This window comes from Sunxiuqinia sp., from assembly GCF_055140945.1.
In genome coordinates this window covers 57,672-153,557 of record NZ_JBSQYS010000006.1, presented here as the reverse complement: position 1 = coordinate 153,557, position 95,886 = coordinate 57,672, and the positions used below count along the sequence as shown (strand labels likewise).

Sequence of the window (95,886 nt, the reverse complement as noted above, 5' to 3'; positions counted from 1 at the left end):
AATCACTTGGGTTTTATGTCCAAATGGCGAATAGATTTCGGTGTAGACTGGCTGGGTTGGTTGATTCATAACAAGCCAGCTAATTCCGCCGCCTGCAATAACTAAAAGAATTGAAGCCGCAATTCTCAACATAAACTGATTAACCCTAATTCTCTTTCCGCGTACTTCAATTCTTTTCTCAACTTTGGTCCAAGCTTGCTTCTTGTTTGGATTATATTCCTCAGGTAGTTCTCCAAAAACAGAATAAGTTACCTGCAATTCCTCCCACAATTTCCTATTCTCACTATTGTCGCTTAACCATAATTTGAATCCTTCATCAAATGACTCCTCCTTGTTTTGAAGGTAGTATTGTATTTTTTTCCAAGGGACATTTGTCGCCATAATTAGTCGCTTTACTAATAAGTAACGCAGAATAAGGCCAACCCCTAAAAAATAGTTGATAAAAATTACTTTGTGGAAAAAGAAGCTGGAGTACGAGGACTTTAGACAATTGTTTATGAGCGACTTATTCGCGAATCCGGTTTGCAAGAAAAAGTACGAAAAGTTTTTCGCGGTGAGGGTATAAGGTAGATCTGAGTTTTTTTAAGGCAATAGTCATTTGGCTTTCTACCGTTTTAACCGAGATGTTTAACCGACTGGCAATTTCTTTGTTTGAGAGTTCTTCTTTCTTGCTCAAAAGAAATATTGTACGACACTTGTCAGGAAGTTCATGAATGGCTTTATCCAGTAAATTTCTGAAGTCTTCCACATTCGGGAAAGTTTCCAATTCCTGATCCGGAACAATGCTCTTTTCGTGCTTTATGTTTTCTTTGAGTCGCTCAAAACTCTTTTGCTCTCGAAGCATATTTAAGCTTCTGTATTTTGTTGCACTAAAAAGATAGGATCGGACTGAAGAGCTGACCTTTATCTTTGATTTATTCTCCCAAAAGTAAACGAAAATATCCTGAACAACCTCTTCCGAAAGGACAGTGTCTTTCAAATAAATATTGACAAAATTGCAGAGCTCCGCATAATATTTGTCGAAGAAATACCTGAAAGCCTGTTTATCACCATCAATCATTCGTTTGATGATGAATAGCTCATCACTATTCCATTTTTCATTCAGTTCTTTGCCCATACCAACTCACTCAAGCAATTAGTCGCATAGCGCAAATATAGAAAAATCAGGATAATATCTGCCTGCCTCTTATTGCGATGATTACTAATTCGAGAAGGGCGTCAATCCTAATCCGATGCCAGTTCAAATAATTCGTCCAGTGTGTATATTGAATATGAAGGCGTGTCGTGCTTGCGAAAAACGGAGTTGATCATTGCCTTAGCCACATCCTGGGCATGAATTGGCCGATACCTTTTAAACACAAACCTGGTTAGCCAGCGGGTAATTTTTAAGCTAAGTTGCTCGAAGCCTCGTTGTTCGCCTCGCTGCCCGTCGAGTATGGAGGGACGCAAGATAATTGTTTTTTCAAAATCAAGTTTTCTCACGTCGTCATCGAGTTCTCCTTTTATTTTACTGTAGAAAATTTTGGATTTTGCATTGGCTCCAGCAGATGAAATCAGCACATAGTCACTGACTTTCTGCTGTGCGGCAGCTTCGGCAACGGTGTATTGGTAAGTATAGTCGACTAAAAACTGCTTTTTTATGCTGCCGGCTTTCTTGCGGGTTGTTCCTAATGACGAAAACAAAACGTCCCCCTGAAGTTTCTCAGCCCAACTGCTGATCTTATCAAAGTCAACCAAATACTCGTTTAGTTTTTCGTGTTTTATGCCAGTTGTCCGACGTGTAAAAATGTTTACTTCCCCGAAACGATCATCTTCTAATAATAAACGGACTAAATAACTCCCTACAAGTCCGGTTGCTCCTATTACGTTTGCTGTCAAATTTTTCATCTGTTTATAATTGTTTGTTTTTACCCGAGTCAAATGGAACTCGCTCCTATTCGTGCTCCCGTGTGTAAGAACTTTTAGATGCTCATTTCATGATCTTTTATCTGGTATTAGCTTATCTGAAACCAACTGATCAAAATGATCCAGAATCGTTTGTTCAAATGGAATAAATGTCATGTTTAGATCTTGCTTAATATACGAATTGTCGAAGACGATATCATGTCCGACATTTCGTTCAACATATTTCCTAGTAAAACCAAATAAGGGGGCAAGTAGTTTAAATAGCCATTTGGGAACATGCTTTTTAGGGACAGGATAATTGGGATATTTCTCTCCGACAATCTTAGCAATGTCCAGAAAATCTTTTTGGTAGCCAGCCGTAAGGTGTCGACCGGAAGCTGAAGGGGTAAGCCCCGCCAGAATGTGTGCTTTGGCGACATCCCGAACATCAACCATTGCTTGAGCTCCGGCTGGTGCTCCGGCTTTAAACTTCCCTGAATAAAGCTGAATCATGAGATCAATACTGGTAGAATCGGAGCGTTTACTTAATGATGGGCCGAGGATAAACCCGGGATTGATAGCAACCAGATCCCAGCGATTTTGTTTTTCTGCAATTTTCCAGGCTTCTTTCTCAGCCATGGTTTTGGAGTACGGATAAGGTTGATGGTTCACGCTGCTGGTGGTATTCCAGCTTTTTTCAGTCATCAGCCCGTTGTTTAATTCTTTAATGTCTGCAGCATCGCCAATCATGGCCACAATACTGGAGGTGAGCACCACCCGTTTGACTGAAGCTATATCGTTGGCAGAGAATAAAATGTTCCGTGTTCCTTGTAGCGCCGGCTGAACCAACTCTTTATCAGCATTTTTTATTCCAGAGATTTTGAAGGGAGAAGCCGTGTGAATGACCAATTCGCAACCACTCATTGCCTCAGCAAAAGATTGGTTGATCAGCAAATCTGCTTCAAATATTTCAAGTTTACCTTTACTCTTCTCTGCACAATCTAATAAATGCTGAAATTTAGCTTGGTTGGATTTATTCCGGACAGTTGTATGAACAGTATATCCATCGTCCAGTAATCGTTTAACGATCCACGAAGCCAGATATCCTGTGCCTCCTGTAACCAAAATTGGGGTGTTCTTATTAATTGTTTTCATCGTTTGTTCTATCTATTTTGTTTAAGCAATAGACTGATCAGTCTATTGCCAGTTGAATTTTTTTACCCTTTTATGGTGTCCCAGAATAGTTTAAAAGCATCATTCTGATATTTTTCTTCATTCATTTTTTCAGGATTCTCCATTAAGTGTTTGATGATACCGTTTAACAGTCCTTGCATTGCTTCAACCAGCAGATCGATAGGAACCGCCTTTAAAATATCTTCATCCTGTCCCTTTTCAATTAGTTCATAAATAAACTGAAATCGCTGTAGACCAAGCTCTCTTGTTAAATTCGTGATAAATGGGGAATTGCTGTAACTGGTGTAAAACTGTTGATGGTTCGGGTGATCGACTGCCCAAACAATATAGTTGAAAAAGATTTGGCGAAGCTTAGCTTTAAGCGTTTCCTGCACGTTTACGTTCTCTAAAAGAGAATTCGTTAGGTTATCTTTTGTTTCAAGATAAAGGGTATTGATTAACTCTTCCTTGGTTCTAAAATAATGAAAGAGAGTGCCTGTCGCTACGCCAGCGTCCTTCGCTATTCTCGATGTGGGAGTTGCGTGAAAACCATTGGCTACAAACAATTTAAGCGCTGTATCTAGTATTTGTTCTCTTTTTGTATTCATATTAAATCGACTAATCAGTCTACAAATCTATTCATTTAATATTGCTCTTCCAAATCAAGCTACTGCTCTTTGAAGAGTTCCTATCTAAATAGAGTATTCGAACTTACTCTTATTGCCAACTGTTAAGTCTAGCGTAGAGTGAACAAAGCGCGATCTAAATCTTTGAGTGGTGTATTGTGTTGGAAGTAAGTGCTGTGTGAGGCATACTTCTGTCGTTTCAAATCGTTCATCGGTTTGACGGGATAAGTCCCCGCCTTGCATCTTATTTTTATTCAGTTTAAATTAGTATAGTTAAATTAACAGCTGAAAATAACCTATAAAACGAATAAAATGATAAACAAGATTCACAGTCTGGGAGGCTACATTCATGAATATCAGAAAAGTATCGCTAATCCTCGGGCTTTTTGGGGACAGCAAGCCGAATGCTTTTATTGGCGTAAGCGATGGGATAAAGTATTGGATTGGAATTTTGATGAACCCAGTATTCAGTGGTTTGTGAATGGGAAGCTCAATATTACCGAGAATATTTTTGAGCGGAATTTGTATACGCATGGTAATCAACCGGCTATTATTTGGGAACCCAATGATCCCAACGATGAATCACGAACTTTAACTTATCGGGAGTTATTTGAAGAAGTAAATCGATTTGCCAATACCCTGAAACGCCTGGGTGTTGTAAAAGGCGACCGGGTTGCTTTGTATATGCCCATGGTGCCTGAACTGGCAATTGCCGTTTTGGCTTGCGCACGAATCGGTGCAATCCACTCGGTTATTTTTGCCGGATTTTCAGCAAACGCACTTCAGGAGCGTATTAACGATGCATCGGCCAAAGTCCTGTTGACAGCAGATGGCGGTTTTCGGGGATCGAAAATTACCCCCTTAAAAGAAATTGCGGACGAAGCGCTCGAAACATGCCCAACCATTGAAACTGTGGTTGTTTTAAAGCGGACAAAATCAGAAGTGGAGATGGTTGTTGGTCGTGATATTTGGTGGCACAAGGCCGTTGATGGACAATCTACTGAGTGTGTTGCTGAAGAAATGGACTCGGAAGATCCCCTGTTTATTTTATATACTTCAGGATCAACCGGAAAGCCAAAAGGAATAGTTCATTCCACTGCTGGGTACATGGTGTATTCGGCTTATACTTTTAACAATGTTTTTCAGTACAATGCCGGAGATGTATTTTTCTGTACAGCAGACATTGGCTGGATTACAGGTCACAGCTATATTGTTTATGGTCCATTGCTGACGGGAGCACAAACACTCATGTTTGAAGGAGTTCCTACCTGGCCTGACGCCAGCCGTTTTTGGGATATTGTTGCCAAGTACAAGGTCAATCAATTTTACACGGCACCAACAGCTATTCGAGCCCTACTGGCGCAGGGGAACGATTTTTTAGAAGGGAAAAAAGTCGATTCGCTTAAAGTTCTGGGGACAGTTGGAGAACCTATTAATGAGGAGGCCTGGCACTGGTATCACGATCATGTTGGACGCAACCAATGTCCAATTGTTGATACCTGGTGGCAAACCGAAACCGGTGGGATCTTGATTTCTCCTATTGCCGGAATTACCCCGACCAAGCCCTCCTTTGCAACCTTGCCACTCCCTGGTGTTCAACCAATAATTGTTAACAACGAAGGGAAAGAATTAACAGGCAATTCGGTAGCGGGAAATCTCTGTATTAAATACCCCTGGCCGGGAATAGCCCGCACATTATGGGGAGATCACGAGCGATTTAAGCAAACGTATTTCTCAACCTACGATAAGCTGTACTTTACCGGTGATGGCGCCAAACGCGACGAAGACGGTTATTACCGAATTCTCGGGCGAGTAGACGATGTGATAAACGTGTCGGGACATCGTTTAGGAACTGCCGAAATTGAAAATGCCATTAATGAGCATCCTCTGGTAAACGAGTCAGCCGTTGTCGGATATCCTCATGCCATCAAAGGACAGGGAGTTTACGCATTTGTGGTTTGTGGCGAATTATCAACAGGAGGAGTTGACGGGATTCGAAAAAGCATTATGCAAGGAGTTGCAAAAATTATTGGACCTATTGCACGACCGGATTTGGTGCAAATTGTTCCGGGGCTTCCTAAAACCCGAAGTGGTAAAATTATGCGTAGAATATTGCGTAAAGTAGCCGAAGGCGATGTAACCAATCTTGGCGACACCTCAACGTTGTTGGATGAAGATGTGGTTGAAAGTATCATAGAAGGAGCATTGGTCGATGTGAAAAGATAACGTTAAATCTAACTCTTAAAAAGGAGCAACTACGGCTCCTTTTTTTATGATGTAACTTTTGTGTTAAAATTGAATTACGAGTTATCTTTTCCCGAAATAGAAACCATTTTCTGCCTATTTTCGTGGCTAATTAGGGAAATCTGATTTGATTCAATATTACGTTGAACATCTTAGCTGTAAAGAACGTACCTATTTAACAGGAGTAGAATTAATTCATGAGCTGTTGTCCGGTTCGAGAAAATTAAGATTCAGTCAGAATTAGAGATTCGATAAGATCAACAGCGAGCTTAAATTTTGATTATTCAGTTTGGCTGAACAATCAGATACGATTAAAATAATAACCAAATAAATATATATCATGACTGTAAATAGAACCTTTGGGATAGGCATCGATAAGAATGAGCCTGACGTGTCAGACAAAAAAAAGATCCAATATATCAACCTGAAATTGGCCGCTGATGGTTATCCTACGTGCACCAGTGGAGCTAAATCAGATTTTCTTGAAATGGCCATGCCTCTTCTGAATAACTACAATGTTAAGTCGAGGTTACTATCAAAAAATACATCTCCCATGGGAGATCGGATCCGGAATTTTATTTCGGACTATCTTAGTGATGTTCCGGGTGATAATACTATTAATTTCCCAAGTCATCCTTTCATTTTAGATCGTTACGGATTGGCTCGGATGATTTCAATACCACCAACTGCTGATTTGTATGAAACAGATATCGTAAAATCTTATCGGACAGCGCAGGGCGTCCTGAACAACCCCAAAGAAGACAGAAGAACAACAAAAGGGGTTTTTCATGTTAGTGAAGGCGGATTGCCAATTCCTGATGATAAGAAGGCTGTTCCAAAAGCAACATTCTGCAAACTGTTGCAAGCTGCGATGAATCCACCAAAGGAGCTGCTGAAATTGCCTTTCACCGCAAATCAGGAAGACGTGGCTGAGTTATTCGTTACATTGATGTTACGCCCCATTGTTGTTCCTGAGGTTCCGGGAGTAATATCTGAAAAATCGATGGAAGTTTGTTTTCTGGCTCCTGCAAGTTTGGTATCAAACCTTGATTTTGTGGAGTCGATTTTCGGAAACGCCGGCGATCCGTTTCTGCCCGAAAATGATGCTGCATTAGATCCGGAACACTGGACCGGACACACCGGCTGTGTAATTCTTGCGCCGCACTTGACACAACTGACCAAGAAAGAGCTTGGTCTTCCGCATTACGATAACGCGACTGAACGCCAGCGTCGTGATGGTATGTGCTGGAAAAAGGAAGGTGAGAAATACAATGACGGTAGTGCTTTTAAAATTGCTGCTCGTGACGAACGAGGTGTGGCCATCACGTTAATTGCCGATAACTACTACGGATATTGCAAAAAGGAAGTAAAAACCATGATTGGCTACTCAGCCAATTTATTTGGTTTGGCAGAGGAAGAACATGCCGGTGGAGCCATCGCTTTCCCTAGCTATAACCTGGGTGAAAAATGCTATTTAGATGAGCGTTTACCCAATAACGGACTGAATTTCGCTTCCTTCATCTACTTGTTTGCCGATATGCTGGATTTGAAAAAAGAAGGTTATGCGGTTGACAAAAAATACCGGGATATTATTTATATTCCTGAAGATGCCCGATTTAACCTGATGGAGCAAACAATTAAATGGTCAACAAGTGGGGCAGAGCAGGTTATTAAACTTCTTCCGTACAAACACTACATCTATCCGAATGGGTACAAAGTAGAAATGAAAAAGCGTATTGAAGGACCGAAGTGGCACCTGGTAGGTACCATGGCCGAAGGAACACTTTGCCACAAACCTTGTACTGTTTCAGGAGGCGGAAAATCAGAGATCTCTAAATCGATTAAAGATGCCATGATTCAGGGACCAGTTATTGTTACTGACTTAAATAAGGATCTGGACATTGTTGAGGAAATCATGTCGAAAGACTACTCGAAACGGTTCAAAGTTTCTCCTGACTATTCAAAAAATAAACCACGTCATATTTTAAGCCGTCGACGTTCTTTAGGCTCAGTGATAAAGTTGTTGACTCCTGCTGAAGAATATACCGATGAATACAACGAATGGCTGACTTCCTTCCCTCAACGAATTAAAGTGCTGATTTATGTGATTAAAGGAAACTACAGTGCGGACTGGGATAAAGATTGGCGGAAATACTTCTCGGTGGATAAAGTAAATGGTGTGCCCGGAAATGAACTGAAATTTCAGAATGATAAACTGCTATCGAACTTCCTGAGAGTTGGACATGACGAGGATAACTCATGGCGCATTTTCCTATTACGTCAGGATTATAATCCGTCAAGTAAAGTTCAGGCTGAAGATGATATCACTGCATCAGTAACGTTGAAATCAGAAAACCTGAACAACTTAAATACCGAATATAAAAATCAAAGCGTAAAATTGCTTACCAACTGCGAATCACGTTTATTCCAGCGACCTGATGATTGTGTGCATAAAGGGTATGATAAGCAAGGTGAAAAAGATCTTTCAAGTCCGAATACCTTCTTGTCAAACTTTGAACCATTGACACGTGAGCAGGTGCAGGAAATCAAGGACGATGCAATTGGCTTTGAGCTGTACACTCAGCCTGTTAAAGACTTAATTAACGACTTTTTAGAAATCGGAACCACCGATTACCTGGTGGTTCCTTCGGAACCTCGGTTGGTAAATGGTGTGCCTTCTAAAAATCCGAGATACTTACAAACAAGGCCTGATTTGGTAGACTCAACTGATAAATATGTTGCCGAAGTTGGTACACGTATTTTCAGAAAAATTCCGCTGGATCAACCAGTATACTCTCCGGTGAACGCAGTATTGCCAGGTCGCAGAAATAACCCTGCCGAACCTGAAAATAATGTACCACCATTGGCCGTTTATAATCCAATTCACTATCAGGAATTGCCTGAGTTGTTTATCGATTTTATTTGTAGCATAACCGGAAAGTCTCCATCAACCACCGGGTTTGGTTCCGAGGGAGCTTTAACCAAAGGGCCTTTCAACTCCTTGTTACCTGCTTCTGACTTGAATAATGCATTCTTGTCATACATCTTAACAGGTTACGATGGTTTCTCTTCAGCAGCCGGCTATGTTGGACCAAAATATAAAGTTGATCACGATGTTAGTTTACTGGTTCCTGAAATCTGGTGTCGGATGTCAGTTGAGGAGCGCGATCCAAAATTCTTAATAGAAAACGGGTACTTGGAGAAAATTGAAAACTTCAAGCATAAAGGAAAAGAAGTTGATGCCAGCTTGTTGGGATACCGAATTACCCTAAAGTTTGTAACTCACTTCCTGGCTCGTATTTTCAGTAAGCCTGATGCGGTTTTCAGCGACGACATGTTGCGCCCTGAAAAACAAGACATTGACATGTTTGTAGCGTCAGTCGAAAATCTGAGTATTACTCAAAGACGAGTGGCCGAAGGATTGATGCGCGATGGTACAGTTGATATGCTTTGCCCACCACTGAAGGCACTGGTTCACATCATGGTAGATGGTAAATACAAGGGGAAAGATCGCAATGATCCTAAAATTCGCGCCATGTTTACCCGTGAAGCGGTACTGAATAGCGATTGGTATAAAGCACGTTTGGTTGAAAAACAAAAGCGTGATATCGAGCAATGGACTAAGCGTGTAGCTTACATTGAACAAATCATCAACCTGAAGAATTTTGCGGAAACAACCGCCCGTTTGAATTTACAGGAACGCTTAAAAGCAGCGAAAGAAAAGCTAAGTAGGGTTTCTTCATCCGAGTACCTGAATGAACTGGAAGGAACTATTGGTGTGGATACCTTGAAGCCTATTGAAGATTAATTTCTGAAATAAGAATATAAAAAAAGCTCCGATTCATTTAAATGAATCGGAGCTTTTTTATGTTTTTTTAGTCATTCTGAACTCGTTTCTGGAACTGTAAGCAGCGTATTAAGTTGCTAACAATTCCGAAACAGGCTTGAAACAACGTTTACTTTATCGAGTTAAAAAGATATCTCAACTACTCTTTTGACTCTTCCTCGTCATTCTCTTCGTTAACCGCAGCGACTTCATCATCTTCTGTGTTTTCTTCAAAATCGCTTGCAACAGGCGCTTGAGTTACAGCCACTGGCTCTTCTTCCGGCTCAATGCGCTTCAAGTGTGGAGGAAGTGGCTCATTGACATCATCTTTAAAATAAGGATACACGTCAACAATGGTGCTCAGGTTCATGGCTGTAATCTGGATCGGCACCAAAATATAAGAGAGTCCTTCTTCCAACCGCAGCAACGCCTGTTTAAAATCATCGGCAGCCACCAAAAAATAGTTGTTTATTTTCTTCTCTTTCCCGGCTTTTTCATCGATCGTTACAATACCAATCTTAGCCTTGAACCAGTATTCTCCATCATCGTGAGGAAATATTTCTATAATATTTGATTTCTTGATGTTGTCAACCAGAAATTCGCCACCACGCACAACCTGCTGCATCTGCTCAATAATACGCGTTTCAGCATCGGTAAACGACACCGCATCTACCAAATAAGACTCTGTTACTTTCCGTTCGCGACCATCCTGATCAATCTTCACATATTTTACTTTGCATTCAAACCAAGTCTGCATAATCTTTTCTTTTTAAATGAATATGCAAAGATATTTTCTTCAAGCATTTATATCGGCTTTTTCAGAAATAGTTTTTCACAAAATGCAAGCATACAGAGTGCACGAGGCTAAGCTCAACGCGCTCGTTAAAAAGTCGTATCTAATTATATTTCAAAACGATTGAGAAATGATTATATTAGTAGGGAGTCAAAAAAAGAATATCGCAACACGAAATAGAAGAGCTTTTAATTTTGTAACCTAATTTTACTATTTATGCTTATTGGACTCTTTAAAGAGGGGGAATCGGAAAACCGGGTTGCCCTCTTGCCCGAAATTGTTTCAAGTCTTACCAAACGCAAGGTGGAGGTACTTGTTGAAACCGGAGCCGGCGAATCTGCATTTGCTACTGATGCAGCTTACAAAGAAGCCGGAGCTACAGTTTCTACGCGAGAAGAAGTGCTAAAAAAAGCGGATTTTCTGATCGGTATTCAACCTCCCGACAAAAAGTTTGTGGAAGCACTTGACCAGAGCAAAATGTGGCTCAGTCAGTACAATCCGATGTGGAACACTGACCTGGTTAAGCAATTTGTATCGAAAGGAATAACCACGTTTAGTATGGATACCATTCCGCGATCAACACGGGGACAGGCGATGGATGTGTTATCATCGCAGGCAACTGTTGCCGGCTATAAAGCAGTACTCGAAGCAGCTTTCACACTTCCCTCCTTCTTTCCCATGTTTATGACAGCTGCCGGAACCATTCGCCCAGCAACGGTGCTGGTGTTGGGTGCCGGAGTTGCCGGATTACAAGCAATTGCTATTGCCCGAAAACTTGGCGCACAAGTTCAGGCTTTCGATGTTCGGTCGGCAGTAAAAGAAGAAGTGAGGAGCCTTGGAGCCAGGTTTGTAGAAGTTGAAGGTGCCAAAGAAGATGCTGCTGCCGGGGGCTATGCGGTGGAGCAAACCGATGAGTTCAAGCAAAAGCAACAGCAAGCGATCAATGACCATGCAGCAAAAGCTAGCGTGGTGATCTGTACGGCACAAATTCCGGGGCGCAAAGCTCCTTTGCTTCTTCCCAAAGAAGCTGTAGCGGCCATGAAGCCGGGTTCGGTGATTATCGATTTGGCAGCCTCAACCGGTGGAAACTGCGAACTCACGCAAGACAATAAAACCGTGGTAGAACATGGAGTCACCATCATCGGACAATCGAACTATCCGAGCTTAATGCCCGCTGATGCCAGCAAGATGTTTGGAAAGAACATTTTAAACTTCCTCGAACTTCTGTTCAACGAAGAAGGAGAATTCAACCTGAATTTTGATGATGATATTATAAAAGGAACCTGCATAACTCATGGCGGAGAAATTATCAATGAACGTGTAAAATCTGCTGTTCAAAGCTAAAACCCAACTACGATGAATGAAATATTAATCTTTTTCTATACTTACAAGGAAGCGATTTTTATTATCGCTCTTTCCATTTTTTTGGGGATTGAAGTCATCTCCAATGTACCTGCTGTTCTCCATACCCCGCTAATGTCGGGAGCCAACGCCATTAGTGGTGTTATCATTATCGGTGGAATCATTTTGGTTGGGCATGCTGATGCAACAACCATCAACACCGAGTTGATCCTGGGAATATTCGCTATCATTTTTGCCACCCTCAATGTCGTTGGCGGATTTGTGGTTACCGACCGCATGTTGGAAATGTTTAAAAAGAAGAAAAAATAGGAGGTCCCATGGATAAAATACTCGGAACATTAAACGGTGTTGATTATACTGTTGGAGGCACTCTCCTTGAATTGAGCTACTTACTTGCAGCGATCTTGTTTGTTATCGGATTAAAACTGCTAAGTCACCCCGAAACCGCTCGTCGTGGTAATTTTTATGCCGGCGGAGGTATGGTTTTAGCCATGTTCACAACCTTACTTTTACATAAAAATGCCAATGGAGTAGGCATACAACCGGCAAACGTCTGGATTATTCTGGCAGCAATTGGCGTTGGTTCTGCCATTGGTTGGATCATTGCCCGAAAAATAAAAATGACTGCCATGCCCCAGCTTGTTTCATTTTACAATGCAACGGGTGGAGCAGCTTCAGCATTAGTTGCTCTACTGGAATTCCCAAATGCCGACATGAGCAATTGGGGCTCGGTACTCGTAACACTCCTGGGCCTAATTATTGGTAGTATTGCCTTTAGTGGAAGTATGATTGCTTACGGAAAGTTGGATGGAAAGGTAAAAGATATCCGGGCTGGCTACATGAGCTTTGTTAATCTTACATTACTGGTTGGAACGTTCGGATTGGCAATTTTTATTCTGCTGTCGGGGAAAACACCAGCTGAGCTTAATTGGGCTATTTATTTGCTTCTCTTTGTATCGCTTCTTTACGGAGTACTTTTCGTCATGCCGATTGGTGGAGCCGATATGCCGGTTGTTATTTCGTTGCTAAACAGTTTTACCGGAATTGCCGCAGCTATGGCCGGATTTATCTATAACAACCAAGCCATGATTTTAGGTGGTATTCTGGTTGGCGCAGCCGGTAGTATTTTAACGCTACTGATGTGCAAAGCGATGAACCGATCCTTGCTGAATGTGATTATCGGCGCGTTTGGAGGTGGTGGCACTGCAGCTGCCGGAGCTGAAGGAACGATGAAAGAAATGACCATGAGTGACGCTTCTGTTTTATTGGCCTACTCGCAAAATGTAGTCATTATTCCAGGTTACGGATTGGCAGTTGCACAGGCTCAGCACATTTGTCATGAACTCGACCTCTTACTTGCAGACAAGGGAGTGAATGTTCGATATGCTATTCACCCGGTTGCCGGACGAATGCCCGGACACATGAATGTACTACTGGCAGAAGCTGACGTTCCTTACGATAAATTGGTAGAAATGGCCGATATCAACCCGGACATGCCCAATACCGACGTAGCTATTGTAATTGGAGCGAACGACGTTGTTAACCCGGCTGCCATTAATGACCCGGGAAGCCCAATTGCAGGCATGCCAATAATAAAGGCGCACGAAGCCAAAAATATAATTGTCATGAAACGTGGTCGGGGAAAGGGCTATGCTGGCATTGAAAACAGCTTGTTTTTTGATGATAAAACTCGTTTGCTTTTTGGAAATGCAAAAGATACTTTGCAAACGTTGGTTAGCGAAATAAAAGGTTTGTAAGTCAGGTATAGCTATAAAAGTGAATGGCAATCGGATTTTTTCTGATTGCCATCTTCTTTGTTTAGAACTCACTGTATTAAATCAAAATTAATCAATCAGAAATGTTAACAGTTTTTTGCGATCTGATGATTTTTATTTCCCTATATTTATCAAAAATAGACGCCACGACCGACACCTCGTTTTCTTATATAAATACTTAATTTATGGACGATAAGAGAAAGTACGCGGAAGTCAAAATCCGAAAAGAAAATAAGACAATGGAGGTTTTGATCGGTTCGGGATTGAAACCTGAAATAATTGATTTGACTATTAACAAATGGCAATCGCTAATTGACGCTGTTGCCCAGGTTGTTAATGCCCATGTTGGCTCCATTATGAAACTTAACGAAGATTCGCTGGAAGTATTTGTAGTGACCGAACACCAGAATACATCCTTGAAGAAAAACCTCAAAGTTGAATTGAATCAGGGAATTTTCTGCGAAACAGTTATCGGCACACAGAAACAACTCATTGTTACCAATTCAAAAAAAGATGAGGTGTGGAAAAATTATAAAACAGAGTTTACTTCCTATATGGGCTTTCCGGTAAACTGGCCTGATGGTGAGGTTTTTGGTACCGTTTGTCTTTTCGATAATGATGAGAGTAATTATAGCGAAACATACAAAGAACTCTTAAATCAGGTAAAACTACATATTGAAACGGACTTGCAATGGCTCATCACAAATCAAAAGCTGCAAGAAAAAACCAATGAGCTGGAGAAACTCAACAAGGTAAAATCCAGACTACTTTCACTGATATCACACGATGTAAGAGGCTCGGTGAGTACGATGGATTCATTTCTTAAATTAATACTCAACAGCTTTGATCAGTACGATAAAGCTTTTCTGAAAAATGTGCTCAGCTCTTTAAGCCAAAATACCAGTGCGGTGTATCACACGCTCGAAAACCTACTAATCTGGTCAAAAAATGATCTACTGCAACTGAAAGCCAATAAGCAAAATTTTAACCTCATTCCTGTTTTTAACGACATTTTAGCACAGTTTAAACATACGATAGAGCTAAAGAAATTTGAGATTTTTGAAGATTATTATTCCGAGAAAATAATGATTTATGCAGATGAAGAAATGATTCGTACTTCTTTGCGAAACATCTTCTCTAATGCAACTAAATACACGGAAAACAATGGCAAAATATTCATTCGGGTTTTAAGCGAAAACGATAAAACGATTATTGAAATTGAAGATACCGGTATTGGCATGCACAAAAATATCCTTCAGAAACTCTTCACCTATAGTGAAGATCATTCGAAAGAAGGAACAGAAGGAGAATCCAGCTCCGGAGTCGGGTTGTTTTTAACCAAAGACTTTTTGGATAAAAATGGAGCTACTGTTAATGTTACCAGCGAGATTGGAAAAGGGACAAAATTTCGGGTGAAAATCTGATCTTCTTTCAGTGCTATTTTTCATGCTTAACAACAAAAAATCACTACTTCATTTTCTAATTGGCTACAATTTATTAATTTAGTTAAATCCTAATTTCAAACGAGAGTCCGTTGTAAAATGAGATAGAACTAAAAAAAATATTAATAATTAAACTGATCAATTCTCAGAATAAAAGAATGAAATGATTCAGTGACTAGAGGTGGCTTTTTCCAAAGCCACCTTTTTCCTTACACAAAAAAAGGCGGGAAGGCACTCATAAAGCTGACAATCCCGATGGAAGAGCCTTTGAGAAATTCGTTGATTAAAAAAATACGAACAATGTCAGATTGCAGTTGTTTGTTCTGTTGATGGTAAAACAAAAGAAACTATGATCTCTTTAGATATCAGAACAAACTCTCAGATAAAGAACGGAATCTACATATACAGGCAAACTGCACATTCGCTTAGCTTTTTAAAAATAGCGGTCTACCCAGAAATTTAAAATGAAATGAACTTAAAAAACCAAGGATATTTCCAGGGGGAAATACAAAAGCGTTTATCAAAAACCAAGACACATTGTTTTGGAGTAAATCCCTGCGTCACTATTTCACTTAGATAAATAGAAAATTGAATATACAAGGAAGACTAAAAGGCAAAACTAAATTATGGCATTTATCACATTAGACACCAAGAAACTAAAAAAGAACTACGACTATCTTGAAAAATTACTTTCAAAAAATGGCATTACATGGGCTGTTGTTTCAAAGATGTTGTGCGGAAACAAGACCTACCTGGAAGAAGTTATTAAGCTGGGAATAAAGCAAATGTGTGACTCTCGAGTTTCAAACCTGAAGATGATTAAATCAATATCAGAAGAAGTTGAAACGGTTTATATAAAACCACCTCCGAAGCATTCAATTGATGAAATTGTAACGTACGCAGACATTAGTTTCAATACTGAGATTGACACCATTGAGCGACTTTCAAAGGAAGCTAAAAAGCAAGGAAAAATGCACAAGATCATCATTATGATTGAGACGGGTGAGTTGCGGGAAGGCGTATTGCAAGAGGAGTTTCTTGATTTTTATGACGCGGTTTTCAAACTCCCGAACATTAAAGTTGTTGGTATTGGAACCAACCTGACGTGCATGTACGGAATTTTACCCAGTCACGACAAACTGGTTCAGCTTTGTTTATATGAGCAACTTATCGAGGCCAAGTTCAACAAAGAGATTGAGTACGTATCAGGAGGGGCTTCGGTAACTGTTCCTCTCATTTTTCAAGGGCTGCTGCCGAAAGGGATCAATCACTTTCGAATTGGCGAAACATTTTTTCTGGGAACCGATGTTTACAACAACGAAACATTCCCGCAAATGGAAAACAATGTTTTTAAGCTACATGCCGAAATTATCGAGCTCACCGAAAAACGCATGCGCCCGATTGGCGAACTTGGTAAAAATTTACAGGGCGAAACCATCATTTTTGGGGATGATGTCCAAACCGAAAAATCACACCGCGCATTAATCGATTTAGGACTGCTGGATATTGACGAGAAACACATCAAACTAAGAAATAAAGACCTTAAAATTGTAGGGGCTTCTTCCGACATGTTGGTTGTCGATCTGGGTAAAAACAAGGAAAACTATCAGGTTGGGTCTCAACTCGAATTTGAAATGGACTACATGGGAGTGCTTCGTTTGATGAACTCCAAATATATCGAAAAAAGGATCTTAAGCGAATAAAACGATTCTGGTAATATGGAAAGAAAGGGCTAATGATTATGCATATCGTTAGCCCTTTCTTTGTGTCCACTGGGAATCGCGAAGGCGTCACCACGAAACTTAATTTTTAAGACAGGAGGTGAATACATGCTATCGAGCATATATTAAAAGATATAAAAGTCTTTTAATATGTCTTAATTTTATATGGTGCGCAAGTGAATTAAATCCCTTCTTATGAAAAAATTAACTGTTAAGATTACTGTCTCTGCATTAGTATTTATCGTATTAATTGTCGTAGCATTGATATTTTATGTGAAAGTTATGCTCCCCAATGTTGGAGAAGCACCTGATATGAAAGTCGAATTGACTCCAGAACGTATTGAGCGCGGAGAATACCTGGCCAACCATGTGATGTCTTGTATTGATTGTCATTCGAGGCGCGATTTCAGTGTTTTCGCTGCGCCAATGGTTCCGGGAACAAAAGGCCAGGGAGGCGAGGTATTTGATCAGGTCATGGGATTCCCCGGTCGATTTGTATCTCCAAATATTACACCGTCAAAACTCAGTACATGGACCGATGGCGAGATATTCAGGGCAATTACGAGTGGGGTTTCAAAAGATGGCCGGGCGCTGTTTCCATTAATGCCACATCCACACTATGGCGAAGTTGACGTGGAGGATATTAAGTCAGTTATTGCTTACTTGCGTTCATTGGCACCAATAGAAAATACCCCGGAAGCATCATCTCCTGATTTTCCGATGAGTATAATTATTAACACGATTCCTAAAAAAGCAAATCCCTCAAAAAAGCCTGATGAATCAGATCAGATTAATTATGGCAAATATTTGGTAAATGCCGCTGCCTGCGTCGATTGTCACACCCGACAGGAAAAGGGTAAGTTTGTTGGTGATCCGTTTGGTGGAGGAATGGAATTTGGGTTTCCTGACGGTTCTGTTTTACGCTCAGCGAATATTACACCGAGCCAATCAGGAATTGGATATTGGACAGAGAAAGATTTTATTGATCGGTTTCGGACGTTCTCCGATTCAGCATTCGAACAAATTAAAGTTGCACCGGGAGAGTTTCAAACTTTAATGCCCTGGACATTTTATGCCGGCATGAAAACTGAAGATTTAAAAGCCATTTTTGCCTATTTACAAACGTTGGAACCTTCAGAAAATGAGATTGTACTATTTACTCCTGCTGAAAAATAAATGCTTTTAGGATGAAAAAATAGTCTCTCAGAGCGTTTATATCAATGAAAGCCTTAAACAGCCCCCGATTTGATCAAGGACTCATACCTCTCAAGCCCTTATTCATTTCATTAAATCTTCATTCTGAAATGCACTCATTTATTTTAGGAATGACTCTCGTAGCAAACAAGATATTTCCTAGAGGACTATATTGCTTAACGAATAATATTTGTAGTTTAAACATTTTTAGAGCTCTCAGTAAAGCTGTCGTGAAATAAAGATTACTCTACGTTAAAAACACAATATGGAGGATACGGAAAGCATGTCAGAATCAGACTTACAGAAACAAAAAAAGAGAGATCAACAGACCGCTCTTTCTTCACCTCTATAAATATGGTTTAACTAAAATTCAATGTCATATAAATCTGCACCATCTTTTTCAAACTGAGCGATACTAATGTCAGTCATGGGGTGTTTGATTAATTGCATCAATAAATCGGGGCTAATTGTTGCCGAATGAGAACCATTCATACTGACCCGGTAAATCTGGTCAACTGTTTTAAAGCTCGCGGCCAATACTTTTGTATCTAATTTGTATTCGTCCATATTTCTAGCAATGTCACGTACGACTTCAATACCGTGTGACGAAATATTGTCTAGGCGACTAACATACGGAGCAACAAAGTCGGCTCCGGCTTTCGCGGCCACCAAGGCCTGCTGCTGTGTGAAAATTGCTGTTGCTGTTACTTTTATTCCGGCATCTTTCAGAATACGCATAGCTTTGAACCCTTCCGGAAAAACCGGGATTTTGGCATAAAAGTTATCTCCCAAATCGAAATACGTTTTGTACTTTTTCGCTTCTTTAACAATTTCATCAGAAGTAGAGCTCATTACCTGAACGTGCATCATACCATCGCCCACAATTTTCGAAACCTCATCAATAGCAACTGAAAGTTTCATTCCCGACTGTTTTAGTATCGTCGGATTTGTTGTAACTCCTTCAAGAGGGAAAAAATCGTACAGTTCCTTCAAGGCTTTAATATCAGCCGTGTCTGCCATGTAAATCATAACGTTTTACTTTTTTTGCAACAAAAAACGCAAGACTCATTGAGAGCTTTCAACTATCAATATAATCCTGCGTCAGTTCGTTTATTTTAAATTTTCAATTAAATATCTTTCGCGTTTGCCAGAAGATAATCTTCAGCTTCGACGGACCAAAGTTCGTTATTATTCTCACATATTTCGTGCAACTTAGCAAATAAAGGATCAGATTTTCCCTTTTCTTTAAATTCAGAAATGGCTGTTAACGGAATTTCCTTATGAGTATAAATTAATTTCTTTCCTCCCGGAATATTTGGCAAGTCAAGAGTTGTATCAATCACCGCATTCAACCCACCAATATGGGTTACTAATCCGGCAGGATCCAGTCCCTTTCCGAACATCTCGAGCGATTCAACCATGTCGTCATTATTTCCACCTGACGTACCCACAATGTGCGTTGAGCCATAGTGTACGTTATAGAAATTCATTTTAGCGCTAAACTCAGTATTACTCGGACCGGCAAAAAAGTTCAAACATCCATCGTTTGAAAGAATGGCATCGCCTTGCTCGATTACCGGAGGTACAGGAGCAAAAACAAAAACGTCGTTATAGCCCTCATCATCAGTCAGACCACGCAATTTACCAACAGGATCTTCACCACTTGTATTTAGGTAAACCAACTCAATCCCTTTTGATTTTGCCCATTCGGGAGAGTAAATGGTTGCCGCTCTGTCCAAACGTGCCTGATCAATATCGGTTACAACCATTAATGATGGTTTGCGATCTTCACGCATAATCACATAATTGATCGCTGCCAATCCCATGGGGCCAACTCCTGCCAGAATCGCCATTTTTCCACCATCAACAATTTCCATATCGTGCTTGTACGATCCGGGAGTGGTATGATAATTGGCATGCATCGCACCAATCACACAGCTTAATGGCTCAGCTAATGATGCCGGATAATAACCTGGCCCTTCATAAGCCAACAGGCAATCCTGCTCCAACACATCTTTCGGAATGATCACATAAGTAGCATCGCCACCAATAAACTGGTACGAATAACCGGGGGCGCTCAGCACTCCAACGGGGCCGTCTTTGTAATAGATAGCAGGCTGAATCGAGTATTTCTGACCTGCCTTAAATTTATCCTTCCATTTAGCACCCACTTCAACAATTTCGCCGGCAAACTCATGCCCAATTAAAATTGGTTTCTCAGCCACATCATTTGGGATACGCTTGTGATCGGTTCCTTGTGTTGCCGCTTTGTACGACGACATACAAATACTGTCGGAAACTACTTTGGCTAAAATCTCATCATCTTTGATTGCGGGAAGTTCAAATTCCTCCAAACGCAAATCTTTTTTACCGTATAATCGAACTGCTTTTGTTTTCATATTGTCTTATTTTTTCATTTTTCAATAACCCTTTATTCCGAGCTTGTTTCGGAATCTGTCTGCAAAGAGATCCTGAAACAAGTTCAGGATGACTCCTCCAAAAAGGACAAATATCCCCTATTTCAACATATTTTGTCCACCGGTTACAGGTACCGCCTGCCCGGTTTCGTATTCTTGCTCCATCACGTAGAAAATGGCTCTCATTACATCCAGAGGAGTGCAGCCTCTTCCGGCGGGAACCTGTGCTTCATAAAAACGTTTCACATCCTCAATGGTTTTTGCACCAGGCACTTTCCCGGCTCGCAAGTACTGCACAAACAAACCATTTTCCGGATCAGCCCAAAGTGGGCCATCGAAAAAGTTACCCGGACAAATGGAGTTTACCTTGATTCGTGATGGCATTAATTCCAAAGCGAACGACTGAGTTAACCCAATTCCACCAAATTTACCACCGGCATAAGCAAAATTCTTGTTGCTTCCTTTCAATCCCGATTTTGAATTGATTTGAATGATATCAGCAAAATGATCCGGCTTAAACTGATTTTGCAATTTCATTACTGCCGAAGCATATTTTGAACAGATAAAATAAGCTGAGTAATTCACCTTAGTCATCAACTCAAAAGTTTCAGGAGTCATTTCATCCAATCCACCTGCACGCAGAATGCCGGCATTACTGATGAATGCATCCAAGCCTCCAAAATTAATGACCGTTTCAAAAACCAAATTATTTACCGAATCCGCATTCGAAACATCAGCTTTTACAAACAGAGCCTTGTTTTTTCTTTTAACAGTATTCAGTTCAGTGGCAAATTCCTGTCCTTTTTCAGCATTTAAATCAGCAATCACCACATTGGCGCCGTGCTGCATCAACTCTTCCACAATGCCGGCACCAAAGCCTTGCGCACCACCGGTGACGATGATAATCTTGCGATCAACACGTCCGGCAGTTGCTCCCAACGATATTTTAGAACGATACTGCTCCACTTCCCAGCTTTCGATAAATTCGATTTGTGCTTTGCTCATGGGATGCTGTCCACCAAACGAATCAGCGAATTGAGCGATACGACAGTGATCAGTTACTACATCGACCAAAATCCCGGCTCCTTCAGCATGATCGGCCATGACAATAACACCCATTCCGGAAGCAAAAATCACTTTCGGTAATTTTCCTTTTTCTGATTGATAGTTTTCAATTCCGGCTTTTACATCTGTTAAAAATGCCGCTACATCGTCCTTAAAATCAACATACAAATAAGATGAATTGGCATACACAATACCATCAGGAGTAAATGGTAATGAAATAGCTTGTTGATTCTCTTTTTGCAAATATTTATTAAGAATAGTACTGTTCGCGAGCTGAACCGTTTTTAATCCGTCGCCAGAAACCATCATACGGATGGCAGGAATAATTTTGTCGGCACTTGCATGGACGGGTAAAGCGTCATTTAGAGGTTCTTCGCCATAAGCAGCATCCAGTTTTGCATCAATTTCGTTGTAGGCCGCATGAATTTCCTCAATTGAGTTTCCACCAACAAACACCCCGTGGTTTTGCAGGAAAATAACGGCAGGTTCTTTTCCTTTTTCTTTGCGGAACCTGATAATTTCTTTTTCAATCACTTTAAACAGAATATAACCCGGGTCTTCGTAGCCAATATAAAGCACGTCATCACCAAACAGTTCTGCTGTTTTCTCGGCAGCTTGGTTACTGCACATCAAGCCGTTTACTTTGGTTGAATGGGTGTGCACGACCAGCGAATAATCAATCAGGTTATGTAACGAAGTTTCCACCGATGGCCGCTGTCCTTTCTCCGGTTCCACCCGACTTTTCATCAGGTCTTTCACAATTTCGTCCTCCCGTTTCAATACATCGTCAGAGTATTGTTTGGTATGCACTTCAGCCAAAATCGAACGATCTAACTTGGCAAAGCCATTCTCTTCAATCGTTGCCAATGCAAATCCACTGGCTTTAATCCAAATATATTTATCGTTTTTGTATGAAGTATTACCACCTCCGGCCAACACGTAGTCTTTCTGTTTGCCATAAAACTGTGATACTTCAATGAGGTCTTTTATTCCTTGTTCCATAATTGTATTAAATTCCAAAATTCATGTTTCAAATTCCAACTTGCATGTCTTCCGTGAGTTCCCGCACTCCTTCTTCCATCCTTCCCACACAAGATCGCTGTAAACGTTCTCTATTTCACAAAGTGACTGATGACTGCATGCCCCAGGGCTATAAACTCATCACGCTCGCCCAATTTGGCTTTGCCAGTTGCATCCAGAAAACCTTCTTTATCGCTGGCTACCAAATACTGATGTGCTGCGACAACACAAGCGCCTTCGTAACCGATTTTTTTCATGGCAGGGCTGAGCTCTTTCCCATCGCCACCAAAAATAGTTATTGGATCAAGCTTTGGCGTGTTGTGCTCGGTACCAAACGTAATTACAAATCCTTTATCGTTAAAGAAGTTGACAAACTTCTCTAAAATTTCGGGATTATTTCTTCCCGGAATCAACTCCAGTGAATAGACATTTTTAGCAAGTAAGCTCTGGTATAGTTTTTCATAATCACCCTCAAAGTCGGTGAACTCACCTTTCGGGTTATCAAGTAAAACCGGGTAGCAAGGGATGCCCCCAGCGTGAGTAATTAAATCAATCACCTGCTCCAAACTTAAAAAAGCTTTGTCATCTTCCGCAACAAATGCTTTTCCTCCGGACTTTAGTAAGTTCCCACGAATTTCATTTTCCAGTCCGGCAAAATCATCCATCGCAGACTTCGGCTCTTTTCCACTAAATATTTTTTTCCAAACTGCTTTTTGCTGTTCTTCGGAAGTGTATTTGGCAGCGATAGCTTCTCGCAATGCTTTGGCAATATGGCGTTCGCGAAGTAGGTTTTTCGCGTATGTTGCTTTCATCTTATCAAATGAGAAGCTTATATCTTCGCCTAATTCTGTCAACCAGGCATTCAATTTCTCAATCATTTCTGCCGTTTGCCGATTGCTCTCATCCTGAACGGACAACAAACGCTCAAGCATTTTGGCATTCATCTCAACCGGATATTTCAATCCTTTACCACTAAAATAAGTTCGCCCGGGATTGTTGGGGTCATTTACCCGAACTCCCTCAGCCTGCAAATCCTTTTGCAAAGCCATAAATTCAATATTGAATAAAGGGAAGATATTAAACTTTTTGGCTTGTCTGTTAAATTCGACGTAACCATCAGTTGTGTAAAAGTCATTAATTCCCAACACCTTCACTCCTTCTTCTTCAGCCATTTCAAAAACCTGAATAATTTCGGAAAATGCACTAAACGAATAGGGTGTATGGAAGTGTCCATTCACCGGAAGTATATTTTCATTCACCTCCAACACTTCGGATAAAAGCTTGCGTTCTTCTGGATATTGTTTAAAAATTGACTCACTCATAAGGTTTTCATCTATAGTTTATTGATTGCACTACAAATGAAGAAAAACAGCAAGTAAAAGGCATCCTTTAGTATCCTGCATGCCGGACAGAAAGCTTGTCGTATAATTAATAAGGGCACGAAATTTCGCACCCTGACAAAGTTGTCAATCGCCCTTATCGGGTAAAGTAAATTACATACTTTTCGTCCGACTCTTTCTTCAATCAATGCCGGTAGTTCATGCTCAGCGATTTGTCCAGCAATGGAGCCGGGATAAACGGAGCGATAACTTCCAACAACTCATCATCGCCCGGCTTTTTGTTGACATGCTTTCAGGTATTTTCGCGGCAATACTGCTCTATAGCATGAAAATGCCGTTCCTTTTCCTGTTCTGAAAGAAGACTGGCCACCACCGAATTGCGCGCCAGCTGGCACAAATCGCCCTTACTCAGCTTCAGCGCCCGGGCCGAAGCTTCAAAATTTTCATTCATGTAGCCGCCGAAATACGCGGGGTCATCGGAGTTGATGGTAACCAATACGCCATGATCCATCAATTTCTTCAGGGGATGATTCTTTAAATCGTCAACAGCTTTCAACTCAAGATTTGAAAGTGGACAAACAGTCAGCGGAATTTGTTTTTGTGCCAGCTCGGCAATTAAAAGATCGTCATAAATTGATGTAATGCCGTGATCAATGCGGAAGACCTTCAGTAAATCGATCGAATCTTTTACATTGGCAGCCGGGCCTTCTTCTCCCGCATGAGCAACCGTTAAAAAACCTTCTTCGCGTGCTTTGGCAAACACCCGCTCGAACTTCGAAGGCGGATTTCCCTTCTCCGAAGAATCCAGTCCAACGCCTACAATCAGATCTTTATAGTCAAGTGCTTCTTCCAACGTTTCAAAAGCCGATGTTTCGTCTAAGTGGCGCAGAAAGCATAGAATCAGCTTACTGCTAACTTCCAACTTTTCGCGACCATCTTGCACGGCCCGGTTGATCCCATTGATGACTGTTGCAAACAAAATCCCCCGATCGGTGTGCGTTTGTGGATCGAAAAAAATCTCGGTATGCACCACATTTTGCACTTTGCACTTTTCGAGGTAAGCCCAGGTGAGGTCGTAAAAATCCTGCTCGTGGAGCAACACCTTGGCACCATCGTAGTACAAGTCCAGGAACTCTTGCAAATTTGAGAACTTGTAAGCCTGTTTCAAGGCTTCCACCGAATCGTATTTCAGCGTAACGCCGTTTCGTTCGGCTAACTTAAAAAGCAACTCCGGTTCCAGGGTACCTTCGATGTGTAGGTGAAGTTCAACCTTCGGCAGTCCTTGTATAAAATCTGCGAGTGTAGTCATAACTTGATTTGTTTATCGTTGTAAAGTTGCAGTTTTTAGGTGAAAATTTGCAAGAGTAAGAAAAGGTTTTTTCTAACTCGACAGAAACCAGAAGCTAAAAAAGAAAGCCCTGTCAGGTTTTCGTGGCCTCTATAGCTGAATTTAATTTGAAGAATACAAAATATATCGTGCAGAATATCAAATCATAATGAAGAACTATTCTGCAATAACATTTTACTGTTCTGCAGGCTCTTTTTTATTATTTCGGGATTGTTTTTGAGCCCTACCTTTCCGATGCATGTACTGACTCCGATAACCGGCACGCTTGTTCTCATCATTACGAAAGACGTATTTGCCACAGGTGCTCAGGTCATCCACCACCTGCTTCAGGTAGGCATAAGCCCGGTCACGCAAGTCTTTTATTTCGCTTTGAGATTGATGAGCAGCAGCATCCAATCCTGGAAGTTCGTCGCTCAATCGCCGCGCCTGATCCAGCGCTGACAGGTCAAAACCGATGGATTGAAGTAAGTCCTGATGAACCTTGCCAAGCACAGCCAAATCATTCAACGATTGGTACAGTGCCGCATGCGGGCTTTTCCGGGCAATTTGCCGGAGCTTTTTCCGCAACTCCGGATGTTGCCGAAAAGCAAACCGAAAGCTTTGCGTAACCATACTGTACAAGTGCTTGCCTTCCTTCAGCTTATTCTGGAATACATCCATCGCTATGGGAGACTGGCGTTTTTCACTGTTCCATCTCCCCTGGAAATAAGTCAACAGCTCGAAACGCAGGATAAAAGTATCGAGCAATTCGGCAGACAAGCCGGTATCCAACAATTCGGGCCAGTCGTTTTTGCTCCACACATACAAGTTGTTGGCTTCCTGCAAGTAGACGGCAATCGGCATGGAAGGACGCTTGAGCTGACTGGAAGGAATGGCTTTTAAAAGCTGGATTTGTTTTTCAGTGGGTTTGAATTGGCTCATGATTTTTTAATTCAGATGAATGACCCTTCAATTTACCAAAAATTGATCATCTGACGATGCTAGCAGCATCATAAAAATACCAACCCATTTCTTTTCTGCTAAGAAACGAAACCAACCTTCCCTGTTCAAACACCAAAGCCGCTTGTGCTAAATATCAGGAATGCATCAGCAGATTTCAATGTCAAGAAAACACGATCAATGAACTACTTTCCTTGCCCTTTAAAGTAATCATTTTTATCGGCAAACAACACGTTGAATGTCGTTAAACTTCCATACGCCCGGGTAATGTACTGTTGCAAATGCACCTTATCTTCATCATCCAACTTCGAATGGCTGTTGATATTTTGTTCCAACACCCGAAGCCGGTCGCGCAGCATCACGATTTTGTGAAAGAAGCCGTCAATCGGTATTTCTTTTGACTGTAAATCCGGATTGCCGGGTTTCATTTCCAGGGTGCCATCTTTCCATTTCTCGGCCATCTTTACCGTATGCGTAATTCCCTGGTATTTGTCCATCACAAAGGTGATCACTTCTTCAATTTCTTCTAATGAAAGTCCGGTTCGTGGCTCGGAATCGGCTGGTACCTCAACTACATCCAAGTCGGGATTATACTTACTCATTTCAGATTTCCCGCCCCGTTCAAAAAAGATTTCGTAAATCGTCAAATGCGATCGGGCGATTATTCCTTCGCCATATACCGGGTGCGAAACTCGTGTGCCAACTGCTAATTCATTCATGATTGTCGGTTTTATTTCGGAAGATGAAAATAGCAAAATCGGCGAAAATATCTTCAGAAAGGGGTTAAAAAGTGAATATCAACCAAACCAAGTGCAATCCAAGAAAGATTCGCGCTGAAGCGGGGGCGAAAAAACAGTTTGTCAGGAATAAATTGAACAAAGTTTCACTTCTTCTTGATTTTATTTTACTAAACTTGTATTATTCAAAAGGTAAACAGTATAAAATAACTGTCATGAAACGCCTATTACTTATATCTTATCTATGCTGTATTTATGGAAATATGAACATTATAGCCAGCGATAATAGGGTTGATACGTCTCTTCCTAAGCAGATGTACAAATTTTTCACTGAAACATTACATACCAACTACAAAATTGAAGATGAAGCCAAGTTGTACGAAACATTTTTGAATGACTATTTTGAATATTATCAGCATATAACCATCAATAAGAAAATAGGCTTTTTAGACTCTATCGATGTTAAAAAACTACGTGAAATTAATCAATTGCTTTTCATTCGCGACAGGCAGCATTATTACCGTTTTTATAGTGAAGTAATTGAAAGAAAAGGTAAAAAATTAGATTTCAAACCGAGTGATAGTCCAACCGTAGGGGTTGATACTGCTATTATGTTCGGACCTACCATAACAAAACAAGATATGGTTTTTGACAGTTTTTTTGAATCGCACAATGTCGTCATGAGTCAGGCTTTTGCAGACTCTTTAGATTCCCGAGATAGTAAAACGGCTTCTTACTTAAAAAAACGGCTCAACCACGACTTATACTTCTCTTTTATCAATTTTGCGCAGTTTTTTGTTGTGTCCGATGCCAAATCTGAATTAAACGAAAAGCAAGTTCGGTTACTCGTTGCAATAATCTTTTGGAAACTCCTTTGCTTACAGGCAGGGCAGGATTTTCACCAGAAAGTTTCCTTATAAAAGCCGTATATGAAACCAAGCTCATGTACTGTCAAAGGATACTGACCCTATTTCTTGATCTACTTTGTCTCATCTTGGGTGAAACTATAATTTAAAATGAACATGAAATTAGCGATTGTTGTCATGATGTGCATTTTGGGATTAGCAGGATGTACAAGCAAAAATCACACTAGTGTAATTTTAAAATACGACTCAAAAAACAATAAACTTAAAGTTTCTCGAACTGAATCAGCTCGAAATTTATCGAAGCTGAAAACAAAGGCACATAGAGACACCTTGGAATTGTTCGTATATGATAAACCTTTTTTTCTAACATTTTCGAAAGAAAAAAAGAAATTGTTTGAATTTGAGCTTATCATCCCCGATTCAATTAGAGTTATTAAATATGGCATAAATGCATTCAGTCTAGAGGAGCTTCAATCGCTACATGGTGAATATGTATACCCAAAGAAAACGCCCTAATATTGGGCTTGTCCTATACACTAATATTTTTACCGGGAGTGTTTTTACCGGGAGTGTATTTCTCACTTCCGGTAAATTTGTCGACTCAATGAATAGCCCGAAGTCCTATTTTGTGTTGCTGGCTATATCATGCTTGCTTCTGTTATTTTCAGTTTATGGGAAGATATTCAACCCGCATAGTTTAAACAATAGACAAGCGAAATGGACTATTTACCTGGCTTGTTTCGTACAAGCGATTTACGGACTATTTCAATTTGCTGGCTGGCTACCGTCGAACCACCCGCTACTTCACCATAACCGGTAGCTTCGATAATCCCGCAGGCTTTGCTACCATACTTGCGACAGGTTTCCCACTGGGTTTGTACCTATTGAGCAAACTACAAAGATGGAAACGCTACGCCCTTATTGCAAGCCAGTTGGTTATTTGGGTCGCATTGGTGCTTTCCGGTTCAAGGGCAGGAACACTGGCTATTGTTTTTTCCACCATCGTTTTTGCGTTGGCAATAGACCGTAAACGCTTGCTCAAGCTTATCTTCAGGCGTAGGTGGATTTTGCTTCCTGTAGCCACCGCCCTGCTTGGAGGGGCTTTCCTGCTTTATCAACAAAAAAAAGATTCGACCAACGGACGTTTACTAATTTGGCAGGTTTCGTGGCAAATGATCAAAGACAAATCACTGCCAGGACATGGTTATGGCGCATTTCAGTCCAAATACATGGACTATCAAGCTGCTTATTTCAAAGAACACCCGGACTCGAAACTGGCTTTGCTGGCCGACAATGTAAAACATCCGTTTAACGAGTTTCTGAAAGTAGCAGTCGAATTTGGGCTGGCAGGCTTGCTATTAGTCCTTACTCTCTTCGTTTGGGTAATCTACATAAGCATTCGAAAAGTGGGAACACATACCCCTCTGGTACTTAGCGCGCTTACAGCGCTATTTGTACTGGCCTGTTTTTCGTACCCGTTTTATTATACCGCAAGCTGGCTTTTACTTGCCTTTTACCTCTCGTTTATGTTGCCCGCCAAAGAATTCAAGCTCACTTACACCAAAGCAGCCATTAGCTTACGCCTGTTAATAGCAGGCATTTGCTTCGTCGGTATCGTTTACCTGCTTCGGCAAATACAGGCCGAAATGAACTGGAAAGAAATAGCCATAAAATCGTTACGTGGCCAAACCGAAGAAATGCTCCCCGAATACGAAAAACTATATCTTGACTCGCCACTAAAAAATCACCCCCTATTTCTATATAACTATGGAGCAGAACTGAACCATGTTGGCCACTATATCCAGAGCAATGCTATATTGACTGAATGTCGGAAAAAATTCAATGACTATGATCTTCAAATGCTATTGGCCTACAATTATGAACAAACGGGTAAAATAGGATTGGCACTACAGCGATATCAGCATGCTGTAGAAATGATTCCCTGTCGTTTCATTCCTTTGTATCGTCTTTTTAAACATTACAAGGAAAATGGCAATATTGAGAGAGCCAGGGAGTATGCTGAACAAATAGCTTGTAAGCAAATAAAAATTCCATCTCCTACAGTGCGCGCAATTACCCTGGAAGCAAAGAATTTTTTAATAAGCGATCAACAGAGCCCAGACAAACGTCACAAAAAAAACACACTCCCAAAGTATTAATCGATAATCAACAGAGTTCATATTAATACTTCCCTCCGCTGCCGTACGATTGTACCTCAAATCCGCAAGCGATTGTTGTTAAAAGCAAAAAAAGTCCCATGCTGTCAGGTGCATGAGACTTTTTAGATTATGAGGAAAAAAATTAAATACCGAGTTTATTCCGACGAATTGCTTCCGGCTCAGTAAAATTAGCTTTTACTACGTGCCCTTTTAGTGGAACAATTTTCTCATGAATCGCATCAATGATCCAGTCTGGCTGCGGGAAGAAAGCATCTTCCAACTCGTAAGCAGGCGTAATCCAGTTACGTGAACCAACCACCACAGGTGGAGCATCCAGCTCATCAAATGCCAGCTCGGTAATTGTAGAAGCCATTTCCTTCATGAAAGAACCCCGGGCAGTAGCATCGCCTGTAATGACGATCCGCCCTGTCTTCTTCAAGGATTCAATTACGGGTTCGTAGTTGAATGGCACCAGGGAGCGGGCATCAATTACTTCAGCGCTCATACCATATTTTTCCTGCAACTGATCAGCAGCTTCCAACACGCGGTATAGTGTGGCTCCGATACTCAAGATGGTTACATCCTTTCCTTCACGTTTCACATCCGGTTCTCCAAAAGGAATTTCGTAATAACCTTCGGGCACGCCACCTTCGTGGAACTGCTCGCCAATGTCGTAAATGCGTTGACTTTCGAAGAAAATCACGGGATCAGTTCCCTGAAGTGCTGAGTTCATTAGCCCTTTCGCATCGTACGGAGTAGCAGGGAAAACAACTTTTAATCCGGGAATGTGCGCTGGTAAAGCCGTCCAGTCCTGCGAGTGCTGTGCACCGTATTTCGAACCAACGGATACGCGGATCACCACCGGCATTTTAATCACGTTCCCACTCATCGCCTGCCACTTCGGCAACTGGTTAAACACCTCGTCGCCTGCACGACCAAGAAAATCGCAGTACATGATTTCGGGAATTACCCGGCCGCCGCACATGGCGTAACCAATGGCTGTTCCCACGATTGAGGCTTCGGAAATGGGCGAGTTAAACAAACGGTGATATGGCAAAGCCTCCGTCAGTCCGCGGTATACGGCAAAAGCACCACCCCAGTCGCGATTTTCCTCACCATAAGCAATCAAGGTCGGATCTTTATAGAAACGATCAGCAATGGCTTCGAACAGGCCATCGCGCAAACCGTATTGCTTAATTTTTGAGAATGGTTTGCCATCTTTATCAAAGGCAAAACGCTCCTTTTTTTCCAACTGTTTCACGCGTGGGTTTTCCTCCAACGGATGGTTTACCTCTGCCTCACGGCCTTCTTCCATGCTATCTGTCGGAGAATCGGAGAACATCATCTCACCAATCAATTCAGGATTTTTCTCCATATCCATCAGCGGCGAAACCTTGTCGTCGATCGCTAATTTCAATCCCCAGGTCATCAGGTCAGTATTTGCTGTATTGATGTTGCTTAATTCATCGTTGGTGGCAATTCCGGCATCAACCAGCTCTTTACCAAACCAAATAATAGAGTCAACCGCTTGCCAGGCTTCAATTTCCTCTTTTGAACGATACGAAGAGGCATCGGATGGCGAGTGTCCGCTGAAACGGTACGTCAGGATATCCAGCAATACCGGTCCGCGTTTTTCTTTTAATATTTCACGCTTGCGCGTGTACGCGTCAATCACAGCCAGCGGATTGTATCCATCTACACGCTCTGCATGCATCTGATCTCTGTTCACGCCAGCACCAATACGAGCAGCAATGTCGTAACCCATGGTTTCTCCACAGGTTTGTCCGCCCATACCGTATTGGTTGTTCATCACATTGACGATCAAAGGCAGGCCACCTTTCATATCGCCTTCCCACAATTGGGTAAACTGGTCCATCGAAGCGAAGGTCAACCCTTCCCAAACCGGTCCACAAGCCATGGAGGCGTCACCAATGTTAGCAACCACAATACCCTCTTTGCGGTTTACTTTCTTGTAAAGTGCCGCTCCAACAGCAATATCACCCGAACCACCTACAATGGCGTTGTTTGGGTACACACCAAACGGCGTAAAGAAGGCGTGCATGGATCCACCCAGTCCGCGGTTAAAACCCGTTTCGCGGGCAAAGATTTCCGCCAGCGTTCCGTAAATCAGGAAGCGAATGGCCAGTTCCTTGGTGGTTCCGTTAAAATTGGCTTTCACCGGAGCAAATGTTTTCCCGTCGAAGTGATTTTCCATCACCTCAGTCAGCTGTTCGTCACTCAGTTTGTGGATGGCGGACAACCCTTTAGCCAGGATTTCGCCATGCGAGCGGTGCGAACCAAAAATAAAGTCCTCAACACCCAAGGTGTAAGCCATACCTACAGCAGCCGCTTCCTGTCCGATAGACAAGTGAGCTGGCCCCGGGTGGTTGTAAGGAACTCCATTGTATTCACTTTTGATTTTGATTTCATTCAACATGGTTTCAAACTCACGAATGACAGCCATGTCGTGATAAATACGAAGGAAATCTTCTTTCGAGAAATTGGCTTTCTCTTCTTCAATACTTTTGTTGTATTGGTTGACAGGAATTGGGTTGAAGGTCACTTCACCAGCTTTCCTGACATCTTTCGGATCAATAAATTGTACTTTAGGCATTTTAAATCAGTTTGAAGTTATCAGTTGTCAGTTGTCAGAATCCGACCAACTTACAGACCGAAAACTATTTATACTTTTTTCCTTTTATTTCAGATTGTTTTAGATATTCAATGAATCCAAATATCATTTTTGCGATTTCATCTGCACGACTATAACAGTTCTCAAACTCAGTCTCCGTTATGTATTTCGAGTCCAATGCCCTATAAAGTTGTGATTTAACTTCAGTTGAAGATGATTTTGCAATAAACAGAAACTGGATGAACTCCTTATTTCCTCCTCTGTCAAATCCTTCAGCAATATTATCCATTACAGAACCAGAACTATTTCGAATCTGATTCACCAAGCCAAAATCACGACAAAAGGGATCTCTGGTTACCAGTGAAAATATTTCATGACAAAGTTCCCTGGACTTTTGCCACACCTTCAAATCTTCAAAACGCTCAACTGTTGCCATAACTCAAAACTTTAAACTGTTAACAGAAAACTGTCAACTGTTAGAACTGGAATATCGTTTCTTTGATGATTTCGCTTACCGTTGGGTGTGGGAAAACGATTTCCTCTACATCCTGCACGCGAAGCTGAGCTTCAATCAGAGCACAGGCACCCCAGATCATTTCGGAACAAGCCCCGCCGACCATGTGAATTCCAAGGATCTCTTTATATTTTTTTCCGACAATCACTTTACAGAATCCATCTTTGCCTTCATTTTCAGCAATAAAACGCCCTGCATAAGCCATCGGCAGCTGACGGGTTTCCACGTCAATGCCTTTCGCTTTGGCTGCAGATTCGGTCAAGCCAACGCCTGCAATTTCGGGATGGGTATAAACGACTCCCGGAATAGCATTATAACGCATCACATCTTTACGACCAATCATGTGGTTAATAGCTACTTCGCCTTCGCGACTAGCCGTATGTGCCAACAACGAAAAACCGGTTACATCGCCTGCAGCATAAACATTGGGTACATTCGTCCGACAATATTGGTCAATTTTCACACCGACCCGAGCCAGCTCCACGCCAATATTTTCCAAGCCAATCCCAGCAACATTCGCTTTTCGTCCGACAGAAAGCAGCACTTCTTCACCCGTAATTGAAAATGCCTCACCAGCTTTTTCAAAAATAACTTCTTTACCTCTCAGCTCTGTTACTTTTGCATTCAGATGATAGTTAATTCCTCGTTTGGTGAAATCTTTGCGCACAAAAGCTGCAATGTCTTCATCCACTCCGGTCAGGATCTCGGGCAACATTTCAATCACGGTTACCTTTGTTCCCATGGCGTTGAAGAAATCGGCAAACTCAGTTCCGATAACACCGCCTCCAATAATCACCAAACTTTTGGGTAATTTCTTTAGCTGAAGAATTTCACGATTAGTCGTAACTACATTTTGATCTAACCCGGGGATTGGCGGCACTGCTGCTTCTGAACCGGTGCAGATCAGCAAACGACTGGCTTGGTAATCCTTACCATCAGCAGTTAGTGTAATCACATCAGCCCGCTTTTCTTTAATAACGGCCTCAGCCATCACCACTTCGGCTTTGACGTGCTTCATTTTCGCGCCAACACCGGAAACCAGTTTGCGGACCACCTTATCTTTGCGCTTCATGATTTTTCCGAAGTCGATGGAAATATCGGAGCCTACATTGATCCCGTACTTGCCGGCATCGTGGGCATTCTCCAACACTTTGGCAGAGTTCAAGAGCGTTTTGGTAGGAATGCAGCCTTCATTCAGGCACACTCCTCCCAACGCTCTTTTGTCAAAAATTACTACGCGCATTCCTTTTGCTCCGGCGCGCTCGGCTGCAACATATCCGGCAGGACCACCGCCTAAGATTGCTATATCGAACTTGTTACTCATTTTTTAGATTTTAGATTCAAGACTCAAGATACCAGACAAACAAAATCCCGACTTCGAGATGAAGCGTCTTGACTCTCGGTTCTTAGATCTTGATTCTTTATTAGATTGTCAGGTTTTCTATTTGAGTTTTGATCTCTCTTAAGAACAGCGTCGCTTCACCACCATCCAATGCCTGGTGATCATAGGTTAGAGAAAGTCCCATCATTGGAACAAAACCATACACGCCATCACCCAAATCTTTCGGACGAGGAACAATGGTACAAACACCCAAAATAGCAGTTTGCGGCAAATTAATGACAGGCGTAAACATCTCCACGCCGTAGTTTCCCAAGTTGGAAACCGTGAAACTAGCGGCTTCAGGCTTCAACAATTCGGGATCAATATTCCCTTTCCGACAATTGCCAGCCACCGTGCTTAGCTGAGATGAAAGCCCTTCGATCGATAAATCGTCCGCATTTTTAACAGCCGGAACCATCAACCCGCGCTCGGTATCAACAGCCAAACCTAAATGTACTTTTTTGAACCAGCGCATGCTGTCACCAATAAAATGCGTATTCGCTTGCGGATACTTTTTTAATGCCCTGATAACCGCCAGACAAACCAAGTCGTTGATGGTAATATTCTGAGACACCTCACCGGCTTCCAGTTTTTTCTTAAAGCTTTTACGCAAAGCCATAATTTGGCGGGCATCAGCACTCATATGGTGTGTTAACTGAGCTGAATTTTGCAGCGACTGGTGCATTGATTTAGCAATTAACTTACGGATATTCGTCAATTTCTTCACTTCAAAGTCATCGCCATAAACCGGATTGTATGAAATAAGGTCAGCTGCGCTCGCACGCCCACCTAAGCCGGTTGTTTCTTTAGCAGGCTCCAGGCTCTCAGCTTGTGCCTTTTCCTGAGCCAGCGGAGTTAATTTAGGAATGGATTGTGACGCAGCTTCAACATCCTGAGCAATAATTCGTCCATGGGGGCCTGAACCTTTTACTTTCTCGTATGGCACACCCATTTTCTCAGCCATCACTTTGGCACGAGGCGAAATGCGTATTTTGCCTTCAGGTTTCTCATCCAGCACAACTGCTTTTTCTTCTTTTGCTGGTGTGGCATCTGATGCAGCAGGAGCCTCCTTCGGTTCTACTGAAGATCCTTCAGCTGAATCACCATCTGGACGAAATTCTTCAACACTTTCGCCACTCTTTCCTAAAACAGCAACATTAATTAGTACAGGAACTTCATCTCCTTCCTCATAAAAAATAGCCAACAATTCGCCATCTTCTTTGGCTTCTTCTTCAAACGAAGCCTTGTCGGTTTCATACGAAAACAAAATATCGCCTGTCTTCACCTGATCACCAACTTGCTTATACCATTCTCCAATGATACAAGTCTCAACAGATTGCCCCTGACGAGGCATAATTACCGGAATAGCCATAGTATATTAGTTTCACTTGTTAATACATTACCTATAATCAAAACTTCATGAAAGAACTCGTAGAGCTACACTTCACGCCACTTTTACGAAACTTGGTTGTAAACTTACATTTTATAACTTGTATTTACAAGTTGACAATTGAAAATTAATATTTTTTCTTACTTTTGATCATCATTACGCAACATATGACTGAAGAAAACAAAATACCGCAATACAAAAAGCTATACGAAACCCTGCGTCGACACATCGTATCAGGAGTTTACGAGGAAGGAAGTTTACTCCCATCAGAGAATGAGCTTTGTGCCGTCCACAGTATGACTCGTCCCACGGTTCGACATGCACTGGAAGCCTTAGTTCAGGATGGATTTATTCAGAAAAAACAAGGCAAGGGTAGCATTGTACAAAAACCACCGCAGGATATTGGAATCCTATCGATCTCAGGAACTTCTTCGGCCATTGGGAAACAATACCTACAAACACAAATAATACAGAAGCCTCAAATAAAAGCGTGGCCAATGCCTTTCAATTTTGATCTCACCGAAGCTGAAAAAGATGTTGGCTGCATCTACATGGAACGCTTACGCTTTGTGAATGAGCAACCGGTTTTTTACGACATCAACCACATTCCAAACATCAACTTACCGCGCTTTACCAGCCGAACCTTCGAAAACAAATCACTTTTCGACACCTTAAGAACAGGCTATCAAATTGAAGTAAAAGGAGGGACACAGAAATTAAAAGCAATAAAGGCAACAGGAACAGTAAGCCAGCTTTTAAAAATAAAAACAGGCGATCCGGTACTCTATATGGAACGGAAACTATTAACTAACCGCGAAGGCTTTCACATTTACTCTACGATTTATTTCAATTCGGAGAAGCATGCTATTTTTGGAAATTTCTAGAACGGAATACTTATCAAAGAAGACAAAAAAAAGTGGATGTCCGTGCATCCACCCCTAGCTGCACATAAATCTCTTGAGAAGAGACTTGGACATCCACAAAATATTTTCACCTCAAATTTAACGAGTATTTTACAAATAATTAAGATATTCTACAACACCTCGAAAGACAGTGAAATCTAAAATAGAATATTAGGGATTAAACGATTGACCTCACGCATCTCAAATCCTTCGAAACCCAATTCAACCAGCCATTGATTAATATTAATTCAAAAATAATGAATAAATATTCACTACGCTTGGCGCAACGCTTTATAAATTAGCAAAAATTTTTAATCTTTGTGCCTCGAAAAAATACGTTAAAAGATTAAAGCTCAAAAGATGAAAGTTTTAAAATTCGGTGGTACTTCAGTTGGGAATGTTGAAAATATGAACGCAGTAATGAAACTGATTACTGATGGAGAGAAAAAGCTGATTGTGCTTTCTGCCATGTCAGGAACAACCAATGCTTTGGTTGAAATTTCTGATTATCTGTACAAAAAAAACAAAGATGTTGCCCGTTCGCAAATCGGCAAACTTGAAAGCAAATACAAAAAGGTAGTTGACAAGCTTTTTGAAGCTGACACCCGAAAACAGGAAGGCCTAAAAATCGTTAAAAAGAGTTTTGATACGATACGCAAGCAAGCCAACGGAGTATTTGGCCCAATAAAAGAGCAAACAATTCTCGCTCAGGGAGAGTTAATTTCAACCGCTTTCTTCACCCAACTAATGCTTGAAAATGGCCATAAAACGAAATTACTTCCTGCACTTGATTTCATGCGGATTGACGAGGAAAAAGCAGCAGATTTACAAGCGATAAAAACCAACATCGCAAAAGTACTGGAAGAGGTTGGCGAAGCTGATTACTACATCACCCAAGGCTTTATTTGCCGTAACGAAAAAGAGGAGATCGACAACCTTCAACGTGGAGGATCAGACTACACAGCCTCGTTGATTGGCGCTGCAATTGAAGCTGACGAAATACAAATATGGACTGACATTGACGGGTTTCACAACAACGACCCCCGCTATGTTACCAACACCAAAAAGATCGAGCAGCTTTCGTTTGACGAAACCGCTGAGCTGGCCTATTTTGGAGCAAAAATCTTACACCCCCAAACGGTACTTCCGGCTAAATTACACAACATCCCGGTTCGCCTGAAAAATACGATGAACCCCACAGACAGTGGAACTTTAATCACATCAGAAACCAGCGGCAGCGGGATTAAAGCTGTTGCTGCAAAAGATGGCATCACTGCCATCAAAATCAAGTCCGACCGAATGTTGATGGCCTATGGTTTCCTGAAAAGTGTTTTTGAAATTTTTGAATTTTTCAAAACACCGATTGACATGATTTCTACTTCGGAGGTTGCCGTTTCACTGACCATTGACAACACCCGGAAATTGAAAGACATTATTAAGGAATTGAAAGAATATGGTGAAGTTCAAATTGATGAAAACCAAACCATCATTTGCATTGTTGGTGATATCATTGCCGAAGAGCGTGGTTTTGCTGCCAAAGTATTTGACGCACTGGAAGGTATCCCCATTCGTATGATTTCATATGGTGGAAGCCGTCACAATATTTCTTTACTGGTTTCAACAAATCACAAGCAAGAAACGCTTCAGGCTATTAGTGATAACCTGTTGGAAAATTAAAATGATCGATCCTAAAACAATCAGCCAGTTTCAAAAGCTGGAGACTCCGTTTTACTATTACGACCTGGATTTGTTGCACAAAACATTGTCGAAAATTAAAAGCGAAAGCGAAAAGTATGGCTATCATGTTCACTATGCGGTAAAGGCCAATGCAAATGACAAGGTACTGGAGACAATATTTTCGCAGAATTTAGGAGCTGATTGTGTTAGTGGAAACGAAATTATAAAAGCCAGGGCTCATGGAGTTCCTGGCTCTAAAATAGCGTTTGCCGGTGTTGGAAAAACAGACAAGGAAATAACAACAGCTCTGCAAAACGATATTTTCAGCTTTAATTGCGAATCGATTCCCGAAATTGAAGTTATCAACGAACTGGCGGGAAAAATGGGCAAACTTGCCCCAATAGCCATTCGCATCAATCCCAACGTCGATCCAAAAACACACAAATATATTACCACCGGATTAAACGAAAACAAGTTCGGAGTTAACCATTGGGATTTTGAAAAACTCAGCAAGTTGATCCCATCGTTTAATCACATCAAATTCACCGGACTACATTTTCATATTGGCTCACAAATCACCGACATCTGCGTATTCAAAGAGCTGAGTCAGAAAATCAATACCATTTCGAAATGGTTCGAAGATCAAGGATTCAACCTGCAGCATATTAATGTTGGCGGAGGCCTGGGTATTGACTACGAAAATCCAACATCCAATCCATTCTCTGATTTTAAAGCCTACTTTAAAGCTTTTAACGATCACCTTAAATTGAAGCCAAATCAGGAATTGCATGTCGAACTAGGCCGATCAGTTGTGGGACAGTGCGGACATTTAATTACCAAAGTCCTCTATGTCAAAAAAGGGCTAAACATCAAATTCCTGATTACAGATGCTGGAATGACTGAACTCATTCGTCCGATGCTTTATCAGGCAAAACACCAAATTAGCAACCTTACGTCGAAGCTGCCACATCAAACTTATGATGTTGTAGGTCCGATTTGTGAAAGCACTGATGTTTTTGCAAAAGGAATTGACTTGCCGGGATCAAAACGCGGCGATCTACTTGCCATCCATTCAGCGGGCGCGTACGGTGAGGTTATGGCATCGAGTTACAACCTTCGCGACATCGTAAAATCATATACTGACATTGAGCTAACACAGTCATAGCCTTGTCTTTTTAATTGATTTTCAACGCAAAGAAAAAGGATAGATAATTCGTTTATTTTGCTCAATTAATTTTTTTAGTCGTAAAATATAGTATACATTTGTCGCTCACATATTTTATTTTTTTATTATGAACATTTTTGTAGGAAACCTCAATTACGCAATTACTGAAGATGATATGCGTGAGATTTTTGAGGAGTATGGTGAATTAAGCTCAGTAAAATTGATCACTGATAAATTCACTGGTAGAAGTAAAGGTTTCGGATTCGTTGAAATGCCTGACGCAGAAGAAGCTAAAAAAGCCATTGAAGAATTGAATGGCGCAGAAGTCGAAGGACGTTCTATGGTTGTTAATGAGTCTATCGAGAAAAAGAGAGACAACAATCGTGGTGGCGGTGGCTTCCGTGGCGGCAACAGCCGTGGCGGTGGTAACGGCGGTTACGGCGGCGGTGGTGGCCGTAGAGACAACAATTTCAGATCAAACTACTAATTCAGGAGGTTGATTATGAAAGGTACTGTAAAATGGTATGACGCAACCAAAGGTTTTGGATTTATCCTAACCGAGGATAACAAAGATATCTTTGTTCACCGTTCTGGTTTAGTCGATGCCTACGCTGGTCTGGAAACAGACGAGACTGTAGAATTTGAAGTTGGACAAGGAAACAAAGGTCCAATTGCAACGAACGTTACTAAAGTAGACTAATTCTGAGATTGGAGCGGGTACTTTAAAAGTCAGCTCCTTCAATTAACGATATTTTCACTACTTGTATTATTAAAAGCCTGGCTTCGGTCAGGCTTTTTTTTTCTAGCCCTATGGGCTACAACTATAATTTTGACTCATTTCAATATCGGGATGAATAACAAAGTAATTATATTTTTTATTTAGAATAATTATAAATACCCCCCATAAAACATAAAGAAAATATTTTCTTTTCTTTTTATTTTGCTTAATTTTGATTTAAATAAAAAGCCCTTCGTTAATCTCGAAGGGCCAAATTATTCAATTATCAATATCTGGAAGGTGCAACTTCCAAACACAAAATTTAAAGAAATGAAAAATTTATTTACGATCCTATTTTTATTCGGATTTATTGTTTTAATGGACTCATGTAATAATGACATGATAGAGAGTCCATCAACATCAGAGATTCTTAACGAATCACAGTTAAAAAGCAAAGAACTTGAAAAAACAAAAAGCGAGTACGACAAGTACATTCATAAATTTTCAAAAGCGGTAGCGAAATCGTTAAAAAACAAAAAATTCAGACATCTAATAAAAAAAGAGGCAGAAAGGAAAATTGATGGGGATTATGATATCCCTTGGAATTTATTCAATTCGAAAAAAATACAAACAGAAAACAACGATGATCTAACTTGTGAAGATTTTCTGATAGACAATATTGATGGGAATGATAAAGAAAAAAAATCGTATGATCTAAAGAGTTTTAGTAAAAAATTCAAGAAGCTACAAATTTCAGTACCTGTCAATTGTTCAAATTGGGATTCTGAAAGCTTTATTCCCGTTGTAGCTTTTCAAACTTCTGATTATTCAGAAGATGATGAATCAATCAAAGCTTATAACGCTGATGGCGAAATTGTCTTGTTAAATAATAAACAAAAACCCGATTTCCCTGTAGTTGTTGTGAATTTGAATGAAAGGAGTGATGAAGAAGGCAATATTTTGGGCTCATACAAAAGAGCAGTAAATTTAAAATATATCTCACTTCCTAGACCAAAAGCTCCTTCAAGTTTCCAATCGGAATTCACAATGAGTGGTGTATATTTAACCTGGAACTATAATGTCACTCCTTATGATGATTTTTTTGAATTACAAAAACTACAACCCGGTGGAGGATATGTCACAGTTGGCCAATTCCCTGCTGGTACAACTTCTTTCCTTGATGTAGATGCAACTAATCCCGGAAGTGAATACTATTATCGAATAAGAACAGGCCGATTCGCAGCCCCCAAGCAATACTCCTTTTATGTGACAACTCACATACAAGGCTCAAATTTAGAGCCCAATAGGCCTGGAGAGTTGTACATCGCTCATCTAGCGCCAGACAATATTGAGCTCAGATGGGGGCAACCCTCCAGCTCGTCGTATTCTGGATTCCATCTATACAGAAGACGCCCTGGCTATACTGATTATACTTTAATCGCAACCCTAAATAGCAGTACTTATTATTATATAGATAAAAGCCTAGAAGGGAAGGGTCAAAAATATCACTACTACGTAGTAGCTTTTAATGATGCCGGCGAATCAGAACCAGTATGGGAAGTGACCTACAATCCCTATCGAAATGAAAATCAGAAGCTTGTAATAACAAAATTTACAATCACCAATTACAGCAACTACGAATCATGGTCAAATGGAGGACCTGAAGTACGTTTTTCTCTCGCTGCTGCTGACTCCCCCACAGCAACAGAAACGTCCTTACTTGTAAGTAAAGAAACTATCCCTGTAATTGAAGATGGACAAGCTCCTGACCCAGATGTAAGTCAAACACGGCATTGGAAGGTAAACAACGCTGAGGGCTATTATGAAGCCTTAAGAAATTGGGATAGCAACTTTTTTGCTTCTGTCCTGACAATAAATTGTTATGAGAATGATGGTTCTTGGCTAGGCAAAGTCAACTTCAGCTTTGAAACAAAAATTCCAATAAAAATTGATTCGACAGCAGCGATTGAAACAACCCTTGGTGGGACGATTAATCTATTCGAAAGAGAATCAAAGGAAAAACAATTTGGAACTGATTGGTTGTATTTCTGGGATCCTGAAATAATAGACTTAACGATCGGAGGAGACCTCACATTGCATTTTGAAACAAGATAATTAAACCACAGGGCAAGATTGTAATTCTTGCCCTGTAATAAATTAACATTTATGAAAATTTATTTTATCTCCCTTTTGTTCGCAATCTTAACAACATCACTATCAGCACAAAAGAGTACATTTGGATTTAAATTAGGCCCAAACTATTTCTACTCTTCTGAAATAGATGACCCGATCGGGAAGTACCAGTTCGGAGCAGCTTCGAATTTTAAAGTATATAAATTTATATCCATCCAGACTGAATTCCTCTTTGTAAAGAAAGCCTTTGAAGAGCCTTATCGAGATTCCTGGGAAGTGAAAGCCAAAGGCAGTTATTTGGATATCCCCGTTTTCATCCAGTTCCAACCAATCAAACAAATAGCCATTTATTCCGGGGGACAAATCGGTTTTAGGCTTAACCATGAGCTGAAATATAACCACACAAATAAATTATATACAGCACAGGAAAGAAGTTTAGAAAAAGTGCCACTTGGTCTTTTAGCCGGTGTTTCGATTCACCCCATTGAACATTGGAGCCTGGAAGGACGATATTCCGTAGAGATTGCGAGAAGCAGCAGTTCATTAGACTTCAGAGGATGGCAATTCTTTTTGAATTATACATTCTGAAAAAAAGCAAATTTATACTGAGCGGATCTCTGTTGCCCGATGCCGCGATGTCAGCTCAATCAGGTACTGCTCCTTTAATGGCTCAAATACACTATAAGCTTTTTCAGGAGTATTATTTTCTCCTGAAATATGGCTTAAAAGAATGGTGTGCAGTTCATTACCGGCAAACTCCCTCAAAAGCACAAAAGCCTGATCATTTGACAAATGCCCAATTGACGAAGCAACACGCTGCTTGAGATGATAGGGATATCGACCATTCTTTAGCATCTCTTCATCGTAGTTGCTTTCCAGAAAAACAGCGTGACATTTGGCAAACTCACTTTTCACTTTTTCGCAAGCTTCCCCAATATCTGTCATTACGCCAACATGCTTGCCTGCATACGAAATTCGGAATGAACAGGCATCAGCAGCATCGTGTTGTTTGGCAAATGGGAAAACGGAGAATTCGCCCAATTGAAATTCAAAATTTGGTTCGAACCATCTTGGGGTATCTGGCCGAACTGCTTTGCGCATCGCCAAAAAAGTTTTTTTAGTGAGGTAAACCGGAAGGTGAAGTCGTTTACTCAAGACCCTTGCTCCACGACAATGATCGCTATGCTCGTGTGTAATTAATACGGCTTTAATTTTTGCTTGGTCAATCTGCTTTTCGGCTAAACGCAATTGCAGCTGTCTGGCTGATAAACCTGCATCAATCAACAAAGCTTCCGTCTCATTCCCCACATAGTAACAATTTCCATTACTTCCGGAGGCCAATGCACAAATCTCCAACTTATTCACTTTTCTCCTTCCATTTCAGCAATGACATCTTCAGCCTGAATATCTTTTCCTTTGAGTATACACTTGGCTTTTTGGTAAAACGGACGCCGTTTAGCCATCATGCTTTCAATAAAATCAACCAATTCATCCGGTGACTTTCCTTTGATCAACGGACGTTCTGTTTTAGATTGCATCAACCGACTGGCCAATTCTTCAGCATCAACATCTAAAAAGACACAAAGCCCGGATTGATTCATCACATCCATATTGTCAAAAAAGCAGGGAGCACCACCCCCCGTTGCAATTACTGCATTTTCAAATTCGGCAACTTCTTTTAAAGATGTCTGCTCCTTTTTACGGAAAGCATCTTCTCCTTCCTGCTCAAAAATCTGAGGAATGGCTTTAAAGTACTTTTCCTCAATGTATTTATCCAAATCGATAAAAGGTACACCTAACTCTTGCGACAACTTGCGGCCTATGGTGGATTTTCCACAAGCCATGTATCCAATCAAAAATATTTTCATGTGTTTATCGTTGTTTACTTTTTAAGGCAACACATAGAACTCGCCTCTAGTAACTATGCTCCTAATTAATAAATTTACACGCTCGTTTCATCAAAACAACGACATTTGGTTTTTATCATCTTCATCCTCATCCTTCTTTGGTCGATTGACCTCAAAAGGCACGTCTTCATCCGACTGTTCCTGCTCTTCTTGAGTCTTGTCATCCTCATCCTTGATAACAGGTTCAATCTCTTTTATGTTTTCAACCTCGTAGTTTGTCAGTCGCTTACCTCTTGCCTTATACGACTTTATGCCAATAAACTCGCAAACTTCGATGATTTCATTCTCGCGTGAGGCATTTCTCCCTCCAAATTCAATTTCCAGCCGCGGATAGTGCACCCAGGTGATGCTCACCAAACGACTATCGGGATTATCGCCAATAAAACTAATGCGACGTCCTATTATCTCATCAATCTCAAATCGCTTCACGTAATAGAATTCCTGATCGGCATCATAGTACACAACCGATAAAACTTTTTGACTGTCAAACTTCTCAATTTGAAGGATGTCCGGATCGAAATGGTTAGACAAGTCGAAATTATACAGTTGATATTCTCCATTTTTATAGAGAACCAAGATCTTATCCTCTCCCTGAAACTCTCCAAGAAATTTCCCCCGCGAATCTGAATTAAGTCGCAATACATCCGTATCGAACCAGATTTTTCGTCCACCAAGCGTTGAAACGCCTTTTTCTTTCAGGCTAATCTTGTGAACGTCATTTTTGGTAAGGATGTTCCCCATTGCCCCCCGGCCTTTAATCGCCAAGTCTCCAAAATCAACTTCAAAGTTCAGCTTTTTAAGTCGAGCCTTTTGCTTGAGGGTCACTTTCAACACTTCGGCCTCGCCGTTGGGGTTAGCGCTAAAATACCAGATCCGCGATCCTTTTGTTCCCCGGGTCAGATCGTATTCTTTATCCCGGGTCATTCCGGTAACCGCAAAGCGTTTCAGATAGAAAGTCCCCTGCCGTCCATCTCGATAAACCACATTGTAAATGGTTCGCTTGTCGTTCTTTTTAAATACAGCAATGTGTTGGATGTTCTTCCCAACAAACGCTTTTTCTGAAACCTTAGTAATAAGATAAGTGCCATCACGCCGAAACACGATAATATCATCAATATCCGAGCAATCACAGACATATTCCGCTTTCCGCAAACTAGTTCCAATAAACCCCTCTTCTCTGTCGAAATAAAGCTTCTCGTTCGCCACGACCACTTTGCTTGCTACAATATTCTCGAAGCTACGAATCTCCGTTTTTCGATCTTTGTCCTTTCCGAATTTTTCTTTAATGTGCTTAAAATATTCGATGGTGAAAGAAACGATATTCTTTATCTTCTTATTAATCTCTTCAATCTCCTCTTCAATCGATTGAAGATGATCATTCGCCTTATCCGTGTTAAATTTCAGAATACGCGCCATCCGAATTTCCATCAACTTAAGGATATCTTCGCGGGTAACTTCGCGCATTAATTTAGGCTTCCATGGCTCTAAACGTTTATCGATATGCGCTATCGCTTCATCCATATTCTCGGACTGTTCAAATTCTTTGTCCTTATAGATTCGCTCTTCGATAAAGATTTTCTCCAAAGAGGCGAAATGCCATGCCTGCTCCAGCTCCCCTTTTCGAATTTCAAGTTCTAACTTTAATAAAAGTAAAGTCTGGTCTGTATTTCTTTTTAGTATTTCGCTGACCCCAATAAAAATTGGCTTGTCATTCTCAATCGTGCATGCATTGGGAGACACCGATACTTCGCAGTCCGTGAAAGCATATAATGCGTCGATGGTTCTGTCGGACGAAATTCCAGGTCCCAGATGTACCAGTATTTCTACCCGATCCGACGTATTATCATCAATTCGTTTAACCTTAATTTTATTTTTATCGTTGGCTTTGATGATTGAATCGATCAAAGTGGTGGTTGTTTTTCCAAAAGGGAGCTCTGTAATTGCCAAGGTTCTATTATCAATCTTTTCAATTTTGGCACGTACCTTAACAGCTCCACCACGCAAGCCATCGTTGTATCTCGAAAAATCAGCAGATCCTCCTGTCGGAAAATCGGGGTACAACTCAAATTCTTCTTTTCTTAAATAAGCAATTGAGGCATCAATTAATTCGTTGAAATTATGCGGAAGGATTTTCGAAGCCAGGCCAACAGCAATACCTTCAACCCCCTGAGCCAACAGCAGCGGGAATTTTACGGGCAGTGTAATTGGCTCTTTATTACGTCCATCGTAGGACAATTTCCAATTGGTTGTTTTTGGATTAAACGCCACCTCCAAAGCGAATTTCGACAGACGAGCTTCAATATACCGTGGAGCTGCGGAACCATCGCCGGTAAGGATATTTCCCCAGTTTCCCTGGGCGTCAATCAGTAAATCTTTTTGTCCCAATTGCACCAGTGCGTCACCAATAGAGGCATCGCCATGCGGATGATACTGCATGGTTTGTCCAATAATATTGGCTACTTTGTTGTATCGCCCATCATCCATTTCGCGCATGGCATGCAAAATCCTGCGCTGAACCGGTTTTAACCCGTCATTCACATAAGGGACAGCTCGTTCCAGAATCACATAAGAGGCATAATCAAGAAACCAATCCTGATACATACCCGACAAATAGGTAATGCCATCACCCTGTTCACCCTGTTGATTTTCTTTATCTTTTTCTTCTTCTGCCACAACAATTTTATTATAAGTAAAACTTCTGCTACTTCGAATTCATTATCGGACTATCCCAGCTCATCTTTCTCAACGTAAAGATTCTCAATAATAAACTCTTGCCGATCCGGTGTATTCTTGCCCATATAAAAATCAAGCATTTGCGAAACTGATTCATGCTTTTTCATTTGAACCGGCTCCAGTCGAATATCCGGGCCAATAAAATTTTTAAATTCGTCCGGAGAAATTTCGCCAAGTCCCTTAAACCTGGTGATTTCAGGCTTTGCCCCCACTTCTTTAATGGCTTTTAGTCGTTCTTCCTCGGTATAGCAGTAAAATGTCTTTTTCTTATTTCGAACGCGAAACAACGGAGTTTGTAAAATAAATAAATGCCCTTTTTTCACCAGCTCAGGAAAAAACTGCAAAAAGAAGGTAATTAATAGTAAACGTATATGCATTCCATCTACGTCGGCATCGGTTGCAATAATCACCTGATTATATCGCAAGTCTTCCATGCTTTCCTCAATATTTAAGGCAGCCTGAAGTAAATTGAACTCTTCGTTTTCATACACCACTTTTTTGGTCAAACCATAGGTGTTCAATGGCTTTCCCTTCAAGCTAAAAACAGCCTGTGTATTTACATTGCGTGATTTTGTGATCGATCCACTTGCTGAATCACCTTCCGTGATAAAAATAGAAGAGTCTTCCTTTTTATCACTTGTAGTATTGTAATGAATGCGGCAATCGCGTAATTTTTTATTGTGCAGGCTAGCCTTCTTCGCCCTTTGTTTGGCTAACTTTTTTACTCCTGAAATAGCTTTTCGCTCCCGCTCCGACTCTTGAATACGTCTTAATAGAACCTCGGCAACCTCTTGATTTTTGTGCAAATAATTATCCAGTTCTTTCTGAATAAAAGTAACCACATGATGCCGAACTGAAGGACCTTCGGGACCAATATCTTTCGATCCGAGTTTTGTTTTAGTTTGCGATTCAAAGACTGGCTCCTCAACCTTAATACTGATTGCAGCAATTATTGATGCCCTGATATCCGATGGATCAAAATCCTTTCTATAAAAATCGCGAACAGTTTTGACAATAGATTCGCGAAAAGCCAGCAAATGCGTTCCTCCTTGTGAAGTGTGCTGCCCATTTACAAACGAATAATAATCCTCTCCATATTGGTTTCCGTGCGTAATGGCAGCCTCAATATCTTCTCCTTTTAGGTGAATAACCGGATAGAGTGAACCCGAATCAAGGTTTTCTTCCAGCAGGTCTTTCAACCCATTTCTTGACTGAAAGCGTTCACCATTATAATAGATCGATAAACCCGCATTCAGGAAAGAATAGTTCTTCATCATGTTTACCACATAGTCTTTATGGTAACGGTATGACTTAAAAATGTCGATATCGGGTACAAATTCAACTTGTGTTCCGTTAGGCTCATCGGTGCTCCCCAAATCCTTTTCCTCAACAACTTTCCCTTGCGAAAAGATAATTTCTTTCAATTGCCCTTCGCGAAAGGCTCTAATTGTAAACTCGGATGACAACGCATTAACAGCCTTAATACCAACGCCGTTCAGCCCGACTGATTTTTTGAATACTTTAGAATCATACTTTGCACCGGTATTCATCTTTGAAGCAACATCCAAAAGCTTACCAAGAGGAATTCCCCTTCCGAAATCACGAACACTCACGAGCTCATTTGAAACTCGAACTTCAATTTTTTTCCCATAGCCCATCATGAACTCATCAATTGAATTATCCATGACCTCTTTTAGAAGCACATAAATTCCATCATCAGAGGCAGTTCCATCTCCGAGTTTCCCGATATACATTCCGGGACGCTTCCGGATGTGTTCCTGCCAATCAAGTGTTCTTATCGAACCTTCATCGTAATTAGGAGTCATACTTATAGCAATTTGTCACAAATATAAAGAAAACAAAACACCCTCAGATTCCCACCATTTTGTCAATAATTAATGGCAAACGGTTGAAAACTTCCTTGAAATATGAAGTAAGACAAAAATAGCTTTTAAAGTGATTGTTTGAAAAAAAAGCACTGAGTGAAGTGCAAATTATAATCGCTCCAAATTACCAATTGGCGTAAAAAAAACCGTTGGTAAAATCAACGGCTTAGCATACTTTATAATTTATTATTTTTCATCACGCCACGACGTAAACATCCAGTAGTACTTTTCGGTCTGTTTTACCATCGAGTTGACCAAGTCGATTGTTGAAACGTCACCAATATCGTTGGCTGTTTCCAAGACATTGATCATTTGCGAAAGCAAAATTTCAAAATCGGATAAAAGATGATCAACCATCTCATCGGGACTCTGCACTCTTTCTGGTTCTTTTATTTTTGAACTATCCAGATACTCCTGAAGTGTAGCAGTTGGGAAAGCACCAAATACGCGTACCCGCTCTGCCAAATCGTCGATATTAACTTTTGAAAAGTTATAGAGCTCCTCAAATTTATCGTGCAGATCAAAAAAATCTTTACCGGTAACATTCCAGTGAAAGTTCCTTAATTTCTGATAGTGTACGTGATAACTTGATATTAATGTATTTATTTGATCAATTAATTCGGAGGTATCTTTTTTGTTAAACCCTAATCTTACAAATGTTTTTTCTTTAGTTTCCATGGTAATATATATTGTTTTTAATTTTGAATAAATAATTATTTAAAGTTGGACTCGTGATAAACCAATACAGGCTTATTGAAATGAGTAACAACGTAATGGGTTTCTGAAGAAGAGAATAGATCTTCAAAAAAGCCTTTCTCCTCCTTCATAATCACCAAAACATCCGGCTCATTCTCTTCCAGGTATTTTTGTAAGCCTTTGCTCACATCTTTCTCGTGCGAATGAACGAAACTCGGACTAAAGTTTTTAATACTGTCTTTTACCATATCCTTAAATCCTTTCCATTTAAGAATAGAATCAAAATCAGTCGTTTCCATATTGTGGAAAATGGTGAGATGTTTATTCTCGGTTCCGTCAACAATATCAGATAAATGACGCATTGCTTTCAGGTCTTCGGCATGCAGTGCCGTTGCATATAGAAAGTTACTCATGCTGAAAATCGATTTATCATCCGGCACAATAATGACCGGACAGGCAACTTTTTCGATGATGTTTGGATAACTGATTGCTCCCGTTACAAAGCCCGAATAACTATTGTAGTTACTCATAAGCAGAATAACATCTTTCTCTTTCTCAATGGTGTCATTAACCACCATCAACCGACTTACTTCTGCGACTTCTATTTCATACGGAACACTTTGGGGTATCTTTTTCAACAAGTCTGCCACCGTCTTTTTCATTTCTGCTTCAGCCGCTTCATAATCTGCACGAAACTGAGCCTCCGAGATCGCCACGTTCGGTTGGTAGTTTGGGGTGGCTACGCCAACAAACTCTCCACTTCTCATCCAGCCGAAATCTAAAACATAAACGATTTTCAGTTTTCGTTTTAATTGGTTACTCAATGCAAACCCTGACGTTATAAGGGTTTCCATATTTTTCAGCGTGTCTAATAGTAATAAATTTGTTTTCATGGCTTTTCTATCTTTACACCCAAAACCAGCATATGCCTTTTTAATGGGCTTTGTTAATTTTTTCAAGAAGAATCTAATGCTTGTTCCTTCTCTTTTTGTTTTCTGTTTTTCCTTTTCTGCAGAAACAAACCAAGAACGATTTTCATACCTGTTTCAAACGCCATATTTCGCACGTACTTTTTAAAGGCATGAACCGTTAAGGTCGATTGATCTTTCAATTCGTCTTCCAAGTAGCGAATCTTGTATTTTACTTTTTGGCGTTCTAACCGCAACTCTCCCATGTTTCTTATCTCTCTCATAATTTGACCTCCTCCTCTTCATCGTCATCTTCTTCAAACAACATGGATGAGTACTTCCGCAATACAATAGTTGTAAGCAGCTTGTTTTTTAGCAATGCAAATAAAACAGTAAGAACAACCAATACTCCGATAGCAAGCAATAAACCCGTCAGATAATCCTGGTAGGTTTGTCCATACCATACGACAAGCGCAGCGAGTCCGAAAAACAAGATCAATGCACCGCCCAGCGAAAGAATAAAATTACCGATTAAGTAAGTTGTTATTCCGGTTGCTCTATTTAGAACTGTTAGCTTAACTAAATCGATTCTAGCTTGCACATATCTCTTTGATACGTCACTCAGTTCATTAAAATTATCTGATAGGTTTTTACTCATAAATTAAGAGGTTTCGAACGTTCGGTTACTTCCCGGTTGTCGGGGTTTTGGCTTCTTTTTTAATCTTCTCTTCGACATCGTTTGTCCGCTCTTTTACCTGATCAATCATTTCACCGACCTGATCCTTCAAACTATCAACTTTTTCTCCGATCGTGTCTGTGACATCTTCCGAAACTCTTTTTACACTTTTCTGAATCTTTTTTCTTGTTTTATCACCTCTCTCAGGTGCAAATAAAACTCCAACTAAGGCGCCTGTCGCTGCACCTGCTACAAACCCTAAAAGGGCGCTTGTTCCTTTACTCATGACATTTGATTTTTATGATTAATACCTTAACTATAAATGTATATTAAATGGACGTTTTGATCTTATCAGACGTCCTCGTACTTTTTGTATTGTCAAGCGTTGTTGTCATCCTTTCGGATGTCAATGGCCGATCAGCACTTCGAATTGTTTTTAATACTCTCGCTTTATACTCGTCAGAATTTTGATATAGCTCTATATTATCGATTCTCTTTTTTAAACTTTTCATGCTTTCAATTATTTAACGTTTATTTCTACTACTGAAAAAAGCATTCCAAAAAAGAACGCCCAAAAAAAACTTCCATAATCAACTCCTTTTCAGGACAATACAAAAAGACGAACATATTGCCGAAAAAACTTGCAGTGGAGCTTGTTCTACAAATTGTAGAGATTACTTAACAGACTTTAAACACTGGGCTTTCAGAGGAAAATGACATTCAAATCCGACGATAGGGAACCGCACAAAAAAAAGTCAAGTTAACGAAAGGGTGAATTGAACGAACCGATATACCTTGTAATTCAAATCGGAAAATGAAAAACAGATAAAAAAGTCAAAGGGGAGATTCGAAAGGATGAAACTGACAGATCAGGAAATAGAGTCAACGAATTCGCAACCCCTCGCCAATCGACTAGTCAACAACACATCACCCTCATTGTTTGAACAATTCACTTAACTGCAATAAAACTTCTCTGTAGCGCAGAGAATAAGCCTCCTCAAAAAAAAAACGTTTTAAACACGAAAAAATGTATTCTCTTAGTTGAACTATTTGAAACTGGGAAAGTGTGCAACAAAGTCTACATTTCAATGAGGGGAATTGTCCACATCATTGCCGGCAATCAGCAACTCCAACAAATCAACAGGAACCGGTTTTTCCAAGTAGGCACTAACAAATGGGTATTGCATAGCCAAATCTCGTTTTTTCTTACTTGCAGAACTGGATAGAATAAACACTTCCGGGGCTTCCATTTTACCCAAGATCTGTTCTATACGATCCAGAAAACTGGCTGCGTTCATATCCTTGAATTGGATATCAACCAAAATATAATCAGGAAATTGATCGGTTAATCGATCTTGCTTAAGCCCCTGCAGATAATTAAGTAAACCGGCAGCTTTTTTAAAGTACTGTACTTGATTCTTTAAAGTCTCCTTCCTCAATCGTCCTTCTTCAACGCGAAATAAATCGGACGATCCGTCTACTATTGCAATTTTCTTTAGTTCATTTGATTTTCGTATCATACTAGTCCCCCCCTCACTGGTTACAAGCCCTGTAATTCAAATGCTCCAATATTCGTTCCATTAATCAAACGAACAAATCAGATCTCAATTCCGTATTGTTTGATTTTGTTATAAAGTGTTTTGCGGTCAATTTTTAAAAGGCGAGCAGCTTTCGACTTATTAAAGCCTGCTTCTTCAATAGTTCGGATAATTAATTGCTTTTCAAATTCTGATGATGCATCTTTTAATTTAGACTCACCAATCTCCACATCACCATTGTTCCCTGGTTGATGAGAAGGATAAACAAGTTCCTGTGGCAAGCAATCTTTTGTGATCTGGTTTTCGGAAGCCATCAGTGTTGCGCGCTTAACCACATTTTTCAACTCCCGCAAATTGCCATGCCAGGCGTATTGTTGCAAAATCGCTTCAACATCTGGGCTAAATCCCTCAATCGTTAATCCAAGCTCATCATTTGATGATTTAAGGAAGCTGTTCGCAAAAAACAGAATGTCATCAGTACGCTCACGCATTGAAGGTAGACTGATTTTAAATTCATTTACCCGATGGTATAAATCCTCGCGAAACGTATTCTGATTTACTTCATCCAGCAAATCATCATTTGTTGCAGTAATAATACGAACATCAACTCTTGTCGTTTTATTTTCACCAACCCGGGACACCGTACGTTCCTGTAAAACACGCAAGAGCCGCACCTGAATATCATAGCTAAGATTCCCAATTTCATCCAGAAACAAGGTCCCTCCATTGGCTTGTTGAAAAACACCTTCTTTGTCACGAACAGCGCCGGTAAACGATCCTTTTATATGACCAAAAAGCTCACTATTTGCTAAGTCTTTGGGAATAGCACCACAGTCGAGAGCAACAAACGGTTTGTCTCCCCGCTTACTGTGCTGATGAATAAAACGAGCGACATATTCCTTTCCTGTCCCTGTTTCGCCCTGAATCAGCACAGACATATTCGTTGGAGCAACACGCCGAGAAAGATTTATCACGGATCGCATTTTTTCACTCTTTCCCATTAGGAAGTCGCCGTCTGTATAAATATGACTTTGTACTTTTCTCTTTTTCGGCGAATTCCCTTTTAATTTCTTTTCAATTAGTGATCGAATTTCTTCCTGCTGAAGAGGTTTTGTAATGTAATCTTCGGCTCCCATCTTCATCAATTTCACCGCTTGCCGTACGTCAGCATAAGCAGTAATAATAATAACAATAGTTGAAGGTGACACTGCTTTTATTTTTTGCAACAACTCCATGCCGTCAGTATCCGGCAAGCGGAAATCACAAAGTACCAGGTCAAACTTTGTACTCTTAATAATCTCCATACCGCTTTGCCCCGAGAAAGCTGTTTCAATATCATATCCATCACTGGTCAGTTGCTTTTTTAGTATTTCGCAAATAAAAGTATCATCGTCGATGATCAATATTTTATTTCCCATATCTTTTTGGTAATTCTTATTTTTAATTTCATTCGATTGATATCGGACTACAATTTAGCATTTTCTGCTCGCTTTATCACTTCATTGACCAAAAGTACAACATCTTTAGTTATTGTTGGTATGTCGTCGAATTCTTCTGATCGCAGTGCCATATCTTCTAATTGCGTCAGTTTTTGAACAACCTGATCCAGTGAAAAATATGTAAATGAAGGAATTCCTTTATGTGCAATTTCCCCCACTCTTTTCCAATCTTCCTTGCTGAGTGCGGATTCGAAATTTTCAAGCATAATTGTTGTATTTTTCAAAAACGTGTCAATCATTTTATTGAAAAACACTTTGTCGCCATTTGCAGTAACCCATAAATTGTGTGTATCAAAATCCAGTTGATCCTCGTTTACTGTCTTTTCTTTAGCGACCATTTCCTCCCGCTCTTCTCCGGTCGATGATCCTAATTCCAACACATTGCAAATTTTGTTGTACAAATCATGCTCTTTAAATGGCTTTAAAACATAGCCATCAAACCCTTCATCCATGTATCTTTTTACATCGCTCTTAACAACATTTGCCGTAACAGCCAAGGCCTTGGTTTTATAATTTGGGTTCGACCTATTTTTTTTAACTTCCTGGATCACCTCAACACCAGTCAATTTTGGCATATGAATATCTAACAAAATAATATCATAGCCAGATGCCAATAATTCACCCAATGCTTCTTCTCCGTTTCTCGCCAGTTTAAAATCGGCTTCCCAATTAGTCAAAACCGTTTCAGCAAGCAAAAGATTATACTCGTCATCGTCTGCAAATAATATTTTCTTTCCTTTCAACAGATTTTCTTTTAAAAAGAAATGTGTTTCATTGTCCAATGCTTCTTTTCCGGTAGCTTTCTTAAAAGGAATGGTCAAATGAAATAAACTTCCTTTCCCTTCTTCACTATCCACTCGAATATTGCCATCCATCAGTTCGACCATCTTCTTACAGATGGTAAGTCCCAAGCCAACCCCTTTTCTTTTTTTATCGGGCTGAGAGGAAGACTGCGTAAACTCATCAAATATATTGGGTAACAGATCGGCAGCAATTCCAACTCCGGTGTCTTCCACTTCAAAACGAACACAAACCTCTTCGGGATCGCCTTTCTGAAGCAAACAACGCAAGTCAACACGACCTTCGTCGGTATACTTCAATGCATTAGATACCAAATTGATAATCACTTGTCGAATTCGAAATGGGTCACCAACGATCGTTTCCGGAATTTCAGGATCAACATAAATGAAAAATTGCAGCCTTTTTTCATTAGCCCGAATGATAAATGAATTGTATATCACATTCAATATTCGCGTCAAACTGAAGGGAATCTCGTCAATAAACACCTTCCCCATTCCTAACTTAAACAAAATTAGAATTTCATTGACCAGCGAAAGCAAATGCTCTGAAGAATCATTGATCAAGCGAACAAACTTTTCTTGTTTGTTATTAAGCTGGGTATTATTTAACTGTTCTGAAAAACCGACAATGGCGTTCAGTGGAGTACGAATTTCATGACTCATACTAGCCAAAAAAGTCGACTTCGCTTTTTCGGCTTCCTGAGCATCATTTTTAGCTTTTTTAAGCCTTAGTTCAATCTCTTTATCTTTCGTAACATTCTGAACAATCGCTGTTCCGCCCACTACTTCATCATAAACATTGCCAACCGGAGTCGCCCAAATGTAGTAAACCTGATCTTCAATGCGTATTTCGCCGTCAGCCATCTCCCCATTTAACGCTTTATGGTAAAAAGGGAATAGTCGTTTACTCACTTTTTCGTCAAAAGCCTCGAAAAGCGTTTTTCCGGCAAAATAGCTATTTGTTAATCCGAAACGTTCTTTCTCTCGTCCTCCGGCAAGCACATAACGATACTCCTTATCAAACAAATAAACATCTATGCCGGGCAAATTTTCGATCACAATCTGCTGATAGTCTTTGATGTCAGACAATGTGGTGTTCGCAAAATTAACCCCTGCTAAGATCAGCTCCTCTCCCGCTTTTTCAGAGAGAAGCTCCAAGCATATTGTTGCAGCCAGAGGAATTTCCTGTGCCGAATGAATGATCGTCTCAAATTCTTGATTTGTTCTGGTTTCAATCAGTCGTTTAACCTGTTCCGAAAGCAATTCAGGATCCTCAATTTTCAGCAAGTCGGTTACTTCGAGTTTTTCATTTTCTTCAGGATAAAAAAGGTGATCAAAAATCCCCGTGTACTTGTAAACTTTAAAAGAAGAGTCAAAAATAAAAATGGCCTCATGTCTTTCAGCTTCATGGCGTTTTGCATCACCATACAAGGGGTGCCCCAACTTTGTAGATTTTATCTTGCTACTTAACAAGTCGAGCAATTCATCCATTCCCATTAACGAATCTATATCAATATCACCATCTTCAATATGGTTTATAATTTGAGCAATTTCCTGTATTTGATTTTCCAGTCTTTTTTTCATTAAATGATCTATTTGGATCGCTAGTTTTCCATAAAAATATGCTTCACTCCAAGTCCTTAATTATGAAAGAACAACTTAACAACTTGCAAAGTTCTTTTTTCAATGCAACAATATAAATTTATATTGCAAAAAAGCAATATGCAGAATACTTTAGATGATTAATCAGATACCATTTATTGAAATTTCGCGTTACTCAGCAACAGTTTAGATGAAACGAGCATGTAAAAATATTCACACGCAGGAGCATGATTATTTAAAGCGAGTTCCATGTGTTGCAAGAAATAAACAATTATAAACACATGAAAAACGACGATAATGTCTTGTGACGTCACAAAAATGTACCTTTTTAACAATTAAAATTCAATCGGACTTTGACTTTTAACTATATTTGCCGCGGTATGTTTCAAAAAATACAGTTAACCATATTGATTGTCCTCGGAGGATTTACGCTGCTTTTTGCCCAGGGTAACCTGAATAATTTTGGAGGGTTTAATGCAGAGAGTACTCTCCCTGACGACGGAAGAAATGACAGCATTCAATCTGATCCGCATGACAAGAATAAACCGATCGTTTCGCACATACACAGCTGGAAACTAAAAAATAACGGGGCCTCAACCGAAGCAGTGGAGGTTGATACAACCCTTAATTTTTTCCATAACTATAATCCAATATTTCAGAAAAGTATAAGCAATACCTTTACCGGAAATTTTGGAGGAGCCTATCAATCCAACAACTTTTTCAAACGTGAAGGGGAGTCGGATTTTTATTTTTACCGGGCATTTGATTTATATACTAAGCTACCAGCCGACATCAGGTATTTCAATACCACAACCCCGTATACGATTTTGGATTATAGCCAAAGTGAAAATCAAAACACGCAGAACGAAACGCGCTTCAACGCTTTTCATTCTCAAAACATCAATAGGGATTTTAACGCCACTTTTTTTTACGATCAATCAAAGGCTACCGGGCAGTATGAATACCAGGAAAATAAACATCATTCCATTGCTCTTTACTCCAGTTACGAATCAGACAAATTTAATTCTCATTTTAACCTGATATTTAATCGGCTAAAAAATGAAGAAAACGGTGGTTTAGAGGATGGCAGTATTGACTTAAACAAGTATGATGAGACCGATAACTATATCGTCAATCTGGATCAAGCCAACTACACGCTCAGAAATAACACGCTCTTTTGGAACAGTGAATACCGATTAGGAAAGTACAAGGAAGTTGAAGATACACTTGGTTTTATTACCGACGAATTTATTCCCCGCACCGGATTCTTTTATCAGGTTGAATACTCAGGGAATCAAAAAACATATACAGACGATGAAGCCAACCTGGATTTTTATCGAAACACTTATATTGACTCAACAGCGACGAATGACACAATCGGTTATAATCGGTTAACCAATTTATTTCAACTTAAATTCTACGAAGCACCAGATCGAAAATACACGTTTAGTAAGCGGGCTTTTATTGGTCACGACCTGATCAGAATAAAAATGCCTTTGGATACAACACTGCAAAAATACAAGCACAGCAACACGTTTGTTGGCGGTGGAATATCCAGAGAAGAAGGTATATTTTGGAAATGGGGAGCACAAGGGAAATTTTACCTGACAGGTTATCGCTCAGGACAAACCGAGCTCAGCGCATATATTTATAAACCAATTAACATCGGCAATGACACAACCAGCTTGAAAGTATCAGGAGAACTAAATACAATTGCTCCTGACTATTTCGAGCAACGCTTTAACTCGAACCACTACCAATGGAGTAATCGTTTCAAAAATATCAACGAAATGATTCTAAAAGGTGAGATTCATTCACAAAAACGCAAGTTGACTCTGGGTGCAAACTACGCATTAATTGGGAATTATATCTACAACGACTCGGTTGCCACTCCACAGCAAGGTGGCCGGGAAATGCTGATATTATCTGCGTATCTGAACAAAACGATTGAATCTGACCACTGGCTTCTGAGAGGACAAATCTTATGGCAGAACGCGAATCAGGAAGAATATCTGCATCTACCAGATCTTTGCGGATATTTAAGCATCAGCTACAAAACAATCATATCGAAAGTGTTATACACCCAAATTGGAGCTGACGTTCGCTACAACACCGAATTTTATGCTGATGCGTACGACGCCCCTACGGGAAGATTCTATTGGCAGGATCAAGAAAAAATTGGTAACTTCCCGTTTGTAGATGTACATGTAAACCTCAAACTGAAACGCACCCGGCTGTTTTTTCAATGGTTAAACGCAGCTTCGGATATGCTTGACAGTGGATTCTGGACCGCGCCGGACTATCCATATTATCGCAGAACGTTCAGGCTTGGAGTCTCATGGACTTTCTACGATTAGTTTAGTTAGCCAACTTTTATTTATTGCATGAGAAATAAAAAGATCTACATCCAAATTTTATCATTCATCGCAATCCTTATTTTCTTTTCATGTGGTTCCGGCTCTGGAAAGAAAAAAGAAAAAGCAAATCGCAAAAACAGCGAGCTTTCCCGTATCATGAATTCAGGCCGCCTGAAAGCGGTTGTCGATTATAATTCAACCAATTACTTCGTATACCGGGGAAAGCCAATGGGGTTCAAATATGAGCTACTACAGCACCTTGCTGACGATATGGGACTGGAGCTGGAAATATCGGTAAGCAATAACCTTAAGGAAACTTTTGATGGGCTGAACAAGAAAAAATACGACTTGGTAGCTAAAAACCTGACAGTAACAAAAAGAAGGAATGAAACCATTCAATTTACAGAGCCTCTGGAACAAACCCGCCAAGTACTTGTACAGCGAAAGCCGGAGAACTGGCAGCGAATGACCAGAGAAGTAATTGAAGATTCGCTCATCAGAAACCAGCTTGATTTAGCAAAAAAGGAAATACATGTTCAAAAAAACACAGCATACTATCGACGACTGGTCAACCTTTCAGACGAAATTGGGGAAGAAATTACAATTGTTGAAGATTCGATTTATGGTGTTGAGCAGTTGATTGCCATGGTCGCCAAAGGAGATATTGACTTTACCGTAAGCGATGAAAATGTAGCAAAAGTGAATCAAACATACTACCCAAACCTCGACATTAAAACACCAATTAGCTTTCCGCAAAATATAGCCTGGGCAGTACGAAACGACGCAGGCGAATGGCTAAAATACCTGAATACCTGGATCCGAAATTTTAAAGAGACGGTTACCTACGCCATTCTTTACGACAAGTATTTTGAAAATATTCGCTCACGAACAATGGTAAATAGCACATACCACTCGATTGGTGGTGGCCAAATTTCACCATTTGATGACCTGATTAAGGAAGCTGCCGACAAAGCAAATTTAGACTGGCGATTGTTGGCGGCTATTATTTATCGGGAATCCAGATTTGACCCATATGCGGAATCATGGGCAGGAGCCTATGGGCTGATGCAAATTATGCCTGAATCTGCTGACCTGTTTCGAATAAATGAATATGAAGAACCGATTCAAAATATAAAAGTTGGAGTACGACTATTGAAATGGCTTGACAAGAATCTAAAACCAGACGTTCCAGACTCTGTGCAACGGGTTAAATTTGTATTGGCCTCATATAATGTAGGACTTGGACATATTAAAGATGCCCAACGACTAGCAGAGAAATATGACAAAAATCCGGCGATTTGGGATGACAATGTCGATTTTTTCCTGCTCAATAAATCAGCCTCAAAATATTACAAAGATCCGGTTGTTCGATGGGGGTATTGTCGCGGCGAAGAACCGTACAATTACGTGAATCGGGTACTGACGACTTATCGAGACTACAAGAACATTATTGAAAAGTAAAACGTCCTTTTTTCGCGAGCTCCAAGAATTCGGACAAGATCATGGCCGTTGCTCCCCAAACCTCGTATCCTTCAAATGGGTAAAAAGGCACGGTTAATCTTCCGCGAATGGTATCCATCTCTGTGAAGCTGATTTTTTCATTCTGAACAAAATCTTGCAGTGGAAACAGAATCAACTTTTCCGCTTCATCTTTATTAAGTACAAAGTCAGGTTTATAATCCATCCACCCAACATATGGGAAAATGGAATACCCGCTTACCGGAATGTGTAACTCCGACAACATCCCCAATAAACGAACATCTGCCGGAGATATTCCCACCTCTTCCTGAGCCTCCCGAACAGCCGTCAATTCAGGACTTTCGCCTACTTCAATCTTTCCTCCCGGAAAACTAATCTGTCCCGGATGGTGCTTCATATTCGGATTGCGTTGAGTTAAACAGGTATAAATTTTCTCTTTATACGGAAACAACAACAACAGCACGCTGCTATACTTAATCTCACCAGATTCTTCAAAACTCATTTTCAGATGTCGTCCCGGAGGCAACATCTTTTCGTGTGCCTTTTCTCCTGGCAGCTCAGTCTGAAGCAATTGCTTAATATGTTGTATGAAATTGGTGTACATGTAAATTTATAATAATCATTTACGACTGGAGAAAGTTTTAACGATCTCCAACTTATTTATTAATTCATAGCCCGGTGACGATAGATTCAAAAAGTGTAAATCAACTCAACTATTCAAACCGAACGGTCTTTTCAGGAGAAATCCGGCTTACAAAATAAGACGGCCCAATCAGCATGAAAAGGGTAATCACCAGCGCTCCAACATTCAATAGCACAATGTGCAAAACCGAAATATTTACAGGAACGGTATCGACGTAATAAGAGGTTGGATCAAGATGAATTATTTTAAAGTAATGCTGAAGCAAGCCCAAAACAATACCCAGAATATTCCCCCAAAGTAAACCTTCCCCAATCAAAAAAGCTGAAAAATACAGGAAAACTTTCCGTACATTCACATTGGCTGCCCCAAGCGATTTGAGCACGCCAATCATCTGAGTCCGCTCTAAAATAATGACCAACAAACCAGACACCATATTAAACCCGGCAACCAATACCATCAACACCAAAATAATCCAAACATTCATGTCCAACAGGTTGAGCCAATCAAAAATATAGGGGAATTTACGTTTGACATTAACAACCCGCAACAACGAATCATCATCATTCATATTAGCTAAGACCAAGTTTCGAACAGCATACTCCGCCTGGTCAACTTCATCCATATTTCTGATATAAATCTCATATCCGCTAATCTGATCTTCCTCCCACGAATTTAGCCGCTGAATATGCCGAATATCAATCAGCACAAACATGCGGTCAAACTCTTCCAGGCCGGTTCGATAAACTCCGCCAACGTCGAACTGACGAATACGGGGAACTTTTTCATTTTGATTCAAAAAATACATTCTGAATGAGTCACCTAACTTCAACTTGAGTAAATTGGAAAGCTGCTCCGAAATCCAAACCTGGTTTGTTCTCAACGAATCCAATTCAATTCGCTGTCCGGCAACTTTATTACTCTCAAAAAAACGCCAGTCAAAATCAGCAGCAACGCCTTTCAACACTACGCCCTGAATATCTTCCTCTGTTTTAATCATGCCGGGTTTTGTGGCATACTGCTGCACATGATCCACAAAAGGCATTGCCTTCAGCTCGTCTAAAAAAGGCTGTTGTTTTTTAATTGATTCAGTTTGATACGACATATTGCTGTCGTAATTTACCAACTGCAAATGTGCTGCAAATCCGTTGACTTTACTTTCAACCTCTCGTTGAAACCCAGTTACAATAGCCACGGATAAAATCATAACCACCATGCCCAGACTAATGCCTGCCACTGCCAGGCGAACAATACGCCGGGAAAGTTTTTGGTCGCTATCTTTTGAGGAAAATAATCTGCGTGCTATAAATAATTCAGTATTCATCTAAAACTAAAAGCTAGTCAATATTTACAAATCAATCGATTAAAAACAGGTGAATCGCCACAACACATGTCAAAATTAACAATTTGCCGCGGCTGTCAACGACTTAACGAAAGATTATTTGAAACCGTATCCTGAAAAACACGTCAAGCTCGATGTATATTGAAAGCGCAGCTATTTTATTCCTTTGTCCGATTGATGAATGGCAAAACAAGCAGAGAAATCAGCCCTAAAATAATCATCATCGCTGTCATAGAAGTGTGTGCCAATAAGGCAAAGACCATCCCATCAGCTTTGTCGATTCCATAAACCATCAGCGCTTGAACGACCATAAAATGCCAGGCTCCAATTCCGCCTTGCACGGGAGCAACCATACCGTAACTTCCCAAAACAAAGGTTGTTAATCCGGCTATCATTGATAGGTGCGAAGTGAAGTCGAAAGAAAAGAAGACCACATAAAGCATCAGGTAGTACATTCCCCAAATGAAGATAGAATGTGCAATAAAAGCCCACTTATTTTTCATTGCTTTGATCGACTTTACGCCTTCTGAAAATTTAATAAGAATGCCACGCACCTTCTCAAACAGAGAGGATCTTAATAATTTATTACGCATTAAATAAAGTACAATAATTACGGATACAACCGACAAAACAGCCCAGGGCGACAAGGCAACACTATTCAGCTTCTCTTTGACATCCGGGTTGTTCTCCAAAAATTGGATAACCTGACCAAACTGACCCACAATCACGATAACTGTTAGTATCAACAGCATAATTACGTCAATAATGCGCTCGACAACCACCGTGCCGATCAACTGGGTGAACGACATTTTCTCGTATCGAGCCAAAACACCACAACGCGAAATTTCGCCCATCCGCGGGAAAACCAAGTTCATCAAGTAACCAACCATTACAGCTAAAAAGGTATTCAGCAGGCGAGGTTTTTTACCGAGAGGTTCAATCATCAGATTCCAGCGCATCGTGCGACTGATGTGACTAAGCAAGCCAAAAAATAAAGATAGCCAGACCCACCAATAGTTGACATCATTTTTTAAAACGGACTTCAAGCGGTCAACATCCTGATCTTTGTACACCAGCCAAAATAAAAGAATACCCAAGGCTAAAAAGGCAAGAAACTTAAGGGTCTTAACTATTTTCTGTTTCAAATCAAACTTGTTAATTATTGAAATAACGCTATTTTTAAAATCGTTTTCGCGTCACTTCTTCTTTTTATTAAGTACTTTACTAAATTTGCACGCCTCGTGAAAAGGCAAGTTTCGCAGACAAAAATATATATTTGTTTTAAATCACCTCGATTTTTAACAACATATCTAATATCATATCATATATAACAGCAATAATAATGGGTAATGTCAGAGCAAAAAAGAATTTAGGTCAGCATTTTTTGAAAGACAAAAATATTGCCCAAAACATAGTTGAAAGCCTTCAGGCAGAAGATATCAAGCAGGTTTTAGAAATCGGTCCGGGCATGGGCGTGCTCACCCGGTTTCTGCTTCAGAAAAAAACTTATCAAACAACAGTTGTCGAAATTGATCGTGAGTCAGTTGATTACCTGAAAGTACATTTCCCGGAATTGAAAGACCGGATTATTTCAAGGGATTTTTTAAAACTGAATCTAACGGAATATTATCAGGAACCTTTTGCCATCATTGGAAATTTCCCCTACAACATTTCATCGCAAATCTTTTTTAAAGTTTTGGAGTACCGGGATCTGATACCGGAGGTAGTTGGCATGCTTCAGAAAGAAGTAGCCGAGCGAATTGCCAGAGGTCCGGGTAGTAAAGTCTATGGCATTCTGAGTGTTTTTTTACAGGCTTTTTATGATATCGAATACCTGTTCACGGTAGACGAAAATGTATTTACCCCTCCGCCCAAAGTAAAATCGGCTGTTATCCGGTTAAAAAGAAACGACAGGCAGCAACTGGATTGTGATGAAAAACTTTTCTTCCAATTGGTCAAAGCCGGATTTAACCAACGTCGAAAAACGCTTCGCAACTCCGTAAAATCATTTCTCCGCGACGAAGAACTAAAGCACGATCCAATTTTTTCTAAACGTCCCGAACAGTTAAGTGTTAATGATTTTGAACGTTTAACCAGGCTGATCCAAGATCAGTCTTAAAAAAGCAGCCATGCAATTTGAACTGAATCGAGAATTTATCGACGAGCTGAAGGACCTTATTGAACACGAAGCCTCCGAAGCTATTCTGTCCAAGCTTGAAGGTCTTCACCCAACCGAGATTGCTGAGGTTATGGATGAGCTGAACATGGACGAAGCCAAATACCTCTACTTACAATTGGATGGAGAAAAGGCCTCTGATGTGCTGGTTGAAATTCCCGAAAACGAACGAAGGCGATTCCTGAAAGTTTTACCCCCCGAATTGATTGCCCGGCAATTTATCGAATACATGGACTCGGATGATGCTGCCGATGTTGTGGGTGATTTGGAAGACGATATGAAGGAGGCCGTTCTTCAGGAAATTGAGGACAAGGAACAAGCCGGAGACATTGCCGACCTGCTCGAATACGATGACGAATCGGCCGGAGGATTGATGGCTAAAGAGCTGATTAAAGTAAACGAAAACTGGACGGTTCAAACTTCATTAAAAGAAATATCGAAGCAAGCTGAAGACATTGACGAAATATACTATGTATATGTTGTTGACGATGGAGAGTTTTTGAAAGGCATTCTTTCGTTGAAAAAATTGATTTTAAATTCAACCCAATCAAAAATTAAAAATCTGGTTGAAGATGAAATACATTCTGTGAAAACTGATGCTTCGCAGGAAGAAGTTGCGCAAATGATGGAACGTTTTGACTTGGTGGCCGTGCCGGTTGTTGACCATATTGGCCGACTAAAAGGACGAATCACCATTGACGATGTGGTTGACGTTATTCGCGAAGAAGCTGAACGCGACTACCAAATGGTTTCGGGTATCACCGGCGATGTCGAATCGGGTGACCGTGTCTGGAATTTAACAAAAGCCCGGCTGCCATGGCTGCTTATTGGATTGATTGGTGGAATATTAGGAGCGCGTGTTTTAGGAGCAAACGAAACAGCCTTGTCTGAAATTAAAGGCATCGCCTTTTTCATTCCACTTATTGCTGCCATGGCCGGAAATGTGGGGGTACAATCATCTTCTATTGTTGTGCAGACTATCGCCAGCGGGGCACGCGACTTCGACACTTTTGGAAAAAAACTCCTGAAAGAACTGGCAGTCGGGCTAATCACAGCTTTTGTATTTTCAAGCCTTATTTTTAGTTATAATTTTTTCTTCGGCGATAGCATGAACCTAACCTGGGCAGTCAGTATTTCTTTATTCATCGTTATTGTGTTCGCCTCCCTGTTTGGAACAACGATTCCACTTGTTTTAAACAAGCTAAAAATAGACCCGGCTCTTGCCACCGGACCTTTTATTACGACCATGAACGACATCCTGGGACTGATTATGTACATGATGATCGCTAAACTATTTTTCAATATCATTTAAAATGACAAAATCCAAAATCGTCATCGGGCGGGAGGACATTGCCAGCTTTCCTCTTTTAAATCTTGAGGGGATTGAAGTGAAGACCGATTCGGGTGCTTACACATCTAGTTTTCATTGCCATAATATTGAATTGATCAAAGTTGACGGAGTTGAAAAACTGAAGTGTTATTTTTTAGATCCGGAACATGACAAATACCACGACAAAGAATTTATCTTTGAAACGTTCGTTTTAAAAAAGGTGAAAAGCTCAAACGGGCATATGGAAGAACGCTATTCGATTTCAACAGAAATAAGGCTCTTTGAAAAAACATTTCCGATTGACCTGACTTTAACGGAGCGTGGAACCATGAAATTCCCTGTTTTGTTGGGACGAAAATTTTTATCAAAGCGATTTGTTGTTGACAGTTCATTAACGAACCTCTCACAAAAAGGAAAAATAAAAATTGTAACTTACTGAGAGAAAAACAGACAACAAGCCGATTTGTAAATTCAAACACCAGAAAATTACATGAAGAGAAATCCTCGTGCCAACACTTAAATTAAAAATCAAACACAATGAAATTAGTTGTATTATCAAGAAATCCTCAATTATATTCTACAAAACGATTGGTTGAAGCAGGAGAGCAAAGAGGCCACGAGGTTCTTGTTGTTGACCACTCCAAGTGCGACCTGTTTATTGAAAAGAAAAAGCCTTCAGTTTATTACAAAGGCAGCAAGCTGGAAAACGTTGATGCAGTTATTCCCCGAATTGGTGCCTCGGTTACCTTTTATGGAACCGCTGTCGTTCGTCAGTTTGAAATGATGAAAGTTTTTACCGCGATTGAAAGTCAGGCCTTGGTACGTTCGCGCGACAAACTGCGTAGCCTCCAAATATTAAGTCGTGCTGGCTTAGGACTTCCTAAAACGGTTTTTACGAACTATTCTCGCAATGTAAAAGACATCATTCAAAGCGTGGGAGGAACGCCTGTTGTTATTAAAGTGCTGGAAGGAACCCAGGGACTGGGAGTTGTACTTGCCGAAACCGACAATGCTGCGGAATCAGTCATTGAAGCTTTCAATGGACTAAAAGCCCGTGTTATTGTCCAGGAGTACATCAAAGAGTCAAAAGGAGCCGACATTCGTGCATTTGTTGTTGATGGAGTCGTTGTTGGCGCCATGAAACGTCAGGGCAAAAAAGGAGAATTCCGATCGAACCTGCACCGTGGTGGATCGGCTGAAATAATTGAGCTTAGCGAAGATGAAGAAAATGCAGCACTGAAAGCCGCCCGGGTGATGGGATTGGGTGTTGCCGGAGTTGACATGCTGCAATCAAACCACGGACCTTTAATCCTGGAAGTTAACTCATCGCCGGGACTTGAAGGAATTGAAGCTGCCACCGAAAAGGATATTGCCAGAAACATCATCCGATATGTTGAGCGCAATATTTAAGGGTATTTAAGTATGAGACAAAACAAACCGATGAAAATCCTGGGAACAGAAATTATACCGGGAAAACAAACCATCCTCAATTTGGATATTGCCCGTCTGCACACCCGAACAAAAGTTGAAGTTCCGGTGATTGTTGAACGCGCCAGAGAAGACGGGCCTGTACTTTTATTAAATGCAGGCATCCATGGAAACGAAGTAAATGGTATTGAGATTATTCGAGAAATAATTTCAAAAAAGATCAATAAACCCAAACGAGGTACTGTTATTTGCATTCCCGTGTTAAATGTGTTTGGATTCCTGAGCCAAACCCGGGAATTCCCCGATGGGAAAGACCTCAACAGGGTTTTCCCGGGATCTAAAACCGGTTCGCTGGCAAGTATTTTTGCATACCACCTAATGAACAACATCTTACCACACATTGATTACTGCATTGATTTTCATACAGGAGGCGCCAACCGATTCAACAGCTCACAAATTCGAATTAACAGAGGAGATCAGGAGCTCCTTGAGCTAGCGAAGATTTTCAATCCCCGCTTTATTGTTTATGCCCCCAATCGCGAAAAGTCGTTCAGACAGGCTGCTTCCAAAGCCGGAAAAAAAGTCCTGCTTTTTGAAGGCGGAAAATCGCTCGATTTCCACAAACGAATTACCCTGCGTGGCGTTCGTGGAGTGATGAAAACCATGACCCACCTGGGCATGCGAGACTTTACTGAAGAGATTAAAGCTTTGCCCATGAGCGAATCTGTTATTATAGAAAGCTCAAGCTGGGTTCGAGCTCGCCACGGAGGCTTGTTCCGCTTCGACATAAAAGATGGGGCTGACGTTGAAAAAGGAGAAATCATTGGTAGCATTTCTGATCCCTATGGAAAGTTCATCCATAAAGTAAAGATGCCGGAAAGTGGCCATATACTCGGATTAAACCACACCCCAATTGTATATCAGGGAGATGCACTGCTTCACTTAGGAACCACTAAAACGACCTAAGCCCAGGGGCGAGACCCGATCCCCAAGGTACATATTGTTTTCCCCAAGGGGCACGACATGATCCCCAAGGTACTTGGAGCAATCCCCTTGGGGCGCAAGCTTATCCCCTAAGGACGTACGATAAGTCACAAGGAAATGGAAACCGTAGACTGCTCCACAATGCCCGTGGACAAGTCCATGATATTAATGGACTGCTCCACGCGTATTGTGGACAAGGAAATCAGGCCTGTGGACAAGCCCATCATTCCTGTAGACAAGCCCATGGTTTGCGTGGACACAGCGCGAGCATTATTCTTCCAGTCCCAGAATAGCTGAGGTTTCGTAGCTTGCTCCAGGTGCCAACTGAATGGTGTAATCAAACGCATTGGTGGCTTCCACGCAAACAAAAGCTTCATAACCATCATCAGGAATATCGGTAATGCCAGCTGTGGTTTCTTTGCCCGGATTCCAAACTGTAGTGACTTTACTCCCTGATTTTTCAACAAAAATACGGCGACGAAAAGCCGGATCATTAATTACAACCGGTGTTTCTGTATTGAGATAATGACGGGTAAGCGGCTCATTGAAAGTTAACAGCTTTTCGTTTTGCTGACCATCCTCCCCGGTCAGTTGGTTGTAGTAGCTTAATCCTTCCAACCCTTCAATCTGGATGTTTTCAATAGCCGATATCGTATAATACGTATGCAGCGCACACCCATATTCAAATGACGCTGTTGAGGTATTGGTCACTTTGAGTGTCGCTGTCAGTTTTTTCCCAATCGTAAAAATCATTTCAGCTAAAAAATCATGAGGCCAGTAAGTTTTGGTGGTATCTGATGATTGAAGTTGCATCCGAATAAGGGTTTCTCCATTCGGCAACGCCTGAGTTTCCGCAACATCCCATAACATGAGCCGCCCAAAACCATGCTGAGGTTGCTGCGGATCTGACTGATGAGGGCCGAACCAGGGAAAGCAAACCGGAATTCCTCCACGGATGGCCTTTCCTTCCTGCATGAAACTGTCGGGGCTCATCCAAAGAAAATCCATATTATTGTGAGGAATGAAGCTCATCGCATGGGCGCCATACAGGCAAATGTCTGCCTGAGCATATTTATTTGAGATACTAATAAACGGTAGCTCGCCTTCAATTTCCATGAAACCGACCTCTCCTTCAATGCCAAACTTTTCGTCTAATTCTTCAATTGGTTGCATATTTTATTTTTAGGAGTGTAATAACTTAATTTTTTTTGACTTAATAAACTCTAACATTGCAAAACGATTGTCTTTAAAAACCCGCTGAATAAAGATCAAACCACATTCCAACATCAAACCGCTCCCATTGCTTTAACCGGATCGAGCCGGGAAGCTATCAGTGCCGGGAAAAAGCCGGATAAAATCCCGATGACCGCAGAAATCATAAAACCGGTGATAACATTACCTGCATTCATCGCAATCGTCATATCCGACACGTAGCTAAAAATACTTGTTCCTATAAAAATCAAGAACAACCCAACAGCTCCGCCCATGAGTGACAGGAAAACCGCCTCAAAGATAAACTGCAACAGAATGAAATATTTCTTTGCCCCCAAGGCTTTCTGAATACCAATAAGCCGCGTACGCTCTTTTACCGACACAAACATGATATTGGCAATTCCAAAGCCGCCTACAACAATGCTAAATCCACCGATGATCCAGCCGGCAACATTAATCACGTTAAAAACAGGCTCGAAACGGTCACTAATAGTATGCATCTCGTTAATAGCAAAGTCATTTTCCTCCATTGGTTTCAAACGATGCAGCGATCGCATAATACCTTCCAATTCGGCTGTAAACTCTCCCCTTTTCGCACTAGGTTTCGCCTTTACATTAATCGTCTGCCCTCGTTCCCGGGTTTTAAAATCAACCAAATTACTCGCATACATTACCGGAATATGAACCCGCTTGTCCATGCTTGTGCCAACCATACTAGACCCTTGCTTTTTGTAAGTACCAATCACTAACATTCGGTGCCCATTAACTTTGATTTCTTTTCCAATCGGGTTGTCTTCCTTAAACAGTCGGTTAACGATTTCACTACCTACAACCGCCATCGGTGCTCCCGAACGCATCTCCGAATCAGTAAAATATCTCCCCCGATCAATATCCAGACTCCAGGTATCTATTAAATCAGATGTTGTTGCCAACACCTCCGTACGTTCAGCACTACTATTTCCAAATTCAACAGTCGAGCTAAATCCAAAGAGAAAAACAGCATATTCACTATACTGCGAATTTCTGACGATTGTCTCTGCTTCCTCAAGTTTCGGAAATGGCCGATTCTGATATTTCCACCAAGGATATTCGTTCTCTCCTTCGGGAGGCGTCCATGGCCATTTCTGAATATAGACCATATTACTACCCAAGGCATTGAGGTTACTGCGGATATAGTTTTCGAGAGAATCGATTATTGTAAAAACCGAAATGATGGCAAAAATGCCAATGGTAATTCCTAAAAGCGACAAAAAAGTACGCAATTTATTGGCACGCATGGAATCACCGGCAAACGAAAAGCTCTCAAAGATCAATCGTAATAAAAGCATCATTTTAGTTTAGATCAATAAAGATAGAAATATTCCTTCCGAATGAAATATGAACCATAGCAAATTATAAATTCCACGATCTGAAAAAGTTTTAAGAAACAGCAATCCGATACTGAAAACTTGTTTGTATCTTTTGACAATAAAATACTGAATTCACCTACTTTTCAGAAAGGAAAATCATTCGATTTTATTATCTTTGTGCATCAATTTCAAAAGACTATAAATGAAGGATTTAAAAAAGATTAAATCGGCACTGATCTCCGTTTACCATAAAGATAAACTAGATTCTATTGTAAAGAAACTGGATAAGCTTGGTGTGAATATTTATTCGACAGGAGGAACCCAATCGTTTATTGAAAGTTTAGGAACTGACGTTATTCCGGTAGAAGATTTAACCAGCTATCCATCCATCTTAGGTGGTCGTGTAAAAACGCTTCATCCCAAAGTGTTTGGTGGCATTTTAAACCGACGCGATAACGAAGGTGATCAGCAACAAATCACCGATTATGAAATTCCGGAAATCGATTTAGTTGTTGTTGATTTATACCCTTTTGAAGAAACTGTTGCCTCGGGAGCTTCAGAACAAGACATTATTGAAAAAATAGATATTGGCGGCATTGCATTGATTCGTGCGGCAGCTAAAAACTTTAAAGATGTAATCATTGTTTCATCGCGCGACCAATACGATGATCTCAACCTCCTGCTGGATGAGAAAAATGGTGAAAGCTCAATTGATGACCGCAGAGCATTTGCGCGTAAAGCTTTTGCCACTTCGTCGCACTACGATTCGGCTATTTTTAATTATTTCAACGAAGGAATTACCGAAACAAACCGGGTGAGCCTGAACAATGGACAGGTACTTCGTTATGGCGAAAACTCACATCAGTCGGCAACCTTTTACAAATTCAACAATACTGAAAGTAAAACAACGTTAGCCAATGCCGAAGTTTTACAAGGCAAAGCACTTTCGTACAACAACATGTTGGATGCCGATGCTGCCTGGAAGTCAGCCAGCGATGCTTATCATGCCACCACCCATATCGATACGAAAGTTGCTGTTTCAGTTATCAAGCACTTAAATCCTTGCGGATTGGCCGTAACCGACGACATTCTGAAATCGTTGGATTTAGCCTGGGCAGGGGATCCGATTAGTGCCTTTGGATCGATCATTTGTTTCACTGATACCGTGACTGCGGAAGTGGCCTCGTGGTTTGGGAAAAAATTTGTGGAAATTATTATTGCTCCGGAGTTTACCCCCGGAGCACTCGAAATATTTAGTAAAAAGAAAAATCTTCGGTTACTGGTAACTCCTGTGAAAGCAGAAACCACCGGAGAAAAACTATACCGCTCAATTAGTGGTGGAATGCTGGTCCAGGATGAAGATGAAGGCATGGATAGCGAATTTAAAAATGTCACAAAAATTAAATTTGATGACAATAAATTAAATCTTGCCAAGTTTGGTATTACAGCGTGTAAACATTTGAAAAGTAATGCGATCGCAGTAGTCACCGAGAATTCAGATGGCTCTTTCTGGCTAACTGGTGCCGGTATGGGGCAACCCAACCGACTAGACAGTATGCGTCAGTTGACCATGCCCCGTTTTGACATGAAAGAAGGAATCAAGATTGAAGAGTCAGTCGTAATTTCTGATGCGTTCTTCCCTTTCAGAGACAGCATTGAAGCCGCCAACGAGTATGGTGTGAAATACATTGTTGAGCCGGGAGGCAGCATTAGAGATGACGAAGTGATTGAAGCTTGCGATGAATTTAGTATTGCCATGTTGTTTACCGGCAGACGACACTTTAAACATTAATACAAAATTCTGCTATTTGCAGAAATTAAGATACAGCTAGGAGAATAAATTATGGGATTGTTTTCATTTTTAACTCAGGAAATTGCAATTGACCTTGGGACGGCCAATACAATTATCATTCAAAATGATAAAATTGTGGTTGATGAACCGTCGATTGTAACGATTGACCTGAAAACAGAAAAGCTCGTTGCAATTGGTGAGAAAGCTCGCCAGATGCAGGGAAAAACACACGCCAACCTGAAAACGATCAGGCCGTTGCGCGATGGAGTAATTGCCGACTTTAATGCGGCAGAGCAGATGATTAGGGGCATGATCAAAATGATCAATCCAAAATCCCGGTTGTTCTCGCCTGCCTTGAAAATGGTCGTGTGTATTCCTTCAGGCTCTACGGAGGTTGAAATTCGTGCGGTACGTGACTCTTCGGAGCATGCGGGCGGACGTGAAGTTTACATGATTTATGAACCCATGGCTGCTGCTATCGGTATTGGATTGGATGTTGAAGCTCCAGAAGGTAGTATGATTGTTGATATCGGCGGTGGAACAACCGAGATTGCGGTGATTTCGTTGGGCGGAATTGTCACCAACAAATCAATTCGTATTGCCGGCGATGACCTGACTGCTGACATTATGGAGTACATGCGTCATCAACACAATATTAAAATTGGTGAACGAACAGCTGAAGAAATTAAAATCCACGTGGGGTCGGCATTGTCCCAACTGGAAGAGCCGCCAAACGATTACATCATTCAAGGGCCAAACCAAATGACAGCATTGCCTATTGAAGTTCCGGTTTCTTATCAGGAAATCTCACACTGTCTGGAAAAATCAATTTCTAAAATTGAAACAGCGATCCTTAGTGCGCTGGAACAAACCCCTCCGGAACTGTATTCTGATATTGTTTCAAAAGGAATTTACCTGGCTGGTGGTGGAGCCCTTCTTCGTGGACTGGACAAACGATTGACGGAAAAAATCAATATTCCATTTCACGTTGCAGAAGATCCACTGAGAGCAGTTGCCCGGGGAACTGGTATTGCACTTAAAAATGTTGATAAATTCTCTTTCCTGATCAGGTAATACCAGGTAGGGAGGGGCAAAACAAAACTTTACTGCTTAATGAGAAGTTTGCTCCAATTTCTTGCTCGAAATTCTTTTTTGTTTTTGTTTTTGGCACTCGAAGTTGTCTCAATGACACTGATTGTCAATTACAATAATTTCCAGCGAGTCAAATTTCTGAATTCAAGCAATCGGATATCGGCGTCGATTTATAAAACGACCGATGATTTTACCGCGTATTTTAAACTTCGAAAGGAAAACGAGGAACTGGCAAACGAAAATGCAAAGCTGCGTACAAAGCTCCAAAAACTGCAAGTAGCCGAAATTTTCGGTAGCATTGACACAACCAGAAAAGACACCACTTACCAGTTTATTCCTGCCCGGGTCATTAACAACTCGACAAATAAACAATACAACTACCTAACCATCGATAAAGGGGCATTGGATGGCATTGAGCCCGACATGGGGATTATTGGTCCGAAAGGGGTTGTGGGGCTTGTAACCAACGTGACCGATCATTACAGCTCGGGCCCCAGCTTACTAAACAAACGTTGGCGGGTTTCAGCAAAAATTAAGAAGAATGCCTATTTTGGCTCATTATCATGGGATGGCACCGACTATCAATATGCTCAGTTGAATGAAATTCCTTTCCATGTTGAATTGGCGAAAGGCGATACAATTATAACAAGTGGCTATTCTTCCATTTTTCCTGAAGGTATTTTACTGGGAGTAATCGATGATTTCAACCACAATAGTGGAGCCAACTTTTACCAAATCAAAATAAAACTGTCAAGCAACTTCAAAACCATTTCGAATGTTGAACTGGTTAAAAACAAACATATTAAAGAACAAGAAAAGCTGGAGATATTGAATAACAATGATTAGCGATCTTCTAAAATATACAAGTATGTTAGTGGTGCTGGTTCTTTTGCAAGTACTGCTCCTCAACAATATTCAATTTAGCGGGTATGTCAATCCATACATGTATGTTCTTTTCATCTTGCTATTACCCTTTGAAACGCCTCGTTATTTATTGCTTTTACTAGGATTTATGATTGGGCTATTGGTCGATGTTTTCAGCAACACGCCGGGGATGCACGCTTCTGCTGCAACCTTTATGGCCTTTTTACGCCCCTACACAATATCGCTCATTTCATCCCGCGATTCTATCGAAGTGAATATCCCACCTCGACTAAAAACAATGGGATTTGGCTGGTTTATGCGCTATACGCTCATTTTGGTGCTGGCTCACCACCTTTTTCTATTTTTTATTGAAGTTTTCTCAATGAGCGGTTTTTTACACACGTTAACCAGAAGTTTGTTAAGTACTGTGTTTACAGTAGTATTGATTGTCATCAGTCAGTTTTTGATTTTTAAGGAGTAAGATCGTGGACAATTATTCAAAACGAAAATACCTAATTGGAGCCATTTTTATTTTGGTCGCGTTGGTCTTCTCTGTGCGCTTATTTCGTCTTCAGGTTGTGAACAACGACTACAAACAATATGCAACACGAAATGTGCTTCGGCGCATAGTTACCTATCCGGCGCGTGGATTAATTTACGACCGAAACGGAGATTTATTGGTTTACAATAAAGCCTCGTACGACTTATTGGTAACCCCACGTGAAGTGTCAGCTTTCGATACAACTGCATTTTGTGAGATCTTAGAAATACAAAAAGAAGAACTGATTGCCGGCCTGGACAAAGCAAAAAAATACTCTCGTTATAAACCATCGGTAATCATCAAGCAACTTTCGCCTGAAAGTTATGCAGTGCTTCAGGAAAAGCTTTTTCGATTTCCGGGCTTTTTCGTTCAAACCCGTACACTGAGAGAATACCCGGAGAAAACAGCAGCTCACGTCCTTGGATACGTTGGAGAAGTGAACCGTTCGAAGATTCAGGAAGACCCTTATTACACGCAAGGAGACTACATTGGGATTACCGGGCTTGAGAAAGCTTATGAAGAAGAATTACGTGGGCAGAAAGGCGTTAATTTTCAACTTGTTGATGTACACAATCGGATTAAAGGAAACTACCGAGATGGCAAAAGTGATACTCTAGCAGTGCTGGGTAAAAATTTAATCACAACATTGGATGCTGATCTACAAGCTTATGCAGAGTATCTGATGGACAATAAAAAAGGGAGTGTTGTCGCTATTGAGCCGGCCACCGGAGAAGTACTGGCATTTTTGAGTGCCCCAACCTACGACCCTTCATTATTGGTGGGGCGGGCACGTGGTACGAATTATCAAAAACTGGCGCAAGACACACTCAAACCTATTTTTAACCGGGCCATCCGAGCTGCCTATCCTCCCGGATCAACCTTTAAACTGTTTAATGCTTTAATTGCACTTCAGGAAAATACGATTAATCTTCAAACCCAGTTCAGTTGTAACGGTCCGTTATCCCGTCCAATTCGGTGTACACACAATCATCTTTCACCAATAAGTGTTCGTAATGCAATTCGGGAATCCTGCAATCCATTTTTCTGGAACACCTTTAATTCAATTATGCGGAAATATCCGCGTGCTGATGAAGGATACAAAGTATGGAGAGAACATTTGATAAGCTGTGGACTGAGCCAACGACTTGGAACTGAACTGAGCAATGAGCTACCCGGAAATATCCCGGAGGTTGGATATTATAACCATTACTATGGCGAAGGCCACTGGAATGGACTAACCATCCGTTCGATGGCTATTGGGCAGGGAGAACTTCTGATTACGCCCTTTCAACTGGCCAACATGGCTGCAACTATTGCCAATCGGGGATATTACATTACCCCTCATTTTGTAAAATCAGTATGGAGTATTGAAGATGAACCCAAGGATCAGAATTTTGAACGCCATGTAACAACGATCGATCCGGAGCATTTTGAGGTCGTAACAGAAGGGATGCAGGCTGTTGTTGAAGAAAGTAACACCCGATATTATTCCAAGCTCGACAGCATAATTATTTGTGGAAAAACAGGAACAGTTCAGAATCCTCACGGTTCTGACCACTCCGTATTCATCGCATTTGCTCCAAAGGAAGATCCTCAAATAGCTATTTCGGTGTATGTTGAAAATGGAGTGTGGGGTGCTCGTTATGCGGCCCCCATTGCCAGTCTGATCATTGAAAAATACTTAAATGACAGTATTGCTCCACGCCGGATCTCAATAGAAACCCGAATGCATGAAGCGAATTTATTAAACTCATTTCAACCCAAATAATAAGGTGGCAAGAAGAAATAACATATGGGCAAGCTTGGACTGGATGACAATTGGAATCTACCTGATTCTGGTATTATTGGGCTGGATTAGTATTTATGCCGCTGTTTATAATGATGAGCACAGTAGTATTTTGGACATGAGCCAACGCTATGGGAAGCAGCTTATTTGGATTACAGCAGCGCTCGTTATTGCGTTCACATTAATTATAATCGACAGTAAGTTCTATGTGTTTTTTGCCTACGCATTCTATGGGATTACCATCCTACTGCTTATTGGCGTGCTCATTTTTGGTACCAAAGTAAAAGGAGCAACTTCGTGGTTTCAGGTCGGAGGAATAGCCATACAACCGGCTGAGTTTGTTAAGTTCACGACCGCTCTTGCGCTTGCAAAATACCTGAGCACCTACAATTTCAAAATGCATAAGTTTAAGTCCTACCTTACAATCGGGCTTATCTTGCTCATGCCAGTCGCGCTCATATTCTTACAAAATGACACCGGGTCGGCACTGGTTATCAGTGTCTTTTTACTGGTATTGTTTCGCGAAGGGCTCTCCGGATCGATCCTTTTTATTGGACTCGTCATTGCACTGGTGTTCATATTCACACTGGTTCTTTCGCCATTGCATACCATTATCATTTTAAGTATTGCAGCATTAGTTCTGCATTATTTTATGCGGCAAAAGCCTATCGAAACACTAAAAGTAGCAGGTATTTTCTCGAGTCTGGCAGCTTCCTTTATCTTTGGAGGAAGTCTGTTTAAAACAGGAATACCTTCGGTACAGTGGCTGCTTTATGCAACAATCATTTCATCGCTTATTTTTGCGGTTTTTGCTTTTCGACAACATCTTTATAATCTGCTGCTTGTTTTGTCCATCTATATCGGATTAACATTTTTTACTTTTTCTGTCGATTACGTTCTCAACAATATCCTTGAACCCCATCAACAAAGCCGAATTAATGAATTATTTGGGATCGAATCAGACCCATTGGGGGTCGGATATAATGTCAATCAATCGAAAATTGCAATTGGTTCGGGTGGCCTGACCGGAAAAGGATTTTTGAACGGCACACAAACCAAGTTTGATTTTGTCCCGGAACAAAGTACCGACTTTATCTTCTGCACTGTTGGTGAAGAATGGGGTTTTATAGGGACAACGCTGGTTGTTGGGCTATTCCTGCTTTTACTGCTCCGGCTAATTTACCTGGCAGAACGACAACGATCAACCTTTAGCCGGGTGTATGGTTATGGTGTAGCCTGCATTATATTCTTTCACTTAGCCATTAATGTGGGAATGACAATTGGACTTGCTCCCGTTATTGGTATTCCTCTGCCATTTTTTAGCTATGGAGGTTCGTCTCTCTGGTCATTTACCATCTTAGTGTTTATCTTTTTACGATTAGATGCCAGCCGGGCGGAGAAACTTAGTCACTAACTATTTGGGGGGAGTTTCCGTGTTTATTATTTTTGAGGTTTATCAATCTCGATCTCATAATTTGTTTCAACAAACTCAATAAGCTCAACAAAAAATCCTTCAAATTCAGTTTTGATCAACGCATAATCCTGCTTTAAAACTTCTATCGCAAAATCAGCTTCCTCAGGCAAACTGGTGCGACGTCCCATAATAGCAAGCGATTGCCAAATTCCATCCAGACCAGCATAAGATTCCAATCGTTTATGCTGAATCAGAAAGGGTAGAAACATCTTTACACGAAGCGGAAGAATCGAAAAATTTGAGAGCAAAACAGCATGCACGTGCTTGGAAAATTGGCGCAAAGGATCGTTGGAATACTGCTGCCAGTTTGTCGCCAAAAAATGATCAAAAATAACATCGGTAACAATACCTGAATATCGTCCGTAATTTGCACGAAAGCGGCTAGCACAAGCTTTCACCATTGGATGCCGATCAGTAAACCAATCGATTTGGCGGTGCAATAATACACCCTTTTGAACGGCCAATGGAAACTGCTGGTATTGCTTTCCCTTTACATAGTCGCCTATAAAATTGCCAACCATAATTGATTCGTCTTCACCCGACAAGTACAAATGTGCCAAATAATTCATACCCGAAATTACCCATTTTAATTTAGAAGACTTGGTTTCACTTCAAAAAGTAAACCTACAACTACGTTGAAGATGAAAATACATACCTCTCTACTGAGATATAAACAACTATTGATCAGAATTACAGCCTCCTAACTTTTGATTCTGCCTTTTTTTGATAATCGTGCTTTACTTACTGAAATAATAAACACTCCGGCTACTGAAAGAATACCTCCAACAAGTTGATGTGGCAAGGGCAAAGTATGAAAATAAAGGAAGCTTGCGATTAGAACACAAACCCCTTTCAGGCTTTGGACTACGCTCGACTTGGAAACTTCGATATAACGAAACGAATAGTAAATAAACATGATTGCTAAAAAAGGCCCTAGCGTAGCACCAATAGCAATATTAACCAGCGCTTTAACCGGTATAACAAGCGATTGTTTGTATACCAACAACATGGCTACAGAAAAAATAAACAACCACAACGCCCGGTTTGTAATCAGCAACTCGGGACTCATCTTTTTCACATTCACTTTGACTACCATCGATGCGGTGGCTGCAAAAAAAGAATTGATTAAAACAATTCCGGCTCCAGGAATAAAAAAGTCGGACAGGGTTGTTCCGCCTTGGTAACTGATAATAAAAGCTCCGATTAATGCTAAAATAGCACCAAAAGATTCCACCCAGGTGAAACGTTCGCGTAAAAAAACAATGCCCATGCCCGTAAGAATAACCGGAAATAAATTTCCGATGAATGAAGTAACCGCCGGGTCGGGTATAATCTGTATCGATAAAAAGAAAGACGCAGTCGTAAGAATTTCGAGCACACCAAGCAAAGCCAAAATACGCCACTGGCGTCTGGTTAATTTTGGAATGGCTCGGTGCCTGCCTGTTTTAAGTAACCATGCAGCACTTAAAACGAATGCAACGAAGAACCAATAGACACCAAACTGAGCCAGATGAACTTCGTTTAGAGCAGCTTTACTAAATATGTAAATACTAGAAAAAGTAACCGTAGCAATTGCGGCAAAAAAGTATCCCTTAAAGCGATCCGATTTCATGCCGCAAAGATAGGAAAGTGATTTCACTTGCTGACTGCTTCCGAACGATAATCAGTACAACAGGATCACCTCGCTCAACAACAACAGAATAAGCGATCATTGCCAATAAAAAAACCAATGAGCGACTTCAGTCATTCACAGTAATATCATGCAGAAATGCTGCATCGTGAATCAACTTTTGTTCTGGTTTTACAATACCCAGATTTACCCACGGTTCAATCTGGTATTCAGCATCTTTTACAATCATGTGTTTGGACTTTTGATCTTTAATCAACATGTCGGCATTTTTACTTTTGATGTCTTTATAATTCCGCTGGCTATCGCCAACAACCGATAGCCGGCTGTCAAATCGCAAAACGTTTTCCTGATTAACTAAAATTTCGACCCACTGATTTGTTCCCTGCAAACGAAGTTCTCCATCAACCAAACCATAACTGACTTCATTATAATCATCAACTACCTTTACATCATACTCCATTGGGTTTGATTGCAGGTAATTGACGTAACTCAGATATTTGCGCTTATCAGGTGTAGTTGACCAAGCAGCATAACGTACAGCACCGGATTCGGAGCCAATATAAAGTATCCCACTTTGAAGTGCTAAAACGAGGTGGTCTTTTTGCTGAAACTTAATTTTATAGCACAACTCACCACCATTCGGCACAAGTCCAATCTGCTCATAGTCAAACTTGTCACTCGATTCCAAAGTCCAGAAGTCGGGAGAAGTGGCAACAATATCGGCTTTTAACGGATAAAAAGTACTACGATGATTCGGCTTCAACATCATCAACCGATGTCCGGTTTTATCTTCCATGTTTTTAAACTTCACCGTTTCGAAACGAATAGCAGATTCTGCTCCCGGATACTTTCCACAAGAGTAATTAAGCGCCATTTCGTAAATGCCGTAAACATCCTGATCAATGGATACTGTTTCTCGATTGTACCCTTGAAAACTTTTCCCGGAAGCATACCAATTGCGCGATTCGCGGATAGCTTTGCGAACGATTGACAATGGTTTTTCCGCTTGTGCTTTTTGAACCACTGCCGATTTTACCAATTCGATGTGCCAAGTTGAATCGATACTTGCTGGAACGACCAGCGTTTTCATCTGGTAGCCCGGACTTGAAACGACAATCTGCCGGGATTCATTCAACCGATCAGCCGAAAGGAAAAACTCCCCTTCGCTATTTGTAGATTCATGGTAATATGGTTTTGGTTGACTGAGATCGGCAAATGAAATTGGACTACCACTATCCCTATCAGTAACAATACCGGAATACAAACGAAGATTTTGATAGCGGTTAACACCTGTTGGTGCCACATTCTTCTTTTTTTCTGCAGTCAGCGGCGCCGCAACCGCTTCCTTCAAATCATTTTGATTTTCATAGGTGAACGTGCCCGATCCGCTAATTCCATCGGCATTAATCCCCTGAACCTGTATGGCGAAGCTCTCCAATTCAGGCTTCGAGTTGATTGAAAAATGAGCCCTTCCCAGGCTATCGGTTACTAATTGTGGTTGCCAATAGATCGTTTTACGCGATAGTACAGCAAAATCGGAGTTGTTTTTGGTCTGGTACTTTGGCACATAAAACTCTCGCTCCGGAGTCAAGCCATTTATGTATAGTGTTTGCAACCCTTTTGTTCGTTTGTAGAATATGCCACCTTTCGACTTGGTTGTAATAAACAAGAACGAAGGAGGGGCACTGGTTCTCTGCATTTGTTCCATTAATTCCATTTGGTTGGGAAATAGATTAGAGCTTCCTTCTAAACCATCAACCAAATCTTGTCGTCCAAGTTCGATGCTCACGTCCGTAAAAACATCCATAAATGACATACTAATGTCGTAATTTTTAGGTTTTGCAATAAAATTGATTGACTCAATTTCTCCGGGGTTCATATAACTCAAAAAATCGTATAACGGAACATTCCCATTGTTCAAGAAGTCATCATCCACAAAAATATACAAGTAACCATCGGGGTTTTCCGGAATATTAAAATAAACAGCAGGTGCCCCTATTGCAAAAGTATCGCCCCCTATATTCTCAATATCTGATGGATCAGCAATAACCAAATTGCTATTCTTGGCTAATCCCCGCTGATAAGGCTGCTGTCTGATTTTAAGGCCAGGAATCTGATCTGCCAATAAGTCCCAGAGGCTGGAATACCAGGCTTTCTCTTCTGTTAGTTTCTTCAGCTGTGCCGACTCAATTACCACATCTGGCTGGCCACTTTGACTGATCATTGAATCGCGCCGATTCAGAAACTTTGAGCGAGCTTCTACTTCTTCAATCATAAAGGTGTCTTTCCCCGGGAAATAATAATTATCAATTCTTGGTTTCCGAATAGTGGCTGGTTTAGCAGCTACAGCTGATGGCTGGTTTTTAACTTTAGTCTGCACCACTTTTTTCGATGCTGGTAAGTTTAGCACCAAAGGCGATGATTTACCTTTCGTAATTTTATCGAAGCCAATTGAATTAAGATGAAGCTGCTCCAAATTTGTATTAAGATCGATAAGGTAATCTTTTTGTTGAGCCCATCGGTTTTTGGTTTGTATCGTTAAACTCGCCGAATCAGCAAATTCAGGCAAGTAAAATCCGAATTCCCCCTTGTCGTTCGTATAGGCCTTATCAACATGCATCATCTTGCTATTTTGTAAAATAATACTGACCTCAAAGTTTTTAGGAACAGGCTTACCTGTTAGCTTTCGGTAAATTTTCCCATCAAGGTAAATTCCCTTCTCCACTTCATATGGTTTAGTCTCACCCATATAACTGGCAACATCAACCCAGTTAAAGCGTCGCCAGCCATAAGTAAGCAACATCAGATCAAGCTTGCGATCATGTTTAGGATCAGAAGAGTTAAATAGATCCGTATTGGTAAAAACCTCTCCTCGCAAATCGGACGAAAGCAACAGGTAATTACGTATATTTTCCAATGAGTCGAGCGACCTTTCTATGTTGGTATTCCAAGCTAACACCGAAAAATTCCCTTGAACCGGGCTTCCATCATTTTGACTAGCCAGCAAGGTAAAATTGATGGGAGAGCTCCTTTTTGTATTTACGAGTTCCTTTGTCAGTTTAAACTGAATGGCGCCGCCGCTATCGTGATAAACCAACCGCTCAGCACGAGGAATTCGATTGATAAACAGAGTGAACGTTAATATCCCTTCCGGGAAATCCTGAGTTGGCACGCTCAACTTAAGTCTACTATTCTTGAGAATGCCTTGTCCCATAAATTTGATACTGCCTCTACAATGACCAACCAAGTAGTAATTTACATTTTCATTTCCGCTTTTTAAAACCGTAAAAGTGATACTATCCTGATTTTGTCCGGTAAGCTGTAGACTGTATCCATCCGCTCTAACCTCGGGAATATCATACTTAAAAACGGAATCTCGATAGTTGATTTTTGCGACATACTCCTGCCCTGCTTCGGGGACTATTTTAAGACCTCCTGCACCTTGATATTCACTGGTAAACCGCGCAATAAGCTGTGCATCTTCGTCGATTAACTCACCAGCAATATCAATCGGATTTCCGTCGGTACCAACACACCGAAAAGCCAGTAGGTTTTCTTGTCCGGCAACCAATTCGCCTCCTTCAGGTAGAAACTGCAAATCAGGCTTTTGTACCGACAGCTTAATCCGATATTTTTCACTCATCACAGCTTTTCCATCTGGCTTAACTGATAGCAATGCAACCGGCAGTTTTAGGGAGTCGGGTACAAAAAAACTAAAACTGCCTTCATTGTTGGTAATCGGGCAAGCTGCTCCCAGCATTGAGCCACGAGCTAATTGCAGCATTACATTAACGTCTTCATTCAATTCCCGTCCGTTACGACTGTGAGCATACATTTTTATAAAAACCGAATCGCCATTGGCGAAAGGGATAACCCTGGAACTAAACTCCCAATCGGTTTGAAGCTCAGTTTTGTGAATCAATTCAATGGGTTTTTGAAAAAGAAAATCGTTGGAGAAGTTTTGCATATAGTTGGTGTATGCCAACAATTTATACTGTCCGGAAGAAAGTTCGCTATCCAATGTAAGAGCCCCATCTGAAAATCCATTTTCGAGCGAAAACATTTGATGGCTGATTAACTTATTGTCGGGCGAAATTAAATCGACATAGTACAAATATTCAGCACCAAGCGGTTTGTGATTGATTGCATTCATCAAGCTGATTTTAAACCAGATAGTGTCGCCAGGAGAATACTGATTTGAATTCGTCTGAACGTAAATTTTTTCCTGAATATTCCCTAGAATATATTGATTGAGTTGGGTATTAACCTGCCTCAGGAAGTCAGTTTGAGAATAAACATGTGCCCCGAAAAAAAGGATCATGCACAACAACAAGATCAGTTTAGATTTCATGTAACAGTTTTTTTAGTTTGGCAATACGAATCAGAGCATTAAAATAGTAACTATTTATTTAAATAGATCAATTAATATCTAGTTTTTTCTGTATAGGCATCAAAAAAACAACAACTCTGAACGACGGCATCAAACAACCTCCCTTAACATAGAAACAATCCATCCTTAAACACAAAATGACCATGCCGATAATCCAAAACAGAGAACATCAACAACAGATGTATTTGTATTATAAAATCGATGCAGCAATCAAAAAGAAACCCCGGCAAAACCGGGGTTCAATTTCTATGAAAACTATTTATCCTGTTTGATTTAGTATCCAGGATTTTGATCGTACAAGCCTTCTTTTACATCCAGCTGATCTTGGTGGATTGCATAAATAATATCATTAGCAACAACAGTATTAATTTTATCGGCATCATCTTCAGATGCAGCCCATGCATTCATAACGTCGATTGCTTTACCCGAGCGTACCAAATCATGCCAGCGTAAACCCTCGGCCATAAATTCCTTGCGACGCTCTTCAAGTAACATATCCATGTCGACATTTGAAACCGGATCTACTCCGGCTCTTTCTCTTACCTGATTTACAATGCCATCGATTTCGGACTGACTCCCTCCGGTTCTCAGCAGCACTTCTGCTTTCATCATTAATACGTCAGTATATCGAATGACCGGGAAGTTGATCCCCCAGTTAAATCGGTCAGCGGGAATATGGTTTAAACTAACGAACTTCTGATACTGTGGGTTATCCACAGGGTTCCCATTTTCATCAACATAACTCATGAGAATTGAAAAATCATCTCTCACATCTCCCTCTTCGCACGATGCAATCAAATCATCAGATGGATCAATACCTCCGGTTCCATCGTTAGGAACACCTCCAGCAAATGGAAGGTTTATTTTAGCCCAACTCTCTAAATACATTAGCGTAGGTAGAATTGTTCCGATTCCTCTATCCCCAGTTGCTCCATCATTGATTGCCTGAATATCGAAAACAATGTCTGGATTATTTTCATTGTCATAGTCAAAAATAGAGGCGTAATCATCAACCCATCCATAATTAGGATTTGAGATCACCTGATTCAGCAAGGTCAACGCATCACCATATTTGTCTAAACCCATTCCCGGACCATCAATTCCATAATCAGGACCAGACATGGTTAAATAGGCACGAGCCAATAAAGCCTGTGCAGCACCCGACGTCACTTTTCCTGTCATGCTGGTTGGATAACTTGAAGGAAGGCTACTTATTGCATCTATCAAGTCCTGTTCGATCAAAGTATAAACATCAGAAACAGGTGCACGCCCAATTTCCAATGCCTCAGTAGGAGAATATGGCTCATCAAAAATAGGCACCCGCCCAAAGAAACGAACCAGATCAAGATAATTTAAAGCACGTAGAAACTTTGCTTCACCAATCATCCGATCTCTTGTATCACTATCCGGCACTTTACCTTCATCAATATTGTCAATTACCATATTGGCTAGATAAATCACCCGGTAGCAGGAGTTCCAAGCATCGCTCATAAGTGAGTTAGACTGAAGAGTCCGTTCAAAATTATTTATGGGATTCCACAAGCGCACTCCCGTACCTACTGAATATACGTTATCACTTCTTACTTCAGATAAATACAATTGATTCGTAGAATAATCTCCCAAGGCGTTATAAGCACCATTAATTGCTAATTCGAAGTCTTCTGTATTATTATAAAAATTTGCGGCACTAGGATCCGATATTGGAGCTAGATTAAGATCATCTTCGCAAGCTGTAAAAACAAGCGTTAGACCTATAATTATTAAATATATCTTTTTCATAACGATTTCTACTTTTTAGCTGTTAAAATTTCACATTAAGTCCAAATACCATTGATTTTGACAGCGGGAAGGCTCCATAATCATCACCATTATTATTTACTGCCTCAGGATTAAAGCCTCCATCGTACTTATCAGCACCAAACCAGTTTTCAGCAGTTACATAAATCCGTGCACCAGTTATTACACTTGAGCGAATATGACGGCCTAAATCATAGCCTAATGTGATGTTTCTAATTCTCCAATAGTCATTTTCATACAACCAATCCGTATTTTTAATACGCCCGAAAACAGAAGGAGATTTTCTTGTTTTACCTGCTACATCAGCTTCAGTATATACTTTGCCTTCTTCCCACTTAACACGGTCGCGAGCCAATCCTAAAGTATTCTCAGAACTACCTTGTCCGGTCCGGTACATCGCCCGGCCAAAAGTAGAATAAATGACTCCCCCCCATTGACCTTGAAGTAGAATAGACAGGTCAAATCCCTTATATGAAAAGTTATTGGTTACACCCCAAACATAGTCTGGGCTAGGGTGGCCTGAATAGACACGATCATCAGCATCGATTTTACCATCGGCCTGATCGGGAACTCCATCACCATTTGAATCGATAGTCAGTTGGTCAACGTACTTGGGATCACCTGCTTGCTGATTCCCATACAGAGCAGTACCGTTATCAATATCAGCTGAAGTTAGCAAACCATCTTGTTGAACGACATAAAGCGTATACATTGGTTTGCCAACCTCTAGTATGTTGTGGGTGATATCATAAGCTCCCCCTAAAATGGGTGTATTATTTGGTCCCAATTTCTTAACTTCATTGCTATTGTGACTCAGATTAAGCATTGTTTGCCACTTAAATTCGCCAACCATATTCCGAGATGTAATTTCGAACTCCCAACCTTTATTTAACACTTCACCGATATTTGTAAGTGCTCTGCTAAATCCACTGGCAGTTGGCACAGGAATATTAAGTAATAAATCAGTATTACGTTTAGTATAATAGTCAACCGAAGAACTAATACGATTTGACAGAACACTGAAATCTAAACCTATATCGACAGTTTCCGATGTTTCCCAACTTAAATCAGGGTTTGCAAAGTTTGAAGAAACCATACCATTAACCAGATTTCCGTTGTAGCTGTAGTTTGCAAAATCAAGCCTGGCAATGTGTTCATAGTTTCCAACTCCGTTATTACCTGCAAGTCCCCAACTGGCTCTCAGTTTCAAATTATCGAATAAGCTAACATTGTCCATGAAGCTTTCCTCTGTAATCCGCCAACCAAGCGATACTGAAGGGAAAATACCCCATTTGGTATTATCTCCGAATTTTGAAGAACCATCTCGACGAATACTTGCCTGTAGCAAATATTTGCTTTTGTAGTTATATTGAGCTCTTCCAAAATAAGATATCAGGATATTCTCAGCTTCTTCAGAAGTACCACTAGTACTCGATGCTGCATTTAATGTAGGAATCGCATCAGATGCAAAACCGGTACCACTAATGCTATAAGTTGCAAGCTTGAATTTACTGTATGAATAACCTGCTAATAAGCCAATTGTATGATTTCCCGCAATTGTTCTATTGTACGTTAGTGTATTTTCGTTTACAAAGTTTGAACGGTTATAACCCGAACGGCTACCACTTGCAGTCCTATTCCGAGTAACAAACGAAGGAGTGAAGCGAGTTGCCTCGTTGTTGTGAATATCAAAGTTCAAGTTTATTTTTGCTTTTAAACCATCTACTAGTTGGTACTCAACAAATGCAGTCGTAATATTCCGAAACGTTTGGTTCACACGGTCTACATTCATTGCCTCCGCAATTGGACTTACACGAGAGGTACCCCATGCGTACTGTGTGTTATCACCAACATTAACACCTAAAGCTCCGGTAGACGATTCCACCACAGGGTTCATTCCCACTACAATGTGTGTTATCGCATCTTTACCTTCCACACCGGGGTCTTCTTCCTCACTGTATGAAGGAGCGATGTTCAATCCAAACCGTAAGTTTTCATTTGGGGTAACCTCAACATTTGCACGTGCACTGTAGCGCTTATAGCCTACACCTACTGCAACCCCTTCCTGATCAAGATAATCTCCAGAAACGTAATATTTAACAGCATCAGTACCGCCATTAGCTGATAACTGATAACTCTGTACCATTCCCTTTCTGAAGAACAAGTCTTGCCAATCCACATAATCCAACCCCGGATGTCCTTCTTCCAGCCAGCGATCATCCCACATATATTTTGTATTGTATTTTCCTGCTTCTAATCCAAGCAACTCTCTTCTTTCTGCATTTGATTGAGATGAAGTTGCTCCTAAATCTGAGGCATGGTCGCGAACCCAGAAATAGTTCATATGCTCAATCTGACGATCTACCCACTCTTCGGAGTTTAAAACATCTAACTTCTTAGCTGTTTCATTCCATCCAACATAGGTATTAAACGATATCTGTGGTTTTCCTGATTTTCCCTTTTTGGTGGTAATGATAACAACACCATTAGATCCACGCGAACCATAAATCGAAGCTGCCGCAGCATCTTTCAATACCTGAATGGACTCGATATCATTTGGGTTAAGGTTAGTTAACGGATTACCTCCCGAAAAGCTACCGCTTGATGATTGTGGTGAAACTTCCATTGGGAAACCATCGACAACGTAAAGTGGTTCGTTGTTCGCACTAATTGAACCGGTACCACGAACCTGAATACTAAATCCTTTTCCGGGCAAACCACTGGTTTGTTTTACGCGAACCCCCGACATTTGACCAATCAAAGCCTGGTCTACTTTGTTTACCGGACGCTCATTCAGTTTTTCGGCATCCATTGTTGCCACCGAGTTAATGATGTCGGCCTTCCGTTGGGTACCGTATCCAACCACAACAACCTCGTCAATCCCAAGAGTTTCTTCTTTCAAGCTTATGTTTATTGTTGATCTATTGGTTACTGCAACTTCCTGTGGCTGCATTCCCACAAATGAAAAAACCAAGACTGCGCCCTCCGAAACGCTCAACGTATAATTCCCACCAAAATCAGTTACGACGCCGTTTGAAGTTCCTTTCTCGATAACTGTAACACCAGGCAATGGCATTCCTGATTTATCCGTTACCCTACCCGAAATTTGCGAAGGCTGTACTGTTTCTGTCTTACTGGGAGTAATCACGATGAGATTATTTTTCATAATCTTATAAGTGATGCTTTTGCCATCAAATAATTCGTTAAGAATTTCATCAACGTTTGCATCATTAAAATCGATGGTTACTTTTCGGCTTAAATCAGTAAACTCATCATTGTAGAGGAAATGGAATTGACTTTGTTCTTCAATTTCAACAAGTACATCCTTTACAGTCTTCTCAGTAAGTTTAATATTAAACTTCGCATTTTGAGAATACGTACTTGCACTAACATGAAAAATCGTCAAGAATAAAAATAACGTTGTCAGTTTCATAGTCAGTAAAAATGTTTTTAACCTTCTCTTCATCCAGAAAGAGGGGTTCTTCTGTTTTTTTTTCATAATTTCACTTTGTTAATAGTTAAACAAATTCTTTGGGACTGACCGCCAAGAAAATCCCAAAGGGTTTAATTAAAGACTGGTAGAAATGGGAGATTCCTCTCCCATTTCTCTTTTATTATATTCTTAGTTCATTTGGTTTAATTCATAAGCGATTTATAGTCATTTTCTAATCGTTTGTCCAAAGTCAAAACGACTTCTTTATTTATTATTTTATAATTGATTGGTACCGTTAAGCGAACAGCGTTTAAAAGCTGTCCTAAAGTTTGTTGATCAATTGAACCAGAGATTTTATATTTATTCAATTCCGCATCCATCACATACACTCGCACGTCATAACGCCGCTCAAGCTTCTTCACAAAATCGGCAAGACTCTCTCGTTCAAAAATCCACCTCTCGCTTCTCCACGAAGTGTATATCGTTGTGTTTACATCCTTTGAAAGAATAATATCAACGGTTTTGATGTCAGAAAACGGAACTGTCTGAATTTCGTCAGGATTAGTTAAACTGTATATTATATGCGCAGAATTTCGTATAAATGTTGCCTTTTCATTCGGGGTCAAGCGAATAGTTTGCTTTCCTTCTGTCACATCAATAATTCCTTCAATCAACGTCGCCTCCACTTCCTTTTCGTCAGGGTAAGCTTTCACATTAAACGCTGTACCAACAGCCTTAACCTGAAGACCACCCGCCTCAACTAAAAATGGAAGCTTTTTATTTTTTGCAACTTCAAAATAACCTTCTCCAATTAAAGCAACCTGACGATTCGTTTTATTGTATCCTTGAGAATAAACCAATTTACTCCCTGCATTTAGCCAAACTTTTGTACCATCGGCTAAGCTCATATTGATTTTTGCTCCCATCGGAACTTCAACCTCATACTTATTGATACCTGATGTTGTTTGATTGAAATTATTGGCTGTAATAATATAAGTACCAACTGAACCAATTAAAAGGGCAAAGACAACAATAGCAGCAACTTTCCAAATTGCATTCTGATTGGTTAAGGATAAAACCCGGGGCATTCGTTTCGTTTTTGAATTGATGCGATCCTGAATTTTTTGATAGCGTCGTTCAATTTCAAATGAAGCATCTGATTTAATCACCCCGACAGCGATCCACGTATCCCGCATCTTTTTGTAGTGTTCAAAATTGGCTTCATCTTTAAGCCAATTCCAAACCTCTTGTTGTTCTTCGGAAGAGGCTGCGCCTTGCAAACATTTCAAAATTAATTCATCCATGAAGTATTGAATCTTTGCCATTCAAAAAACATGACAACTTCATCGATCAATGAGGTGACAAAGAATTTCATTTTCTTATAAAAAGAAGTATCAAGAAGTCTTTCATGTCATCACGGACGCGTTTTAATCCTCTCAATAACTGAGTCTTAACAGTATTCACCGACACACCTAGTTTTTCTGAAATTTCTTTATTAGATAAGTCCTCCAACCGACTCATCGTGAACACTCTACGACATTGCTCCGGTAGTTTTTGAATCGATTTATCCAAGCTCTCCTGAAATTCTTTGTCAATTAATGTTTCTAAAGGAAAGGAAGAAATAGATTGTTGGAATTCAGGAGATGGTTGATGAAAAATAAAAAACTTTTCGTATTTATCTCTTACTTTTTTGTGTTTTAAGTAATTCACGCAATGATTATAAATCATCCGGAATAAGTATGATTTAGGAGAACCATGCAGTTCAATTGATTTTCTTTTATCCCAAATCTGAACAAATGTATCTTCAACTATTTCTTCTGCATTATTCCCGTCCTTAATTATTTGAGCAGCATAATTGTATAAAATCTGAAAATAGGATTTAAAGAAATATTCAAAAGCCAGTTCATCTCCTGCTTTGAGTTGACTAAATATTTCCTTTTCATCCTTTTTCATATTATATCCGTCTATCAGAGTTTCTAGAATAAGTGATTTTCATAAGAACGGGGAATAAGACATTATCCGGCAAAACTTCATCAAACAGATAGGTGTTTGCCAGATAATGCACAAGTAAGAGAATAAATTCAAAATTAGTCTGCCATTTTGTACACTTCGCTCCCTGCCAATAAATAACAACCTAAGCCATAATCTTCAAAATCGGGCATACTATCGTACGTTACGGGTTGTCCGTCGGCAGGTTCTTTGCCGGTTCCTTGCACGTAACCCAGGAATCCATTAGGATGAACAGCTTCTGTTGCCATAGCATTCCAGGCTTTGGCAATAATTGGCTTGTACTTGCTTTCTTTCAATAAACCATTATTCACGCCCCAGGCCATTCCATAAACAAATAAGGCAGTTCCGGTTGTTTCTTTCCCTCCAAAATGAGTTGCATCGTGCAAACTTACATTCCAGAAACCATCTTTACGCTGGATTGGAACAAGTGCCTCAATCATCTTATGAAAGGTATCGAGGTATTCATCACGATGTGGATCGTCTGCCGGTAAAATTTCCAATACACGAACCAACGCAGCCACTACCCAGCCATTTCCGCGCGACCAATAACAATCTTCACCATTCGGTTCTTTGTAAGGAGGCATAAAATCTTTATCGCGCCACCAAAGATTATCCTCAGGATTCCAAAAGCCTTGTTGTTCCTTCGAATCCATGTACATTTCGTACATACGTTCGGAGTAACTTTGATCACCGGTAATTACACTAAGCTGGGCAAAAACCGGCATGGCCATTTGTAAAGCATCAATCCAGGTCCAGTCATCTGTCTTCTCAGTATCCATCATCAAATCAATCGATTTTTTGATATCTTCTATTCGCTCTGGTTTCGAATCCATCATATATAAATCCAGATAAGTTTGCCCACAGCAATGATTGTCGGCATGGCGGGTTTCAATACCGTTGCGCAATCCCCATTTGTGTGCTTCACCCCAACTAACGGCGTAATCGTAATAAGCTTTATCAGGCTTTAACGCATATAGTGCCATTAAACCTTCGTAGTAAACCGCTCGGGTCCAAATATTACTGGGACGTTCTTTATTGGTTATGATAGACTTACCGGTATCAGGCCACTTATTCATAAAATAGGCATTGGTCAGTATCATTTTATCCATCACCTTGTCTTTTGATGGAAAGTTTTCAGCATTGACCTGCATTGAGCAGAGCATTGCAATCGACATTAGAAAAATTAGCGTTGCTTTCATTTTATCTCTTTTTTAATTTTACATCTTTATCTTCTATCCCAATTAATTATAATCTACTTGCTTTTACTAATTCAGGACCATCTCTAATTACCATCTGGTTTAAGAACCTGCTTCGCTGGACTTTCAGGCCAGAAAAAGGTTGCCCAATCATCTGGCTTTTGGGGATCAAAGCCGTTAAAATCGTCGACAATATAGTTTGCCAACTCCATCTCATTATCCATAATTCCCTGCACCACGCATTTGGCTAATTCATAAGCTCCATAAGGGTTGAAGTGTGTATTATCAGCCAGTGGTTTATTCTGGCGCGGATAAGTATTTGCAGGGTAATGCACAAAAGCCTTTTTCGAATTTTCGACACCCAAGGTTTCATAAAGCTGTTTGCTCATGGCATTTAAATCGACCAATGGTAGGTTCTCCGCTTTTGCCAGTTGGCGCATAGCCTCGGGGTACTCTTCCAAGGTATTCACAATTTCGCCCTGCTCGTTGAATTTCCGGCGGTTGGTTGAAGTCACCAACACAGGATGAGCGCCCCGCTTTCGAGCTTCGTTAATAAAGTAGCGTAACTCATCTTGGTAAGTCGTAAAGGGCTCCACATGATTACCTCCGGGCTTCTGGTCGTTGTGTGCAAATTCCATAAACAGGTAATCACCCGCCTTCATCACACTAAGTATTTTTTTCAGTCGATTTTCGCGACGGAAAGCTTTGAGCGTTTCTCCCGACTCGGCAAAATTGGCAACCACAATCTCCGGCTTGAGGAAGCGGGGGAACATTTGTCCCCACGAAGCCCACGGCTCATTTTCCTGATCGACCACCGTAGAGTTTCCAGCTAAAAATATAACAGGTAAATCGTTTGCTTCTTCAATTTGAATGGAAGAGACACATGGCCTTCCACCTCCAAATTCCAGTGTTAGCTGGTTATCCCAGTTCAGGTAAAACATTTCTCGTGATTTCCTCCTCACATTCAGGCTGTCGTTTATTCTGGGAGTGCGAACATCCACTATAATCGTCTTCGTAACCACTTGCCCTTTTGCAGTGCGAACATCTTCCAACATCAACCTGCGCGACTCCGCCTTTACCGTTGTTGCCGATGTTCCGTTTGGATCGCCCAATGTTAAGCTGATTTTATAGCGACCTTCCGGCATTTTTACCGTGAAATAAAAAGGTTCATCGCTTGTAACAAAGTCGCCCGTTATTGCCTCGGCACTTTCTACGTTCTTCGCCTCAAGTTTCTGTTCTGAAATAAATCCGTACTCCTTATTTGAATCGAAAACGTCATCTTGATTAACAGAAATATATCCGTCTGCAAGCTGACCTGCTCCAAAATCAAACCTTTTGGATATCACTTTATCGCAACCTGTTGTTGTATCCTGAGCACTTAAATTTCCTGAAAAAAACCAGACACAAGTAAGCAGTCCGAAAATATACCAAGCGTTTTTCATTGCATTTTTTATTTAATTTTGGTCAACCTACTATTTCAATTCAACATAGCCATATAGCTCGCATGACCTTAGGTTTCGAATCGCTTCGGCCAGTGTCAGTGCATTAAACCGCGCTCCGGCTTCGTTGGTGTGCGTATGATCTCCGGGGAAAAACTGCTTCACCACCTTGGCGCCCATCGCTTCGTACTCAACTGCAACTGCATTATTCAAATCAATAAAAAAAGCTTCTTCGGACCTGGCAGCTTCGCGAGCCCACTTCCCATACGACTCATTCACGCGTTCCACTTTACCGTTTGGCCACTCATTGCGAGGAATTTGTGACAAAACAATAACCGAAGCGCCTTTGGCTTTAGCCTCTGCAATATACTTTTTCATGTACCAGCCATAAGTGTGTACTGTTTCTTTTGAGCCATCTTCGCGAACCACTTCCTGTGTTTCATCGCCCGTTCCTTTCAACGAACCACGATATTTCGCTTTGTCAATGTTTCCTCCATCGTTATGCCCAAACTGAATCAACAGGAAATCTCCTTCTTTAAGTTGAGCCAAGACCTCATCCCAGAGTCCTTCGTATCTGTAACTTCTACTGCTCCTTCCCCCCCGTGCTTTGTTGATAATATCGAGTCGCAGCGTATCCATATAGGCAGATAGTTCGCGCCCCCATCCAACAATTTTTCCGTCGCCATTCGCAACTGTTGAATCACCTATAATAAACACTTTCCTTTTCACCGGAAAGTTGATCGTTGGATTATCCAGAAGATAGTCTTTCAGGTTACACTCTTGCGCATTGCGTAAACCTTCAACCACAAACGAAGCAGCCAAAAGAGCACCTTGAGCGGTGGTGTGCGTATGGTCGCGTTTGTAAAAGTAATGCCCGGTTACGGAGTCTTCGCCTAAAGCCTCCATGGCAACGGCCATTTTCTCATTTAGGTCAATCCACTCCACTTCTTCGAAATGAGCCACTTCTTTTGACCATTCTCCGTAGCTTTTATCATTACGTGGAACCAGTCCATTTTCCCAGTCATTGCGTGGAATCGGAGACATAACAACAGGTGTCGCACCTTTTTCTTTCGCTTCAATAATATATTGACGTAGATACCAACCGTAGCTGTGAACAACCTCGTGCTCACCAGTAAGCAAATTATCAATCTCCTCAGTTTTTCCACTAATCCCTTTAAATGTTCCGCGAGCCCTGAAATCGTCATTAATCGGACCATTATCGTTATGCCCAAACTGCATCAACACATAATCGCCGGGTTGAATTTTACGCAGCACTTCATCCCACAGTCCTTTAGTTCGGAAAGTTCGACTGCTTGTGCCCCCCAGCGCATGGTTTTCGATACTGACAAGGCTGGTATCAAAAAACTGTGCGATAGGATCTCCCCATCCCCACTGACCACCGGCTCCATCTCCACGACCATGTTTCACCGTTGAGTCACCAATAATGTAAACTGTTG

75 protein-coding genes (1 of these 75 cut by a window edge) are annotated in these 95,886 nt (G+C 40.7%); 31 read left to right on the top strand and 44 right to left on the bottom strand.

Annotation, left to right across the window (positions count from 1 at the left end; translation table 11 throughout):
* The 5 genes from ACTB00_RS04240 to ACTB00_RS04220 form a co-directional block, all read right to left on the bottom strand.
* The coding region (locus ACTB00_RS04240) for a hypothetical protein (protein WP_463298699.1) at positions 1 to 381 on the bottom strand (381 nt) is incomplete at its 3' end.
* Between the two features lie 124 nt (positions 382 to 505).
* A complete protein-coding gene (locus ACTB00_RS04235; RefSeq protein WP_463298698.1) occupies positions 506 to 1,117 on the bottom strand; it encodes an RNA polymerase sigma-70 factor in 612 nt (203 codons plus the stop codon).
* A 107-nt stretch (positions 1,118 to 1,224) separates the two neighbouring features.
* Positions 1,225 to 1,887, bottom strand: coding sequence for an NAD(P)H-binding protein (locus ACTB00_RS04230; RefSeq protein ID WP_463298697.1), 663 nt, complete (start codon positions 1,885 to 1,887; stop codon positions 1,225 to 1,227).
* Positions 1,888 to 1,974: 87 nt separating this feature from the next.
* On the bottom strand, positions 1,975 to 3,039 hold the full coding sequence (locus tag ACTB00_RS04225) for an SDR family oxidoreductase (protein WP_463298696.1): 1,065 nt from the start codon (positions 3,037 to 3,039) through the stop codon (positions 1,975 to 1,977).
* Between the two features lie 62 nt (positions 3,040 to 3,101).
* The gene (locus ACTB00_RS04220; protein WP_463298695.1) at positions 3,102 to 3,665 is read right to left on the bottom strand and encodes a TetR/AcrR family transcriptional regulator; all 564 of its coding nucleotides are present in this window, start codon (positions 3,663 to 3,665) and stop codon (positions 3,102 to 3,104) included.
* Between the two features lie 330 nt (positions 3,666 to 3,995).
* On the opposite strand from ACTB00_RS04220, the gene acs reads away from it, so the two are divergent.
* Both acs and ACTB00_RS04210 read left to right on the top strand, forming a co-directional pair.
* Positions 3,996 to 5,909, top strand: coding sequence for an acetate--CoA ligase (acs, locus tag ACTB00_RS04215; RefSeq protein WP_463298694.1), 1,914 nt, complete (start codon positions 3,996 to 3,998; stop codon positions 5,907 to 5,909).
* 358 nt (positions 5,910 to 6,267) lie between these two features.
* Positions 6,268 to 9,735, top strand: coding sequence for a hypothetical protein (locus ACTB00_RS04210; RefSeq protein WP_463298693.1), 3,468 nt, complete (start codon positions 6,268 to 6,270; stop codon positions 9,733 to 9,735).
* A gap of 178 nt (positions 9,736 to 9,913) precedes the next feature.
* Here the strand turns inward: ACTB00_RS04210 and ACTB00_RS04205 are convergent, their stop codons facing one another.
* Positions 9,914 to 10,510 (bottom strand): DUF4494 domain-containing protein, encoded by a 597-nt coding sequence (locus ACTB00_RS04205; RefSeq protein ID WP_463298692.1) that lies wholly within the window; start codon positions 10,508 to 10,510, stop codon positions 9,914 to 9,916.
* A gap of 252 nt (positions 10,511 to 10,762) precedes the next feature.
* Here ACTB00_RS04205 and ACTB00_RS04200 point away from each other — a divergent pair, with 252 nt between their 5' ends.
* The 6 genes from ACTB00_RS04200 to ACTB00_RS04175 all read left to right on the top strand — a co-directional run bounded on the left by ACTB00_RS04200 (position 10,763) and on the right by ACTB00_RS04175 (position 18,022).
* A complete protein-coding gene (locus ACTB00_RS04200) occupies positions 10,763 to 11,890 on the top strand; it encodes a Re/Si-specific NAD(P)(+) transhydrogenase subunit alpha (RefSeq protein WP_463298691.1) in 1,128 nt (375 codons plus the stop codon).
* A gap of 12 nt (positions 11,891 to 11,902) precedes the next feature.
* Positions 11,903 to 12,217: an NAD(P) transhydrogenase subunit alpha part 2 gene (locus ACTB00_RS04195; RefSeq protein ID WP_159518314.1), complete on the top strand. Its 315-nt coding sequence runs from the start codon at positions 11,903 to 11,905 to the stop codon at positions 12,215 to 12,217.
* Between the two features lie 8 nt (positions 12,218 to 12,225).
* Positions 12,226 to 13,665: an NAD(P)(+) transhydrogenase (Re/Si-specific) subunit beta gene (locus ACTB00_RS04190; RefSeq protein ID WP_463298690.1), complete on the top strand. Its 1,440-nt coding sequence runs from the start codon at positions 12,226 to 12,228 to the stop codon at positions 13,663 to 13,665.
* Positions 13,666 to 13,868: 203 nt separating this feature from the next.
* Positions 13,869 to 15,107 carry a GAF domain-containing sensor histidine kinase gene (locus tag ACTB00_RS04185; RefSeq protein ID WP_463298689.1) on the top strand — a complete coding sequence of 413 codons (1,239 nt, stop codon included), beginning with the start codon at positions 13,869 to 13,871 and terminating at the stop codon, positions 15,105 to 15,107.
* A gap of 644 nt (positions 15,108 to 15,751) precedes the next feature.
* A complete protein-coding gene (locus ACTB00_RS04180; protein ID WP_463298688.1) occupies positions 15,752 to 16,828 on the top strand; it encodes an alanine racemase in 1,077 nt (358 codons plus the stop codon).
* A 213-nt stretch (positions 16,829 to 17,041) separates the two neighbouring features.
* Positions 17,042 to 18,022: a c-type cytochrome gene (locus ACTB00_RS04175; RefSeq protein ID WP_463298687.1), complete on the top strand. Its 981-nt coding sequence runs from the start codon at positions 17,042 to 17,044 to the stop codon at positions 18,020 to 18,022.
* 381 nt (positions 18,023 to 18,403) lie between these two features.
* Here the strand turns inward: ACTB00_RS04175 and ACTB00_RS04170 are convergent, their stop codons facing one another.
* The 7 genes from ACTB00_RS04170 to ACTB00_RS04140 form a co-directional block, all read right to left on the bottom strand.
* A complete protein-coding gene (locus ACTB00_RS04170) occupies positions 18,404 to 19,069 on the bottom strand; it encodes a transaldolase family protein (RefSeq protein WP_463298686.1) in 666 nt (221 codons plus the stop codon).
* Between the two features lie 98 nt (positions 19,070 to 19,167).
* The gene (locus ACTB00_RS04165) at positions 19,168 to 20,439 is read right to left on the bottom strand and encodes a zinc-binding dehydrogenase (protein ID WP_463298685.1); all 1,272 of its coding nucleotides are present in this window, start codon (positions 20,437 to 20,439) and stop codon (positions 19,168 to 19,170) included.
* A gap of 117 nt (positions 20,440 to 20,556) precedes the next feature.
* Positions 20,557 to 22,524 (bottom strand): SDR family NAD(P)-dependent oxidoreductase, encoded by a 1,968-nt coding sequence (locus ACTB00_RS04160; protein ID WP_463298684.1) that lies wholly within the window; start codon positions 22,522 to 22,524, stop codon positions 20,557 to 20,559.
* Positions 22,525 to 22,634: 110 nt separating this feature from the next.
* The gene (locus ACTB00_RS04155; RefSeq protein ID WP_463298683.1) at positions 22,635 to 23,864 is read right to left on the bottom strand and encodes a PHP domain-containing protein; all 1,230 of its coding nucleotides are present in this window, start codon (positions 23,862 to 23,864) and stop codon (positions 22,635 to 22,637) included.
* Between the two features lie 310 nt (positions 23,865 to 24,174).
* Positions 24,175 to 25,191 carry an adenosine deaminase gene (locus ACTB00_RS04150; protein ID WP_463298682.1) on the bottom strand — a complete coding sequence of 339 codons (1,017 nt, stop codon included), beginning with the start codon at positions 25,189 to 25,191 and terminating at the stop codon, positions 24,175 to 24,177.
* Positions 25,192 to 25,404: 213 nt separating this feature from the next.
* Positions 25,405 to 26,151, bottom strand: coding sequence for a hypothetical protein (locus ACTB00_RS04145; RefSeq protein ID WP_463298681.1), 747 nt, complete (start codon positions 26,149 to 26,151; stop codon positions 25,405 to 25,407).
* Positions 26,152 to 26,354: 203 nt separating this feature from the next.
* Positions 26,355 to 26,888 carry a hypothetical protein gene (locus ACTB00_RS04140; RefSeq protein ID WP_321287527.1) on the bottom strand — a complete coding sequence of 178 codons (534 nt, stop codon included), beginning with the start codon at positions 26,886 to 26,888 and terminating at the stop codon, positions 26,355 to 26,357.
* A 71-nt stretch (positions 26,889 to 26,959) separates the two neighbouring features.
* Here ACTB00_RS04140 and ACTB00_RS04135 point away from each other — a divergent pair, with 71 nt between their 5' ends.
* The 3 genes from ACTB00_RS04135 to ACTB00_RS04125 all read left to right on the top strand — a co-directional run bounded on the left by ACTB00_RS04135 (position 26,960) and on the right by ACTB00_RS04125 (position 29,931).
* Positions 26,960 to 27,826, top strand: a complete 867-nt coding sequence (locus tag ACTB00_RS04135) for a hypothetical protein (RefSeq protein WP_463298680.1) — start codon at positions 26,960 to 26,962, stop codon at positions 27,824 to 27,826.
* A 102-nt stretch (positions 27,827 to 27,928) separates the two neighbouring features.
* Positions 27,929 to 28,288, top strand: a complete 360-nt coding sequence (locus ACTB00_RS04130) for a hypothetical protein (RefSeq protein WP_463298679.1) — start codon at positions 27,929 to 27,931, stop codon at positions 28,286 to 28,288.
* 254 nt (positions 28,289 to 28,542) lie between these two features.
* Positions 28,543 to 29,931: an O-antigen ligase family protein gene (locus tag ACTB00_RS04125; RefSeq protein ID WP_463298678.1), complete on the top strand. Its 1,389-nt coding sequence runs from the start codon at positions 28,543 to 28,545 to the stop codon at positions 29,929 to 29,931.
* Between the two features lie 142 nt (positions 29,932 to 30,073).
* Here the strand turns inward: ACTB00_RS04125 and ACTB00_RS04120 are convergent, their stop codons facing one another.
* The 4 genes from ACTB00_RS04120 to ACTB00_RS04105 form a co-directional block, all read right to left on the bottom strand.
* A complete protein-coding gene (locus tag ACTB00_RS04120) occupies positions 30,074 to 32,545 on the bottom strand; it encodes an alpha-ketoacid dehydrogenase subunit alpha/beta (protein ID WP_463298677.1) in 2,472 nt (823 codons plus the stop codon).
* 64 nt (positions 32,546 to 32,609) lie between these two features.
* On the bottom strand, positions 32,610 to 32,999 hold the full coding sequence (locus tag ACTB00_RS04115) for a four helix bundle protein (RefSeq protein ID WP_463298676.1): 390 nt from the start codon (positions 32,997 to 32,999) through the stop codon (positions 32,610 to 32,612).
* Positions 33,000 to 33,039: 40 nt separating this feature from the next.
* A complete protein-coding gene (gene lpdA / locus ACTB00_RS04110) occupies positions 33,040 to 34,401 on the bottom strand; it encodes a dihydrolipoyl dehydrogenase (protein WP_463298675.1) in 1,362 nt (453 codons plus the stop codon).
* A gap of 100 nt (positions 34,402 to 34,501) precedes the next feature.
* Positions 34,502 to 35,830, bottom strand: coding sequence for a dihydrolipoamide acetyltransferase family protein (locus tag ACTB00_RS04105; protein WP_463298674.1), 1,329 nt, complete (start codon positions 35,828 to 35,830; stop codon positions 34,502 to 34,504).
* A 185-nt stretch (positions 35,831 to 36,015) separates the two neighbouring features.
* Between ACTB00_RS04105 and ACTB00_RS04100 the strand changes: the two genes are divergently transcribed.
* From ACTB00_RS04100 to ACTB00_RS04070, 7 genes are all read left to right on the top strand, one after another.
* Positions 36,016 to 36,732, top strand: coding sequence for a GntR family transcriptional regulator (locus tag ACTB00_RS04100; protein ID WP_463298673.1), 717 nt, complete (start codon positions 36,016 to 36,018; stop codon positions 36,730 to 36,732).
* Positions 36,733 to 37,110: 378 nt separating this feature from the next.
* Positions 37,111 to 38,427, top strand: coding sequence for an aspartate kinase (locus tag ACTB00_RS04095; RefSeq protein WP_463298672.1), 1,317 nt, complete (start codon positions 37,111 to 37,113; stop codon positions 38,425 to 38,427).
* A gap of 1 nt (position 38,428) precedes the next feature.
* Positions 38,429 to 39,592, top strand: coding sequence for a diaminopimelate decarboxylase (lysA, locus tag ACTB00_RS04090; protein WP_463298671.1), 1,164 nt, complete (start codon positions 38,429 to 38,431; stop codon positions 39,590 to 39,592).
* A 127-nt stretch (positions 39,593 to 39,719) separates the two neighbouring features.
* On the top strand, positions 39,720 to 40,079 hold the full coding sequence (locus tag ACTB00_RS04085; RefSeq protein WP_159518358.1) for an RNA recognition motif domain-containing protein: 360 nt from the start codon (positions 39,720 to 39,722) through the stop codon (positions 40,077 to 40,079).
* 15 nt (positions 40,080 to 40,094) lie between these two features.
* On the top strand, positions 40,095 to 40,292 hold the full coding sequence (locus ACTB00_RS04080; RefSeq protein ID WP_159518360.1) for a cold-shock protein: 198 nt from the start codon (positions 40,095 to 40,097) through the stop codon (positions 40,290 to 40,292).
* A 348-nt stretch (positions 40,293 to 40,640) separates the two neighbouring features.
* Complete coding sequence (locus ACTB00_RS04075; protein WP_463298670.1) at positions 40,641 to 42,425, top strand: DUF3103 family protein; 1,785 nt, start codon at positions 40,641 to 40,643, stop codon at positions 42,423 to 42,425.
* Between the two features lie 51 nt (positions 42,426 to 42,476).
* Positions 42,477 to 43,031, top strand: a complete 555-nt coding sequence (locus ACTB00_RS04070; protein WP_463298669.1) for an outer membrane beta-barrel protein — start codon at positions 42,477 to 42,479, stop codon at positions 43,029 to 43,031.
* Positions 43,032 to 43,043: 12 nt separating this feature from the next.
* On the opposite strand, the gene ACTB00_RS04065 is transcribed toward ACTB00_RS04070, so the two are convergent.
* The 12 genes from ACTB00_RS04065 to ACTB00_RS04010 all read right to left on the bottom strand — a co-directional run bounded on the left by ACTB00_RS04065 (position 43,044) and on the right by ACTB00_RS04010 (position 56,670).
* Positions 43,044 to 43,808, bottom strand: a complete 765-nt coding sequence (locus tag ACTB00_RS04065; RefSeq protein ID WP_463298668.1) for an MBL fold metallo-hydrolase — start codon at positions 43,806 to 43,808, stop codon at positions 43,044 to 43,046.
* Positions 43,805 to 44,311: a shikimate kinase gene (locus ACTB00_RS04060; protein WP_463298667.1), complete on the bottom strand. Its 507-nt coding sequence runs from the start codon at positions 44,309 to 44,311 to the stop codon at positions 43,805 to 43,807. The genes ACTB00_RS04065 and ACTB00_RS04060 overlap by 4 nt, the downstream gene beginning before the upstream one ends.
* A 90-nt stretch (positions 44,312 to 44,401) precedes the next feature.
* Positions 44,402 to 47,023 (bottom strand): DNA gyrase/topoisomerase IV subunit A, encoded by a 2,622-nt coding sequence (locus ACTB00_RS04055; protein WP_463298666.1) that lies wholly within the window; start codon positions 47,021 to 47,023, stop codon positions 44,402 to 44,404.
* Between the two features lie 50 nt (positions 47,024 to 47,073).
* Positions 47,074 to 48,909, bottom strand: a complete 1,836-nt coding sequence (locus tag ACTB00_RS04050) for a DNA topoisomerase IV subunit B (protein WP_463298665.1) — start codon at positions 48,907 to 48,909, stop codon at positions 47,074 to 47,076.
* 246 nt (positions 48,910 to 49,155) lie between these two features.
* Positions 49,156 to 49,647, bottom strand: a complete 492-nt coding sequence (locus tag ACTB00_RS04045; RefSeq protein ID WP_463298664.1) for a Dps family protein — start codon at positions 49,645 to 49,647, stop codon at positions 49,156 to 49,158.
* Positions 49,648 to 49,682: 35 nt separating this feature from the next.
* A complete protein-coding gene (locus tag ACTB00_RS04040) occupies positions 49,683 to 50,558 on the bottom strand; it encodes a universal stress protein (RefSeq protein ID WP_463298663.1) in 876 nt (291 codons plus the stop codon).
* 62 nt (positions 50,559 to 50,620) lie between these two features.
* Positions 50,621 to 50,857 carry a hypothetical protein gene (locus ACTB00_RS04035; RefSeq protein ID WP_463298662.1) on the bottom strand — a complete coding sequence of 79 codons (237 nt, stop codon included), beginning with the start codon at positions 50,855 to 50,857 and terminating at the stop codon, positions 50,621 to 50,623.
* On the bottom strand, positions 50,854 to 51,231 hold the full coding sequence (locus tag ACTB00_RS04030; RefSeq protein ID WP_463298661.1) for a hypothetical protein: 378 nt from the start codon (positions 51,229 to 51,231) through the stop codon (positions 50,854 to 50,856). The genes ACTB00_RS04035 and ACTB00_RS04030 overlap by 4 nt, the downstream gene beginning before the upstream one ends.
* A gap of 25 nt (positions 51,232 to 51,256) precedes the next feature.
* Positions 51,257 to 51,535 (bottom strand): YtxH domain-containing protein, encoded by a 279-nt coding sequence (locus ACTB00_RS04025; RefSeq protein WP_463298660.1) that lies wholly within the window; start codon positions 51,533 to 51,535, stop codon positions 51,257 to 51,259.
* A 799-nt stretch (positions 51,536 to 52,334) separates the two neighbouring features.
* The gene (locus ACTB00_RS04020; protein ID WP_463298659.1) at positions 52,335 to 52,769 is read right to left on the bottom strand and encodes a hypothetical protein; all 435 of its coding nucleotides are present in this window, start codon (positions 52,767 to 52,769) and stop codon (positions 52,335 to 52,337) included.
* Between the two features lie 77 nt (positions 52,770 to 52,846).
* Positions 52,847 to 54,205 (bottom strand): sigma-54-dependent transcriptional regulator, encoded by a 1,359-nt coding sequence (locus ACTB00_RS04015; RefSeq protein WP_463298658.1) that lies wholly within the window; start codon positions 54,203 to 54,205, stop codon positions 52,847 to 52,849.
* Between the two features lie 47 nt (positions 54,206 to 54,252).
* A complete protein-coding gene (locus ACTB00_RS04010; protein ID WP_463298657.1) occupies positions 54,253 to 56,670 on the bottom strand; it encodes an ATP-binding protein in 2,418 nt (805 codons plus the stop codon).
* A 398-nt stretch (positions 56,671 to 57,068) separates the two neighbouring features.
* Between ACTB00_RS04010 and ACTB00_RS04005 the strand changes: the two genes are divergently transcribed.
* Positions 57,069 to 59,045 (top strand): putative porin, encoded by a 1,977-nt coding sequence (locus ACTB00_RS04005; protein WP_463298656.1) that lies wholly within the window; start codon positions 57,069 to 57,071, stop codon positions 59,043 to 59,045.
* Between the two features lie 27 nt (positions 59,046 to 59,072).
* Positions 59,073 to 60,506, top strand: a complete 1,434-nt coding sequence (locus ACTB00_RS04000) for an MltF family protein (RefSeq protein WP_463298655.1) — start codon at positions 59,073 to 59,075, stop codon at positions 60,504 to 60,506.
* Here ACTB00_RS04000 and ACTB00_RS03995 read toward each other — a convergent pair.
* The 3 genes from ACTB00_RS03995 to ACTB00_RS03985 form a co-directional block, all read right to left on the bottom strand.
* Complete coding sequence (locus ACTB00_RS03995) at positions 60,493 to 61,128, bottom strand: NUDIX hydrolase (RefSeq protein ID WP_463298654.1); 636 nt, start codon at positions 61,126 to 61,128, stop codon at positions 60,493 to 60,495. The two genes, ACTB00_RS04000 and ACTB00_RS03995, sit on opposite strands and share 14 nt — an antisense overlap.
* 109 nt (positions 61,129 to 61,237) lie before the next feature.
* A complete protein-coding gene (locus ACTB00_RS03990; protein ID WP_463298653.1) occupies positions 61,238 to 62,488 on the bottom strand; it encodes an ABC transporter permease in 1,251 nt (416 codons plus the stop codon).
* A 176-nt stretch (positions 62,489 to 62,664) separates the two neighbouring features.
* The gene (locus tag ACTB00_RS03985) at positions 62,665 to 63,651 is read right to left on the bottom strand and encodes a lysylphosphatidylglycerol synthase transmembrane domain-containing protein (RefSeq protein WP_463298652.1); all 987 of its coding nucleotides are present in this window, start codon (positions 63,649 to 63,651) and stop codon (positions 62,665 to 62,667) included.
* 197 nt (positions 63,652 to 63,848) lie between these two features.
* On the opposite strand from ACTB00_RS03985, the gene rsmA reads away from it, so the two are divergent.
* The 5 genes from rsmA to ACTB00_RS03960 all read left to right on the top strand — a co-directional run bounded on the left by rsmA (position 63,849) and on the right by ACTB00_RS03960 (position 68,406).
* Positions 63,849 to 64,625: a 16S rRNA (adenine(1518)-N(6)/adenine(1519)-N(6))-dimethyltransferase RsmA gene (gene rsmA, locus ACTB00_RS03980; RefSeq protein ID WP_463298651.1), complete on the top strand. Its 777-nt coding sequence runs from the start codon at positions 63,849 to 63,851 to the stop codon at positions 64,623 to 64,625.
* A 10-nt stretch (positions 64,626 to 64,635) separates the two neighbouring features.
* A complete protein-coding gene (gene mgtE, locus ACTB00_RS03975) occupies positions 64,636 to 65,994 on the top strand; it encodes a magnesium transporter (protein WP_463298650.1) in 1,359 nt (452 codons plus the stop codon).
* 1 nt (position 65,995) lies between these two features.
* Entirely contained in the window at positions 65,996 to 66,451 is a 456-nt protein-coding gene (locus ACTB00_RS03970; protein ID WP_463298649.1) for an ATP-dependent zinc protease family protein, read from the top strand.
* A 98-nt stretch (positions 66,452 to 66,549) separates the two neighbouring features.
* Positions 66,550 to 67,422 carry a 30S ribosomal protein S6--L-glutamate ligase gene (rimK, locus tag ACTB00_RS03965; RefSeq protein WP_321287582.1) on the top strand — a complete coding sequence of 291 codons (873 nt, stop codon included), beginning with the start codon at positions 66,550 to 66,552 and terminating at the stop codon, positions 67,420 to 67,422.
* Between the two features lie 12 nt (positions 67,423 to 67,434).
* Positions 67,435 to 68,406 (top strand): succinylglutamate desuccinylase/aspartoacylase family protein, encoded by a 972-nt coding sequence (locus ACTB00_RS03960; protein ID WP_463298648.1) that lies wholly within the window; start codon positions 67,435 to 67,437, stop codon positions 68,404 to 68,406.
* A gap of 288 nt (positions 68,407 to 68,694) precedes the next feature.
* Here the strand turns inward: ACTB00_RS03960 and ACTB00_RS03955 are convergent, their stop codons facing one another.
* Positions 68,695 to 69,597 carry a D-hexose-6-phosphate mutarotase gene (locus ACTB00_RS03955; protein WP_463298647.1) on the bottom strand — a complete coding sequence of 301 codons (903 nt, stop codon included), beginning with the start codon at positions 69,595 to 69,597 and terminating at the stop codon, positions 68,695 to 68,697.
* A 113-nt stretch (positions 69,598 to 69,710) separates the two neighbouring features.
* Positions 69,711 to 70,967: an ABC transporter permease gene (locus ACTB00_RS03950; protein ID WP_463298646.1), complete on the bottom strand. Its 1,257-nt coding sequence runs from the start codon at positions 70,965 to 70,967 to the stop codon at positions 69,711 to 69,713.
* Positions 70,968 to 71,187: 220 nt separating this feature from the next.
* Here ACTB00_RS03950 and purH point away from each other — a divergent pair, with 220 nt between their 5' ends.
* Genes purH through rodA form a run of 6 tightly spaced genes read left to right on the top strand, consistent with a single transcriptional unit; the run spans position 71,188 to position 78,474 of the window.
* The gene (gene purH, locus ACTB00_RS03945) at positions 71,188 to 72,777 is read left to right on the top strand and encodes a bifunctional phosphoribosylaminoimidazolecarboxamide formyltransferase/IMP cyclohydrolase (RefSeq protein ID WP_463298645.1); all 1,590 of its coding nucleotides are present in this window, start codon (positions 71,188 to 71,190) and stop codon (positions 72,775 to 72,777) included.
* Between the two features lie 51 nt (positions 72,778 to 72,828).
* A complete protein-coding gene (locus tag ACTB00_RS03940) occupies positions 72,829 to 73,851 on the top strand; it encodes a rod shape-determining protein (RefSeq protein ID WP_159518411.1) in 1,023 nt (340 codons plus the stop codon).
* A gap of 39 nt (positions 73,852 to 73,890) precedes the next feature.
* Positions 73,891 to 74,715: a rod shape-determining protein MreC gene (gene mreC / locus ACTB00_RS03935; RefSeq protein WP_463298644.1), complete on the top strand. Its 825-nt coding sequence runs from the start codon at positions 73,891 to 73,893 to the stop codon at positions 74,713 to 74,715.
* Positions 74,708 to 75,214 (top strand): rod shape-determining protein MreD, encoded by a 507-nt coding sequence (mreD, locus tag ACTB00_RS03930; RefSeq protein WP_463298643.1) that lies wholly within the window; start codon positions 74,708 to 74,710, stop codon positions 75,212 to 75,214. Before mreC ends, mreD begins: the two co-directional genes overlap by 8 nt.
* Before the next feature lie 4 nt (positions 75,215 to 75,218).
* Positions 75,219 to 77,042 carry a penicillin-binding protein 2 gene (mrdA, locus tag ACTB00_RS03925; protein ID WP_463298642.1) on the top strand — a complete coding sequence of 608 codons (1,824 nt, stop codon included), beginning with the start codon at positions 75,219 to 75,221 and terminating at the stop codon, positions 77,040 to 77,042.
* Positions 77,043 to 77,085: 43 nt separating this feature from the next.
* Positions 77,086 to 78,474, top strand: coding sequence for a rod shape-determining protein RodA (gene rodA / locus ACTB00_RS03920; protein WP_463298641.1), 1,389 nt, complete (start codon positions 77,086 to 77,088; stop codon positions 78,472 to 78,474).
* 26 nt (positions 78,475 to 78,500) lie between these two features.
* On the opposite strand, the gene ACTB00_RS03915 is transcribed toward rodA, so the two are convergent.
* From ACTB00_RS03915 to ACTB00_RS03870, 10 genes are all read right to left on the bottom strand, one after another.
* A complete protein-coding gene (locus ACTB00_RS03915; RefSeq protein WP_463298640.1) occupies positions 78,501 to 79,103 on the bottom strand; it encodes an acyl carrier protein phosphodiesterase in 603 nt (200 codons plus the stop codon).
* Positions 79,104 to 79,234: 131 nt separating this feature from the next.
* Positions 79,235 to 80,146, bottom strand: coding sequence for a DMT family transporter (locus ACTB00_RS03910; RefSeq protein WP_463298639.1), 912 nt, complete (start codon positions 80,144 to 80,146; stop codon positions 79,235 to 79,237).
* Between the two features lie 127 nt (positions 80,147 to 80,273).
* A complete protein-coding gene (locus ACTB00_RS03905) occupies positions 80,274 to 84,515 on the bottom strand; it encodes a hypothetical protein (RefSeq protein WP_463298638.1) in 4,242 nt (1,413 codons plus the stop codon).
* Positions 84,516 to 84,827: 312 nt separating this feature from the next.
* Positions 84,828 to 86,333 (bottom strand): RagB/SusD family nutrient uptake outer membrane protein, encoded by a 1,506-nt coding sequence (locus tag ACTB00_RS03900; protein ID WP_463298637.1) that lies wholly within the window; start codon positions 86,331 to 86,333, stop codon positions 84,828 to 84,830.
* A gap of 22 nt (positions 86,334 to 86,355) precedes the next feature.
* On the bottom strand, positions 86,356 to 89,784 hold the full coding sequence (locus ACTB00_RS03895; protein ID WP_463298636.1) for a TonB-dependent receptor: 3,429 nt from the start codon (positions 89,782 to 89,784) through the stop codon (positions 86,356 to 86,358).
* 203 nt (positions 89,785 to 89,987) lie between these two features.
* Positions 89,988 to 91,088, bottom strand: a complete 1,101-nt coding sequence (locus ACTB00_RS03890) for a FecR family protein (RefSeq protein WP_463298635.1) — start codon at positions 91,086 to 91,088, stop codon at positions 89,988 to 89,990.
* 67 nt (positions 91,089 to 91,155) lie between these two features.
* Positions 91,156 to 91,737, bottom strand: a complete 582-nt coding sequence (locus tag ACTB00_RS03885; RefSeq protein WP_463298634.1) for an RNA polymerase sigma-70 factor — start codon at positions 91,735 to 91,737, stop codon at positions 91,156 to 91,158.
* 134 nt (positions 91,738 to 91,871) lie between these two features.
* Positions 91,872 to 92,993, bottom strand: coding sequence for a glycoside hydrolase family 88/105 protein (locus ACTB00_RS03880; protein ID WP_463298633.1), 1,122 nt, complete (start codon positions 92,991 to 92,993; stop codon positions 91,872 to 91,874).
* 83 nt (positions 92,994 to 93,076) lie between these two features.
* On the bottom strand, positions 93,077 to 94,432 hold the full coding sequence (locus ACTB00_RS03875) for a rhamnogalacturonan acetylesterase (RefSeq protein WP_463298632.1): 1,356 nt from the start codon (positions 94,430 to 94,432) through the stop codon (positions 93,077 to 93,079).
* Between the two features lie 30 nt (positions 94,433 to 94,462).
* Positions 94,463 to 95,886 carry the 3' portion of a rhamnogalacturonan acetylesterase gene (locus ACTB00_RS03870; protein ID WP_463298631.1) on the bottom strand. The gene runs 85 nt beyond the window's last position, so the window shows 1,424 of its 1,509 coding nt (coding positions 86-1,509); its start codon lies beyond the right edge, outside the window; it ends in the stop codon at positions 94,463 to 94,465.

What these genes read in the sequence shown, in the direction of transcription:
- ACTB00_RS04120 (WP_463298677.1), bottom strand. Translation starts at nt 32,545, where the DNA reads ATGCCTAAAGTACAATTTATTGATCCGAAAGATGTCAGGAAAGCTGGT.
- ACTB00_RS04010 (WP_463298657.1), bottom strand. Translation starts at nt 56,670, where the DNA reads ATGAAAAAAAGACTGGAAAATCAAATACAGGAAATTGCTCAAATTATA.
- ACTB00_RS03900 (WP_463298637.1), bottom strand. Translation starts at nt 86,333, where the DNA reads ATGAAAAAGATATATTTAATAATTATAGGTCTAACGCTTGTTTTTACA.
- ACTB00_RS03960 (WP_463298648.1), top strand. Translation starts at nt 67,435, where the DNA reads ATGAGACAAAACAAACCGATGAAAATCCTGGGAACAGAAATTATACCG.
- ACTB00_RS04015 (WP_463298658.1), bottom strand. Translation starts at nt 54,205, where the DNA reads ATGGGAAATAAAATATTGATCATCGACGATGATACTTTTATTTGCGAA.
- ACTB00_RS04220 (WP_463298695.1), bottom strand. Translation starts at nt 3,665, where the DNA reads ATGAATACAAAAAGAGAACAAATACTAGATACAGCGCTTAAATTGTTT.
- ACTB00_RS04160 (WP_463298684.1), bottom strand. Translation starts at nt 22,524, where the DNA reads ATGGAACAAGGAATAAAAGACCTCATTGAAGTATCACAGTTTTATGGC.
- ACTB00_RS03990 (WP_463298653.1), bottom strand. Translation starts at nt 62,488, where the DNA reads ATGAATACTGAATTATTTATAGCACGCAGATTATTTTCCTCAAAAGAT.
- ACTB00_RS03895 (WP_463298636.1), bottom strand. Translation starts at nt 89,784, where the DNA reads ATGAAACTGACAACGTTATTTTTATTCTTGACGATTTTTCATGTTAGT.
- ACTB00_RS04040 (WP_463298663.1), bottom strand. Translation starts at nt 50,558, where the DNA reads ATGAAAACAAATTTATTACTATTAGACACGCTGAAAAATATGGAAACC.
- ACTB00_RS04195 (WP_159518314.1), top strand. Translation starts at nt 11,903, where the DNA reads ATGAATGAAATATTAATCTTTTTCTATACTTACAAGGAAGCGATTTTT.
- ACTB00_RS04075 (WP_463298670.1), top strand. Translation starts at nt 40,641, where the DNA reads ATGAAAAATTTATTTACGATCCTATTTTTATTCGGATTTATTGTTTTA.
- ACTB00_RS04170 (WP_463298686.1), bottom strand. Translation starts at nt 19,069, where the DNA reads ATGATTTACATGGCAGACACGGCTGATATTAAAGCCTTGAAGGAACTG.
- ACTB00_RS03940 (WP_159518411.1), top strand. Translation starts at nt 72,829, where the DNA reads ATGGGATTGTTTTCATTTTTAACTCAGGAAATTGCAATTGACCTTGGG.
- ACTB00_RS03950 (WP_463298646.1), bottom strand. Translation starts at nt 70,967, where the DNA reads ATGATGCTTTTATTACGATTGATCTTTGAGAGCTTTTCGTTTGCCGGT.
- ACTB00_RS03880 (WP_463298633.1), bottom strand. Translation starts at nt 92,993, where the DNA reads ATGAAAGCAACGCTAATTTTTCTAATGTCGATTGCAATGCTCTGCTCA.
- ACTB00_RS04155 (WP_463298683.1), bottom strand. Translation starts at nt 23,864, where the DNA reads ATGAGTGAGTCAATTTTTAAACAATATCCAGAAGAACGCAAGCTTTTA.
- ACTB00_RS04235 (WP_463298698.1), bottom strand. Translation starts at nt 1,117, where the DNA reads ATGGGCAAAGAACTGAATGAAAAATGGAATAGTGATGAGCTATTCATC.
- ACTB00_RS03970 (WP_463298649.1), top strand. Translation starts at nt 65,996, where the DNA reads ATGACAAAATCCAAAATCGTCATCGGGCGGGAGGACATTGCCAGCTTT.
- ACTB00_RS04175 (WP_463298687.1), top strand. Translation starts at nt 17,042, where the DNA reads ATGAAAAAATTAACTGTTAAGATTACTGTCTCTGCATTAGTATTTATC.
- ACTB00_RS04145 (WP_463298681.1), bottom strand. Translation starts at nt 26,151, where the DNA reads ATGAGCCAATTCAAACCCACTGAAAAACAAATCCAGCTTTTAAAAGCC.
- ACTB00_RS04045 (WP_463298664.1), bottom strand. Translation starts at nt 49,647, where the DNA reads ATGGAAACTAAAGAAAAAACATTTGTAAGATTAGGGTTTAACAAAAAA.
- ACTB00_RS03955 (WP_463298647.1), bottom strand. Translation starts at nt 69,597, where the DNA reads ATGCAACCAATTGAAGAATTAGACGAAAAGTTTGGCATTGAAGGAGAG.
- ACTB00_RS03915 (WP_463298640.1), bottom strand. Translation starts at nt 79,103, where the DNA reads ATGAATTATTTGGCACATTTGTACTTGTCGGGTGAAGACGAATCAATT.
- ACTB00_RS04205 (WP_463298692.1), bottom strand. Translation starts at nt 10,510, where the DNA reads ATGCAGACTTGGTTTGAATGCAAAGTAAAATATGTGAAGATTGATCAG.
- ACTB00_RS03905 (WP_463298638.1), bottom strand. Translation starts at nt 84,515, where the DNA reads ATGAAATCTAAACTGATCTTGTTGTTGTGCATGATCCTTTTTTTCGGG.
- ACTB00_RS04225 (WP_463298696.1), bottom strand. Translation starts at nt 3,039, where the DNA reads ATGAAAACAATTAATAAGAACACCCCAATTTTGGTTACAGGAGGCACA.
- ACTB00_RS04230 (WP_463298697.1), bottom strand. Translation starts at nt 1,887, where the DNA reads ATGAAAAATTTGACAGCAAACGTAATAGGAGCAACCGGACTTGTAGGG.
- ACTB00_RS04000 (WP_463298655.1), top strand. Translation starts at nt 59,073, where the DNA reads ATGAGAAATAAAAAGATCTACATCCAAATTTTATCATTCATCGCAATC.
- rodA (WP_463298641.1), top strand. Translation starts at nt 77,086, where the DNA reads ATGACAATTGGAATCTACCTGATTCTGGTATTATTGGGCTGGATTAGT.
- rimK (WP_321287582.1), top strand. Translation starts at nt 66,550, where the DNA reads ATGAAATTAGTTGTATTATCAAGAAATCCTCAATTATATTCTACAAAA.
- ACTB00_RS04060 (WP_463298667.1), bottom strand. Translation starts at nt 44,311, where the DNA reads ATGAAAATATTTTTGATTGGATACATGGCTTGTGGAAAATCCACCATA.
- purH (WP_463298645.1), top strand. Translation starts at nt 71,188, where the DNA reads ATGAAGGATTTAAAAAAGATTAAATCGGCACTGATCTCCGTTTACCAT.
- lysA (WP_463298671.1), top strand. Translation starts at nt 38,429, where the DNA reads ATGATCGATCCTAAAACAATCAGCCAGTTTCAAAAGCTGGAGACTCCG.
- ACTB00_RS04085 (WP_159518358.1), top strand. Translation starts at nt 39,720, where the DNA reads ATGAACATTTTTGTAGGAAACCTCAATTACGCAATTACTGAAGATGAT.
- ACTB00_RS04080 (WP_159518360.1), top strand. Translation starts at nt 40,095, where the DNA reads ATGAAAGGTACTGTAAAATGGTATGACGCAACCAAAGGTTTTGGATTT.
- ACTB00_RS04030 (WP_463298661.1), bottom strand. Translation starts at nt 51,231, where the DNA reads ATGAGTAAAAACCTATCAGATAATTTTAATGAACTGAGTGACGTATCA.
- ACTB00_RS04210 (WP_463298693.1), top strand. Translation starts at nt 6,268, where the DNA reads ATGACTGTAAATAGAACCTTTGGGATAGGCATCGATAAGAATGAGCCT.
- rsmA (WP_463298651.1), top strand. Translation starts at nt 63,849, where the DNA reads ATGGGTAATGTCAGAGCAAAAAAGAATTTAGGTCAGCATTTTTTGAAA.
- ACTB00_RS04095 (WP_463298672.1), top strand. Translation starts at nt 37,111, where the DNA reads ATGAAAGTTTTAAAATTCGGTGGTACTTCAGTTGGGAATGTTGAAAAT.
- ACTB00_RS03995 (WP_463298654.1), bottom strand. Translation starts at nt 61,128, where the DNA reads ATGTACACCAATTTCATACAACATATTAAGCAATTGCTTCAGACTGAG.
- ACTB00_RS04130 (WP_463298679.1), top strand. Translation starts at nt 27,929, where the DNA reads ATGAAATTAGCGATTGTTGTCATGATGTGCATTTTGGGATTAGCAGGA.
- mgtE (WP_463298650.1), top strand. Translation starts at nt 64,636, where the DNA reads ATGCAATTTGAACTGAATCGAGAATTTATCGACGAGCTGAAGGACCTT.
- ACTB00_RS03875 (WP_463298632.1), bottom strand. Translation starts at nt 94,432, where the DNA reads ATGAAAAACGCTTGGTATATTTTCGGACTGCTTACTTGTGTCTGGTTT.
- ACTB00_RS04150 (WP_463298682.1), bottom strand. Translation starts at nt 25,191, where the DNA reads ATGACTACACTCGCAGATTTTATACAAGGACTGCCGAAGGTTGAACTT.
- acs (WP_463298694.1), top strand. Translation starts at nt 3,996, where the DNA reads ATGATAAACAAGATTCACAGTCTGGGAGGCTACATTCATGAATATCAG.
- ACTB00_RS04070 (WP_463298669.1), top strand. Translation starts at nt 42,477, where the DNA reads ATGAAAATTTATTTTATCTCCCTTTTGTTCGCAATCTTAACAACATCA.
- ACTB00_RS04200 (WP_463298691.1), top strand. Translation starts at nt 10,763, where the DNA reads ATGCTTATTGGACTCTTTAAAGAGGGGGAATCGGAAAACCGGGTTGCC.
- lpdA (WP_463298675.1), bottom strand. Translation starts at nt 34,401, where the DNA reads ATGAGTAACAAGTTCGATATAGCAATCTTAGGCGGTGGTCCTGCCGGA.
- ACTB00_RS04180 (WP_463298688.1), top strand. Translation starts at nt 15,752, where the DNA reads ATGGCATTTATCACATTAGACACCAAGAAACTAAAAAAGAACTACGAC.
- ACTB00_RS04105 (WP_463298674.1), bottom strand. Translation starts at nt 35,830, where the DNA reads ATGGCTATTCCGGTAATTATGCCTCGTCAGGGGCAATCTGTTGAGACT.
- ACTB00_RS04025 (WP_463298660.1), bottom strand. Translation starts at nt 51,535, where the DNA reads ATGAGTAAAGGAACAAGCGCCCTTTTAGGGTTTGTAGCAGGTGCAGCG.
- mreD (WP_463298643.1), top strand. Translation starts at nt 74,708, where the DNA reads ATGATTAGCGATCTTCTAAAATATACAAGTATGTTAGTGGTGCTGGTT.
- ACTB00_RS03890 (WP_463298635.1), bottom strand. Translation starts at nt 91,088, where the DNA reads ATGGATGAATTAATTTTGAAATGTTTGCAAGGCGCAGCCTCTTCCGAA.
- ACTB00_RS04020 (WP_463298659.1), bottom strand. Translation starts at nt 52,769, where the DNA reads ATGATACGAAAATCAAATGAACTAAAGAAAATTGCAATAGTAGACGGA.
- ACTB00_RS04115 (WP_463298676.1), bottom strand. Translation starts at nt 32,999, where the DNA reads ATGGCAACAGTTGAGCGTTTTGAAGATTTGAAGGTGTGGCAAAAGTCC.
- ACTB00_RS04140 (WP_321287527.1), bottom strand. Translation starts at nt 26,888, where the DNA reads ATGAATGAATTAGCAGTTGGCACACGAGTTTCGCACCCGGTATATGGC.
- ACTB00_RS04050 (WP_463298665.1), bottom strand. Translation starts at nt 48,909, where the DNA reads ATGACTCCTAATTACGATGAAGGTTCGATAAGAACACTTGATTGGCAG.
- ACTB00_RS04035 (WP_463298662.1), bottom strand. Translation starts at nt 50,857, where the DNA reads ATGAGAGAGATAAGAAACATGGGAGAGTTGCGGTTAGAACGCCAAAAA.
- ACTB00_RS03910 (WP_463298639.1), bottom strand. Translation starts at nt 80,146, where the DNA reads ATGAAATCGGATCGCTTTAAGGGATACTTTTTTGCCGCAATTGCTACG.
- ACTB00_RS04005 (WP_463298656.1), top strand. Translation starts at nt 57,069, where the DNA reads ATGTTTCAAAAAATACAGTTAACCATATTGATTGTCCTCGGAGGATTT.
- mreC (WP_463298644.1), top strand. Translation starts at nt 73,891, where the DNA reads ATGAGAAGTTTGCTCCAATTTCTTGCTCGAAATTCTTTTTTGTTTTTG.
- ACTB00_RS04165 (WP_463298685.1), bottom strand. Translation starts at nt 20,439, where the DNA reads ATGAAAACAAAAGCAGTTCGATTATACGGTAAAAAAGATTTGCGTTTG.
- ACTB00_RS04185 (WP_463298689.1), top strand. Translation starts at nt 13,869, where the DNA reads ATGGACGATAAGAGAAAGTACGCGGAAGTCAAAATCCGAAAAGAAAAT.
- ACTB00_RS04100 (WP_463298673.1), top strand. Translation starts at nt 36,016, where the DNA reads ATGACTGAAGAAAACAAAATACCGCAATACAAAAAGCTATACGAAACC.
- ACTB00_RS04190 (WP_463298690.1), top strand. Translation starts at nt 12,226, where the DNA reads ATGGATAAAATACTCGGAACATTAAACGGTGTTGATTATACTGTTGGA.
- ACTB00_RS03885 (WP_463298634.1), bottom strand. Translation starts at nt 91,737, where the DNA reads ATGAAAAAGGATGAAAAGGAAATATTTAGTCAACTCAAAGCAGGAGAT.